100 protein-coding genes and 1 pseudogene (2 of these 101 only partly in view) are annotated in these 110,916 nt (G+C 75.8%); 56 read left to right on the forward strand and 45 right to left on the reverse strand.

Annotated features, from left to right (window positions below):
- Positions 1-234, forward strand: the final stretch of a protein-coding gene (locus ACZ7JZ_RS08515) for an ABC transporter ATP-binding protein (RefSeq protein WP_470934782.1). Its footprint begins 792 nt before the window's first position; only the last 234 of its 1,026 coding nucleotides appear in the window; its start codon lies off the left edge, out of view; its stop codon occupies positions 232-234.
- Entirely contained in the window at positions 218-1,051 is an 834-nt protein-coding gene (locus ACZ7JZ_RS08520) for an ABC transporter ATP-binding protein (protein WP_470934785.1), read from the forward strand. Before ACZ7JZ_RS08515 ends, ACZ7JZ_RS08520 begins: the two co-directional genes overlap by 17 nt.
- A 162-nt stretch (positions 1,052-1,213) precedes the next feature.
- Here the strand turns inward: ACZ7JZ_RS08520 and ACZ7JZ_RS08525 are convergent, their stop codons facing one another.
- Positions 1,214-1,891: a TetR/AcrR family transcriptional regulator gene (locus tag ACZ7JZ_RS08525; protein ID WP_470934788.1), complete on the reverse strand. Its 678-nt coding sequence runs from the start codon at positions 1,889-1,891 to the stop codon at positions 1,214-1,216.
- 228 nt (positions 1,892-2,119) lie between these two features.
- Here ACZ7JZ_RS08525 and ACZ7JZ_RS08530 point away from each other — a divergent pair, with 228 nt between their 5' ends.
- Positions 2,120-3,274: an agmatine deiminase family protein gene (locus ACZ7JZ_RS08530; RefSeq protein ID WP_470934791.1), complete on the forward strand. Its 1,155-nt coding sequence runs from the start codon at positions 2,120-2,122 to the stop codon at positions 3,272-3,274.
- Between the two features lie 72 nt (positions 3,275-3,346).
- Here ACZ7JZ_RS08530 and lysA read toward each other — a convergent pair whose 3' ends face one another.
- The 5 genes from lysA to ACZ7JZ_RS08555 all read right to left on the reverse strand — a co-directional run bounded on the left by lysA (position 3,347) and on the right by ACZ7JZ_RS08555 (position 9,230).
- Complete coding sequence (lysA, locus tag ACZ7JZ_RS08535; protein WP_470934794.1) at positions 3,347-4,684, reverse strand: diaminopimelate decarboxylase; 1,338 nt, start codon at positions 4,682-4,684, stop codon at positions 3,347-3,349.
- Positions 4,681-5,064 (reverse strand): SAV_915 family protein, encoded by a 384-nt coding sequence (locus ACZ7JZ_RS08540; RefSeq protein WP_470934797.1) that lies wholly within the window; start codon positions 5,062-5,064, stop codon positions 4,681-4,683. The genes lysA and ACZ7JZ_RS08540 overlap by 4 nt, the downstream gene beginning before the upstream one ends.
- Before the next feature lie 240 nt (positions 5,065-5,304).
- Positions 5,305-6,657, reverse strand: coding sequence for an LCP family protein (locus tag ACZ7JZ_RS08545; RefSeq protein WP_470934800.1), 1,353 nt, complete (start codon positions 6,655-6,657; stop codon positions 5,305-5,307).
- A gap of 162 nt (positions 6,658-6,819) precedes the next feature.
- The gene (locus ACZ7JZ_RS08550; protein ID WP_470934803.1) at positions 6,820-8,568 is read right to left on the reverse strand and encodes a N,N-dimethylformamidase beta subunit family domain-containing protein; all 1,749 of its coding nucleotides are present in this window, start codon (positions 8,566-8,568) and stop codon (positions 6,820-6,822) included.
- Positions 8,569-8,897: 329 nt separating this feature from the next.
- The gene (locus ACZ7JZ_RS08555; RefSeq protein WP_470934806.1) at positions 8,898-9,230 is read right to left on the reverse strand and encodes a DUF3040 domain-containing protein; all 333 of its coding nucleotides are present in this window, start codon (positions 9,228-9,230) and stop codon (positions 8,898-8,900) included.
- A gap of 365 nt (positions 9,231-9,595) precedes the next feature.
- On the opposite strand from ACZ7JZ_RS08555, the gene ACZ7JZ_RS08560 reads away from it, so the two are divergent.
- Positions 9,596-9,925, forward strand: coding sequence for a plasmid stabilization protein (locus ACZ7JZ_RS08560; RefSeq protein ID WP_470934809.1), 330 nt, complete (start codon positions 9,596-9,598; stop codon positions 9,923-9,925).
- Positions 9,926-9,953: 28 nt separating this feature from the next.
- Here ACZ7JZ_RS08560 and ACZ7JZ_RS08565 read toward each other — a convergent pair whose 3' ends face one another.
- The 7 genes from ACZ7JZ_RS08565 to ACZ7JZ_RS08595 all read right to left on the reverse strand — a co-directional run bounded on the left by ACZ7JZ_RS08565 (position 9,954) and on the right by ACZ7JZ_RS08595 (position 16,123).
- Entirely contained in the window at positions 9,954-10,967 is a 1,014-nt protein-coding gene (locus tag ACZ7JZ_RS08565) for a glutathione S-transferase family protein (RefSeq protein ID WP_470934812.1), read from the reverse strand.
- A 61-nt stretch (positions 10,968-11,028) separates the two neighbouring features.
- Positions 11,029-11,799 (reverse strand): hypothetical protein, encoded by a 771-nt coding sequence (locus ACZ7JZ_RS08570; RefSeq protein WP_470934815.1) that lies wholly within the window; start codon positions 11,797-11,799, stop codon positions 11,029-11,031.
- A gap of 222 nt (positions 11,800-12,021) precedes the next feature.
- A complete protein-coding gene (locus ACZ7JZ_RS08575; RefSeq protein WP_470934819.1) occupies positions 12,022-12,684 on the reverse strand; it encodes a DsbA family protein in 663 nt (220 codons plus the stop codon).
- A 92-nt stretch (positions 12,685-12,776) separates the two neighbouring features.
- On the reverse strand, positions 12,777-13,070 hold the full coding sequence (locus tag ACZ7JZ_RS08580) for a hypothetical protein (protein WP_470934822.1): 294 nt from the start codon (positions 13,068-13,070) through the stop codon (positions 12,777-12,779).
- A 138-nt stretch (positions 13,071-13,208) separates the two neighbouring features.
- Positions 13,209-13,874, reverse strand: a complete 666-nt coding sequence (locus tag ACZ7JZ_RS08585) for a hypothetical protein (RefSeq protein WP_470934824.1) — start codon at positions 13,872-13,874, stop codon at positions 13,209-13,211.
- Between the two features lie 118 nt (positions 13,875-13,992).
- On the reverse strand, positions 13,993-14,481 hold the full coding sequence (locus ACZ7JZ_RS08590) for a hypothetical protein (protein ID WP_470934827.1): 489 nt from the start codon (positions 14,479-14,481) through the stop codon (positions 13,993-13,995).
- Positions 14,482-15,280: 799 nt separating this feature from the next.
- Complete coding sequence (locus tag ACZ7JZ_RS08595) at positions 15,281-16,123, reverse strand: VOC family protein (RefSeq protein ID WP_470934830.1); 843 nt, start codon at positions 16,121-16,123, stop codon at positions 15,281-15,283.
- Between the two features lie 254 nt (positions 16,124-16,377).
- On the opposite strand from ACZ7JZ_RS08595, the gene ACZ7JZ_RS08600 reads away from it, so the two are divergent.
- From ACZ7JZ_RS08600 to ACZ7JZ_RS08615, 4 genes and pseudogenes are all read left to right on the forward strand, one after another.
- Positions 16,378-17,673, forward strand: a complete 1,296-nt coding sequence (locus ACZ7JZ_RS08600; RefSeq protein ID WP_470934833.1) for a serine hydrolase domain-containing protein — start codon at positions 16,378-16,380, stop codon at positions 17,671-17,673.
- 472 nt (positions 17,674-18,145) lie between these two features.
- A pseudogene (locus ACZ7JZ_RS08605) lies at positions 18,146-18,528 on the forward strand (DUF6328 family protein); the annotation flags it as partial.
- 213 nt (positions 18,529-18,741) lie between these two features.
- Entirely contained in the window at positions 18,742-19,281 is a 540-nt protein-coding gene (locus ACZ7JZ_RS08610; RefSeq protein ID WP_470935238.1) for a DUF6325 family protein, read from the forward strand.
- Between the two features lie 47 nt (positions 19,282-19,328).
- Complete coding sequence (locus tag ACZ7JZ_RS08615; protein WP_470935241.1) at positions 19,329-19,646, forward strand: SHOCT domain-containing protein; 318 nt, start codon at positions 19,329-19,331, stop codon at positions 19,644-19,646.
- Between the two features lie 97 nt (positions 19,647-19,743).
- Here the strand turns inward: ACZ7JZ_RS08615 and ACZ7JZ_RS08620 are convergent, their stop codons facing one another.
- Positions 19,744-20,418 (reverse strand): M15 family metallopeptidase, encoded by a 675-nt coding sequence (locus ACZ7JZ_RS08620; RefSeq protein ID WP_470935244.1) that lies wholly within the window; start codon positions 20,416-20,418, stop codon positions 19,744-19,746.
- Between the two features lie 458 nt (positions 20,419-20,876).
- On the opposite strand from ACZ7JZ_RS08620, the gene ACZ7JZ_RS08625 reads away from it, so the two are divergent.
- The 7 genes from ACZ7JZ_RS08625 to ACZ7JZ_RS08655 all read left to right on the forward strand — a co-directional run bounded on the left by ACZ7JZ_RS08625 (position 20,877) and on the right by ACZ7JZ_RS08655 (position 35,897).
- Complete coding sequence (locus ACZ7JZ_RS08625) at positions 20,877-22,832, forward strand: VanW family protein (protein WP_470934836.1); 1,956 nt, start codon at positions 20,877-20,879, stop codon at positions 22,830-22,832.
- Between the two features lie 208 nt (positions 22,833-23,040).
- Entirely contained in the window at positions 23,041-25,767 is a 2,727-nt protein-coding gene (locus ACZ7JZ_RS08630) for a SpoIIE family protein phosphatase (RefSeq protein ID WP_470935247.1), read from the forward strand.
- Positions 25,768-25,931: 164 nt separating this feature from the next.
- On the forward strand, positions 25,932-26,552 hold the full coding sequence (locus ACZ7JZ_RS08635) for a DinB family protein (protein ID WP_470934839.1): 621 nt from the start codon (positions 25,932-25,934) through the stop codon (positions 26,550-26,552).
- 73 nt (positions 26,553-26,625) lie between these two features.
- On the forward strand, positions 26,626-27,600 hold the full coding sequence (locus ACZ7JZ_RS08640) for an alpha/beta hydrolase (RefSeq protein ID WP_470934842.1): 975 nt from the start codon (positions 26,626-26,628) through the stop codon (positions 27,598-27,600).
- The gene (locus ACZ7JZ_RS08645) at positions 27,597-29,738 is read left to right on the forward strand and encodes a vWA-MoxR associated conflict system protein (RefSeq protein WP_470934845.1); all 2,142 of its coding nucleotides are present in this window, start codon (positions 27,597-27,599) and stop codon (positions 29,736-29,738) included. Before ACZ7JZ_RS08640 ends, ACZ7JZ_RS08645 begins: the two co-directional genes overlap by 4 nt.
- Complete coding sequence (locus tag ACZ7JZ_RS08650) at positions 29,735-30,685, forward strand: MoxR family ATPase (protein WP_470934848.1); 951 nt, start codon at positions 29,735-29,737, stop codon at positions 30,683-30,685. Before ACZ7JZ_RS08645 ends, ACZ7JZ_RS08650 begins: the two co-directional genes overlap by 4 nt.
- On the forward strand, positions 30,678-35,897 hold the full coding sequence (locus tag ACZ7JZ_RS08655) for a NaeI family type II restriction endonuclease (protein ID WP_470934851.1): 5,220 nt from the start codon (positions 30,678-30,680) through the stop codon (positions 35,895-35,897). The genes ACZ7JZ_RS08650 and ACZ7JZ_RS08655 overlap by 8 nt, the downstream gene beginning before the upstream one ends.
- A 10-nt stretch (positions 35,898-35,907) precedes the next feature.
- On the opposite strand, the gene ACZ7JZ_RS08660 is transcribed toward ACZ7JZ_RS08655, so the two are convergent.
- Positions 35,908-36,261, reverse strand: coding sequence for an HGxxPAAW family protein (locus ACZ7JZ_RS08660; RefSeq protein WP_470934854.1), 354 nt, complete (start codon positions 36,259-36,261; stop codon positions 35,908-35,910).
- 298 nt (positions 36,262-36,559) lie between these two features.
- Here ACZ7JZ_RS08660 and ACZ7JZ_RS08665 point away from each other — a divergent pair, with 298 nt between their 5' ends.
- Positions 36,560-37,234 (forward strand): HAD family acid phosphatase, encoded by a 675-nt coding sequence (locus ACZ7JZ_RS08665; RefSeq protein ID WP_470934857.1) that lies wholly within the window; start codon positions 36,560-36,562, stop codon positions 37,232-37,234.
- On the opposite strand, the gene ACZ7JZ_RS08670 is transcribed toward ACZ7JZ_RS08665, so the two are convergent.
- Together ACZ7JZ_RS08670 and ACZ7JZ_RS08675 are read right to left on the reverse strand one after the other, a co-directional pair.
- Positions 37,213-38,043, reverse strand: a complete 831-nt coding sequence (locus tag ACZ7JZ_RS08670; protein WP_470934860.1) for a VOC family protein — start codon at positions 38,041-38,043, stop codon at positions 37,213-37,215. The genes ACZ7JZ_RS08665 and ACZ7JZ_RS08670 overlap by 22 nt on opposite strands.
- A gap of 139 nt (positions 38,044-38,182) precedes the next feature.
- Positions 38,183-39,172 carry an ion transporter gene (locus ACZ7JZ_RS08675; RefSeq protein WP_470934863.1) on the reverse strand — a complete coding sequence of 330 codons (990 nt, stop codon included), beginning with the start codon at positions 39,170-39,172 and terminating at the stop codon, positions 38,183-38,185.
- Positions 39,173-39,479: 307 nt separating this feature from the next.
- Between ACZ7JZ_RS08675 and ACZ7JZ_RS08680 the strand changes: the two genes are divergently transcribed.
- Positions 39,480-41,537: a SpoIIE family protein phosphatase gene (locus tag ACZ7JZ_RS08680; RefSeq protein ID WP_470934866.1), complete on the forward strand. Its 2,058-nt coding sequence runs from the start codon at positions 39,480-39,482 to the stop codon at positions 41,535-41,537.
- Positions 41,538-41,613: 76 nt separating this feature from the next.
- On the opposite strand, the gene ACZ7JZ_RS08685 is transcribed toward ACZ7JZ_RS08680, so the two are convergent.
- From ACZ7JZ_RS08685 to ACZ7JZ_RS08700, 4 genes are all read right to left on the reverse strand, one after another.
- Positions 41,614-44,391: a SpoIIE family protein phosphatase gene (locus ACZ7JZ_RS08685; protein ID WP_470934869.1), complete on the reverse strand. Its 2,778-nt coding sequence runs from the start codon at positions 44,389-44,391 to the stop codon at positions 41,614-41,616.
- Positions 44,388-46,556 (reverse strand): SpoIIE family protein phosphatase, encoded by a 2,169-nt coding sequence (locus ACZ7JZ_RS08690; protein WP_470934872.1) that lies wholly within the window; start codon positions 46,554-46,556, stop codon positions 44,388-44,390. The genes ACZ7JZ_RS08685 and ACZ7JZ_RS08690 overlap by 4 nt, the downstream gene beginning before the upstream one ends.
- A gap of 83 nt (positions 46,557-46,639) precedes the next feature.
- Positions 46,640-47,986 (reverse strand): radical SAM protein, encoded by a 1,347-nt coding sequence (locus ACZ7JZ_RS08695; protein ID WP_470934875.1) that lies wholly within the window; start codon positions 47,984-47,986, stop codon positions 46,640-46,642.
- A 141-nt stretch (positions 47,987-48,127) separates the two neighbouring features.
- On the reverse strand, positions 48,128-49,597 hold the full coding sequence (locus tag ACZ7JZ_RS08700) for a Gfo/Idh/MocA family protein (protein WP_470934878.1): 1,470 nt from the start codon (positions 49,595-49,597) through the stop codon (positions 48,128-48,130).
- Positions 49,598-49,790: 193 nt separating this feature from the next.
- Here ACZ7JZ_RS08700 and ACZ7JZ_RS08705 point away from each other — a divergent pair, with 193 nt between their 5' ends.
- From ACZ7JZ_RS08705 to ACZ7JZ_RS08725, 5 genes are all read left to right on the forward strand, one after another.
- On the forward strand, positions 49,791-51,635 hold the full coding sequence (locus ACZ7JZ_RS08705; RefSeq protein WP_470934881.1) for a serine/threonine-protein kinase: 1,845 nt from the start codon (positions 49,791-49,793) through the stop codon (positions 51,633-51,635).
- A 69-nt stretch (positions 51,636-51,704) separates the two neighbouring features.
- Positions 51,705-52,796 (forward strand): S-(hydroxymethyl)mycothiol dehydrogenase, encoded by a 1,092-nt coding sequence (locus ACZ7JZ_RS08710; protein WP_470934884.1) that lies wholly within the window; start codon positions 51,705-51,707, stop codon positions 52,794-52,796.
- A gap of 98 nt (positions 52,797-52,894) precedes the next feature.
- Positions 52,895-54,199 carry an alpha/beta fold hydrolase gene (locus ACZ7JZ_RS08715; RefSeq protein WP_470934887.1) on the forward strand — a complete coding sequence of 435 codons (1,305 nt, stop codon included), beginning with the start codon at positions 52,895-52,897 and terminating at the stop codon, positions 54,197-54,199.
- 42 nt (positions 54,200-54,241) lie between these two features.
- Positions 54,242-54,982 (forward strand): PIG-L deacetylase family protein, encoded by a 741-nt coding sequence (locus tag ACZ7JZ_RS08720; RefSeq protein ID WP_470934890.1) that lies wholly within the window; start codon positions 54,242-54,244, stop codon positions 54,980-54,982.
- A gap of 47 nt (positions 54,983-55,029) precedes the next feature.
- Entirely contained in the window at positions 55,030-55,866 is an 837-nt protein-coding gene (locus ACZ7JZ_RS08725; RefSeq protein ID WP_470934893.1) for an enoyl-CoA hydratase/isomerase family protein, read from the forward strand.
- A 12-nt stretch (positions 55,867-55,878) separates the two neighbouring features.
- Here ACZ7JZ_RS08725 and ACZ7JZ_RS08730 read toward each other — a convergent pair whose 3' ends face one another.
- A complete protein-coding gene (locus ACZ7JZ_RS08730; protein WP_470934896.1) occupies positions 55,879-56,928 on the reverse strand; it encodes an SDR family oxidoreductase in 1,050 nt (349 codons plus the stop codon).
- 69 nt (positions 56,929-56,997) lie between these two features.
- Positions 56,998-58,143, reverse strand: coding sequence for a hypothetical protein (locus tag ACZ7JZ_RS08735; protein ID WP_470934899.1), 1,146 nt, complete (start codon positions 58,141-58,143; stop codon positions 56,998-57,000).
- Between the two features lie 183 nt (positions 58,144-58,326).
- Here ACZ7JZ_RS08735 and ACZ7JZ_RS08740 point away from each other — a divergent pair, with 183 nt between their 5' ends.
- From ACZ7JZ_RS08740 to ACZ7JZ_RS08760, 5 genes are all read left to right on the forward strand, one after another.
- Positions 58,327-59,307: an NADPH:quinone oxidoreductase family protein gene (locus tag ACZ7JZ_RS08740; RefSeq protein WP_470935250.1), complete on the forward strand. Its 981-nt coding sequence runs from the start codon at positions 58,327-58,329 to the stop codon at positions 59,305-59,307.
- A gap of 77 nt (positions 59,308-59,384) precedes the next feature.
- A complete protein-coding gene (locus ACZ7JZ_RS08745) occupies positions 59,385-60,593 on the forward strand; it encodes an acyl-CoA dehydrogenase family protein (RefSeq protein ID WP_470935253.1) in 1,209 nt (402 codons plus the stop codon).
- A complete protein-coding gene (locus tag ACZ7JZ_RS08750) occupies positions 60,590-61,711 on the forward strand; it encodes an acyl-CoA dehydrogenase family protein (protein WP_470934901.1) in 1,122 nt (373 codons plus the stop codon). Before ACZ7JZ_RS08745 ends, ACZ7JZ_RS08750 begins: the two co-directional genes overlap by 4 nt.
- A 121-nt stretch (positions 61,712-61,832) precedes the next feature.
- Positions 61,833-62,261, forward strand: a complete 429-nt coding sequence (locus ACZ7JZ_RS08755; RefSeq protein WP_470934904.1) for a tyrosinase family oxidase copper chaperone — start codon at positions 61,833-61,835, stop codon at positions 62,259-62,261.
- A 27-nt stretch (positions 62,262-62,288) separates the two neighbouring features.
- Positions 62,289-63,155, forward strand: coding sequence for a tyrosinase family protein (locus tag ACZ7JZ_RS08760; RefSeq protein ID WP_470934907.1), 867 nt, complete (start codon positions 62,289-62,291; stop codon positions 63,153-63,155).
- A gap of 109 nt (positions 63,156-63,264) precedes the next feature.
- On the opposite strand, the gene ACZ7JZ_RS08765 is transcribed toward ACZ7JZ_RS08760, so the two are convergent.
- Both ACZ7JZ_RS08765 and ACZ7JZ_RS08770 read right to left on the reverse strand, forming a co-directional pair.
- The gene (locus tag ACZ7JZ_RS08765) at positions 63,265-63,537 is read right to left on the reverse strand and encodes a chaplin (protein ID WP_470934910.1); all 273 of its coding nucleotides are present in this window, start codon (positions 63,535-63,537) and stop codon (positions 63,265-63,267) included.
- Between the two features lie 94 nt (positions 63,538-63,631).
- Complete coding sequence (locus tag ACZ7JZ_RS08770; RefSeq protein WP_470934913.1) at positions 63,632-63,940, reverse strand: hypothetical protein; 309 nt, start codon at positions 63,938-63,940, stop codon at positions 63,632-63,634.
- Between the two features lie 247 nt (positions 63,941-64,187).
- On the opposite strand from ACZ7JZ_RS08770, the gene ACZ7JZ_RS08775 reads away from it, so the two are divergent.
- Positions 64,188-65,693 (forward strand): carboxylesterase/lipase family protein, encoded by a 1,506-nt coding sequence (locus ACZ7JZ_RS08775; protein ID WP_470934917.1) that lies wholly within the window; start codon positions 64,188-64,190, stop codon positions 65,691-65,693.
- A 27-nt stretch (positions 65,694-65,720) separates the two neighbouring features.
- Here the strand turns inward: ACZ7JZ_RS08775 and ACZ7JZ_RS08780 are convergent, their stop codons facing one another.
- Positions 65,721-66,881 carry an alpha/beta hydrolase gene (locus ACZ7JZ_RS08780; protein WP_470934919.1) on the reverse strand — a complete coding sequence of 387 codons (1,161 nt, stop codon included), beginning with the start codon at positions 66,879-66,881 and terminating at the stop codon, positions 65,721-65,723.
- 237 nt (positions 66,882-67,118) lie between these two features.
- On the opposite strand from ACZ7JZ_RS08780, the gene ACZ7JZ_RS08785 reads away from it, so the two are divergent.
- A complete protein-coding gene (locus ACZ7JZ_RS08785) occupies positions 67,119-68,315 on the forward strand; it encodes an SIS domain-containing protein (protein ID WP_470934922.1) in 1,197 nt (398 codons plus the stop codon).
- 139 nt (positions 68,316-68,454) lie between these two features.
- Here the strand turns inward: ACZ7JZ_RS08785 and ACZ7JZ_RS08790 are convergent, their stop codons facing one another.
- The 3 genes from ACZ7JZ_RS08790 to ACZ7JZ_RS08800 all read right to left on the reverse strand — a co-directional run bounded on the left by ACZ7JZ_RS08790 (position 68,455) and on the right by ACZ7JZ_RS08800 (position 70,464).
- Positions 68,455-69,192, reverse strand: a complete 738-nt coding sequence (locus tag ACZ7JZ_RS08790) for an SIR2 family NAD-dependent protein deacylase (RefSeq protein ID WP_470934925.1) — start codon at positions 69,190-69,192, stop codon at positions 68,455-68,457.
- A 135-nt stretch (positions 69,193-69,327) separates the two neighbouring features.
- Entirely contained in the window at positions 69,328-69,729 is a 402-nt protein-coding gene (locus ACZ7JZ_RS08795; RefSeq protein WP_470934928.1) for an STAS domain-containing protein, read from the reverse strand.
- 204 nt (positions 69,730-69,933) lie between these two features.
- The gene (locus tag ACZ7JZ_RS08800) at positions 69,934-70,464 is read right to left on the reverse strand and encodes a GNAT family N-acetyltransferase (RefSeq protein ID WP_470934931.1); all 531 of its coding nucleotides are present in this window, start codon (positions 70,462-70,464) and stop codon (positions 69,934-69,936) included.
- A 491-nt stretch (positions 70,465-70,955) separates the two neighbouring features.
- Between ACZ7JZ_RS08800 and ACZ7JZ_RS08805 the strand changes: the two genes are divergently transcribed.
- Entirely contained in the window at positions 70,956-71,924 is a 969-nt protein-coding gene (locus tag ACZ7JZ_RS08805) for a nitroreductase/quinone reductase family protein (RefSeq protein WP_470934934.1), read from the forward strand.
- A 30-nt stretch (positions 71,925-71,954) separates the two neighbouring features.
- Here the strand turns inward: ACZ7JZ_RS08805 and ACZ7JZ_RS08810 are convergent, their stop codons facing one another.
- Positions 71,955-73,175, reverse strand: a complete 1,221-nt coding sequence (locus ACZ7JZ_RS08810; protein WP_470934937.1) for a saccharopine dehydrogenase family protein — start codon at positions 73,173-73,175, stop codon at positions 71,955-71,957.
- Positions 73,176-73,382: 207 nt separating this feature from the next.
- Between ACZ7JZ_RS08810 and ACZ7JZ_RS08815 the strand changes: the two genes are divergently transcribed.
- From ACZ7JZ_RS08815 to ACZ7JZ_RS08850, 8 genes are all read left to right on the forward strand, one after another.
- Positions 73,383-74,084 carry a TetR/AcrR family transcriptional regulator gene (locus tag ACZ7JZ_RS08815; protein ID WP_470934940.1) on the forward strand — a complete coding sequence of 234 codons (702 nt, stop codon included), beginning with the start codon at positions 73,383-73,385 and terminating at the stop codon, positions 74,082-74,084.
- Positions 74,085-74,137: 53 nt separating this feature from the next.
- Positions 74,138-74,845, forward strand: a complete 708-nt coding sequence (locus ACZ7JZ_RS08820) for a (2Fe-2S)-binding protein (protein WP_470934943.1) — start codon at positions 74,138-74,140, stop codon at positions 74,843-74,845.
- Between the two features lie 26 nt (positions 74,846-74,871).
- The gene (locus ACZ7JZ_RS08825; RefSeq protein ID WP_470934946.1) at positions 74,872-75,438 is read left to right on the forward strand and encodes a TetR/AcrR family transcriptional regulator; all 567 of its coding nucleotides are present in this window, start codon (positions 74,872-74,874) and stop codon (positions 75,436-75,438) included.
- 147 nt (positions 75,439-75,585) lie between these two features.
- A complete protein-coding gene (locus ACZ7JZ_RS08830) occupies positions 75,586-76,503 on the forward strand; it encodes an NADP-dependent oxidoreductase (protein ID WP_470935256.1) in 918 nt (305 codons plus the stop codon).
- Between the two features lie 292 nt (positions 76,504-76,795).
- Complete coding sequence (locus ACZ7JZ_RS08835; RefSeq protein ID WP_470934949.1) at positions 76,796-77,239, forward strand: hypothetical protein; 444 nt, start codon at positions 76,796-76,798, stop codon at positions 77,237-77,239.
- Positions 77,236-78,027 (forward strand): transcriptional regulator, encoded by a 792-nt coding sequence (locus ACZ7JZ_RS08840; RefSeq protein WP_470934952.1) that lies wholly within the window; start codon positions 77,236-77,238, stop codon positions 78,025-78,027. The genes ACZ7JZ_RS08835 and ACZ7JZ_RS08840 overlap by 4 nt, the downstream gene beginning before the upstream one ends.
- A gap of 115 nt (positions 78,028-78,142) precedes the next feature.
- Entirely contained in the window at positions 78,143-78,532 is a 390-nt protein-coding gene (locus ACZ7JZ_RS08845) for a roadblock/LC7 domain-containing protein (RefSeq protein WP_470934955.1), read from the forward strand.
- Positions 78,533-78,658: 126 nt separating this feature from the next.
- Positions 78,659-79,033, forward strand: coding sequence for a hypothetical protein (locus tag ACZ7JZ_RS08850; RefSeq protein ID WP_470934958.1), 375 nt, complete (start codon positions 78,659-78,661; stop codon positions 79,031-79,033).
- Between the two features lie 72 nt (positions 79,034-79,105).
- Here the strand turns inward: ACZ7JZ_RS08850 and ACZ7JZ_RS08855 are convergent, their stop codons facing one another.
- On the reverse strand, positions 79,106-80,806 hold the full coding sequence (locus ACZ7JZ_RS08855; RefSeq protein ID WP_470934961.1) for a sigma-70 family RNA polymerase sigma factor: 1,701 nt from the start codon (positions 80,804-80,806) through the stop codon (positions 79,106-79,108).
- A 240-nt stretch (positions 80,807-81,046) separates the two neighbouring features.
- Here ACZ7JZ_RS08855 and ACZ7JZ_RS08860 point away from each other — a divergent pair, with 240 nt between their 5' ends.
- Positions 81,047-81,283: a DUF6158 family protein gene (locus ACZ7JZ_RS08860; protein ID WP_470934964.1), complete on the forward strand. Its 237-nt coding sequence runs from the start codon at positions 81,047-81,049 to the stop codon at positions 81,281-81,283.
- A 123-nt stretch (positions 81,284-81,406) separates the two neighbouring features.
- Here ACZ7JZ_RS08860 and ACZ7JZ_RS08865 read toward each other — a convergent pair whose 3' ends face one another.
- Positions 81,407-81,775, reverse strand: coding sequence for a hypothetical protein (locus ACZ7JZ_RS08865; RefSeq protein ID WP_470934967.1), 369 nt, complete (start codon positions 81,773-81,775; stop codon positions 81,407-81,409).
- A 139-nt stretch (positions 81,776-81,914) separates the two neighbouring features.
- Here ACZ7JZ_RS08865 and ACZ7JZ_RS08870 point away from each other — a divergent pair, with 139 nt between their 5' ends.
- Positions 81,915-83,414: an MFS transporter gene (locus ACZ7JZ_RS08870; RefSeq protein ID WP_470934970.1), complete on the forward strand. Its 1,500-nt coding sequence runs from the start codon at positions 81,915-81,917 to the stop codon at positions 83,412-83,414.
- 133 nt (positions 83,415-83,547) lie between these two features.
- Here ACZ7JZ_RS08870 and ACZ7JZ_RS08875 read toward each other — a convergent pair whose 3' ends face one another.
- Positions 83,548-85,362, reverse strand: a complete 1,815-nt coding sequence (locus ACZ7JZ_RS08875) for a S8 family peptidase (RefSeq protein WP_470934973.1) — start codon at positions 85,360-85,362, stop codon at positions 83,548-83,550.
- Positions 85,363-85,659: 297 nt separating this feature from the next.
- Between ACZ7JZ_RS08875 and ACZ7JZ_RS08880 the strand changes: the two genes are divergently transcribed.
- Positions 85,660-86,298 (forward strand): hypothetical protein, encoded by a 639-nt coding sequence (locus ACZ7JZ_RS08880; protein WP_470934976.1) that lies wholly within the window; start codon positions 85,660-85,662, stop codon positions 86,296-86,298.
- A gap of 42 nt (positions 86,299-86,340) precedes the next feature.
- On the opposite strand, the gene ACZ7JZ_RS08885 is transcribed toward ACZ7JZ_RS08880, so the two are convergent.
- The 4 genes from ACZ7JZ_RS08885 to ACZ7JZ_RS08900 all read right to left on the reverse strand — a co-directional run bounded on the left by ACZ7JZ_RS08885 (position 86,341) and on the right by ACZ7JZ_RS08900 (position 89,434).
- A complete protein-coding gene (locus ACZ7JZ_RS08885) occupies positions 86,341-86,913 on the reverse strand; it encodes a hypothetical protein (RefSeq protein ID WP_470934979.1) in 573 nt (190 codons plus the stop codon).
- Positions 86,910-88,088: an MAB_1171c family putative transporter gene (locus tag ACZ7JZ_RS08890; protein ID WP_470934982.1), complete on the reverse strand. Its 1,179-nt coding sequence runs from the start codon at positions 88,086-88,088 to the stop codon at positions 86,910-86,912. The genes ACZ7JZ_RS08885 and ACZ7JZ_RS08890 overlap by 4 nt, the downstream gene beginning before the upstream one ends.
- The gene (locus ACZ7JZ_RS08895) at positions 88,085-88,732 is read right to left on the reverse strand and encodes a hypothetical protein (RefSeq protein ID WP_470934985.1); all 648 of its coding nucleotides are present in this window, start codon (positions 88,730-88,732) and stop codon (positions 88,085-88,087) included. The genes ACZ7JZ_RS08890 and ACZ7JZ_RS08895 overlap by 4 nt, the downstream gene beginning before the upstream one ends.
- A gap of 189 nt (positions 88,733-88,921) precedes the next feature.
- Complete coding sequence (locus tag ACZ7JZ_RS08900) at positions 88,922-89,434, reverse strand: helix-turn-helix domain-containing protein (RefSeq protein ID WP_470934988.1); 513 nt, start codon at positions 89,432-89,434, stop codon at positions 88,922-88,924.
- Positions 89,435-89,783: 349 nt separating this feature from the next.
- Here ACZ7JZ_RS08900 and ACZ7JZ_RS08905 point away from each other — a divergent pair, with 349 nt between their 5' ends.
- Together ACZ7JZ_RS08905 and ACZ7JZ_RS08910 are read left to right on the forward strand one after the other, a co-directional pair.
- Positions 89,784-90,761 carry a threo-3-hydroxy-L-aspartate ammonia-lyase gene (locus ACZ7JZ_RS08905; protein ID WP_470934991.1) on the forward strand — a complete coding sequence of 326 codons (978 nt, stop codon included), beginning with the start codon at positions 89,784-89,786 and terminating at the stop codon, positions 90,759-90,761.
- A gap of 70 nt (positions 90,762-90,831) precedes the next feature.
- Positions 90,832-92,187, forward strand: a complete 1,356-nt coding sequence (locus ACZ7JZ_RS08910) for a cytochrome P450 (protein WP_470934994.1) — start codon at positions 90,832-90,834, stop codon at positions 92,185-92,187.
- Positions 92,188-92,671: 484 nt separating this feature from the next.
- On the opposite strand, the gene ACZ7JZ_RS08915 is transcribed toward ACZ7JZ_RS08910, so the two are convergent.
- Positions 92,672-93,232: a hypothetical protein gene (locus ACZ7JZ_RS08915; protein WP_470934997.1), complete on the reverse strand. Its 561-nt coding sequence runs from the start codon at positions 93,230-93,232 to the stop codon at positions 92,672-92,674.
- A 413-nt stretch (positions 93,233-93,645) separates the two neighbouring features.
- On the opposite strand from ACZ7JZ_RS08915, the gene ACZ7JZ_RS08920 reads away from it, so the two are divergent.
- Complete coding sequence (locus tag ACZ7JZ_RS08920) at positions 93,646-94,566, forward strand: ATP-dependent DNA ligase (RefSeq protein ID WP_470935000.1); 921 nt, start codon at positions 93,646-93,648, stop codon at positions 94,564-94,566.
- A gap of 3 nt (positions 94,567-94,569) precedes the next feature.
- Here ACZ7JZ_RS08920 and ACZ7JZ_RS08925 read toward each other — a convergent pair whose 3' ends face one another.
- A complete protein-coding gene (locus ACZ7JZ_RS08925; RefSeq protein ID WP_470935003.1) occupies positions 94,570-96,000 on the reverse strand; it encodes a cation:dicarboxylate symporter family transporter in 1,431 nt (476 codons plus the stop codon).
- A gap of 180 nt (positions 96,001-96,180) precedes the next feature.
- Between ACZ7JZ_RS08925 and ACZ7JZ_RS08930 the strand changes: the two genes are divergently transcribed.
- The 3 genes from ACZ7JZ_RS08930 to ACZ7JZ_RS08940 all read left to right on the forward strand — a co-directional run bounded on the left by ACZ7JZ_RS08930 (position 96,181) and on the right by ACZ7JZ_RS08940 (position 98,878).
- On the forward strand, positions 96,181-97,809 hold the full coding sequence (locus ACZ7JZ_RS08930) for a sensor histidine kinase (protein ID WP_470935259.1): 1,629 nt from the start codon (positions 96,181-96,183) through the stop codon (positions 97,807-97,809).
- A complete protein-coding gene (locus ACZ7JZ_RS08935) occupies positions 97,806-98,510 on the forward strand; it encodes a response regulator (RefSeq protein WP_470935006.1) in 705 nt (234 codons plus the stop codon). Before ACZ7JZ_RS08930 ends, ACZ7JZ_RS08935 begins: the two co-directional genes overlap by 4 nt.
- Positions 98,511-98,614: 104 nt before the next feature.
- Entirely contained in the window at positions 98,615-98,878 is a 264-nt protein-coding gene (locus ACZ7JZ_RS08940; RefSeq protein WP_470935008.1) for a DUF6296 family protein, read from the forward strand.
- 21 nt (positions 98,879-98,899) lie between these two features.
- On the opposite strand, the gene melC2 is transcribed toward ACZ7JZ_RS08940, so the two are convergent.
- Together melC2 and melC1 are read right to left on the reverse strand one after the other, a co-directional pair.
- Complete coding sequence (gene melC2, locus ACZ7JZ_RS08945) at positions 98,900-99,727, reverse strand: tyrosinase MelC2 (RefSeq protein WP_470935011.1); 828 nt, start codon at positions 99,725-99,727, stop codon at positions 98,900-98,902.
- 26 nt (positions 99,728-99,753) lie between these two features.
- Complete coding sequence (gene melC1, locus ACZ7JZ_RS08950) at positions 99,754-100,191, reverse strand: apotyrosinase chaperone MelC1 (RefSeq protein ID WP_470935014.1); 438 nt, start codon at positions 100,189-100,191, stop codon at positions 99,754-99,756.
- A 343-nt stretch (positions 100,192-100,534) separates the two neighbouring features.
- Between melC1 and ACZ7JZ_RS08955 the strand changes: the two genes are divergently transcribed.
- The 6 genes from ACZ7JZ_RS08955 to ACZ7JZ_RS08980 all read left to right on the forward strand — a co-directional run bounded on the left by ACZ7JZ_RS08955 (position 100,535) and on the right by ACZ7JZ_RS08980 (position 105,231).
- Positions 100,535-101,959 carry a glutamate decarboxylase gene (locus ACZ7JZ_RS08955; RefSeq protein WP_470935017.1) on the forward strand — a complete coding sequence of 475 codons (1,425 nt, stop codon included), beginning with the start codon at positions 100,535-100,537 and terminating at the stop codon, positions 101,957-101,959.
- 201 nt (positions 101,960-102,160) lie between these two features.
- Positions 102,161-103,024: a GNAT family N-acetyltransferase gene (locus tag ACZ7JZ_RS08960; RefSeq protein ID WP_470935020.1), complete on the forward strand. Its 864-nt coding sequence runs from the start codon at positions 102,161-102,163 to the stop codon at positions 103,022-103,024.
- A gap of 77 nt (positions 103,025-103,101) precedes the next feature.
- Positions 103,102-103,458, forward strand: a complete 357-nt coding sequence (locus tag ACZ7JZ_RS08965) for a hypothetical protein (protein ID WP_470935023.1) — start codon at positions 103,102-103,104, stop codon at positions 103,456-103,458.
- Positions 103,455-103,724 carry a hypothetical protein gene (locus ACZ7JZ_RS08970; protein WP_470935026.1) on the forward strand — a complete coding sequence of 90 codons (270 nt, stop codon included), beginning with the start codon at positions 103,455-103,457 and terminating at the stop codon, positions 103,722-103,724. Before ACZ7JZ_RS08965 ends, ACZ7JZ_RS08970 begins: the two co-directional genes overlap by 4 nt.
- Before the next feature lie 92 nt (positions 103,725-103,816).
- Positions 103,817-104,251 carry a hypothetical protein gene (locus tag ACZ7JZ_RS08975; protein ID WP_470935029.1) on the forward strand — a complete coding sequence of 145 codons (435 nt, stop codon included), beginning with the start codon at positions 103,817-103,819 and terminating at the stop codon, positions 104,249-104,251.
- A gap of 38 nt (positions 104,252-104,289) precedes the next feature.
- Positions 104,290-105,231: an aldo/keto reductase gene (locus ACZ7JZ_RS08980; RefSeq protein WP_470935032.1), complete on the forward strand. Its 942-nt coding sequence runs from the start codon at positions 104,290-104,292 to the stop codon at positions 105,229-105,231.
- 56 nt (positions 105,232-105,287) lie between these two features.
- On the opposite strand, the gene ACZ7JZ_RS08985 is transcribed toward ACZ7JZ_RS08980, so the two are convergent.
- Both ACZ7JZ_RS08985 and ACZ7JZ_RS08990 read right to left on the reverse strand, forming a co-directional pair.
- On the reverse strand, positions 105,288-106,181 hold the full coding sequence (locus ACZ7JZ_RS08985; protein ID WP_470935262.1) for a glycoside hydrolase family 19 protein: 894 nt from the start codon (positions 106,179-106,181) through the stop codon (positions 105,288-105,290).
- A 284-nt stretch (positions 106,182-106,465) separates the two neighbouring features.
- Positions 106,466-106,897 carry a subtilase-type protease inhibitor gene (locus tag ACZ7JZ_RS08990; protein ID WP_470935035.1) on the reverse strand — a complete coding sequence of 144 codons (432 nt, stop codon included), beginning with the start codon at positions 106,895-106,897 and terminating at the stop codon, positions 106,466-106,468.
- A 277-nt stretch (positions 106,898-107,174) separates the two neighbouring features.
- On the opposite strand from ACZ7JZ_RS08990, the gene ACZ7JZ_RS08995 reads away from it, so the two are divergent.
- The gene (locus ACZ7JZ_RS08995) at positions 107,175-108,608 is read left to right on the forward strand and encodes an amidase (protein WP_470935037.1); all 1,434 of its coding nucleotides are present in this window, start codon (positions 107,175-107,177) and stop codon (positions 108,606-108,608) included.
- 59 nt (positions 108,609-108,667) lie between these two features.
- Here ACZ7JZ_RS08995 and ACZ7JZ_RS09000 read toward each other — a convergent pair whose 3' ends face one another.
- Positions 108,668-109,126, reverse strand: a complete 459-nt coding sequence (locus tag ACZ7JZ_RS09000; RefSeq protein WP_470935039.1) for a Crp/Fnr family transcriptional regulator — start codon at positions 109,124-109,126, stop codon at positions 108,668-108,670.
- A gap of 81 nt (positions 109,127-109,207) precedes the next feature.
- On the reverse strand, positions 109,208-109,843 hold the full coding sequence (locus ACZ7JZ_RS09005) for an alpha-ketoglutarate-dependent dioxygenase AlkB (RefSeq protein WP_470935041.1): 636 nt from the start codon (positions 109,841-109,843) through the stop codon (positions 109,208-109,210).
- A 139-nt stretch (positions 109,844-109,982) separates the two neighbouring features.
- Between ACZ7JZ_RS09005 and ACZ7JZ_RS09010 the strand changes: the two genes are divergently transcribed.
- Positions 109,983-110,801, forward strand: coding sequence for a carbonic anhydrase (locus tag ACZ7JZ_RS09010; protein WP_470935043.1), 819 nt, complete (start codon positions 109,983-109,985; stop codon positions 110,799-110,801).
- Between the two features lie 97 nt (positions 110,802-110,898).
- A protein-coding gene (locus tag ACZ7JZ_RS09015; protein WP_470935045.1) for a helix-turn-helix domain-containing protein crosses the window boundary here: on the forward strand, positions 110,899-110,916 show its 5' portion. The gene runs 627 nt beyond the window's last position; only the first 18 of its 645 coding nucleotides appear in the window; it begins with the start codon at positions 110,899-110,901; the stop codon falls past the right edge of the window.

The following is a 110,916-nucleotide window of genomic DNA, read 5'->3' on the forward strand; positions in this document are numbered from 1 at the left end:
ACCCCCCGCATGGACGGCCCCCGCGGCCGGCTCGCCGCGATCCAGGGGCAGCCGCCGGACCTGCGCGAGCCCCTGGCGGGCTGCGCCTTCGCGGCGCGCTGCCCGCTGGCCACCGAGGTGTGCGACCGGCAGGCCCCGGAGCCCGCCGCGGCCCCCGGCCGGCCCGGCCACCGGGCCGCCTGCCACCACAGCGACCAGCTCGAAGGGAGCGCCGCGGATGCCGCCGGAGCCTGAGAACGCGCCTGCGCGCCACGTCCTTGAGGTACGCGGACTGCACCGGGCCTACGGAGCCGTCCGCGCCGTGGACGACGTGTCCTTCGCCCTTCCCGCGGGCGGCTCGCTGGGCATCGTGGGGGAGTCGGGCTCCGGCAAGACCACCACCGCCCGCATCGTCGTCGGCCTCGACCGCGCCGACGCGGGGGAGGTGCTGGTCAACGGAGTCCCGCGGACCACGGGCGGCACCGGCCGGCCCCGGGGCCGCGCCGCCCGGCTGGCCCGGGCCCGCGAGGTCCAGATGGTCTTCCAGGACCCGTACCTGTCCCTCGATCCGCGCACCAGCGTCGAGGCGGCCCTGCGCAAGACCCTGGCGCTGCACTTCCCCGGCGGGGACCACGCGCGGCGCATCCGCGAACTGCTCGACCAGGTCGGACTGGGCACCCGGGCCGCCGACGCCCTGCCCCGCTCCCTGTCGGGCGGCCAGCGCCAGCGCGTCGCCATCGCGCGGGCCCTGGCCGTGGAGCCCGCCGTGCTCGTCCTCGACGAGGCGGTGGCCGCCCTCGACGTGTCCGTCCAGGCGCAGATCCTCAACCTGCTGGCCGACGTGCGCGAACAGACCGGCATCGGCTACCTGTTCATCACCCACGACCTCGGGGTGGTGCGGTGCGTCACCGACGAGATCGTCGTGATGCGGCACGGCGCCGTGGTCGAACAGGGCCCCACGCAGGAGGTGCTGGCCGGGCCCCGGCACCCGTACACCCGCCTCCTGCTGGGGTCGGTGCCGCGGCCCGGCTGGGACCCGGCGGCCATCGCGGCGGCCCGGCGGGCGATGTAGGGCGGGCGCACGGGGCCCCGCGGGGGCGTACGGGCTCCTGCCCCCCGGGCTCGTACGGGCTTCTCCCGTACGGCCTGCCCCCCCCCGGGCTCGTCCGGGGCTTCCCGAGCGGGTACGGCATCCCGGCGCGTACGCCCCTCCCCGGCCCGCACGGGCTCCGGGTCAGGGCGCCGGGCGGGTCCCGGCGGCGAGGGTGCGGACCAGCATGCGCAGGACCGCCTCGGGATCGGCGGCGGAGCCCAGCGACTCGGCTGCGGCCAGCCCGTCCACGGCGGCGGCGACGGCCTCGCCCAGCAGCTCCGGGTCCACGCCCCCGGCGCCCTCCGCGGCCCGTTCCTCGGCCAGGACGCGGAACAGCGCGGTGAAGCAGCCGCGCCAGCGCCGGTACTCGGTCTCGAGGGCCGCGCGGACCCGCTCGTCGTTCAGGGCGTGCCAGTGCAGGGCCGCGTGCAGGTGCGAGAGCTCCGTGCCCTCGGGCCGGGAGAGCACGCCGACCAGCCGCCCGGTGCGCTCCTCGAAGGAGCCGGGACCGGACACCGCCTCCTCCAGCGGGTGGATCCACTCCGGGCGGATGTCCGCGACCACCGCCAGCACCAGGTCCGTGCGGTCCTGGAAGTGGTAGTGGCACATCCCGTGCGAAACCCCGCACAGGGCGGCCACGTTGCGGGTCGTGAACCGCTCGGCCATCCCGCCCGCGAGGAGGGTCCGCGCGGCGGCGATGAGGCGCGCCCGGGTCTGCTCGCCCTTCGCGGAGGCCCGGCTCCGGCCGGTGCGGGGCGGCGGGGCGGTCGGGCCGGACGTGTCCGGGGATTCCTCGGATTCCTTCACGGAGGCAGCCATGGCGCCACTCTAACCAGCCGCCCCGCCGCCACCTGCGGCTTCCCCCGATCCGCTGCCGGCCGGCGGCCCGGCTGCGGCCCGCCCGCCGCGGATCCGTCCGGAAGAATCCTGCCGCAACTATTGACCGAGCGCTTGGCCAGTTTTAGCTTTCCGGTCAACTCCCCTTCCCCGCAGCGGAGTCGGGTACGGCCTCCAGCCCCCCAGCCCACGTCAACCGAGGAGCCCTTCATGAACGCTCACGCACCGACCCCGCCCGCCGAGGGCCTGGGCAGGCGCCGCTTCCTGGCCGCCGCCGGACTTGCCGCGGCCGGAGCCGCCATCGCGGCCACCCAGGGCCGGGCCGGAGCCGCGGCGGCCCGCCCCGCCGCGGCAGCGGGCGCCTTCCGGGTGCCGATCGAGGACGTCCGCCACACCCGCACCTGGATGGCCTGGCCCGACTCCTCCTCGATCTGGGGGAACAAGCTCAGCGGGGTTCAGAACGACATCGCGCTGATCGCCCGTACGATCGCCAAGTACGAGCCGGTCTACCTCTGCGCCAACTCCGCCAGCGCCTCGCGGGCCCGCTCCCTGTGCGGCCCCGCCGTCACCGTGGTCAGCACGATCCCCGTGGACGACTGCTGGATGCGCGACACCGGCCCGGTCTTCCGCACCGACGGCGCGGGCGGCCTGGACGCGGTCGGCCTGAACTTCAACGGCTGGGGCAACAAGCAGACCCACGCCCGCGACGCCCTCGTCGCCGGCCGCGTCGCCTCCTACCTCGGCCTGCCCTTCACCTCCGCCGCACTGGTCGGCGAGGGCGGCGCCGTGGAGCAGGACGGCGCCGGCACCCTGATGGCCACCCGCAGCAGCCTCGTCAACCGCAACCGCAACCCCAGCCTCTCGCAGAGCCAGATCGAGGCGGCCCTGTGCGCGGCGTACGGGGCCACCAAGGTCATCTGGTTCGACGGGGTCTACGGGCAGGACATCACCGACGACCACGTGGACGCGACCTCGCGCTTCCTCGCCCCGGGCAGGGCCCTGGTCCAGATGCCGCTGTCCACCGACAACGACGTCTACGCCAAGGACGCCCGCCAGCAGTACCAGATCCTCTCCTCCGCCACGACCGCGGGCGGCGCCCGCATGACGGTGGAGAAGCTCCAGGGCCCCGACTACTACAAGATCCGCTCCACCAACCCGGACTTCCTCGCCTCCTACGCCAACTACTACGTCTGCAACGGGGCCGTCATCAGCGGCCAGTTCGGCGACACCCGCGCCGACAGCGCCTCCAGGGCCACCCTGGCGCGGCTCTTCCCGGGCCGCGTCGTCGAACAGCTCAACATCGACCGCCTCGGGGCGGGCGGCGGCGGCATCCACTGCGTCACCCAGCAGCAGCCGGCGGCGTAGCACAGCGGGCGGGCGGCGGTCCGGCGGCGGGGCCGGCCCCGGGCAGGGGGTCCGGCCCCGCCGCCCGCCGCATCAGTCCCCGACGTCGCGCCGCCGCAGGTCCTCCAGCGTCTCGCGGCGCACCAGCAGCCGGGCCGCGCCCCCGTGGACCGACACCACCGGGGGCCGGCCCACCATGTTGTAGCCGGAGGCCATCGACAGCTGGTACGCCCCGGCCACCGGGACGGCCAGCAGGTCGCCGGGGCGTACGTCGCCCGGCAGCTCCACCCCGGCGGCGAGCACGTCCCCGGCCTCGCAGTGCCGGCCGACCACCGTGGCTGTGCGGGGCCCGGCCGCCGGGGCCCGGCCGATCAGCCGGGGCGCGTAGCGGACCCCGTACAGCGCCGGCCGGGGGTTGTCGCTCATCCCGCCGTCCACGGCGGCGAACAGCGTCCCGCCGCTCTCCTTGACGGCCAGCACCCGGTACAGCGCCACCCCGGCCGGGCCGACCACGGCCCGGCCCGGCTCCACCGCCAGCCGCGGTACGGGCAGCCCGGCCGCGGCGCACTCGCGGGCCAGGGCCGCCCGCAGGGCCGCGGCGAGGGCGGGCAGGTCGAGGGCGGGCTCGCCGGGCCGGTACGCGATGCCGTGGCCGCCGCCGAGGTCGAGCTCGGGCAGCGCGGTGCCGTGGGCGTCGCGCACCGCGGCCGTCAGGGCCACCATCCGCCGCAGGGCGGTCAGATAGGGCTCCACCCCGGTGATCTGGGAGCCGATGTGGCAGTGCAGGCCGGTCAGTTCCAGCTGGGGCTGGGCCAGGATGCGGGCCACGGCGCGCAGCGCGGACCCGTCGGCGGCCGACAGCCCGAACTTCTGGCCCTCCGTACCGGTGCGGACCTTCTCGTGGCCGCCCGCGGACACCCCGGGCACCACGCGGACCATCACCTTCTGGTGCCCGCGCGGACCGACCGCGGCGGCGATCCGGGCGATCTCGGACGGGCTGTCGATCACGATGCGCCCGACGCCGAGCCGCAGCGCGCTGTCGAGGTCGCGCGGCGACTTCGCGTTGCCGTGCAGCAGGATCCGCTCCGGCGGGAAGCCCGCCGTGACGGCGAGTTCGAGCTCGCCCGCCGAGCAGACGTCCAGCCCGAGCCCCTCCTCGCGGATCCAGCGGACCACCGCGCGGGAGAGGAAGGCCTTGGCGGCGTAGTAGACCTCGGCCTCGGGGAGGGCGGCCCGGTAGCCGCGGCAGCGGGCGCGCACCTCGCCCTCGTCGAGTACGTAGAGGGGGGTGCCGTAGCGCTCGGCGAGGCCGGTGAGGTCCACTCCGCCGACGGCCAGGCCGCCGTGCGCGAGCGCGACCGTGGAGGCGGGCCAGACGCCGGGTGCGGGGTCCGTGGCGCAGCCGGCCGCGGGGGCGAGCGCCGTGGTCATCGCGCGCCCTCCCGCCGGGCGGCCGGTGCCGGTACCGGGTCAGGTGCGGGGGCCGCTGCGGGGGAGGGGTGCGGCGCGGGTGCGGACGCGGCCACCGCGGGGGCGGTGAACCTCGGGTCCACGGTCAGCAGCTGCGCCCCGAGCGGCGCGGCCAGGGAGCGGAGCGCCGGTTCGGACAGCAGGATCCACGGCTGGCGCTCCCCGAGGGTCGCGGCCAGCAGGGCGGGGCCCGTGAAGCCGACGGCGGTGCGGGCGCCCAGCGGGGTGCGGAACATGCGGACCGCCACCCCCGCCCTGCCCGGCCGGACGGGGACGCAGAGCAGTCCGGCCGGGACGCGTTCCTCGGGTTCGGGGTCGTTCTCGTAGCGGAACAGGCACATCGGGGCCTCCTGGGAGCCGTGGTCGACAGCCGGTTCCCCGGGACGCGGGGAGGCGGTCCGGGGCGGCTCCCGAAAGCTATGCCCGTACGGGTCCCCCCGTGGCCCGCCCCTGACGCGATCCTGACGGCGGGGGCCGCGGAACTGACGGATCCCTGACGCCTGCGGCCGCGGCCGGGCGGGCGGACGGCCCCCGCGGGGCCGACCCGGGCCCGGAGTCGCCGGGCCCGTCTGCCGGTCCGGTCAGCGCCCGCCCGGGGTACGGTGCCCGGCAGCCCGGGCGACCACCGGCGGGGCGCCCGCCGTGGCCGCGTTGCCCGCGCAGCCCAGGCGGTCGCCGCCGATCGGGGCGCCGTCCGCGGTGTTGCGGTCCCAGCCGACCTTCTCCACGCGGGGCGTGCGGCTGCCGACCGCCACGTCGAAGGAGGCGTCCTGCGCCGGTACGACCTGCCGCCGGGCCCCCGGCAGGGCCGCGGCGAGGGTGGCCGCATCGGCCTCGCGCCCCGGGGCGTACCGGATGACCGGCGGCCCGTCCGGGCGGGTCTTCGGCGCCTTCGCCGAGGTGTCCGAGACGGCGAAACCGGCGGCCTTGAGGGCCGCGGCCGTCCGCGCCTCGTCCACCCGCACCTTGACCGCGGCGGGGTTCGTCGGCACCGGAACGGCCGGAACCGGGTGGATACGGCGGTCCCCGGTGACCGGCCGGTCCTCGGCGAGGGCCTTCCACAGCGCCCGGGACCGCTCCTCGTGCCACAGCAGGGTGGAGCCCACCCCCGGCACCCGGTGGTCGAACTCCCTGAGCGGCACCGTCGCGAACTCGGTCTGCCCGGCGCGCAGCCGTCCCAGCGCCGTCCCGATCCGCACCAGGTCGTCGAGGCCCGTGGCCCCGTCCGTCCGCACGGACTTCAGCAGGGTCCGGGCGGTGGCGGCGGCCGCCGCGGGGTCCGCCAGGGCGCCTTCGAGGGTGAGCCGGGACAGCAGGTCGGAGACCGCGCGCTGCTGGCGCCGCATCCGGCCCAGGTCCCCGGAGCGGGGCGGGATGTGGCGGGCCCTTACGTAGCGCAGGGCGCCGTTGCCGTTCACGTGGTGGATGCCCGGGGTGAGGTCCAGCCCCGAGTTCTCGTCCACGACGGCCCGGTCGGTGCACACCATGGCCCCGCCGATCCCGTCGACGGCCCGCTCGAACCCCCGGAAGTCCGTCTCCAGGTAGTGGTCGACGTGCAGTCCGGTCAGCTTCTCCACGGTCTTGACGGCGAGCGGGCCGCCGCCCCGCTTGAAGGCCCCGTTGATCTTGCCGCGGGTCCCGGTGCCGTCGGCGTACTCGGCGTACGTGTCCCGGGGGATGGAGACGACCGTGGCGCGCCGGCCGTTCGCCGACAGGTGGACCAGCATCATCACGTCGGTGCAGTTGCAGCCCTCGCCGCCCACGTGCAGCCGGTTCTTCTCGGCCTTGGAGAGCCCGGCCCGGCTGTCGGAGCCGACGACGAGGATGTTCGTACCGCGCCCGGAGGCGGCGGCGTGCCCGCCGGGCGCGCCGGTCAGGACGGCGCCCGAGACCAGGGCGGTGAGGACGGTGAGGGCGGAGGCAAGACGGCGCAACGGTCCACTTCCCGGAGGGCCGGGCGGACCGGTGGGCCAGGGGCGGGAGGGCCCGCTGGGGCGCGGGGCGCGCCGGTCCGCGGAGGGGAGCCCGAAGCTAGCCGCGCGCCCCTGCGCCCCCGCGCCTCCACGCCGCGCGCTGCGCCGACCGGGGGACGGCCGTCACCGGGACGGCGGCCGGGCGGGGGCTCCCGCCGGGGCGGGCGGGCCGTCTCCGTGGCAGCCGTCGGGGCCGGGGCCGGTGTCTGCGCCAGCGCCGGTGCCGGGGCCGGTGTCGCCGAGGCCCGCGGCCCCGGCTCCGGGAGCCACCCCGTTCCCGCCCCCGGCAGCGGGGGCCGGCGGGGATCCGCCGTAGTGGCGGGCCACGTTGTCCTCGGCGGGCCGCGCGCGCCCCGCCGGGCCCGCGGCGAAGGCCCGCAGCACGTTCTCCGTGACGATCCGCGTGAAAGCCCCCGCCCGCCCGTCGAGCCCGTGGTTGCCCTTCCCGCCGGCCGGGCCCCGGGCCTCCAGCGACTCCACCCACCGCATCGTGCCGGTCGCGAACAGCCCCGCGCCCGAGGGCAGCGAGGCGTACACCGTGTCCGCGGCACTCGCCCGGCCCTTGCACACCACGGGGGAGTGGGCCAGGACCTGCACCGGCCGCGGGGTCGGGTAGCGCAGGTCGATCCGGTCGTACTCGACGCCCACCAGATGCGCGAAGGACTCCCCGGCCACCGCGCCCGTACCCGCCAGCAGCCAGTGCCCCGGCTCGGTGACCACGTACGGCGCGTCCACCGGGTAGCCGTCGTACAGCACCCCCAGCAGCGCGCTCTCCGGCTCCGGCAGCGGCGCGCGGCGGAACTCGTTCGTCGGCGGCAGGCCCCGCCGGAAGCCGGGGTCCTGCGCGTAGTCCCCCCGGTGGCAGACCATCAGCCGGTCCGGGCCGGTGGCGGAGGGCTCGAAGCGGACCCGGCGGTAGCAGCAGTTCGCCCCGAACACGGCCAGGTTCATCCCCCGGTCGCGGGCCGCGGCCACGCTGCGGCGCTGCTCGGGGCTCCAGTACTCGTCGTGCCCGGGGGAGAGCAGCGCCCGCGCCCCGCACAGCAGTTCCGGCGCGGCCGCCAGGTCCGGGCCCGCCGCGTAGGCCAGCGGCAGCCCGATCCGCTCGGCCAGCCGCAGCAGCGGCTCCTCGTACCGGGGGAACTGCCCGGCGCCGTGCGCGCTGCGGTACGGCCGGTCGAAGCTGACGGCGAGCGAGCGGGTGGCGTACCCGCCGTCGGCGCCGCCGTAGAGGTCCGCATCGCCCCAGCGGTTGTACGCGTGCCAGGTGCCGACGGCGTTGACGAACACCGAGCGGCCCGCGGCCAAGGCCGAGCGGACGGTCAGCGGCACGTACCGCTGGGCCGGCTTCGGCGCACCCACCGCGTCGAGGCGCAGCAGGTAGCAGCCCTCCGGCCAGCCGTCGGTGGGGAGTTGCGCGGTCCGCTCCCAGTCGGCGCGCGCGGCCCGGGTGGCCGGGTCGGTCCGCACCGGCGGCTGGAGCAGCCCGGGCAGCTCCCCCGAACGCCACACCAGGCGGGCCCCGGCGCCCCCGTACCAGCCGATGCGGAAGGCCGACACGGTGAAGCGGGGCGCGGTCGTGGACACGCGCAGCCCGACCTGCTCGCCGGGGAGCACCGAGCAGCGCTCGGCGAAGCCTTCGAGGGCGCGGGCCGTGCCGGGGGTGGTGATCCGCCAGTCGGGCGCGCCGGGCAGGCGGTTCTCCGCCCGGACGTCGAGGCACCCCCCGGACCCGCGCCCGCCCGGCGCGGCGGCGGGCGCCCCCGCCGGTCCCCCCGCGACCGGCCCGGCCCCGCCGCCCCGGCCGGCGGCTGCCGCCCGCCCGGGGTGTGCGGCGGCTGCCGCCCCCACGCCCAGCGCAGCCGCCAGCACCTGCCGCCGCCCGGCCCCACCCCGCACCCCGGCCGACGCGCCGGCCGCGGGCGCGCCGGCAGCCCCCGGCTTCGCTCCGGGCCCGGGCCCCGGTGCGGGCACGGGTACCGGGGCCGGTCCTGGGTGCCGTACCGGACCCGGCGGGTCCGTGTTCCCGGATTGCTCCACCGCACGCTCCACGGCACCTCCTCGGCTCGGGCCCGCCACCGTAAGCCGCCCGGAGGCGCTCGCCCGGGACCTCCGCAGCCCGGTGCGCCGCACACGGCCGGTGCGGCCGACGCCGGGGCGCGACCGTGCTGGTCGGTCGCCGTGGGGAAGCCCCGCGGCGGTCAGCGGGGGCCCGGGAGCCGGTGGGCGCGGCACCAGCGGCGCAGCAGGCAGCACAGGCCGGCCAGGGTGGCCGTCCACGCCAGCGCGAACCCGCCGATGAGCAGCGGCTCGGACGTGGCCGCCGCGGGGACGAGCAGGCCTGCCGAGAGGAGGGCCAGGGCGCAGACCGCCGGGCCCACCGGGATCCGGCGCAGCAGGTCCGCCGCGGCCCGCAGCAGCGGGGCGCGGCTCATGGTGGTCAGCCTCCGGTCCAGCCTGCGGTCGGTGCGCAGCGCGTCCTCGATGGCTGCGAGTGCCAGCTGCTCCTGGTGTGAGAGTCGGGGTCCGTTCACGGCCCTGCCCGCCTTCCCGGGGACGCGCCCCGTCACGCCGCCGCCGTGGCCGCGGCCAGTTCGTCCACCACCGCCGCGGGCCTGCCGGTGCGCCGCAGCGCCGCGCGCTGCCCCGGCTGCGCAGCCCGCGGAGGAGTCCGGTCACCAGCGGCAGGCCACCCGCCGCTTCCGGCCCGGGCCGCGCCCGGCGCAGCGGCCGGTCCAGCAGGACCAGTTCGGGCGCTCCTCGGTTCCGGAGCCCCGCGCCTACCCCGCCCCGGCCCGCGCACGCGTCCCCGCCGCCCGCCCCGTGTAGCCGCGCCCGCCCCGGGCAGGCGCGCCCCCGAGGGAACCGAACCGGGGGGATCCGAACCGAGGAGGCGGCCATGCCGCGCAGCTGGAGCAAGAAGCGGGAACGCCAGTACGAGCACATCAAGGAGAGCGCCGAGGACCGCGGCGAGAGCAAGGAGCGGGCCGAGGAGATCGCGGCCCGCACGGTCAACAAGGAGCGGGCCCGGGCCGGGGAGTCGCAGACCGCGAGCCGGCTGTCGCTCGAGGACATGTCCTCCGGGGAGCGCGGCGGGCGCCGGTCGTATAGCGGGGCGCAGGGCAGGACGTACGAGCAGCTCTACGAGGAGGCCAAGCGCCGCAACGTGCACGGGCGTTCGGGCATGAACAAGGAGCAGCTGCGCCGGGCGCTCGACCAGCGGGGCTGAGCCCGGGGCCGCCGCGCCCCGGGGCCGGTCAGCCGCCGCCGCGGGGCCCGTGCGCGGACGGGACGGCCTCGGCCGGGGGCACCGGGCCCGGGGCGGTGCCCCCGCCGAAGGGCCGTCCGCCGAGGGCGCCCCGCCCGTGCGGTGCGAGCCAGTCCGCGAGGGCGGGCCCGGCCGGGACGATGCCGGTGGGGTTGATGTCCCGGTGGACCCGGTAGTAGTGCCGCTTGATGTGGTCGAAGTCCACGGTGTCGCCGAATCCGGGGGTCTGGAAGAGGTCGCGCGCGTACGCCCACAGCACCGGCATCTCGGTGAGCTTCTGCCGGTTGCACTTGAAGTGGCCGTGGTACACGGAGTCGAAGCGCACCAGGGTCGTGAACAGCCGCACGTCCGCCTCCGTGACCACGTCGCCCACGAGGTAGCGGGTGCGGGCCAGCCGCTCGCTGAGCCCGTCGAGCGCGGTGAAGAGACGGGCGTACGCATCGGCGTAGGCGCGCTGGCTGCCGGCGAACCCGGCCTCGTACACGGCGTTGTTGACGTCGCGGTACACGAGGGCGTTCACGGCGTCGATGTCCGGGCGCAGCGGCGCCGGGTACAGGGCGGGCGCCCCGGGGCGGTGGTGGGCTGCCCATTCCAGGGAGAGGTCCAGGGTGATCTGCGCGTAGTCGTTGGTCACCACCGCGCCGGAGGCGGTGTCCACGAGGGCGGGGACGGTGATCCCGCGGTCGTAGCCGGGGTCGCGCGCGAGGTACGCCTCCCGCAGCCGGTCGATGCCGAGGACGGGGTCGCGGCCGCCGGGGTCCAGGTCGAAGCTCCAGCTGCGCTCGTCGTGCACCGGCCCCGCCACGGCCATGGGCAGGGCCTCCTCCAGGCCGAGCAGCCGCCGTACGATCACGGCCCGGCCCGCCCAGGGGCAGGCCCGGCTGACCACCAGCCGGTAGCGGCCCGGTTCGACGGGGTAGCCGAAGCGGCCGTCGGCGGTGATGCGCGTGGTGAGGTACCGGGTGTCCCGCGTGTACCCCTGGTCCGGGCTGACGTAGTTCACACCGCGCTCCTACCCGCATCGGCCGCGGACACGGGTGCCGGTGCGGGTGGGGCGGCGAGGGCTACTGGAGCTCGGAGAGGTCGACCGAATCCGCGGCGGCGGGCGGCGTGGCGGCCACCGGTTCGTCGAAGTCGGAGAAGGTGGCCGTCACCCGCTCTCCGGAGGCCGTGTCGGTGCCCCGGACCCGCAGCAGGTACGGCGCGTCCTCGGTGGACACGTCGTACACGCCGGTCCGGCCGTCCTGCCTGCTCGTCACGGCGATCGCCGGGCGGCCGTCGACCTGCGTCCGGGCGCCCTTGGCGAGCTGCTCGTTCGGCGGCTTCGAGGAGAACTCCCGCTTGAAGTAGTCGAGGTCGCAGAACTCCGCGAAATCGCGCAGCAGGAAGCTGTTCGTCGTGCCGTGCAGGTAGCGGCCGTCGATCAGCGCGATGGCGTCCTCGGCCGCGGCCCCCGGCAGCTGCGAGCGCAGCAGGGCGTCGTCCAGCTTCATCCACACGTCGTCACCCCGCTTGATCACCTCTGCGCCGCCGGAGTCCCCGGGCGGGGAGACGGTGCCGGTGCAGTTGCCCTGCTCGTCGAAGCGCAGGTCGAGGTCGGTGGTGCCTTCGGACTCGGTCACCTCGGCGACCATGCGCATCGCGCTGACCTCCGACATGGCCTGGCGGGAGGCGTCCGCGATGGCCTGCGGGGTCCTGTCGGCGATCCCGTTGTCCTCGGCCCGTGCGGTGCCCGCCCCCAGGCCGGCGCCTGTGCAGGCGAGGGCGAGGACGGCCGCTGTTGCGGCGGCCCGCCGGCGGGCCGGGGATACCCGGGGCCCGGGTGCTGCGGACATCGGCACTCACCTCCTGCCGGCCGCCTCGGACGGCGTCGGGTGCGGCCGCCGTGGTCGCCGGCGCAGCCGGTCACCTGATCAGCGTAGGTCGGCGGGGCGGCGTGCGCAGTGCGTGGCCGCGCCGCCCGCGCCGTGCCGCGCCTGCCGCCTGCCCCCCGCGTCGTACCCGCCGCCCGCGCCGTGCCGCCCCCGCCGTCTCCGGCCCGGGGCCGCCCGGCCGGCTCAGCCCGCCAGCCGCTGCTCGATGAGCGCCTTGAACTCCTCGTAGCTGCGCGGGGCGACGCGGGTGCCGTCGACGAAGAAGGTCGGGGTGCCCTGCACGCCCAGCCCGGCGCCGTCGCGCTGGTCGAGGGTGATCCGCTCGGCGGTGGCCGGGGCGGCCACATCGGCGTCGTAGCGGGCCAGGTCGAGGCCGAGCTCCTGCGCGAAGGAGCGGAAGACCGCCTCCTTGGGCTCCTGCGCCTCGCCCCACTCGGCCTGCGTGGTGAACAGCTTGTCGTGCATCTGTGCGAACTTCCCCTGCCGGGCGGCGGCCTCGGCGGCGCGCGCGGCGGGCAGGGCGTTGCGGTGGCCGGGCAGCGGGAAGTAGCGGGCGACGAAGGTGACCCGGTCTCCGTACTCCTTCTTGAGCCGGTCCACCACCGGGTGGAAGGCCCCGCAGGACTCGCACTCGAAGTCGAGGAACTCGACCACGGTCAGCCTGCTGTCCGCGGGATCCGTCAGGCGGTGGCTGTTCTCGCGCACCACCCGGGCATCGGCCGCGGGCGCCGGGAGGGCGCTCCCGCCCCCGCTCCCGGAGGGGTCGGGGCGCAGCAGGAGGAAGGAGCCGAGGGCGGCGGCGAAGGCGGTCAGCAGGACGAGGAAGGCGAAGAGGTGCTTCTTCATGCGGGGTCTCCAAGGCTGTCGGAGGGTGGAGGAGAAGGTGCAGGGCCTGCGGTGAGAGGCTGGCGACGGGGCCGCGACTCGGCGGCGGCGGGTCAGCCGCCGGAGCGGGCGCGGCGGCGCACGGTGACGGCCATGGCCGCCGCCAGCCCGAGGACGCCCGCGCCGAAGCCGAACCCGACGGCGGTCAGGCTGGTCCGGGCCCGCTCCACGGTGGCCGCGCGGGCGGAGGACGCGGGCGCGGGGGAGGAACCGGACGGGGAGCCGGGCCCGCCGTGGGCCGCGGCCGCCTGCGGCAGGGCGAGTACGGCGAGCAGCAGGGCGGAGGCGGCCAGGCCGAGGGAGCGTGCGGCCGTACGGGCGGCGGCACGCGGGTCGAGGACACGCATGGGGATCTTCCTGAACGAACGGAAACGGAAAGGGAAGCGGAACGGGACGCCGCGGCCGTGTGACGGAGGCCGCCGCGGGCCGTGCCGGGGACAGCTGCCCCCCGCCGTGCCGGTGCCGTGCCTTCGGAGCCCGTGTCCTCAGACCGCGGGCGTGGGTGCTGCCGCGGGTGTGAAGGGGCGTCCCGGAAGACGGTGCAGGCGGGCGACGGGCGGCCCGGGGCGGGGCGGAGCGCGCCCGGAACGCATCCGGAGCGGGTCCGCGGGGCGCAGCGGGGCCGCGTCGGCGGGCAGGGCGGGGCGCGGCGGGTGGCCGGAGCGCACCGCTGCGGCGAGGAGGGGCCACAGCGCCCGCAGCGCGCGCAGCACGCCGTCCGCCAGCGGCCGGGCGCGTACGGCCAGGGCCTCGGCGGTGCCGAGCAGCCGGGCGGTCAGGATCAGGGTGGCCGCGTGCGCGCCGAGCAGCACCGAGGGCGGCGGGGCGCCGGCCGGGAAGTGCCCGTCCAGGGCCGTGGCGCAGGCGCCGGGCACGACGTAGCAGAGGTGGTACGCGGCCTGGGCCGCCGCGAAGGCGGCGAGCACTTGTACGTCGGTGAGACGGCGCCGGCCGAGCAGCACCCACACCGGCAGCGCCGCGGCCGCGAGCAGCAGCAGGAGCAGCCAGCCGGGCGCGTGCGGGGCGAGCAGCGCGTGCCCGCCCAGCGGCAGCAGTACGCCCACCGCCGCCGGTGCGGCGGCCCGCAGTACCGGGGGCAGCCCGGCCCGCGGCCGGGGGCCGGCAGGGGCGGCGGCGCACAGGGCGGGCATCGGATCGCTTTCGGCGGCGGGTGGGGAGGCGCGGGGCCCCGGGCCCGGCGGGCCGCTCGCAGCGTACCCCGTGGCCGGCTCCCGCCTCAGGCCTCCCCTCCCGCCCCTGTCCGATCCCCTACAGGGCGCGGAGGAGGTACTTCGTACCGAAGGCCCCGCTGGTGGAGCAGTCGAGCGTGCTGGTGGTCGCGGTGTACGTGAACCCGGCCGGCACGGTGCAGGCCCACAGGCCGGTCGTCGGCGTGCGCAGCAGGAACTTGGTGCGGAAGCTGCCGCTGGTCGTGCAGTCGAGGGTGTTGGTGGTGGCGGTGTACGTGAACCCGGCCGCGGGGGCGGTCGTACACGACCACAGGCTGTCCTTGGGCGGCTGCACGTAGAAGTGCGTGCGGAAGCCGGTGCCGCCGCAGCTGAGGGTGTTGGACGTGGCGGTGTACACGTAGCCGGCCGGGACGGTGCAGGACCAGAACGGCGCGGCTGCGGCTGCGGCTGCGGGGGCCGGGGCCGGGGCGGCGGACGCGGGGGCCGGGACGAGGGCGGCGGTCAGCAGGGCCGCCGCGGCCGAGCTCGTGGCCCCGAGCAGCAGCGTGCGCATCTTCGAGCGGATCACAGGTGCACTCCTGACGTTTGTTCACCGGGCGGAACCAGGGAAACCGGGAGGTCCGGGGGCTGCTCTCGGCCCGGGCCTCTGCGGGGCGCGCGGGCACATGCTGGCAGCCGCATAATCCCCGGGCAAAGGCCCACCGCCCGGCCGTGGTCCACTTCCGGCCGCCCCCCAAACCCCTGCGACCAGCGGCTTCCCCTCCCCCCGGAGCTCCACCCCCTCAAGATCCCGTCCGATTCCCGGCCCACCCCCACCCCCACCCAGCCAAGTCGACCCCGCCGCGAGCCACCCACCCACACGAACGGTGCCCGTCCCAACCCCCCGGGGCTCCGCCCCGGACCCCGCGCCTCAAACGCCGGCGGGGCTGGGTTGCCGGGGTCTGCCCTTGGCCCGTTGTCCGCGTCGACAGGGCGGGATTGCCTGGGTCCGCCCCCTTGGCCCGTTGTCCGCGTCGGCGGGGCTGGATTGTCTGGGGCCGCCCCCTGGCCCGTGGTTGGGCTGGCCCGGCTGGATTGCCGGGATCCGCCCTGGCCTGCGGGCTGGGCTGGCGGGGCTGGATCACCGGGGTCTGTGCCGAGCCCGCTGTCCGTACGGGACTTCGGGCCCTCCCGCCTGCCTCAGGGAGCGCAACCGGCTCGCCGCGCGCGCATGCCCGCGCAGGGGGCCACATCAAGCCCGCGCGGCGATTGAGCGCACCGGGCGCGGAGCGCGCGGAAGCCGGCCGCCTCCAGCCCCGCCGGCGATTGAGGCGCGGGGTCCGGGGCGGAGCCCCGGAAACACCCGGCCCCGGTCCGAGGGGAACCGCTCAGCGCGGCACCTGCTTGAGCACGACGAACTCGGCCCCCGCAGGATCCAGGCACACGGCAAGCCGTCCCACATCCTCCGCATCCTCCGGCCCCATCTGCACCCGCCCCCCGGCAGCCCGCACCCGCTCCACCGCCTCGTCGCAGTCCTCGACCGCGAACACGGGATGCCAGTACGGCCGCCCGCCCGCCGCCGCCAGGTCCGCCTCGCCCAGCTGCATCAGCCCGCCGTGCATCCGCTCCTCCGGCAGCCCCGCCGGGGTGATCAGCGTGTACGCACCCCCGCCGCCCGGCAGCGCCATCTCGCTGTACTGCCACCCGAGCACGCCCGCGTAGAACTCCTTCGCCGCCGCCGCGTCGGTCGTGTACAGCTCGGTCCAGCACAGCGACCCCGGCTCGTCGACGAGTTCGACGCCCGTGTTGTCCCCCGGCTGCCACACGGCGAACTGCCCGCCCAGCGGATCGCTGTACTGCGCCATCCGACCCCACTGGCCGAGGTCGAGCGGCGGTACGCGGACGGTGCCCCCGGCCCCCTCCACGGCCCGCGTCGAGGCATCCGCGTCGGCGACGCTGTAGTAGACCATCCAGGCCGACCGCGCCCCCTTCTCCGTGAGCTTCCCGAGCCCGGCGACGATCTTCCCGTCCTTCCGGAACATCCCCCCTTCGAACTCCTCCCCGCCGCCGTCCCCGCCGCCCGCGTCCCCGTCGGGGCCGCCCTCCTCGTCCGGCATGGACTCGTACTCCCAGCCCAGTACGGAGCCGTAGAAGGCCGCGGCGGCGGGGACGTCGGGGGAGCCCAGGTCCAGCCAGCAGGGGGAGCCGGGCACGAAGTCCGTGGTGATCATGGGGGTTCCTCTCACGGGTGACGGGTGACGGGTGATGCGTGACGGGTCACGGGTGGCTGACGGGGCCACGCAGCTCGAGGCCCGGACCCGGGTCTCCCCGGTCCCGGCCTCCGGCCAGCCTGGCACCGGCCCCCGCAGCCCGCCCGTCCACACCGCCGTACGGGCCCCCGCCGCATGCCCCGTCCGGGCGCCTCCGCGGCCGCGCCCCGGGGTTTCGCCCGCCGCGGGCCGGATCCCCGCGGGAGGGTGCCCGCATGACGAGAACCCCCCGGGCCGCCCGTACCCCCGGCACCACCGCACGGACCGGCACCCGCACCCTCTGGTCCCGCACCCGCGGCGCCCGCACCCGCACCGCCCTCCTCTGCGCCGCCCTGCTCGCCGCCCTCACCGCCCCGGCGGCGGTCGGCCCCGCCGCCGCGGCCGGGGACGGCGGGGGCCGGGACGACGCGGCCTGCGTACGCACGGAGAACCCCCGCGACGCCCGCGCCCGCCGCATCCTCGGCATCGCCCGCTCCGCGCAGCAGGACCTCCATCTGAAGGCCGTGCTCCTGAAGGTCACGGTCGACGGCCGCGAGGTGGTCACGGACGCCCTCGGCGAGTCGATGACCGGCGTTCCGGCCCGCCCGGACATGCACTTCCGCGCCGGCTCGGTCGCCTTCGCCCACATCGGCACGGCCCTGCTCCAGCTGGTCCAGGAGCGGAAGGTACGGCTCGACGACACCGTCGAGCGCTGGCTCCCCGGCCTGCCCCGGGCCGACCGCATCACCCTGCGGATGCTCGCGACCAACACCAGCGGCCTGCACGACTACGTCACGGACCCGGAGTTCCTGAAGGAGCTGGTCGCCCACCCGTTCCGCGCCTGGACCCCCGAGCAGCTCCTCGCCTACCCCTTCAGCCACGACTTCTGGTACGAGCCGGGCACCAGCTGGAGCTACTCCCACGCCAACTACGTGCTCCTCGCGGCCGCCCTGGAGGAGATCACGGGCGAGCGGATCGACCGGCTCGTGCAGCAGCGCGTCACCGGCCCCCTGGGCCTGCGCAACACCCGCAACTCCTTCACCCCCGAGATCCCCTCCCCGGTGCTCCACGCCTTCTCCTCGGACCGCGGCTTCTACGAGGAGTCGACCTTCTGGAACCCGTCCTGGACCACCGCCCCCGGCGCCGTGATCACCAGCAACATCTGTGACATGGCCCGGTCCGCGCAGGCGATCGGCAGCGGCGAACTCCTCTCCGAGCGCGCGTACCGCACCCTCCTGAACCCGGGCACCGTCGGCCTCGGCGGCGAGTCCCCGACCTGCCCCGCGAGCATCTGCCTCAAGCAGACCGAGGACTGGCACTTCGGCCTCGGCGTCATCGTCACCCGCGGCTGGGTCGTCCAGAACCCCTCCTTCTCCGGGTACGCCGCGATCCAGGCGTACCTGCCCGGGAAGGGCCTGGCCATCGCGGTCTCGGCGACCCAGACGGCGGACACGCCGGACGGGAACGCGGCCCAGGAGGTCGCCCGGCGCATCGCCGCGGCCCTCGCCCCGGGCGCGCCGCTGGTGGTCTGACCCCGCACCGCCCGCCGTACGGCGTCCGCTGCTGGACCGGCAGGCCCCGGCAGCGGGCCCCGGCCGGGCCGCGGGCCCGTACGGCTGGTTCGGGACGGTACGGCCGGGCAGACGCCCCGGAACAGCGGGGGACGGGCGGGGGACCGGCGGGGGCGGACGGGTTCCGGGCGGGGCCCACGACCTCCGGAGGCGGCATGTACGGCAGGTACGGCCCGTACGGGATGCGCGGCATGTACGGACAGGACCCGGCGGAGGAGCGGCAGCGCGGTGGGCAGGCCCGGGTCAGGCGTGCAACTGTCGAGCCCCCGGACACGGGTACACCCGCAGAGCCCCCGGACACGGGTGCACCCGCCGGACCAGCGAGCACGGGTGCACCCGCCGCGCCCGCGGATACGGATGCACCCACCGCGCCCCCTCCCGCCCGGCGGACCCCCTTCCGCCTCCCGTCCCCCGGCCGCTCCGGCTCTCCCGGATGCGCCTGCCGGGGCCCGGCGACCGCCGGGAGACCTGCGACGAGCGGGCCGACCGCCTCTGGGGTGAGCTCCTGCACGAGGTCCGGGTCACCCTGACCGCCGTACAGCTGCTGCTGGCGTTCCTGCTCGCGGCGGCCTTCACCCCGGTCCTCGCCGGGATCGGCCCCCCGGACCGCCAGATGTACGTCACGTGCATCCTGCTCGGCGCCGCCGCCACCGGCGCCCTCACGGCCCCGTGTGCATCCACCGCCTCGTCACGGGCCTCGGGGTCAAACCCGAGACGGTGGCCTGGGCCGCCCGCTTCACCGCCGTCGGACTCCTGCTCCTGCTCGGCATGATCGCGCTCGCGCTGCCGGTCGTGCTGCGGGCCGTGCTGAGCGCCCCCGTGGCGGCGGCGCTGGACGCGGTGCTCGAGCTGTGGTTCGCCCTCTGCTGGTTGGTCCCGGCGCTGCGGCTGCGCCGGTACGCGGGCGCCCGGCAGGCCGACGGGCCGACCGCTCACCCCGCATCCGCGCCCGCCGGTCCTCCGGTGGCGGGTCCGCGCCGGTCCCCCGAGGATGGCAGCGACCCTGCGGAGCGCATGGAGGTGCGGCTGATGGCGGACGGGTTGACGACGGAGGGGCCCGGCGCGGACGGGCCCGGTAGGGACGGGTCCGGCGGGCGCGGGCTGAGGGCCGAGGCCCTCGGGCCGGTGGACGTGGCGGCCATCGCCTTCGACGGGAACGAGTTCGACGGGCGGATCGCCCCCGCCCTGCGCGAACTCCAGGGCAGGGGCGTCGTGCGGGTCCTCGACCTGACCTTCCTCAGCAAGGGCGCGGACGGCTCGGTGGACGCGCTGGAGGTCACGGACCCGCGGCTCGCGGCCGCCTTCGGCGAGGTCGCCGAATCGCCGGTCGACCTGCTCAGCGACGAGGACGTGCGGCTGGTGGCCGAGGGCATGGAACCCGGTACGAGCGTGGCCGTGGTGGCCTGGGAGAACACCTGGGCGGCCCGGCTCGCGCAGGCCCTGGAGGACAACGGGGCGCGCGTGATGATGCTCGAACGCGTGCCGCGCGAACTGGTCGCCGCCGCCGTGGCCGACCTGGAGACCGAGACGGGCACGGGCCGCACGCCCGCTCCCGGCGAGGAGGCGTAGCCGTGCTCGGACCCCGTAGATTCGGCCGTCCCGGCCTGCTGGGCGCGATGGCCCGCACCGCCGTCGTGGCCGGCACCGCCACCGCGGTCTCCGGCCGCGTGCAGCAGTCCCAGGCCCGCCGCCAGGCTGAGCGCGAGCAGGCGGAGTGGGCGCAGCAGCAGGCGTACGCCGACCAGGCGGCCGCCGAGGCCGCCGCCCGGCAGGCCCCGCCGCCCCCGCCGCCGCCCGCGGCAGCACCCGCGGCCCCGGCGGGCTCCGCCGCGGACCGCATCTCCCAGCTCCAGGCCCTGGCCGACCTCCGGGCGAGCGGGGTCCTGACCGACGAGGAGTTCACCGCGGAGAAGGCCCGCATCCTGGGCACCTGACCCCGTCCCCACCCCCGCGCCCGTACCGAACGCCTTCCCGGCAACCGGTACGGGCGCCTCCGCACCCCCCTCCCATCGCCCCCTAACCCCCTAACCCCTAATCCCCGGTCGCCGAGAAGTGCTGGTAGTCCGGGTTGGCCCAGCGCCCGCCCCAGTACCAGCCGACCTCGCGGAAGGCCGTGGTCAGGGCGTCTCCGGCGCGGATGAGGCCGGGGTGGGCGCGGGAGCGGTCGAGGTGGGTTCGGCCGTTCGGGGGATGGACGGTGCCGTTCACGTCGACGTACGGGTTCTCGACCGGGTTCACGTCGACCGCGTCCCCCCAGGCGTGCCGGGACAGCTGCCGGGGGTCGCCGGTGACGCGCCGGCAGTTGAACGCCGAGGTGTTGTCCGCGGCCATGGCACGCGCGTCGTCGCCCCCGTACACGGCGGTGACCTGCATCCGCCGGATCGGGAACCGGGCCTCGAAGGCGCGCCCGAACACGTGGAGGAGCGGCCGCACGGCGTCCTCGTGCACGATCATCTCGCCGGGGTGGACGCGCCCGTCGAACCCCCAGTGGTTCATCCGGACCAGCCGCAGCCGGGCGGGCGGCACGGGACAGCCGGGCCGGTACGTCGTACCGAGCTTGTCCGCGGGCACGGCGCCCACCCGCGCCGACAGGGCGGGCGGCGGACCCGGCGGCGGGCCCTGCGGGGCGCGCGGGCGCTCGACCTGCACGGCGCAGGACAGCGCGGCAGCGCACAAGGCGGCGGCCACGGCCGCGCGCACAGACATCGGGCGCACACCGCCACGCTACGACCCCCGACCGCCCCCGGCCTCCCGACCGGCCTGCGGCTTGCGGCTTGCGGCCTGCATTCCGCTGCTGCCGGCCCTGTCAGAACGTGCGACGCTCAGGCGTCGGAGCCCGCCCAGCCGATTCCGTCACCTCACCGGAGCCGCCACCGCCGCCACCGCCACTGCCGCCGGGGCCAGGGCGGCCTGGGTACCCGCGGCAGGCCGCCCGCCTCGCCCGCCCCCCCCCGCACGTCGACCCTTGCACCCGCCCCACCAGCACCTTTCTCAGGGATCTCGCCCGCAAACCCTCCCGCCCCCCGTCGTGAGAACTCTTACATTCGCCCCAAAAGCGGACGTTTTCGGGAAATCATTGGTCCTTGCAAACGTCATCGAGGGGCCGTCGAGGCCCGCGTCGGTCGCTGTCCGGATCCGGGCCGGCCGGCTCCGTAGGGAGAGACATGGGACGCCGACGGGCCCGCAACAGCTGGACGAGTGACTGGCGGATCGCGCTGCCCCTCGCGGGTGGAGCCCTCGTCCTCGGGTTCGGCGGGCTGTACGCCGTCGGGCTGGCCGTCGGCGGGGACGTCGAGCGCGGGACCACCGTCCGCGGGGTCGACATCGGCGGCATGAGCGTCGCGGACGCCCGCCGCACCCTGGACCGGGAGCTCGGCCCCGCCGCGGCCGCCCCGCTCGCCCTGCGCATCGGCGACCGTACGCACCAGGCCGCCCCCGCCGAGCTCGGGTTGTCCCTGGACACCGCCGCCACCGTGGACCGGGCCGCCCGTACCGGCTACGCGCCCACCGCCGTCGTCGGCCGCCTCTTCGCCTCCGGCGGCGCGGTCGAGCCCGTGGTGCGGATGGACGAGGGCGCTGCCCGCAACGCCGTGGACCGGCTCGCCCGCAGCAGCCGCCAGCAGGTCCGCGACGGCCGGATCGCCTTCGAGGACGGCACCGCGAAGGCCACCGCTCCCCTCACCGGCATCGCCCTGAAGCCCGCCGAGGCCATCGGGACCCTGCGCGCCTCCTACCTCGCTCCCGAGGGGGGAACGGGGGCTGCGGGGATGCCGGGGGCGCCCGCCGCCACCGGCAGCAAGGCCGCCACCGGCGCCAAGGCCGGCGCCGGGAGGGGGACCGGCACCGGCACCCGTACCACCGTGGTGCTCCCCGTCGAGCGGACCGCGCCCCGGATCGGGGCCGCGGAGACCGACCGCGCGCTGCGCGAGTTCGGCCGCCCGGCCATGTCCGCCCCGGTCGCGGTCAACGTCGCCGGGAAGCGGATATCCATATCCCCGGCCGTCCTCGGCGAGCACCTGTCCATGAAGGCCGACGGCAAGGGCCGCCTCGTGCCCGCGCTCGACTCCGCCGGCCTGCTGGCCGAGCCCGCGGTGGCCCGCCCGGTCGCGGCCGCCGCCCAGGTCGAGGGCGCCGCACCCGTGGTCCGCGTCGCCGCCGACGGCAAGGCCGTCTTCGACGACACCGCGGGCGCCGCCCACCGGGTCACCGACGAGGCCCTCGGCAAGGCGGTGATGCCCTTGCTGACCCGTACCGGCGACGGCCGCACCGGCACGGTCGCCACCGTGGCCGCCGAACCGGAGCTCAGCAGCGCCGAGGCCCGCCGCCTGGGCATCGTGGAGAAGCTGTCCTCCTTCACCGTGGACTTCCCCGCCGCCCCGTACCGCAGCACCAACATCGGCCGCGCCGTCGAACTGATCAACGGCTCCGTGGTCCGCCCCGGCGAGGAGTGGAGCTTCAACAAGACCGTCGGCGAGCGCACCGAGGAGAACGGCTTCGTCGACGGGATCATGATCAACGGCGGCCGGTACGTGAAATCGCCCGGCGGCGGGGTCTCGGCCGTGGCCACCGGCGTCTACAACGCCGCCTTCTTCGCCGGGGTCAAGCCCGTAGAGCACGGCGCCCACTCCTTCTACATCGAGCGCTACCCCGAGGGCCGCGAGGCCACCGTCGCCTGGGGCACCCTCGACCTGCGCTGGCAGAACGACTCCGGCAACGCCATCTACATCAAGGCCTCCTCCACCGACACCTCGCTCACCATCACCTTCCTCGGCACGAAGAAGTACGACGAGATCCGCGCGACCAAGGGCCCGCGCACGAACCTCACCGAGCCGGTCAAGAAGACCGTCACCGGCCCCACCTGCGAGGCCCAGACCCCGCTGGAGGGCTTCGACGTCACCGTGGGCCGGGTCTTCGTGAAGGACGGCAGCGAGGTCAAGCGCGAGGAGTACAAGACCCACTACACCCCGCGCGACGAGGTGGTCTGCAAGCCCGCCGAGTCCGCTTCCCCCTCGGCCGCCCCCTCGGGCTCCCCCTCCGGGGCCCCGTCCGCCGCCCAGGCAGCAGCCGCCCCGTCCGCCTCCGCCGGGCCGGGGGCCGCCGCTCCCGCCGCGGCCCGCTGACACCCGCGCCCGCCGGGGGCGTCCGCGGCCCGCTGACACCCCCTGAGCGTGCGCAACCCCGCCCTGGCGCGCGCGTACCCCCGCCACCGGCCCCGGTAGCGCCCGCCCCCGGGCCGCGCCGCACCGGCCGGGGCAGGGCGCTCCGGGACCCCGGAGGTGCTACAACTGGGTGGGTGACCAGTTCAAGCCACCCGTGCCGGGCACGTCGGTGCGGTCACTGCTAAGCAGCCGCTTCAGGAGCGTCGCCGGACAGGTATTCGTCCTCCAGGTGGCGATCGTGGTCCTGCTCTCCGCCGGGGCGCTGCTGGCCCTGCTCCTCCAGTCCCGTCACGACGTGGACCGCGAGGCCCGCAACCGCTCGGTCTCCGTGGCCGAGACCTTCGCACACCAGCTCGGACTGCGGGCAGTCCTGCGGTCGCCCGATCCGGCGGCCGTGCTCCAGCCGCTCGCCGAGACCACCCGCAAGGCCGCGGGGGTGGACTTCATCGTGGTCATGGACACCTCCGGGACCCGCTACACCCACCCCCGCCCCGAACTGATCGGACAGCGGTTCGTCGGCACGATCGGGCCCTCCCTCGCCGGGAGGGTCCACACCGAGAGCGTGCAGGGCCCCCTGGGCAAGGAGATCCAGGCCGTCGTCCCCGTCACCGACCCCGACGGCACCGTGGTCGGCCTGGTCTCCGCGGGCCTCACCGTCGCCAACGTCGCCGGGGCCGTCGACCGCCAGCTCCCCGTCATCCTCCTCGCCATCGCCACCGGCCTGGCCCTCGCCACCGCCGGCACCGCCCTGATCAGCCGCAGGCTGCGCCGCCAGACCCACGGGCTGGGCACCCAGGAGATGACCCGGATGTACGAGCACCACGACGCGGTGCTCCACGCCGTCCGCGAAGGGGTCCTCATCACCGACGCCGACGGCCGCCTGCTCCTCGCCAACGACGAGGCGAAACGGCTCCTGAGCCTGCCCGAGGACGCTGAGGGCCGCCCCGTGGACGAGGTCCCCGGACTGGACCGCCGGATGACGGAGCTCCTGCTGTCCGGCCGGACCGCCACCGACGAGGTGCTGGAGACCGGGGACCGGCTGCTCGTCGTCAACCAGCGGCCCACCCACCCCCGCGGCCGCCCCGAGGGCAGCGCCGTCACCATCCGCGACTCCACCGAGATGCAGGTGCTCACCACCCGCGCCGAGACCGCCCGCCGCCGCCTCAAACTGCTCTACGACGCCGGGGGCGACATCGGCACCTCCCTCGACGTCACCCGCACCGCCGAGGAGCTCGCCGCCGTCGCCGTCCCGCGGTTCGCGGACTTCTGCACCGTCGACCTCGCCGACGCCGTGCTCGACGGGGACGAGCCCCGCCCCGATTCCGACATGCGCCGCACCGCCGTCAGCGGGATCCGGCCCGACCACCCCCTCTACCCGCGCGGCCGCCTGATCGGGTTCCTGCCCTCCACCCCCCAGGCCCGCGGTTACGGCTCCGGCGAGGCCGAACTCGTACCCGCCCTCGCAGCGGCCCCCGGCTGGCACGCCCAGGACCCGCCCCGGGCCGCGGCCATCGTCGCGTACGGCATCCACTCGCTCATCGCGGCCCCGCTGACCGCCCGCGGAACCGTCCTCGGCGTGGTCAACTTCTGGCGCTCCGAGAAGCCCGAGCCCTTCGACGAGGATGACGTCTCCCTCGCCGTGGAACTCGTCGCCCGCGCCGCCGTCAGCATGGACAACGCCCGCCGCTACACCCGCGAGCACGCCCTCGCCGTCACCCTCCAGCGCAGCCTGCTGCCCCGGGCCCTGCCCGCGCAGAGCGCCGTGGACGTGGCGCACTTCTACCTGCCCGCCCAGTCCGGGGTGGGCGGCGACTGGTTCGACGTCATCCCGCTGCCCGGCAGCCGCGTCGCCCTGGTCGTCGGCGACGTCGTCGGCCACGGACTGCACGCCGCCGCCACCATGGGCCGGCTGCGCACCGCCGTGCACAACTTCGCCTCCCTCGACCTGCCCCCCGACGAGATCCTCGCCCGCCTCGACGACCTGGTGCAGCGCATCGACCACGACCGCTACGGGGACGGCCCCGACGCCGCCCACCTCGCCGGCGGGGACGGGGACGGCGGGGTCCTCGGCGCCACCTGCCTGTACGCCGTGTACGACCCGGTCTCCCAGCTGTGCACCATGGCCCGCGCCGGCCACCTGCCGCCCCTGGTCGCCGCCCCCGACGGCACCACCGAGATCGTGGAACTGCCCGCCGGGCCCCCGCTCGGCCTCGGTGGAATGCCCTTCGAGAAGGCCGAACTGCACCTGGCCGAGGGCAGCCGGCTCGTCCTCTACACCGACGGGCTGGTCGAGGAGCGCACCCGCGACATCAGCGAGGGCCTGGAGCTCCTGCGCGAGGCCCTCAGCCACCCCGGCAGCGACCCGCAGGAGAGCCGCCGGGCCGTGCTCGACCGGCTGCTGCCCGCCCGGCCCACCGACGACGTGGCCCTGCTGATCGCCCGCACCCGCACCCTGGGACCCGACCGGGTCGTCCAGTGGGAGGTGCCCTTCCACCCCAGCGAGGTCGCCGGGATCCGCAGCCTCGCCGCCCGGCAGCTCGACGCCTGGGGCCTGTCCGACCTGGCCTTCGCCACCGAACTCGTCCTCAGCGAGCTCATCACCAACGCCATCCGGCACGGCGGCGCCCCCGTCCGCGTCCGCCTCCTCCACGACAGCGCCCTCACCTGCGAGGTCTGGGACGGCAGCAGCACCGCCCCGCACCTGCGGTACGCCGCCGGCACCGACGAGGGCGGCCGCGGGCTCTTCCTCGTGGCCCAGCTCAGCGAGCACTGGGGCACCCGCTACACCCCCGAGGGCAAGGTCATCTGGGCCGAACTGGCCCTGCCCGGGCAGGACTCCGCCGACGGCCCCGCCCTCGGGGACCCGTCCGCCTTCCTGGACGCCGAGCCCCTCTGAAACGGGCCCGTGCCGCCCGGCCACCGGGTGGCCCGGCCACCCGACTCCCTCGCCCCGCCGCCCGCCGCCCGCCGCCCGCCGCCCGCGGAAAACGGCGTGCCCCCACCCGTCCCTCCGTGGCAGGGTGGCGCCGCCCGGCCCCCGCCCCCCCAGGAGTACTCCCGGTGACCACACCGCCCCGACTGACCCCCCTGCTCGACCAGTTCGACTTCGCGTACGGGCGCCTCGCCGACCGGCTCGCGGGGCCCGTCGCGGACAGCGGGAACGGTACGGACGTACCCGTCGGGCCGCTCACCGACGAGGAGTACCTCTGGGAGCCCGTACCCGGCTGCTGGTCCGTGCGCCCCCGCACCCGCGGCCCCGGCCCGCGCGCCACCGTCCTGACCGGCGCCGGCCCCTGGGGCCGCGACGCCACGCCGCCGCCGCACCCCGTGCCCCCGCCCTTCACCACCCTCGCGTGGCGGCTGTCCCACCTGACCGAACTCCTCGAACTGCGCGCCGACCACACCGCCGGCAGCCGCAGCCTCACCCGCGACGACCACGTCTGCGCCCCCGACGCCGCCACCGCCGTCCGGCACCTGGAGACCGCGGCGGGCGCCTGGCGCAGGGCCCTGCTCGGCGCCGACGACGCGGCCCTGGACACCGTCGGATACAGCTCGTACCCGCACGGCAGCGACCCCGAGGACCCGTTCGTCGAGACGGTGTGGTGGGTGAACCAGGAACTCCTGCACCACGGGGCCGAGATCGCCCTCCTGCGCGACCTCTTCCGGGACCGCGCCAGCTGAACGGGTCCGCCGCCCGCGGAACTTCGCCTACGCTGGGGGCCGGGCAGGGCAGCAGGGGACCGCAGGGGGACGGATGAAGCCGCGTCTGGTGTTCGTGCACGGGATCGGTGCGCCGAGGGACGCCGAGGCCGTACGGGACGCGTGGGTGCAGGCCCTCGCCGACGGCGCCCGCACCGCGGGACACTCCCGCCGGGCGGCCGGACTCCTCGAAGGAGGCGGCGCCGATGCCCGGTTCGCCTCCTACGGCGACCTGTTCGCCACCCCCGGCGCCCAGGGCGGGGGAGCCGCCGGAGCCCGGGACCCGGAAGAGGAGATCGTCGTCGCGCTCCTGCGGGAGGCCGTGGCCGAGCGGCTCGCCGACGCGGACGAACGGGGCCTCGAACCGGACGAGTTGCGCGCCCTCTGGCAGGCCCAGGCCGCCCTGGAACCGCCCCGCGACGGGGCCCAGGGCCCCGGCGGCGCCGGCCGGCACGCCGTCAACGGCCTCACCTCCCTCCTGGCCCTGCCCGGCCTGCGCCGGTTCGGCGGCTGGGCCAGCGCCCGGGTCACCCGCACCCAGCTCGGCCAGGTCGCCCGCTACCTCAACCGCGCGGAATCCGACGCGGCGGGGGTCCCCCTCGACGCCCGGATCCGCCGCCGCATCGCCGACTGCCTCGACCCCGACGGGCCCACCGTCGTCGTCGCCCACTCCCTCGGCACGGTCGTCGCCGCCGAGGCCCTGCACGAACACCCCGGCCCCGTCCCGCTGTTCGTCACCCTCGGCTCCCCGCTCGGCACCCGTACGGCCGTCCTGCCGCGGCTGCGGCCCCAGCCCCCGGCGGCGCCCCCCGGGGTCGCCCGGTGGCTCAACTTCTGGGACCGCGACGACGTGGTCGCCGCGCGCCCCGTCCTGGAGGGGGCCGTCGGACCCAATGCGGCGGGCGTGCGCCCCGAGACCCGGCGCGTGGACTCCGACGGCGCCTGGGTGCACCCCGCCGAGAAGTACCTCGCCCAGCCCGCCGTGGCGGGGCCCGTCATCGAAGCACTGGACGCCGCCGCGCACGCATGAACGCACCACGCCACCTCCTCGTGGTCGCCCCGCAGTGCCCCGACCTCGGCCTGCTCGACGGCCTGGAGGACACCGCCGAGAAGCTGCACCAGGTCCTCGCCCGGCCCCGGGCGGGCGGCTGCACGGGCGGCGGCCCCCTGGCGGCCACCCTGCTGCGGGGCAGCGGACTCGACCAGGCCGCCGTCGAGAACGCCGTACGCGAGGCCGCCCGCCGGGCCGCCGAGGCCCGCGCCGTCCTCGTCCTCGCCCTCATCGGACACGGCATCGCCTCCGGCACCACGCTCTACTTCATGACCGGCACCTCGCGCGCCGACGAGCCCACCACCTGCGTCGACGTCGGCTCCCTCCTCAACCAGGCCCTGGACACCACCGACCTCGGCGGGGTCATCGCCCTCGTCGACACCTGCCACGCCGCCGGAGCCCTCCCGCCGCTGAGCTCCCTGACCGCAGGCATCCGCGAGGGCCGCATCCGGCTCGACCTCATGATGGCCTGCGGCACCCTCGACGCGGCGTACGGCCTCGGCTACACCCGCAGCATCACCAGGGTCCTGGAGTACGGCATCCCGGGCGCGGGGGAGCACCTCCTGCCCGCCGCCGTCCAGGAGGAGGCCGGCCGGGACCCGGACCTCCGCCACCAGCAGCCCGCCCACCTCGCCTTCAACGGCGGGGGGCCGCTGTGGCTCGCCCGCAACCCCCGGCACTGCGGACCCGGCGCCGCCGGCAGCCCCTTCGGAACCGTCGGCGCGACCGAACTCGACTCCCTGCGCACCCTGTTCGGCACCCCACGCACCGGGACCCCCTCCGCCGAAGCCGAACTGGACGCCCTCCAGGACCGCTTGCCGCAGCTCGACCCCCCAGCCGCCGACTGGGCCCGCCGGGTGCTCCACGGACTGCGCGGCGCCCTGCGCACCGCGGAACTCCTGCGCTCCTGGCCCGGCGGCCCCCTCGGCACCGCCCAGCTGCGCTCCGCCCTGGCCGCCGCCGCACCCGCCACCGCCGCCCCCGGAGAAGACTGCATCAAGAGCGACGGAGACGAACTCCTCAATGACGCAGTGGAGTTCCTGCTCCTGCGCGCCGCCGGAACCGCCCTCAAACCGGCCGGCCCCGTCGCGGAGTTCGTCGCCTCACTCGCCCGCAGCACCGGCGTACCGCCCGGCGCACCCGAACTCGCCTCCTGGGCCGCCGGCCTCGACGCCGGCATCGCCCTCACCGACGCCTTCCGCCGCCTCGACCGGCAGAGCGCCGACCGGCGGCTGCGCCTGGTCGTCAGCCTGCACGCAGCCGTCGGCGAGGACTGGCCCGAGACCCTCGACGCCTGGCTCCTCGACGGCGCCGAAGTCCTCGACCACTGGCTGCTGGAGTGCCGGCCCGACCGCGCCGGGGTGGAGCGGCAGCTCGCCGGAGCCCTCAAGAAGGCCGCCCGCCGGGCCCGGGGCCTCGGCGTGCGGCTCCGCCGGATCGAGATCGCCGCCCCCGTCCACCTGCTGCTCGACTGGCGCCCCGAGGAGACCGTCGTCGGCGCCCGGCTCGGCGTCGACCACGACGTGGTCCTGCGCTGGAGCGAGCTCATACAACCCCCCGACACCCACTGGTGGATGGGCGACCAGGCCCGCAGATGCCTGGAGAAGATGGCCGAGGCAAACGGCAGCGCCCCCGTGGACTGGCTCACCGAACCCGACCTCCAACAGCTCCACGAGCTGGAAGAGCGCCTGGTCAAAGGCCAGTTCGCCCGCGCCGTGGCCCTGGACCACCGGCCCGCCCGGCTCCGCGACCTCCTCGTGAGCCTGCTGCGCTACCTCCCCGCCGTCCTGTGGCCGGCGCAGGACGGCCGGCTCGCCGCCGAGGTCCGCACCTGCCTGGAGACCCACTGGCACCGGCTGCCCGCCGGCTTCAGCGAGGCCTACCGCGAGGACTGGCAGGGCGCGCCGCCCACCCCGGAGGGCACCGGACACCTCGCGGGACTGCGCGCCATCTGGCACGACCCCGAGTGGCTGGACTTCTGCGACCTGTACGAGGAGTACGAGCCCCCCGTACCGCAGGACGTGCACGGCGTACGCGACGTACGCGGCACACCGGACGGACACGCACCGCACGCACCGGACCGGCAGTACCCGACCGAAAGGGAACCAACCGCATGAGCTGGCAGGCTGTCTACGTCGGGGACGGCACCCCGCGCGATGTGAAGCTGGGCCCGCCGCCGCCGTGGCGGGACTTCCCCCGGCCCGACCTCACGGACAAGTTCCGGCCCCCGCAGGGCCTCGTGGCCGCCGTCAACGCGGCCCTCGCCCTGCGCCGGCCGCTGCTGATCACCGGACCCGCGGGCTCCGGCAAGTCCTCCGTGATCGGCCAGGTCGCCGCCGAACTGAAACTCGGCGACCCCCTGCACTGGCACATCACCTCCCGCAGCACCCTCAAGGACGCCCTCTACCGCTACGACGCCCTCGGCCGCATCCACGCCCAGCGGCTGTCCGGCCACTCCGCGACCCCCGACGACGTACGCGACGACATCGCCCCCTTCCTCCAGCTCGGCCCCCTCGGCACCGCCCTCCTCGGCGGCTCGGGGAAGCTGCCCCGCGCCCTCCTCATCGACGAGATCGACAAGAGCGACCTCGACCTGCCCAGCGACCTCCTCGACGTGCTGGAGCGCGGCGAGTTCGAGATCCCCGAGCTCGCCCGCTACGCCACCGACACCGTCGACGTCCGCGAATGGGGCGGCGACGCCCGGCACCCGGTCCGCCGCGGCCGGGTCCGGTGCGGCCAGTTCCCCTTCATCATCCTCACCAGCAACGGCGAACGGGACTTCCCCGCCGCCTTCCTGCGCCGCTGCGTCCGCTTCACCATGCCCGTACCCGACCCCGCCACCCTCAAGGAGATCGTCACCGCCCACCTCGGCGCCGACCGGGCCGGGACCGCCGAAGCCGGGGCCCTGATCGGCGAGTTCTTCCAGCGCCTCACCGCCGGCCAGGCCCTCGCCATCGACCAGCTCCTCACCGCCGTCCACCTCCTCACCGGCGACGGCGCCCCCCGCGGCGAGGACGCCGCCGACCTCAAGGACCTCGTCCTGCGCGAGCTGTCCCGTGCCTGAGGACGCCCTCGCCGGCGTCCTCGCCGCCCTCCGGGAGGCCCGGCCCGAGCTGGACGGCACCGCCCTGGCCGAAGCGCTGTGGCTGGCCGCCTCCCTCGCGGCCGCGGCCGGGCCCCAGCCCGACCCCGCAGACCCCGGCGCGGAACCGGAGCCCCCGGTCCCGGCCGCCGACCCGCCCGGCCCGCCGCCCGGCCCCGGCGGGCAGCCGCCCGTACCCGGGCCCGAACCGCCCGCCGCACCCGGACCCGCCACCCCGCCCGAACCCGCCCGGCCCGCGGGCACCACGCTGCACGAACGCCTCGCCGGCACCGACCTCGTCCGCGGCCACGCCCTGACCACCCCCGGAGCGCCCGGCCTGCCCCGCGCCCTGGAGCTCACCCGCGCCCTGCGTCCGTGGAAGCGCCGCTGGCCCCTGGGCCGCCGGCAGGAACTCGACGTGGACCGCACCGTCGAGGCCTACGCCCACACCGGCGAGCTCACCCCGCTGTTCGCCGCCGCCCCCGAACGGTGGTTCGACCTCGTCCTCATCGTGGACCGCACCCCCACCATGGCGGTCTGGCACACCACCCTCGCCGAGTTCGCCCACCTCCTCAAAGGCCTCGGCGCCTTCCGCACCTTCCAGCTCCGCGAACTCGCCTTCACCGCCGACGGCGCCCCCGACTGCCCCGGCCGGCTGCCGTCCGCCGACGGCCGCACCCTCGTCCTCGTCGTCTCCGACTGCACCGACGCGGCCTGGCGGCAGCCCGCCGTCTGGAAGCTCCTGCGCCGCTGGGCCGCCGCCGCCCCCACCGCCCTCCTCAACCCCCTGCCCGCCAAACTCTGGCGCCGCACCGGACTCGACCTGCCCGCCGTCCGCTACACCGCCCCCGCCCCCGGCGCCCGCAGCACCCCCGTACCCCTCCCGGGCCCCGCCCCGCTCGGCGGCGCCCGCCGCCCCGAAGGACTGCCCGTACCCGTCCTCACCCTCTCCCCGCACTCCCTGGGCCGCTGGTCGCGCGCCGTGATGCGCAGCGACCCGGCCGGCTGCCCCGCCGTCCTCGTACCGCCGCACGGCCGGTACGCCGACCAGGCCCGCCCGCGCCCCGCCCTGCTCCCCGGGGACGTCCGGGCCCGCCGCTTCCTGCGCACCGCCGCCCCGCGCGCCGCCCGCCTCGCCGTCCTGGCCTCCGCCCTCGCCCCCCGGCTCAGCCTGAGGATGCTGCACGTCATCCGGCAGGAACTCCTCCCGCAGGCCACGGCGGCGGACCTCGCGGAGGTCCTGACCAGCGGCCTCTTCGAGGTCACCACCACCGGCCCCGGCACGGCCGCCCCCGGCGACGACGGCGCCGTCGAACTCGCCCTCCCCGAGGACGCCGCCGGCGTCCTCAACGCGGAACTCGCCGCCCACGAGGTCTGGCACATCAGCCGCGCGCTGTCCCGCCCCACGGAGTCGGGCCGCACCGCGTCCACCACTCCCGGCGTCGCGGCGGTAGCCGCCGACCCGACCGCCCCCACGGAGTTCCCGGCCGTCCCCCGCGCCTTCGCAGAGGCCTCGCGCAGGGCGCTGGCGCTGCTGGGGGTGCCGGGGGAGGGGGGCGGGGAACCACAGCGGGATGCGGAGCCGCAGGCCGCCCCGCCGGCCGGCCCCGCGCAGCGCTCCGTGGCCTCGCCGCAGGAGCCGGCGCCCACGCCTGCCGACGGATCCGGGCCCGGATCCGCACCCGGAGTCGACGGGATCCCGTTCCGCAGCGCCGAGGCCCGGATCCTGTTCGGCTGGCTCACCGAAGGGCTCGCGGACACCGTGTACATCCACGGCTCCCCCGGCTCGGGGCGCGGCACCCTTGCCCGCTACGTGGCGGACAGCCTCCGGGGCCGCTTCCCGGGCGGGGTGTTCCACATCCGGCTGCGGGACCTGGTCGTCGGGCTGCCGCGCCGGGTGCCGGAGCGGCTGTTCGCGTCCGTACTCCCGGGCTTCTGGGACCCCGACGCCCCACCGGCGTACGAGGCGCGGACGCTCGCGGAGCTCGCCGTCTTCCGCGGGCTCTTCGAAGGGCGGAGCACCCTGCTGGTGGTGGAGGACGTGGCGGACGGGGAGGAGCTGGCCGCCGTACGGCGGCACGTCCCCGGTGCCGTCCTCCTCGTCACCGGGAGGGGCCAGCCACCACCGGGCCGGCCGGGTCTGCGCGTCCTGTCGCTGCGCCGCCTGGCCCCGGACGACGGGCTGCGGCTCCTCGCCGACTGCGGGGGGCGGGAGGCGGTCGCCTCCGACCCGGAGCAGGCGCGGGAGCTCGTCGCGGCCTGCGGAGCCGGACCGGTGGAGCTGCGGCTGCTGGGCACGTGGCTGGGGGCGGACGACGCCCCCGCGCCGGCCGAGATCGTCCGGCAGCTGGAGGCGCTGTCGGCGCAGGACTCCGGTTGGTCTGAGTTCCACGGATTCCTCCGGACCCGGTTCGCAGCACTGGGTTCGACGCTGCGGCGGCATCTGCACCACCTGGCGCTGTCCCCCTCGGAATCGCTGTCGCCCGCAGTGGCCTCCGCACTGGGCGCGACGGGCCTGGGCACGGCCGTGCAGATCCTCGACCTGCTGACCGCCCAGGGGTGGCTGGAGGGTGCGACCCGCGAGCACCTGCGGATCCACCCCCGCCTGCGCATGTTCCTGCGCGGGCACGCGCCGGACCGCCTGCCGAAGCCGGAGGTCGACGCCGCGCTCGACCGCCTCCTCGACCTGTTCGCGGCCAACGCCGTCGAGAGGCACCTGCCGCTGCATCCCGGCACGCAACTGCCCGCACAGCTGGGCTTCGGATCCCAGGTCCTGCGGCGCAGCGCCGCGGAGCCGGACCGCCTGCCCCCCGGCGAGCAACTCCAGGACGTCCTGGCCCTGGTGGGGACCTCGACCCCCGACCCGCTCATCTTGCGGCGGGCCGCCCTGCTGCTGCTGACCGCGGAGAGCGTCGGGGCCCGCGGGCGCGCGGGCCTGGTCCTGGCGGCCGTCCGAGCCGTGCTCACGGATGCGGCCCGGATCGGGGACCTGACGAGCCGTACGCTGGCCCTGCTCGCCCGCGCCCGTGCGCACCTCGACGAAGGGCTGCCCAGGGAGGCGGAGAAGGCACTGGGCGAGGCCGATCCGAAGCTGGCGCCGATGGGCTACTGGGCGCACCTGAGGGGCCGGGCGGCGCACGCGACGGGGCAGTACGGGCGGGCTTCGGCGTACCTCGCACGGGCGGTCGGCGAGTACGGGGACACCGACCGGTACGGCCTCGCCTCGGCCCGGCTGGCCCTGGCCCGCACCCGGCTCGCCCTGCTGGAGGCCGGCGAGGCGCTGGCCGTCGCCCGGGAGGCGGAGGCGGACTTCCTCGAACTGGGCGCAACCTCCGACGTGTTCGACGCCCTCAGGGCCCAGGAGGACGCGCACGTCGTGCTCGGCAGGAACGATGCCGCCCTGGAGGTCCAGATGAGGACCGCCGAACTGCAGGCGAGCCTCGGCCTGTTCGAGCTGGAGGCCGACGCGTACGTCAGGAGCGCCCACACCCTGCTCTCCCTGGGCCGCCTCGCACAGGCGCGGGGCGCCGCGGAGTCGGCGGCAGGCCTGCTGCGGCACCGGGGGGAGCGCCGGGCCGGGGCCCGGGCGGCGCTGCTCCTGGGCCAGATCCTGCGGCTGGAGGGCGAACACGGCGGGGCCCGGGCCGCCTGGCGGGAGGGCCTCGCCCTGCTGGGACCCTCGCAGGCCGGGGTGGCGGGCAGGCTGCGCAGCCTGCTGGAGCCCGCGCCGGACCGGTACAAGGCCGCGCAGTACACCGTCGTCCTGCTGGTGGTGGAGGGGTTCACCGCGTGGCACCCGGCCCTCCAGTCCTCGGTCCGGGCCGCGCTGGCCGAGATCTGCTGGAAGGTCCTCGCGTCCAGCGGTATCCAGCCCGAGCGCGCCGAGACGCACCGTACCGCCCGGGGCCAGGCCGTCGTGATCGAGGAGGCGGGGCTGGAGGCCTCCCTGGTCGCCGCTCTGCTCGACCTGTTGCCCGAGGAACTGGACGCGTTCAACCTGCAGTCGGGCCACCGGCCCCTGGAGGTCCGCACAGTGCTGCTGAAGGTCAGGGCCGATGCGTCGCCCGCAGAGGCCCTGGAATCGGCTGCGGTACAGGATGCTTACCACGTGGCCGACTCGGCCGCACTGCGACGCCTGTCGGAGCTCAGGGGGCGGAGCAGCACGACGGCCCTGACTTGGGGGGCCTACGACCTGCTCGCCGAGCCCCGCGAGGCCGAAGCCGTGACCGGGCGCTTCCGGCAGCACCACTGGGTCTCCGCCGGCGGCAGGGAGATCGGGGCCTGGATGCAGGGACCGGAGTCCGGGAGCGGGCAGGAGCCGCCGGGCGTCCTGTCGGCCGGTCCGCCCCCGGTCCCTCGACGCGCCCCGCGTATCACCGCGGCTCCGGCCATGCCGGCCGTACCGCTGGACGGGGACCTGGAACGGCTGCGCTCCCTGCTGCTGTCGAAGGACCCCGACGGAGCGTGCGCGGGCCACCTGCTCCGGCAGTGCCTCGACGGGGTCCTCTCCCCGCTGGCCGGCCGCTGGGACCCCGAGGGTCTGCACGATGTGGAGCACGCCGGCATCGCCCAGCGGTTCGAGCGGGCGTACGGCAGGGAGTTCGAGCTGCTGCCGGGGCTGGTGCTGGACTTCAGGCTGGACGGCATCGAGTTCGAACTCCGCTTCACCATGAGGCACTTCGGGTGGACGTTCCCGCCGGCGACGATGGGGAGGATCTGCCTCCTGGTCCATGCGGACGACCGTGTCGGCACCTGGTCGGCGGGTCTGCTGCGGGTCCGTCCCGACCTGCTCCTCAACCCCGACAGCCACCGGGACGGCAAGCGCACCCTGGCACCGGTGGCCGGCGAACACCTGCAGTGGCTGTACCGCAACGCCCCCCTGCCCCCGAACCTGCTCCTGCAGCTCTCCCCGGGTGTCCGCTCGACGATCCTCGACCGCGCCACGGCGGAGGACCGCGTGTACGAGCTCTTCCGCAACGTGACGGGCCAGTGGATCCCGGAGTCCGTGGTGCGGGCGGTCGGGGGCGACGAGCGCGACCGGACCAAGGAGGTGCAGGGGCGCCTGATGCGATCGGGCCTGTACACCACCAGCCGCACGGTCCCCGTGCCCCGTGCGGCCGGCCGCCCGCGGGTGATGGTGACGGAGTACAGGAGCGCGTACCTCGGCAGGAGCACGTTCCTCGGGGAGCCGTGACCCCCCGCCCTCAGGTGGTGTCGGGGGCCGCCGCCGGGTTGCGGGTCCGGGTCGGGGTGGAGCGGCCGCGGCCCGCCGTCCGGCAGCCCAGGCAGTCCGGGTGGCCGCCGCGGGCCGCGGTGTCGCGCAGGCGCCAGTCCCAGTCGCGGGCCGGGCGGACCCCGCTCGGTTTGCCCCAGCCGGCCAGGTGCAGGACCCAGGTCGCCGCGGCGGCCAGGGCGGTGACGGCCAGGCCCAGCCAGACCCCGGGCCACCAGCCCGCGCACAGGGCGGCCCCGGCCCCTGCGGACCCGGTCACGCCGACGACCGTGCCGGTCCAGCCGGCCACGGTGTGGCCGACGTCTACGTCCCCGTGTGCACTCACGATGCTCCTCGCGGCTGATCGGATACGAACTCCGGCCGCTGTAGCGTCAGTTGGCGGTGCGGCAGCGGCCTGGTCCTCGATGGTAGGGACCGGGCGGCGGGCGCGGCACCCGTCGGCGGCGGATTTTCCGTGCCGGCGGCGTCCGGGCCGGAATCCGGTGATCCGTCAGGCGGCTTTCCGCAAAAGGATGTTGATTCACCGCCCGGCCACGAGAAGTTCGCTACCGACCGGTAGACATTTGAGCGCGCCGCTCCGAATCTTGGGGTGTACATGTCACACCGTGACCGAGGAGCCCCCCATGCGCCCCACCCGCACCCTGCGTTCCCGTACCGCCGCAGCCCTGGCGGCCACCACCGCCGTCCTCACCCTGGCCCCCGCCGTGACCGCCGAGGCCGCGGCCCCCGCCGCCCCGGCAGCCGCCCGCACCGCCGTGGCCGCCGCCTCCGCCCCCGGCGGGAACGCCGCCATCCTGGGCATCGACTACGAGGCCTGGAAGCGCGACGTGGCCGCCGTCGTCGACGAGGCCCGGCCCTACGTCCAGCGCCGCCTGGACGCCGCGCCCGCGGGGGAGCGGCCCGCGATCGTCCTCGACATCGACAACTCCTCGCTGGAGACGGACTTCCACTACTTCTGGACCTTCCCGACCCCGGCCATCGCCAAGGTCCGCGACCTGGTCCGGTACGCCGATGAGCGCGGGGCCGCGATCTTCTTCGTCACCGCCCGCCCCGGCATCATCCAGTCCCTGACGCAGCACAACCTCAAGGCGGTCGGCTACCCCGTCGACGGGCTCTACGTCCGGGACCTGCCCGACCTCTTCGAGGAGGTCAGCGCCTACAAGACCGCCAAGCGCGCCGAGATCGAGGCCCGCGGCTACACGATCATCGCCAACATCGGCAACCGCCCCAGCGACCTCGTCGGCGGCCACGCCGAGCGCACCTTCAAGCTCCCCGACTACGACGGCAAGCTGTCCTGAACCCGTCCGGGCCGGGCCGCCGCAGTCGGGCGGTCCGGCTCGGCCAGCGTGAAGAACGCGCCCTGCGGATCGCGGACCGTCTGCCAGGTGTGCACGCCGTCGCCCTCCCGCTGCGATACGGCCAGGCCGCCCAGCCCGGCCGCCCGGCCCACGGCCCCCTCCAGATCGGGCACCCGGAAGAACACGTGCCACCGCGGCCTGATCCGCGGATCGGGGGGCTCCGGGGCGTCCGCGGTGGCCCCGTGCAGCCGCGCCACCGGGCGCCCCGCCCGGCGCAGCACCACGTGCCCGTCCTCGTACGAGGCCTCGCAGCAGCCCGTGCGCCGGCAGGACCAGTCGAGGACCTCGCCGTAGAACATCGCCGCGTCGAAGGCGTTGCGGGTGTGCAGTTCGAGCCAGGCGGGGGAGGTCGTGCGGTCCCCGTGCCAGTCCGGGATCACGTACCCCTGCCAGATCCCGAAGACCGCCCCGTCCGGATCCGAGGCCACCGCCGCCCGGCCGGTCCCGAAGGACAGCGGCCCGACGGCCAGCGTGCCGGTGCGCTCCGTGATCCGAGCCGCCGTCACGTCCGCGTCGTCCACGGCGAAGTACGGGGTCCAGGCCACCGGCACCGCGAACTCCGCCGGAGTGCCGATCCCGGCCACCGGGACGCCCCCGGAGAGCGCCACGTGGAAGCTGTCGCCGTCGGAGGCCGGCCGGAACTCCCAGTCCAGGACCTCCCCGTAGAACCGCTCGGCGGCGGGCAGGTCGCGGGCCATGAGACTGACCCAGCAGGGGGCTCCGAACACCTCGTGGCTCGACGTGGTCATGGCGGCCAACCTCATCCGGTCGAAGGGTGCGGCGTCCGCCCCACCCTCACACACCAGCGTAGCCCCCGCACCCGCGCCGACCACCCTCCGTGACCGGCCGGTGCCGCTGCGCGCCCGCGGGTCCGCGCCCCGGCCGGGCTCAGCGGCGGCCCGAGGCCTCCAGGGACCGGCCGTCCGCCTGCCCCGGCGGCCCCGGGGCCCCTGCCCGGGCGGCGCGGGCGGCCGGGTCCCGCTCCAGCTCCCGCAGCCCCTCCTCCAGCTCGTCCAGGGCCCGCCGCGCCGTCTCCAGCCGCTCGCGCAGCCGCTCCGGGTCCGCCGGGCCCCGCGCACCCGGGCCGCCCGGCTCCCCGTCCCGCTGCTCCCGGGCCGCCTCGGCCTCCAGCTCGCGCGCCTCGTCGAGGGAGTTGAGCACCACCCCGATCAGCACGTTCATCAGCACGAACGAGGCGAAGAGCACGTACGAGGCGTAGTACAGGATGCTCAGCCGGGAAATCTCCAGCCCCGCCCGCACGCTGTCGCCGAACCCGTCCAGGAACGTCAGCAGGAACAGCGTCAGCATCGCCCGGCCCGCCGAGCCGAACCGCTGCGGATCCGTCTGCGCGAAGCACACCCAGCCCACGATCGCGTACAGGTAGAGCACCAGCGCGCCCACGAACAGGAAGCTCGCCGTACCCGGCAGGCTGCGCCCCACGGCCACCAGCAGGATCCGCAGCTGCGGCAGGAAGCGTGCCGCGCGCAGCACCCGGGCCAGCCGCAGCAGCCGCAGCACGGTGGCGTTCTCGCGGACGAAGGGCACGAAGGCCGAGACGACGACGGCCAGGTCGAAGAGGTTCCACGGGTCGCGGAAGAATGCTTTCGGCCGGTCCGCGTGGGCGCCGACGCGCAGCAGCATCTCCAGTGAGAACACCGCCAGGCAGCAGGCCTCCGCCGCGCCTAACGCCTCCCGGTGGGCGGCGGCGAGGCCGCTGTACGTCTCCACGCCCAGCAGCGCGGCGTTGAGGAGGATCACGGCCAGGACGAACACCGCGAACGCCGGGTCGTCGGTGATCCTGCGGCAGCGGGCCGCCAGGCGCGTACGGCCGCGGGCGGCCTTGATCGGGTCCGTCATCCTCTTCCCGGCCTTCTTCATCCCGGTCTTCCTCGGGTGGGCTCCCTGCGGGCTCCTGCGGCCCCCTCGGGGCTCCTGCGGGCCCCGGCGGGGGCCCGGGGCCGCCCCGGAGGTGGATCATCCCAGGGCCGGGGCGGCCCGCCCGCCCGATTCCGGGCCGCCCCGGGGATCACAACCCGATCGAGTGCCCCGCCCGCACGGCTGACCTACGCGGGTGCGGGCGCTGCACCGCACGGCCCTGCCGGATCGGATTCCGCAGGGCCCCGCGCCGATGCCTCGGATAGGGTGTTTCGGTAGGAAACGCGCCCACCGGCGTTAGGTCGATGCCTTGGACACTTACCAGTCGGCGAGTGAGGTGCCGGACCAGCCGCTGGCGGCTGTCGGCTACGCGGGCGTCCTCCGCGAACTGCTCCCGATCGCCCTGTGGCGGGAGGACGCCGAGGGGCGCATCGTGGAGTGGTCCCTGGCCGCCCAGGACCTCCTCGGGTACCGCCCCGAGGACCTCCTCGGCCGCCCCGCCACGCCCCTCCTCGTCCCGGACGGCAACCGCGGGCTCGCCGACCAGCTGACCCGCAGGGTCCAGGCGGGCGAGACCGTCGTCGGCACCCTGCCCGTCCGCCACAGCGACGGGCACGACGTGGTCATGGAGATGTGGATCGTCCCCGCGGTGGACCCCGACGGGCGGCCCGGGGCCATGCTCATCGCCGTCGAGACCTCCGCGGTCCTGCAGATGCGCGATTCGCTGGCCGCCCTCCAGAGCCTGTTCACCCAGTCGCCCATCGGCCTCGCCACCCTCGGCCCCGACCTGCGCTTCCTGCGCGTCAACGACGCCCTGGCCCGGATGAACGGCGTCTCCGCCGCCGCCCACCTCGGCAGACGGCTCACCGAGGTCGTCCCCGGGGTCAACGCCACCGCGCTGGAGGCCACCATGCAGCAGGTGCTCGACCGCGGCACCGCCGTGGTCGACGTCCGCCGCACCGGCCGCACCCCCGCCGACCCGGAGCACGACCGCACCTGGTCCTGCTCCTACGCCCCCCTCATCGACGGCTCCGGCCGCCGCCTCGGACTGATCGCCTCCCTCATCGACATCACCGAGGGCCAGCGCGCCCTGGTCGAGGCCGGCCGGGCCCGCCGCCGCCTCGCCCTGCTCGCCGAGGCCGGCACCCGCATCGGCACCACCCTCGACCTGCGCCAGACCGCCGAGGAGGTGGTGCAGGTCCTGGTCCCCACCCTCGCCGACTCAGCCGACGTACAGCTGCTGGAAAGCGTCCTCGAACCCGACGAGGCCGGGGCCTCCACGCACAACCTGCTGCGCCGCCTCGCCGCCGCCTTCCCCGACCCCGCCGCCCCCACCGCCCGGCTCGCCCCCGGCCAGACCTTCCAGATCCCCCTGGGCTCGGTCTACGAGCAGGTCATCAAGGACGGGCGGCCCATGAACCTCTTCCAGTCCGACGTGCCCGCCCTCATCAAGGACCCGCGCTCCGAAGCCCTGCGCACCTACCTCGCCACCCGCATCGGCTCCGCCCGGATGATCCCGCTCACCGCCCGCGGCAAGGTACTCGGCGCCGTCGCCGTCACCCGGCTGCGCGGCCGCGAGCCCTTCGACGAGCAGGACTGCCTGCTCGTCGACGAGCTGGTCGCCCGCGCCGCCCTCAACATCGACAACGCCCGCATGTACACCGGCCAGCGCGACGCCGCCCTGACCCTCCAGCGCAGCCTCACCAACAGCGCCCTGCCCGGGGTCGCGGGGCTCGAACTGACCGGCCGCTACCTGCCCGCCAGCGACCACGACGTCGGCGGGGACTGGTTCGACGCCATCGCCCTGCCCGGCGGCCGCACCGGGCTCGTCATCGGGGACGTCATGGGCCACGGCATCCACGCGGCCGCGGTCATGGGCCAGCTCCGCACCGCCGTGCGCACCCTGGCCCGCCTCGACGTCTCCCCGGCCCGCCTGCTGCGCTCCCTCGACGCGGTCGTCGGCGACCTCGGCGAGGACGAGATGGCCACCTGCGTGTACGCCGTCCACGACCCGGCGACCGGCCGGTGCGTGATCGCCCGGGCCGGCCACCCGCCGCCGGCCGTGGTCGGGGCCGGCGGCGCCGTCGCCTTCCTCGACGGTCCGGCCGGCACCCCCCTGGGGACGGGCGGGCACGACTTCCGCACCGAGGAGGTCCTCCTCGCCCCCGGCAGCCTGCTCGCGCTCTACACCGACGGGCTCATCGAGTCCCGCGACCGGGACCTCGACCAGGGCATGCAGCGGCTCGCCGGGGTCCTGGCGGGCGTCGGGCGGACGCTGGAGGAGGTCTGCGACGCGGTGCTGGGGCTGCTGCCGGACGCGCCCCAGGACGACGTGGCCGTCCTGCTGGCCCGCAGGCCGCTGCACTGACGGGGGCCGGGCGGCCGGGCCCCGGCGGGACGCCCGGCCCCGGTGCCGGGAGGTCCGGGCACGACGGGGCCGCCCGTCACCAGGCGGTGTCCTCGAAGGAGTCCAGGTCCGGCAGCGCGGCCGCCGGCTCCGCCCGGCCCCGGACCCTGCCGTTCAGCGGCAGCTCCGCCCAGATCACCTTGCCGCGGTCCGTGTAGCGCGTCCCCCACCGGTCCGCGAACTGCGCGACCAGGAACAGCCCGCGCCCGCCCTCGTCCGTGGTCGCCGCGTACCGCAGGTGCGGCGAGGTGCTGCTGCTGTCGGACACCTCGCACACCAGGGCCCGGTCGCACAGCAGCCGCACCCCGATGGGCTCGCCCCCGTACCGGATCGCGTTCGTCACCAGCTCGCTCAACACCAGCTCCGCCGTGAACGCGACCTCCTCCAGCTCCCAGGCCGCCAGCTGCGCGGAGGCGGCGTTGCGGATCCGGGAGACGGCCGCCGCGTCCGCGGGCACCTCCCAGCGGGCGATCCGCTCGGCCGCCGTCCGCCGGGCGGCGGCCACCAGCAGGGCGATATCGTCGCTCGGCGCCCGCACCAGCAGCGCCGCCAGCACGTCCGCGCAGGTCTGCTCCGGGCTGCGGTCCGCCCGGGCCAGGGCCGAGCGCAGCAGCTCCAGCCCGGTGTCGAAGTCCCGGCTGCGGTCCACGAGCAGGCCGTCGGTGAACAGCACCAGCCGGGCGTCCGCAGGCAGCTCCAGCTCCGTGGACTCGAAGGGCATCCCGCCCAGCCCCACGCCCAGCGGCAGCCCCGCCGGCACCTCCGGGAACTCCACCCGCCCGTCCGGGTACACCAGCGCCGGCCCGGGGTGCCCCGCGCTGGCGAGGGTGCAGCGCCCCGAGGTCGGGTCGTACACGGCGTACAGGCAGGTGGCGCCGGTGATTCCGGGCTGCTCCCCACCCGCAGCGCCCGCCGCGCCGGACTCCCCGGCGCCTGCCCCGGCCCCGGTGCCCGCCCCCGCACCGCTCCCGTCCCAGGGGACCTGCTGGTCGATGCGGTCCGTCAGCTCGTCGAGGTGGCCCAGCAGCTCCTCCGGCGGCAGGTCGAGGGTGGAGAAGTTGTGCACGGCCGTCCGCAGCCGGCCCATCGTCGCTGCGGCGTGCAGCCCGTGGCCCACCACGTCGCCCACCACCAGCGCCACCCGCGACCCCGGCAGCGGGATCACGTCGAACCAGTCCCCGCCCACCCCCGGCTTCGCCGGCAGGTAGCGGAAGGCCACGTCCACCGCGCTCAGGTCCGGCAGCACCCGCGGCAGCAGGCTGCGCTGGAGGGTCACCGCCATGGTGTGCTCCCGCGTGAACCGGCGGGCGTTGTCGATCGAGACCGCGGCCCGCGCCGCCAGCTCCTCCGCGAAGGACAGGTCCTCCCCGGTGAAGGGCTCCGGCGTGTCCGCCCGCCAGAAGTTCGCCATCCCGAGGACCACCCCGCGGGCCTGCAGCGGTACGGCCAGCAGCGAGTGCAGCCCGTACTCCAGGGCCTCGCGGGTGCCCTCCGGGTCCTGGGCCCGCCAGCCCGCCGCCACCGACAGGTCCGGCTCCAGCACCGCCCGCCCCGTGTCCAGGGCCGCCGCCATCGGCGTGGTCGGCACCACGAAGCGGATCAGGTCCCCTACCGGCTGGAGCGGGCTGTGCCCGCGGATCCCGGACAGCGCCGCCCGCCGCATCTCGGTGAGCGCCCCGCCGCCGGGCTCCTCGCCCCGCAGCACCGGCTCCGGCATCTCCACGGTCACGAAGTCCGCGAACCGCGGCACCGCGACCTCCGCCAGCTCCTCCGCGGTCCGCACCACGTCCAGCGTGGTCCCGATCCGCACCCCCGCCTCGTACAGCAGCTGGAGCCGGCTGCGGGCGATCTCCGCCCGCCCGGAGAGGGCCGAGAGCTCGGTGGAGTCCCGCAGGGTGGTCACCGTGCCCGAGGACTGGCCGCCGTACAGCTGCGCGGGGCGCACGTTCACGGCCAGCAGCCGGTCCCCGGCCAGGTGCACCTCGTCGGTCGCCGACCGCCCCGACAGCAGCAGCGAGGCCATCCGCGGGTCCAGGCCCAGTTCGCCGACGTGCCTCTTCTCGGCGTCTTCGGGCAGGTCCAGCAGCCGCCTGGCCTCGTCGTTGGCCAGCAGCAGCCGGTGGTCCGCCCCGATGATCAGCACGCCCTCCCGCACGGCGTGCAGCACGGCCTCGTGGTGGGCGTTCATCCGCGCCATCTCGGCGGCGCCCAGGCCCATGGTCTGGCGCCGCAGCCGCCGGCTGACCAGGGCCGCCCCGCCCACGGCCAGCACCACCGCCCCGCCCGCGGCCCCCAGCAGGAGGGGGAGCTGCTCCTCCACGGCCTCGCCGACGTTGCGGACCTCCACGCCCGTGCCGACCAGGCCGATCACGGACCCGTCGGCCCCCCGTACGGGCACCACGGCCCGCACGGCGTCGCTGGGCTCCCCGTGGAACACCTCCGTGAAGGAGCGCCCGGCGACCGCCCGCGACAGGTCACCCGTGGCCCGTACGCCGATCAGCTCGGGCCGGGAGTCGGTGTAGCGCACCCCGTCCGTGCCCATCACGGCCACGAAGTCCACGCCCGAGCCCCGGCGGGCCGCCTCGGCGCGGGCCTGGAGCGCCGCCGTCGGGTCCGGTGAGCGCAGGGCCGCCTCCAGCCCCGGGGCCTGCGCGAAGGCCTCGGCGGCGGCCAGGGAGCGGTTGCGGGCGTCGCCCTGGCTGTCGCTGCGGGCCTGGAGCACCAGGGCCAGCACCGCGACGGCCACCACGATCAGCACGATCACCGCCTGGAGGGCGAAGACCTGCCCGGCCACGCTGTCCCGGCGGCGGGTCACGGCGGGCTCCCGGTGCCGCCCGATCCGTCGGCCGCCCCGGCCCCGCCCGCCGCCCCGGCCCCGTCCGCGGCGCCCGGGGGGCGGCTGCGGGCGATCAGCAGGGCCACGTCATCGGGGTCCTGCGGATGCCGCAGTGCCCGCAGCAGCAGGTCGCAGGTGTCCTCCAGCGCCCGCGCCGGATCGTCCAGCAGCCCGCACAGCACCGCCAGCCGCTCGTCGATCGGGTCGTGGCGGGTCTCCACCAGCCCGTCCGTGTACAGCACCAGCTGGTCCCCGGGCCCGAAGGGCACCCCGACCGTCTCGAAGGGCACCCCGCCCACCCCCAGCGGCGCCCCCGTCGGCAGCTCGACGAGCTCCGCGGCCCCCGAGGCCCGCAGCAGCACGGGCGGCAGGTGCCCGGCGTTCGCGATGCGGCACTCGCCCCGCTGCGGGTCGTACACGACGTACGTGCACGTGGCGATGTAGTGCTCCAGCCCCGAGGTGATCTTGTCCAGGTGCCGGAGCACCTGTTCGGGCGGCAGGTCCAGGTCCGCGAAGGCGCAGGTGGCCGTGCGCAGCCGGCCCATCGTCGCCGCCGCGTCGATCCCGCTGCCCATCACGTCGCCCACCACCAGCGCCGTCTTGTCCCCGGCCAGCGGGATCACGTCGTACCAGTCCCCGCCGACCTCGCTCGCGCCCTGCGCCGGCTGGTAGCGGGAGGCCACCTCCAGCCCCTCCGGGTGCGGCGGGTGCCCCGGCAGAAGGCTCCGCTGGAGCGTGACCGCGGAATTGCGCACGCTCTGGTACCAGCGGGCGTTGTCGATCGCCACCGCCGCGCGGGCCGCCAGCTCGCACGCCAGCACCGTGTCGGCCTCGTCGAACGGCAGCGGGTTCGAGGACCGCTTCAGGTCCAGGGCGCCCAGCACCTCCCCGCGCGCGATCAGCGGCACCGCCAGGTACGAGTGCACCCCCGCCCGCCCCAGCATCCGGGCGGCCTCGGCGCTGCGGGCGATCCGCGGCAGGTCCTCCTCGCGCACCCGGGTGATCCGCTCGGGCCGTCCGGTGTGCACGCACCGGGTGACCAGCCGGTCCGCCCCGTACATCGCGGGCTCGCCCACCGGGTCGGCCGCCGCCAGCGCCTCCGTGGGGGAGGAGGCCTTCACCGCCAGCGCCCGGAACAGCTCCGGACCGTAGTCCGGCGCCCCGGGGCGCCGGCAGGACAGCACCGAGTCGAGCACGTCCACCGCCGCCACGTCCGCCAGCTCCGGCACCGCCACGTCCGCCAGCTCCCGCGCCGTCTGGTCCACCTCCAGGGTCGTGCCCACCCGCGCCGAGGCGTCCGCGATCAGCGCCAGCTGCCGCCGCCCCCGCTCCGCGTCGATCGCCGCCTGGTGCCGCTCGGTGACGTCGACCACCGAGGCCGCCACGCCCAGCACCCGGCCCTGCGCACCCTCCAGCCGGAAGTACGACACCGACCAGGCGTGGTCCTCGTCCGGATCGGCGGGGGTGCGGCCCACGGTGTACCAGTCCAGCAGCGGCACCCCCGTCTCCAGCACCCGGCGCAGCGCCGCCTCCGCGGCGGCCGCGTCGACCGACGGCAGCGCGTCCCGGATCCGGCGCCCGATGTGCTCCGCCGCCGGCATCCCGTTGATCCGCTCCAGCGCCGGATTGACCAGCACGTACTTCAGCTCCGCGTCGAAGACCGCCAGCCCGATGGGGGACTGCGACACCAGCCGCTCCGACAGCGCGAGGTCGGTCTCCACCCGCTGCACGGTCGCGTGGTCCGCGGCGATACCGAGCGCGTACACGTCCCCGTAGGCGTCGGTCAGCCGCATGTTGCGGAACTCGACCAGCCGCGTACGGCCGTCCGCGTGGCGGATGGGGAAGGCGCCCGCCCAGCTGTCCCCGCTGGTCAGCACGGTGCGGAACAGCTCGACCACCTGCACCAGCCGGTCCTCGTGCACCAGCAGCCGCCCCGCGTGCCGCCCCAGCGCCTGCGCCGCCGTGTACCCGAACAGCTCGGCGGCCTGCGGGCTCCAGAAAACGATCCGGCCCTCGGCGTCCAGGACCACCGCCGCGACGCCGAGCACGTCGAGCAGGCCCCGCGGCTCCGGCGGCGGAGGACCGGACCGCCGGCCCGCTCCGCCCCCGCCCGCCTCCCCGGCCCGGAAGGATTCGGCTGTCACCCGTGACTCCCTGCCTCTGTTCCTTCCATGCTGCGCCCGGTCGGGTGCCCGGCGCAGCCCGGGAGGCGGGGGCGGGCCGCCCGTCAGCCGGCGGAAGGGGCCGCCGCTTCCCCGTCCTGCGCCGGCAGGCTGTCCATGAAGGAGCTGACCGAGAACACCGCCCGGCCCGGTCCCGGCGGCCCGTACCCGGGCGGGGAGCTCAGCCCGAACTCCGCCATCGTGGACCGGTAGGCCTGGAGCAGCCGGATGTGGTACTCCAGCGGCGCCCCCTCGGGGTTCGCCTTCCCCAGCGGGGTGGTCGGCTCCGGGCACCAGGTCGTGAACCGCGGGGTGATGCCGTGGCCCATGAAGTACCGCAGCCCTTCCACGGTCGAGTCGATGGCCTCGCCGACGTCCGTGAACCCGAACGGCCCGGCCATCTCGACCCCCGCCACGAAGTTCGGGATCACGTTGCGCGCGCCGAAGACCTCCGCCGAGTCCAGGATCCGCCGGTGCCACTCGTCGCGGCCCACGTACCGCTCCTTGCCCGGGCAGTACAGCTCGAAGAGCCGCCGGTCCCACACCTCGTAGTTCGGGTGGTAGATCCGGATCCCGTAGTCGTGGAAGCGCTGCACGTCCGCCTTGGGCAGCGCCTGGGCGACGACCTTGCCGATCCACCGGCCCGGGAAGCGCTCCTCGATGGCCTGCGCGTACTGCCCGTAGAAGTCCGCCTCGTCCTTCCCGCCGACCTTCGAGGTCACGGCCCCGCCCGTCAGCGTGTACGCCGTCGACGTGCGCGCCGTGTCGTACCTGTCGATGATCTCCAGGGCCTCCAGCACCTCCTCGACCGGTTTGACCCCCGTGTACGGGCGGCCCGCCGCCTTGTGCTGGCGCCAGTTGTGGTTGATGTCGCAGTACTGGCACTCCTCCTTGGCGCCGAAGTACTGGCACACCCGGAACACCGTCAGGTAGACGAGGTAGCCCCACTGGATGGTCGGGGCCACCTCCATCACCGACTTGCCGCCCGCCAGCGTGTGCCGGTAGTACTCCGGCATCGGGGGCAGCCCGACGTCCGCGATCCGCAGCCCGTCCAGGTACAGGCCGAGCACCCCGTCCGCGTCCGGCTTCACGCGGTACGGGGAGTCCGGGTTGACCCGCACCGACACCACCGTGCGGCGCAGCCCGTACGGGCCGCCGGTCAGCACGACCTCCTCGGGCGGGCGGCGCAGCGCCGCCGCGCCCAGTTCCGGAAGCGTGCGGTGGTCGAAGGAGAAGATGAAGTACGACTTCGGCTTCACCTCGCCCGCGGCCCCGTCCGCGCTGTCGGTCAGCGCGGACTCGTCGAACGCGATCCCCCCGCGCAGCAGGTCCTCCTTGATCACCGCCTCCGGCGGGACCTCGGGGAACCTCCCCATCAGTTCTTCGACCAGATCGGTACGGCGGGTGGTCATCTGAGCCCTTTCGTGGATGCGGGTGCTCCTGACCGCCACGCTAGCCCGACCCGCCGCCGTCCTGATCGACCCCCGGGAGGAGACCGGGCTCCGCCCAGCGCAGTAGGACCCCGCCCGCCCCCGGGGCCGGCGCCCCGCCCGCTACGCCGGTTTCGCCGAGTCCAGGCCGGGGCGGGAGCGCCGCCACTCGCCGCGGGTGAAGTCCGGCACCTCCTGGGGCGCACCCCCCGCGCGCAGCGAGGCGTGGCTCAGCGGGACCGGCGCGGACCAGGCGGCCGCGTCGTACACGTCGAAGTCCGGGACCAGCCCCAGCTTCATGCACTGCACCAGCCGGAACAGCATGAGGTAGTCGATGCCCCCGTGGCCCCCCGGCGGGTTCGCGTGCTCCTTCCACAGCCAGTGGTCGTACTCCGCGGCGTACGCCGAGAAGTCCGCCCACACGTCGTCCTTGTGGTCGGGCTCCAGATAGATCCGCGGCGGGTAGTCCTCGAACACCCCGCGGGTCCCGCCCAGGCTGTTGATCCTGCTGTACGGGTGCGGGGTCGACACGTCGTGCTCCAGCCGGATCAGCCGCCCCTTGGCCGTCTGCACCATCGTGACCGTGCGGTCGCAGCCCACGTACGTCTCCGACCGGCTGGGGTCCCCGGCCGGGGTGTGCGCCTCCCGGTACTCGGCCAGCCCGCGGGCCGCCGTCCCGAAACTGCTCAGCGAGACCAGGCGGTCCCCGCGGTTCACGTCCAGGTAGCCCGCCACCGGCCCGAGGCCGTGCGTCGGGTACAGGTCCCCGCGCAGCCGCGTGTGCCACTGGCGGCGCCACGGGCCCTCGTAGTAGGTCGGCGAGAACATCTGCGCCCGCAGGTCGTGGTTGTACGCCCCCGCCGCGTGCAGCAGCTCCCCGAACTTCCCGGCGTGCGCCATCCGCAGCACCCGCAGCTCGTTCCTGCCGTAGCAGCAGTTCTCCAGCTGCATGCAGTGCCGCCGGGTCTGCTCGGACAGGTCCACCAGCTGCCACAGCTCGTCGAGCTCCATCGCCACCGGGCACTCCACCCCGACGTGCTTGCCCGCCAGCATCGCCGCCCGCGCCATCGCGAAGTGCGACTCCCACGGGGTGGCCACGTACACGAGGTCCACGTCCCCGCGCGCGCACAGCTTCTCGTAGTCGTCCTCGCCGCTGGTGTACAGCGCCGGCGCCGGCCGGCCCGCCGCCTGCGCCTGGCGCACCGCCCGCTCGGCCTTCGACCGCACCGGATCGCACACCGCCGTCAGCCGCACGTCGGGCAGGGAGAGGAACAGGTCCGCCATCACCCGGCCCCGGTTGCCCAGCCCGATGATCCCGACCCGCACGGTACTCCGCCCCTCGAAGGGGACCCCGGCCATCGTGGCCCGCACGGACCGTGCCCCGGGCACCGCCCCCGCGGGGTCCGCGGACCCGCCGGGCGCCGGCCCGGCCGCGGCCGCCGCCGCAGCCCCCGGCCCGGCGATCCCCAGCCCCGCGGCCCCCGCCACGCCCGCCGTGGTGCGCAGCACCGAACGGCGGCTCGGCCCCGCTTGCGCACCCGTCCCCGCGTCACGCCCGGCACCCGCCCCGGACCCTTCGGCTGCACTGTCCACATGACCTCCCGCTGCTGGTGCCCGCCCGGCCGGCCCCTTATCCCGGATCACCGTCCCGGTACGGACCATGGCCGCTGTCCTTCCGCTCATACAAGGGCGCCTCCCGGCCGCCCGGCGGGTTCCGGCACGCGCGTCCCGCCCGCCGGACCACCCGGCTGGAGCAGCGCTGCGCCGCCTCGTACGATGACGGCCCATGAACACCAGTGAGGCCGGCAGACGGCTGGTCGACGGCCGCTTCGAACTGATTTCCCCCCTGGGCAGCGGAGGCATGGGCACGGTGTGGCGCGCCCGCGACATCGCCCTGCACCGCGAAGTGGCCCTGAAGGAAGTGCGGCCGCTCGACCCGGCTCTCGAACAGGCGCGCCCCGACCTCTCCGCCCAGCTGCGCGAGCGGGCCCTGCGCGAGGCCCGGGCCCTGGCCCGGCTCGCCCACCCGAACGTGGTGACGATCCACCACATCGTCGAGCCCGCCGACGGCTCCGCCCCCTGGCTCGTGATGGAGCTGGTCACGGGCGGCTCCCTCTACGACCGGCTCGCGCAGGGCCCGATGCCCGTCCCCGAGGTGCTCCGGCTCGGCCGCGACGTGCTGTCCGCCCTGCGCGCCGCCCACGCGGAGGGCGTGCAGCACCGCGACGTCAAGCCCGCGAACGTCCTGCTGCGGCCCGACGGCAGCGCCGTCCTCACCGACTTCGGCATCGCCGTGCTCCGCGAGTCCACCAGCCTAACCGCCACCGGCGACCTGGTGGGCTCGCCCGAGTACATCGCCCCGGAGCGGATCCGCGGCGAGGAGGGCAACCCGGCCTCCGACCTGTGGTCCCTCGGCCTGATGATGTACGCGGCCGCGGAGGGGACCCACCCCTTCCGGCGGGCCACCGGCCTGGCCACGGTCGTGGCCGTCCTCGACGAGCCCATCCCGGACCCCGTCCGCTCCGGCCCCCTGACCGGGATCCTCACCGAACTCCTCGTCCGCGACCCCGCGTCCCGCCCCGACGGCACCCGCCTGGCCCGCCTCCTGGACGAGGCCGCCGCCGCGGCCGGACTCCCGGCCGCCCAGCCCTTCGCGAAGGGTCCCGCCGCGCCGTACGCCGCCGGGTCCGCGGGCCCGGGCACCCCGGTTCCCGGCGCCCTGCCCACCGCGTACGGGCCCTCCTCCGGCTTCCCGTCGGCGGCGGTCCCGCCCGCCGCGGCCCACCAGGCGCCCGGCGGCCCCGGCCACTTCGGCCCGCCCACCCCGGCCGCCCCCCTCGGCAACCCGTACGCGCCCGGCGCCCCCGGCAACCCGTACGGCAGCACCGCCGCCGTACCGCACCCGGCCCCCGGCAGGCCCCGGCGCCGCCCGGCCCGTACCGCGCTGCTCGCCGCCGCCCTGGTCGCCGCGGCCGGCTTCGCGGCCTTCCAGTGGCTGCCCACGGGCGGCGACGGGGACGGCGGCACCGGCGGCAGCAAGGCCAAGAGCCCCTCGACGGCCTCGTCCCCTGCCGGCGGCGGCCCGGCCCGCGCCGCCACCGCGGGCACCACCACCGGGACCGCGGCCGGCACCACCGCCGGACCGGACGGCGGGGACACGGAGACGGACGCCCCCGACGCCGGGGGCAGCCTCATCACCCCGGCGAGCGTCCGCGCCGCCGTCGAGGCCTTCCGCAAGGAGAGCGGCACCACCTCGTTCGTCGAGATGACCGTCTACGACGAGTACATCCTCGCCTCCATCCCCACCAAGCCCGGATCCGGGCTCTACGACCGCTACCGCTTCGACGGAGAGGACGCCGCCAGCCGCTTCGGCCCCGGCGGCACCGTCGACCGGGAGAAGCCGCTCATCGACATGGCCAAGATCGACTGGGACATCCTCCCCGCCCTCATGGCCCGCTCCCAGAAGGAACTGGGCGTGGACAAGCCCACGTCGCGCTACGTCATCGTCGCGCCGTGGCTCTTCGACAGCGCCAGCATCTCCGTGCGCCCGTACCTCACCGGCGAGCACGGCGAGGGCGGGTACGTCCACGCCGACGAGAAGGGCCGGGTCAAGAAGGTCTATCGCAGCTGACCCGGCGCGCCACGGCCCCGGGCCTGCTACGTTCGAACGTTCCGGTCGGATCCGACGAAGGTGGTAGACGTGACGCATTCCGTACGCGGTGTCATCGCACGGGCCAAGGGCGCCCCCGTGGAGACGGTGACGGTCCTCGTGCCGGACCCGGGTCCGGGCGAGGCCCTGGTCCGGGTCCAGGCCTGCGGGGTGTGCCACACCGACCTGCACTACCGCGAGGGCGGCATCAACGACGAGTTCCCCTTCCTCCTCGGCCACGAGGCCGCCGGCGTGGTCGAGGCGGTGGGCCCCGACGTCACCTCCGTGGCCCCCGGGGACTTCGTCGTCCTCAACTGGCGCGCGGTGTGCGGGAGCTGCCGGGCCTGCCGGCGCGGCCGCCCCTGGTACTGCTTCGCCACCCACAACGCCGTCCAGCGCATGACCCTGGAGGACGGCACCCCGCTCGCCCCCGCCCTCGGCATCGGGGCCTTCGCCGAGAAGACCCTCGTCGCGGCCGGGCAGTGCACGAAGGTGGACCCGGCGGCCGCCCCCGCCGCCGCCGGACTCCTCGGCTGCGGGGTGATGGCCGGCCTCGGCGCCGCCCTCAACACCGGCGGCGTGGGCCGCGGGGACTCGGTGGCCGTGATCGGCTGCGGGGGAGTGGGCAGCGCGGCCGTCGCGGGCGCCGCCCTCGCCGGGGCGGGCACGATCGTCGCCGTCGACCTGGACGAGCGCAAACTCGCCCTGGCCCGCGGCCTGGGCGCCACGCACACCGTCAACGGCCGCACCGAGGACGTGGTCAAGGCCGTGCAGGAGCTCACCGGCGGCTTCGGCGCCGACGTGGTCATCGACGCCGTCGGCCGCCCCGAGACGTACCGGCAGGCCTTCTACGCCCGGGACCTGGCCGGCACCGTGGTCCTCGTCGGGGTGCCCACCCCCGAGATGCAGCTCGAACTGCCCCTGCTCGACGTGTTCGGGCGCGGCGGCTCCCTCAAGTCCTCCTGGTACGGGGACTGCCTGCCCGAGCGGGACTTCCCCGTGCTCGTCGACCTGTACCTCCAGGGCCGGCTCGACCTCGACGCCTTCGTCTCCGAGACCATCCCCCTCGACGGGGTCGAGGAGGCCTTCGCCCGGATGGAGCGCGGCGAGGTGCTCCGCTCGGTGGTGGAGTTCCCGGCCTGACCCCCGCGCACCGGGCCGCTCCCCGCATCCCGCGCGGAGCGGCCCGGTGCATAGACTCCCCGGTACCGACGAGTGCCCGCGTGACCAGGGAGACCCCCGTGACCAGCAGCTACCGACAGCCCGGAACCGTCCTCACCGACCACCGGTTCACCGTCCCGCTGGACCACGCGGCCCCCGACGGGGAGCAGATCGAGCTCTACGCCCGCGAGGTCACCGCGAGCGGCCGGGACCCGCAGGACCTGCCCTGGCTGCTGTACCTGGAGGGCGGCCCCGGCTTCGGCGCCCGCCGCTTCACCGGCCGCCAGGCCTGGATCGGCCGCGCCGTGCAGGACTACCGCGTGCTCCTCCTCGACCAGCGCGGCACCGGCCGCTCCACCCCCGCGGGCCGCCAGACCCTCCCGCTGCGCGGCACCCCCGCCGAACAGGCCGCCTACCTCGCCCACTTCCGCGCCGACTCCATCGTCAGGGACTGCGAGGCCATCCGCCCCGCCCTCACCGGCGGCGCCCCCTGGACCGTGCTCGGCCAGAGCTTCGGCGGGTTCTGCACCACCCACTACCTCTCCGCCGCCCCCGAAGGCCTCGCCGCGGCCCTCGTCACCGGCGGCCTGCCCTCCCTCGACGCCGACGCCGACGCGGTCTACCGCGCGGCCTTCCCCCGCATCGAGCGCAAGAACCGCGCGCACTACGCCCGCTACCCCATGGACGCCGAGCGGGCCCGCCGGATCGCCGCCCACCTCGCCGAACGCCCCGCGGAGCTGCCCGGCGGGCACCTCCTGACCGTCGAGGGCTTCCAGTCCCTCGGCATGCTCCTCGGCACCGGCGACGGCAGCCACCAGCTCCACTACCTGCTGGAGAACGCCTTCGTGCGCACGGCCTCCGGCCCCGAACTCGCCGACGGCTTCCTGGAGTCCGTACGCGCCCAGCTCTCCTTCGCGGGACACCCCCTGTACGCCCTGCTGCACGAGGCCATCTACGCCCAGGACCCGCAGCGCCCCACCGGCTGGGCCGCCGAGCGCGTCCGGGCCGGATTCCCGCAGTTCGACGCCGGGAAGACCCTGGCCGGGGACGAGCCGCTGCTCTTCACCGGCGAGACCATCCACCCCTGGCACTTCGGGACCGACCCCGCCCTCGCCCCGCTCCGCGAGACCGCCCACGCCCTGGCCGCGCGGACCGGCTGGCAGCCCCTCTACGACCGGCAGCGCCTCGCCGCCAACGAGGTCCCGGCCGCCGCCGCGGTCTACCACGACGACATGTACGTCGACACCGCGCACTCTCTGGACACCGCGGCGGCCGTGCGGGGCCTGCGGACCTGGGTCACCGACGAGTTCGAGCACGACGGGGTCCGGGCGGGCGGCCCGCGCGTCCTGGACCGGCTGCTGGCGCTCGTCCGCGACGAGGTCTGACCGGCCCCCCGGAGCCGGGAGGGACGGCCTAGGCTGGCGATCATGACCGAGCAGCTGGAACCCATGCCCACCGACTGGCGGCGCGCGCTGGCCGTCGTCGCCCACCCCGACGACCTGGAGTACGGCTGCGCCGCCGCCGTCGCGGACTGGACCGACGGGGGCCGCGAGGTGGTCTACCTCCTCGCCACCCGGGGGGAGGCCGGTATCGACGGCCTGGACCCGGAGGCCTGCGCCCCGCTCCGCGAGGCCGAACAGCGGGCGAGCGCCGCCGTGGTGGGGGTCTCGACCGTCGAGTTCCTCGACCACCGCGACGGGGTGGTCGAGTACGGGCCCGGGCTGCGCCGGGACATCGCTGCGGCGATCCGGCGCCACCGCCCCGAGCTGCTGGTCACCCTCAACCACCGGGACACCTGGGGCCCGGGCCCCGGCGCCTTCTGGAACACCCCCGACCACCGGGCGGTCGGCCGGGCCGCCCTCGACGCCGCCGCCGACGCCGGGAACCGCTGGATCTTCCCGGAGCTCACCGCCCAGGGGCTGGAGCCCTGGAACGGGGTCCGCTGGGTCGCTGTGGCCGGCTCCTCCTCGCCCACCCACGCCGCCGACGCGACCCCGGGCCTGGAGCGCTCGGTGCAGTCCCTCCTGGAGCACCGGGCCTACATCGAGGGGCTGACCGACGAGGAGCCCGAGGAGTACTGCCGCACCTTCCTGTCCGACAGCGCCCGGCGGGCCGCGGACCGCTTCGGCGGCCGTCCGGCGGTGCCCTTCGAACTCTTCCCGCGCTGAGCCCCGCCCCCTATTCTGACGATCCGTCAGAGTAGGGGGCCCGTACGGTGATCGACACGATCGGCACGGACATCGCGGAGGGCGAGGAGCGCATCCGCCTCGAGGTCGGGGACGACGGGGTCGCGGCCCTCACCCTCTGCCGCCCCGAGCGGCTCAACGGCTGGAGCTGGGAGTCCACGCGCCAACTGGGCCTGCTCGCCGACCGGATCCGCTTCGACCCCGCCGTCCGGGCGGTCCTGCTCCAGGCCGAGGGCCGGGCCTTCTGCGCCGGGATCGACGTGACCGCCCCCGGCGGCGCCATCACCGGGGAGTCCGGGGCCCAGCGCACCCGCAACTACTACGAGGGCATCCGCTGGGTCCACGAGCGCTTCGCCGTCCTCGCCCGCCTCCCGCAGCCCGTGGTCGCCGCCGTGCAGGGCTACTGCCTCGGCTTCGGCTTCGAACTGGCCCTCATGGCGGACGTGCGGGTGGCCGCCGAGGACGCCGTCTTCGCCCTCCCCGAGGCCCGCCTCGGCGTGGCCGTCGACGCCGGCGGCGACCTGCGGATCGCCCGCGAGGCGGGGGCCGGCTGGGCCAAGTACCTGGCCCTGACCGGCCGCAGGATCGACGCCCGCACCGCCGAGCGCCTCCACCTCGTCCAACTCGTCGTCCCCGCGGAGGAGGTGCGGGAGGCGGGCCGGGCCCTGGCCGCGGAGATCGCCGCGAACGCCCCGCTGGCCGTGCAGGGCATCAAGCGGTCCGTGGACTCCTTCGCGGACGCCCAGCTCCCGGCCGCCCTGGAGCGCACGGCGATGACCGCCGCCCTCACCCTCGCCTCGGAGGACTGCCGCGAGGGCTACGCGGCGGGTGCGGCCCGCCGCACCCCGGAGTTCCGCGGCACCTGACCGGGTCCGCGCTCACCCCTCGAAGGGCCCCCGGTCCAGCTGCTCGCGGACGGGCACCACCTCCGGGTTCACGAGCGACCGCCGCTGCCAGTTGGCCCCGTCCACGACCAGGGTGTGCCCGGTGATGAACCGCGCGTACGGGGAGGCGAGGAAGGTGGCGGCCCAGCCCAGTTCGCGGGGCAGCCCGACCCGCAGGGCGGGCTGCCGGCCGTCGAGCGCGGCGGGCCCGGAGCGGTCCAGCCCCCCGAGGATGTCCGCGGTCATGTCCCCGTGCGGCACCAGCCCCGGCACCAGACCGTTGACCTGGATGCCGTACGGGCCCCACTCCACGGCCAGGGTCTCGACCAGGCTCTTGACCCCCGCCTTGGCCGCCGCGCTGTGCACGAAGCCGGGCCCGCCCGTCCACGCGTACGAGGCCCCGATGCTGACCACGGACGCCGGGGTCCCGGCCGCGAGGTGGCGGCGCCCGAACTCGCGGGTGGCGAACCAGGTCCCGGTCAGCGTGGTGTCCACGACGGCCCGCCAGCCGTTGGGGGAGAGGTCCTCGGCCGGTACGGGGAAGTTCGCGGCCGCGTTGTTCACCAGCACGCCGGGCAGCCCGAAGGCGGCCTCCGCCGTGTCGAGGGCCCGGGCGACCTGCCCGGGGTCGCGGATATCGCAGACGGCCGCCGCCGTCCTGCCCCCCTCGCCGAGCTGCTCCAGCTCCGCGCACGCGGCCGCCAGCGGGTCCGCGCGGCGGCCCGCGAGGACCAGGTGGGCGCCGAGCCGCGCGAACTCCGCCGCGATGGCTCGGCCCAGCCCCGTCCCGCCCCCGGTGACCAGCACCGCCACCCCCTCGAACGTACGGGAGGGCAGGGCGCTGGCCCCGAGCGCGGGCGGGGCGGGCAGACCGGCCGCCGGGCCCCGGCGGCCGGCGGTCCCGGCGCGGCTGCCGCGCTCTTCTCGGTCTTCTCGGTCCTTGTTGTCGGTGTGGTCGGTGCGGTCTTCGCGGTCCACGCGCTCGCCGCGGTCTTGGCGGTGTTCGCGTGCTTCGCGTTCTTCGCGGTCTCCGGACGGGCTCATGGGGCATCGATAGCGTGCCGGGCCGCAGACCGCCAGGCCCGCGGCCCGCCCGCCTGCGCCGCCCGGGTGCTACTGCGGCAGGTAGGCCTGCCGGCTCGCGCAGGTCCACACCACGGCCTTGCGCTTGCCCTGCCCGTCGACCGCGTAACCGCCCACGCGGTCACCGTCGTTGACGGCCTCCGCGGCCGATGCCCCGTCCGGCGCCAGCCGCGGCAGCGCCAGCACCGGGCCGGAGCCGGGCCAGTACTGGGCCTGGTCCGGGACCGTGCTCTCCTCCGGGTGGTGCTTCGCCGCCCCCACGCTCACCCCGGTCGTCGGGCTGACCGCCTCGAAGGTCCCGTACGGGAAGCCCGCCAGCCGGCCCGGGTCGGCCGCGGCGGCGCCGTACGGCGCGTCCTGGTAGGAGGGGCTGTACTCGTGCCAGGGGCCCAGCCAGGTGTAGCCGACGATCCGGCCGCGGTCGTCGATGTCCTGGACCTCGGCGGTGTAGAACCCGGAGGTGTACGAGGGCAGGGCCCGCGCGGGCCCGCCGCCGGCCGGCCACAGCACGGGGTACGTGCGCTCGATGTGCTGGCCCGACTCGGGCACCTCGTAGTCCTGTTCGGCCACGCCGACGATGTCGCCGCGGGTGTTGACCGCGGCGACCCGCTGGAGCCGGGTGCCCGGGCCGCTGTCCGCGGGCAGCTCCAGCAGCCGCTCCTGCCCGCCGGAGAGGGCCGCGCCGGTGCCGTCGGCCTTCGTCATGACGATCGTGCCGGAGTCGCTGACGTCCATGTGCCGGCGCCAGTGGGCCTCGGGCAGCAGGGTGACGGCGGCGTCGCCGGGCCGGTAGCTGAAGGCCCGGACCGTCTGGCTGCCCTCCGCGCGGAACTGGCCGACCATCAGGCCGCCCGCGTTGACCGCCAGGACGGCGCCCCCGTCCCCGGCGCCCGGCAGGGGTATCCGGTGCACGGTGGTCCCGGTCCAGTAGACGGGCTTGTCCGCCGACCGGCCGACGGCGAGGTTCCCGCGGCCCAGGGCCAGGACCGCGTCCGCGTCGTGGGCGCCCTGCTCGGCGGAGGCGAGCGGCTTCAGCACCTTGATCCGCGGGGTGCAGGCGGCCGTAGACGCGGTACCGGTACCGGCGTCGGCTGCGGCGGCGGGAGCCGCGACGGACACCAGGCCGGCGAGTACGGCTGCGGCAGCGCACACGGACATGCTCTTCTTCATGCTCATGCGGTGGTCCCCCGTAGTGATCGGTCCTTGCGCCGATCATGTTGCCCGCTGAGGGGGCAGACCGGGGCGGAATGGCGTCAACTGCTTTCGGACGATGCGGATGCCGCGGTTCCCCGATGGCCAAGCAACCGCTTAGTATGCCCGCGAGCACGGTCCCCCGAAGGCCGCTGGAGGCCCCGCATGATGCAGGCATGGCGCGTACACACCCACGGCGAACCCCGCGAGGCCATGCGCCTCGACACGGTGCCCCTGCCGGAACCGGGACCCGGCCAGGTCCGCCTGCGGGTCCTCGCCGCCAACGTCAACTTCCCCGACGCCCTGCTGTGCCGGGGCCACTACCAGGTCCGCCCCCCGCTGCCCTTCACCCCCGGCGTCGAGGTCTGCGCCGAGACCGGGGACGGCCGCCGCGTCATCGCCACCCCCCGCCTGCCGCACGGCGGCTTCGCCTCCCACGTGCTCGCGGACGAGTCCGCCCTGCTCCCGGCCCCCGCGGCCCTCGACGACGCCGAGGCCGCGGCCCTGCACATCGGCTACCAGACCGGCTGGTTCGGCCTGCACCGCCGGGCCCGGATCCGGCCCGGCGAGACCCTCCTCGTCCACGCCGCCGCCGGCGGGGTCGGCAGCGCCGCCGTCCAGCTCGGCAGGGCCGCCGGAGCCCGCGTCGTCGGGGTCGTCGGCGGCCGGGACAAGGTGCGCACCGCCGAGGAGCTCGGCTGCGAGCTGGTCATCGACCGGACCGGGGCCGCCCCGGCCGATATCGCCGCCCGCGTCAAGGAGTTCACCGGCGGCCGGGGCGCCGACGTGGTCTACGACCCCGTCGGCGGGGACGCGTACGCCGCCTCCGCGAAGTGCGTCGCCTTCGAGGGCCGCATCCTCGTCGTCGGCTTCGCGAGCGGCACCGTCCCGGCCCCCGCCCTCAACCACGCCCTGATCAAGAACTACTCCGTCCTCGGCCTGCACTGGGGCCTGTACGCCGCCCAGGACCCCGCCGCGGTCCGCGCCTGCCACGAGGAGCTGACCCGGCTCTGCGGGGAGGGCGCCCTCCGCCCCCTGGTCAGCGAACGCGTCCCGCTCGCGGCCGCGGCCGACGCCGTCCAGCGGCTCGCCGACGGCGCCACCACCGGCCGCATCGCCGTCCTCCCCGGCGAGGGGGCGCACCGGTGAGCCCCGAGCCGCCCGCCGGGCCGCAGGACGCGCCCGCGCCCGACGCCCACGCGACAGAGCCGCCCGCCCCGCACCCGCTGGCCGCCCACCCGCACGGCACCGACCCCGGGGCCGCCGAAGTCCGGCTGCGCACCGAGAGGTTCCTCGCGGCGCACCCGCCCTCCCGCACCGACCCCGCCGCCTTCCTCCGGGCCCGCTTCGACGCCGGGCTCGCCTGGGTCCACTACCCCGGGGGCCTCGGCGGACTCGGCGCCCCCCGCAGCCTCCAGCCCGTGGTCGACTCCCTCCTCGCCGCCGCAGGCGCCCCCGACAACGACCCCCGGCGGATCGGCATCGGTCTCGGCATGGCCGCGCCCACCCTCCTCGCGTACGGCACCGCGGAGCAGAAGCGCCGCTTCCTGCGGCCCCTGTGGACCGGCGAGGAGGTCTGGTGCCAGCTCTTCAGCGAACCGGGCGCCGGCTCCGACCTCGCCGCCCTGGCCACCCGCGCCGTCCCGGACGGGGACGGCGGCTGGATCGTCGACGGGCAGAAGGTGTGGACCTCCAGCGCCCACACCGCCCGCTGGGCCATCCTCCTGGCCCGCACCGACCCCGCCCTGCCCAAGCACCGGGGCCTGACGTACTTCCTGTGCGATATGACCGACCCCGGCGTGGAGGTCCGCCCGCTGCGGCAGATCACCGGCGAGGCCGAGTTCAACGAGGTCTTCCTGACCGGGGTCCGCATCCCCGACGCCCACCGCCTCGGCGCCGTCGGCCAGGGCTGGGAGGTGGCCCGCACCACCCTCATGAACGAGCGCGTCTCCATCGGCGGGATGCGGCTGCCCCGCGAGGGCGGCATGATCGGGCCCGTCTGCGCCCTCTGGCGCGAGCGCCCCGACCTGCGCACCCACGAGCTCCACCAGCGACTCCTGGGCCTGTGGGTCGAGGCCGAGGTGGCCCGGCTCACCGCCGAGCGGCTGCGCCAGCAGCTCGCCGCCGGGGAGCCCGGCCCCGAGGGCTCCGGGCTGAAGCTCTCCTTCGCCCGACTCAACCAGGAGATCAGCGGCCTGGAGGTCGAACTCCTCGGCGGCGAGGGCCTCCTGTACGGGGACTGGACCATGAGCCGCCCCGAGACCGTCGACTTCACCGGCCGTGACGCCGGCTACCGCTACCTGCGCGCCAAGGGCAACTCCATCGAGGGCGGCACCAGCGAGGTGCTCCTCAACATCGTCGCCGAACGCGTCCTCGGACTGCCGCCCGAACCCCGCGACGACAAGGACCTGCCCTGGAAGGAGCTCGACCGGTGACGCACACCCCCGACCTGCTGTACTCGGAGGCCGAGACCGCACTGCGCGCCTCCGTGCGCGGCCTCCTCGCCGACAAGGCGGGCGACCGCGCCGAGGCCCTGCGCCGGGCCGAGGCGGGCGATCCCCACGACCCCGGGCTCTGGGCGCTGCTCGCCCGGGGGGTCGGGGCCGCGGGCCTCCTCGTCCCCGAGGAGCTCGGCGGCCAGGGCGCAGGCCCCCGCGAGGCCGCCGTCGTCCTGGAGGAGCTCGGCCGCGCCGCCGCCCGCCTGCCCTACCTGACCAGCTCCGTCCTGGCCACCGCGGCCCTGCTCGGCTGCCGCGGGGAGAGCGCCGCCGCCGGCCCCCTGCTGCGCTCCCTCGCGGCGGGCGCCACCACCGCCGCGCTCGCCCTGCCCCTGACCGCGGATCCGTGGAGCCCGCTGCCCGTCCCCTTCCGCGACACCGGCGGCGGGCGCCTCCACGGCAGCGCCGCCCCGGTCGCCGAGGCCGCCGGTGCCGGGGTCCTCCTGGTCCCCGCCGACACCGGCCTGTACGCCGTACCGCGCGCGGAGGCCGCCGTCAGCCCCCTCGTCCCGCTCGACCTGACCCGGCCGCTCGCCCGGGTCGTGCTCGACGGCGCGCGCGGCGAACTCCTCGCCGGACCCGGCGCGGCGGCCGGGGCCGTCCGGCGGTCCCTGTGCACCGGGGCCGGGCTGCTCGCCTCCGAACAGCTCGGGACCGCCGAGTGGTGCCTCGACGAGACGGTCCGGTACGTCCGCACCCGCCGGCAGTTCAACCGGCCCGTCGGCTCCTTCCAGGCCGTCAAGCACCGGCTGGCGGCCCTCTGGCTGGAGACCGCCTCCGCCCGGGCCGCGGCCCGCGGTGCGGCGGGTGCCCTCGCCGGGGGCGGTCCCGGCACCGACCTCGCCGTGGCCCTGGCCCAGGCCTTCTGCTCCGGGGCGGCCGTCCGCGCCGCCGAGGAGTGCGTACAGCTGCACGGCGGCCTCGGCATGACCTGGGAGCACCCCGCCCACCTCTACCTCAAGCGCGCCAAGAGCGACGCCCTGGCCCTGGGCACCGCAGGCGCCCACCGGTCCCGGATCGCCGCCCTCGCCGGGCTCCCGGCGCCCGTGCGGTGAGCCGGGAGGGGACCGCGCGGGAGCCGGGGCGGCCGCGGGGGCCGGCCGCGCGGTGACTTCGGCCGCACCGGGGCGTTAGTCCGCCTGAGGCGGTTGACGCGAACCCGGCGAAGGAGAGCAGATGAGCCCGCAGTCCCCCCGGTGGTACGCCCCCACCCGGCGCACCGTGCTCCGTTCGGCGTTCAGCGCCGCCGTGGTCGCCGCGACCGCGGCGGCGCTCGCGCCCGTCGTCCGCTCCCGGCAGTCCGTGGAGAGCGCCGTCGCCCCCGGGCCCACGCCCGGCGGGGCCCCCGTACCGCTCTTCGAGGAGACCTACCGGGGCCGGCACATCGCGGCGTACCGCTCCGCGCCCGTCCCCGCGGGCGGCCGCGAGGCGGTCCACGTCCACATCGACGGCCGGCCGCTGCACGTCATGCGCCGGGCCGACGGGAGCTACCTCAGCGGGGTCAACCACTTCGAGTCCTTCGACACCCCGCTCGACCTGGCCCGCGCCGCCGTGGACGAGATCGGCACGGCCCAGCTCGCGGCGGCCTCCGGCCACCGCGCCTGACGCAACGAGAAGGGGAGATCCTCGCGCGTGTACACCCGCCGCAACCAGAAGGACCTGACCGCCGCGCAGCGCAAGCGCTTCGTCGCCGCCGTACTGGAGCTCAAGCGCAACGGCACCTACGACGAGTTCGTCCGCACCCACGACCGGTACTTCGTCCCGGACGACGAGGACGGGCTGCGCGTCGGCCACATGTCCCCCTCGTTCTTCCCCTGGCACCGGCAGTACCTGCTGGACTTCGAGCGGGCCCTGCGCGCCCTCGACCCGCAGGTCTCCGTGCCGTACTGGGACTGGACCGCGGACCGCAGCCCGGCCTCCGCCCTGTGGGGAGAGGACTTCATGGGCGGCACCGGCCGGGCCTCCGACCGCAAGGTCATGACCGGCCCCTTCGCCCACGACACCGGCAACTGGAACATCACCGTCGGCGTGACCGACGGCGCCTACCTCACCCGCAACCTCGGCCGCCCGCACCAGCCGATCACCCTGCCCACCGCCTCCGAACTCCAGTGGGCCCTCGACGACCCGCAGTACGACACCTCCCCCTGGGACTCCACCGCCGGGGCCGGCGGCTTCCGCAACAAGCTGGAGGGCTGGGCGGCCCCGCGCAGCGAGCGCTGGCGCAACCACAACAAGGTCCACCAGTGGATCGGCGGGCACATGACCGGAGGCACGGCGCCCAACGACCCCGTGTTCTGGCTGCACCACGCCTTCGTCGACCTGGTCTGGGACCGCTGGCAGGCCCGCCACCCCGGCTCCGGCTACCTCCCCGCGGGCCCCCTCGACCGCTGGGACCGCCAGTACGGCCGGGTCCTCACCGCCGGGGACCGGATGCCCCCCTGGGACCTCACCCCGGCCGACCTCCTCAGCCACCAGGGCGTCTACCGCTACGAGGTCTAGCACCGCCCGTGTCGGGCCGCCCCGCGGCCCCGGACGCGCTGCGGGCGCACGGGACGGCCCCCCACCGCACTGCGGTGGGGGGCCGGGAGCTTCACCCGGGAGGGGGAGCTCAGTGGCCGTAGCCGTTGGTCGGCTTGTCGCCGCCGTCGTTGATGCAGGTGTTGCCGAACGCCGGGTTCAGGAGCGCGATGACGTTGATGGTGTTGCCGCACACGTTGACCGGCACGTTGACCGGGACCTGCACGACGTTGCCCGACGCGACGCCGGGGGAGCCGACCGCAGCGCCGTGCGCTCCGGCGTCGGCCACGGCCAGCCCGGCACCGGCGGCCAGAACACCGCCGGCGGCGGCGGTGACGGCAACGGCCTTCGCGATACGCGACATCGAGATCTCCTTGAGAAGTGAAGAGCCGCAGGAGTCCTGCGGCGTTGACATGGCATACAACGCCTCCGCCGCCGCATGGTCACGGCCGCTGCGCCTACCTGGTGACGGGGAAGCCCACGGAGGAGAAGTACGGGCGCACCGGCGCGCTGCCGCCCGCCGGGACGGTGGCCACCGCGGGCCCGGAGCAGTCCGCGGTCGGGTAGAGCAGGGCGGCGCGGCCCGAGTGGTTCACCACCCCGTGCCCCCCGCCGCCCTGGGCGGCGAAGCAGCCCTCGGCCCGCTGGATGGCGTGGACCTTGTCGTCGCTGCCCAGGTACTGGAAGTCGGGGCCGGCCGCGTGGGCCGTGCCCCCGGTGGCCGCGGCGGCCGCGGCGGCCAGGAGGAGGGTGCCGTAGTAGCGCATGGGAGCCTCACGGTGTGTGTCGGTGGGCGGGAGCCGGGCGGCGGGCCCGGCTGAGGGCTCAACCACCCGTACGGCCGCAGGTCACGCCGAATCACCCGTAGGGGCGGGCGGCGCCGGTGCACGGCCCCGCAGGGGCGCGCGGGGGCCCGTACCGCCCCCGGGTGCGGGTGGTGGCGGGCCGCCGGGGATGCTGGGATGGCAGAACGCGTGTACGGGACAGGCGTGCACAGGGAGGACGGGGCCGGGTATGGACCGTACGGACATAGGCGCCGCGCAGGCCGTGGGCGGCGGCGGGGACGGCCCCGCCCCGCGGGCCGCGGGCCGCTTCACCGAGGCCGCCACCCGCCACGGCCGGGTCCGCGGCCGCATCGAGGACGGCATCGCCGTCTTCCGGGGCATCCCGTACGCCGCCCCGCCCTTCGGCCCGCACCGCTTCGCCGCCCCCGCGCCCCCGCGCCCCTGGGACGGGGTCCGCGACGCCCTGGCCTTCGGGCCCACCGCCCCCAAGGTCCCCTACCCGGAGCCCTTCGCCTCCCTGCTGCCGGACCCCGAGGTCCCCGGCGACGACTGCCTCAACCTGAACGTGTGGACCCCCGAGCCCGGCCCCGGGGCGCGGCTGCCCGTCATGGTCTGGATCCACGGCGGGGCCCTGACCCGGGGCTCCTCCGCCGTGTCCGTCTACGACGGCCGGGCCTTCGCCCGCGACGGGATCGTACTGGTGTCCGTGAACTACCGGCTGGGCGTCGAGGGCTTCGGGGTCTTCCCCGACGCCCCGCACAACCGCGGGCTCCTCGACCAGATCGCCGCCCTGGAGTGGGTCCGGGACAACATCGCGCAGTTCGGCGGCGACCCCGGCCGGGTCACCGTGTTCGGCGAGTCCGCCGGGGCCATCAGCACCGGGGTCCTGCTCGCCTCCCCGCGGGCCGCCGGGCTGTTCCGGCAGGCCGCCCTCCAGAGCGGGGCCCCCGAGGCGCTGCCCCGGGACAAGGTGCGTGCCATGGTGCGGCGGATGGCCTCCGGGCTGAAGCTCCCCGCCACGGCCGCCGCCTTCGCCGCCGCCGACCGCCGCACCCTGCTGGCCGCCCAGGCCGCGGTGCTGCGCCGCTCCAGCCCGCTGATCGGCGGCGCCGCCTTCGGGATCGTCACGGACGGGGACGCCGTGCCCGAGGACCCGCTCGCCGCCCTGGTCGCGGGCCGGGCCGGGGCCGGCGTACCCCTGCTCATGGGCTGGACCGCCGAGGAGTACCGGCTGTGGCTGGCCCCCACCGGGCTGCTGCCGCGGCTGGACCGGATGGGCCCGCTCACCCTGGCCGGCGCCATGCTGCGCAGCGGGCGCGGGCTCGCCGAGATCCGGGCCCGGCGCGCCGCCGACCCGCGGGCCGGGGCCGGGGAGGTCCTCGGCGTCCTCCTCACCGACCACCTGCTGCGCGAACCGCTGCGGGCCCTGGCCGGCTCCCGGGGGGCCGCGCCCTGCCACGTGTACGAGTTCGCCTGGAGCTCCGGGGTGCCGGGCCTCGGCTCCTGCCACGCGCTGGAGCTCGGCTTCGTCTTCGACACGCTCGACGCCCCCGAGGCCTCCTGGCTGGCCGGGCCGAACCCGCCGCAGGAGCTGGCCGACGAGATGCACGCGGCGTGGGTGCGTTTCGCGGTGTCCGGGGACCCCGGCTGGGACCCTTGGGACGCCTCGGAGCGGCCCTACACCTTCGGCGGGCCGCGGGCCGGGGCCCCCGGCGCGGCCGGGGAGCGGATCTGACGCCGGCCGGGCGGGGGCGTACGGGCCTCAGGCGGCCGGGACCGGGCCGGCGAGCTGCCTGCTGATCCACTGGATCGGCCCGTCGCCCATGGCGGGCACGTAGGTCTTGGCGTTGTGGCGGCCGCCGGGGATCACGTTGAGCTCGGTGTGGACCGGACCCCGGCCGCCGAACTCGGCGATGAACTTCTTCACGTTCGGCAGGGTGTTCCTGTTGCTCTCGTCGGTGCCGACCTGGAAGGAGAGGTACACGTCCGGTCCCTTGTGCGCGATCAGCTCCTTCGCGAGCAGCGCGGGGTCGTTCTCCGCCTTCTCCTTGTCGTGGCCCTTCCACAGCGGGGAGTCCGGTGCGGTGTCGGGGCCGGAGGCGATCACGGCCTTGAACTTGTCGGGGTGCTTGAGCACGGCCTTCAGGCCCGCGAACCCGCCGGTGGAGGAGCCCATGAAGGCCCAGCCGTCCCGGGAGCCGACGGTGCGGAAGTTCTCCTTCATCAGCTCGGGCACGTCCTCGGTGAGCCAGGTGCCCATCCGGGGCTGGCCGGGGATGTCGGAGCCGTCCCAGTAGAGGCCCTTGTCGTCGGGGGCGGGGTTCAGCACGGGCATGGCCAGCAGGAAGGGCTTGCTCTTGCCCTGTCGGTACCACTCGGAGATGCTCTTCTGCAGCCCGAGGTCCGTACCCATCCAGTAGTTGTTCGGGTACCCGGCCCCGCCGGGCAGGGCGATCATCACGGGGAAGCCGCTGCGGGCGTACTCCGCCTCGCCGTACTCCTTCGGCGCCCAGACCCAGACCTTGCCGGTGAAGCCCGACTTCGGGCCGTGGAAGGTGGTCACCGCCACATGGGTGCCGTCGTCCAGCGTCATCGAGTTCTTGAAGTCTGCGGCCGGGCCGGTGGGCATCAGGCCGACGGGGGCCCCGCCCGGCTGCTTCCCGCCGGCGCCGGCCGTGCCCGCCGTGCCGCCGCCCGTACCGCTCCCGTCCCCGCCGGCTCCGGCGCCGCGCTCCGCGGGGGCCCCGAAGGAGACCGGGTCGCCCTTGTCGGTGAACGGCGGGATGTCGTAGTACGACATGACGGCCCCGGCGGCGAGGCCGAGGACGGCTGCCGATGCTCCCGCGACCGCCCACCGGCGGGCGCGCCGGGGGCGGCGGCGGTGTCCGGGACGGGGCCCGGGCTCGTGGGGTGCGTACGACATCGTGCGGTTCTCCGGAGGGTGCGGCGGCATGGGCTGCGGTCCCGTTCCGTACGGAAGAGGGCAGCGGGCGCGTCCGGGTTGCCCTTTTTTGACTCTCTTGGGGTTTTGAAGGGACACGCCTTGCCAAGCCGGCGGGTCCCCCGGTAGGGGGGATCGGGGGGATCGGCCTGCCGGGAGGCATCCGGACGGCGAACCTGGTGGGGCACGCGACACGTCCTGACCGAAAGGAACCGCCGTATGTCCGGATCCGGATCCCGTATCACCTTCAGCCAGGGCCAGGACCAGCAGGGCGCCGCCCTCGAACGCATCGCCCGGCGCGTGGGGCGCGCCCTCGCCGGGACGGGTACGGAGCCGCTGCGCGCCGCGAGCCGCCCGCTGTTCACCGGCATCGGCGCCTCGTACGCGGCCCTCGCCCTGCCGGTCCACCTGCTGCGCGCCCACGGCGTGGCCGCCCAGCGGGTGCTGGCCAGCGAGATCGCGGACGGCGGGGTCCGGGGGTTCGACACCGACGCCCTGATTGCGGTCTCCCAGGGCGGCCGCAGCTCGGACACCCTCGCGGCGCTCCGCGGAGCGCCGGAGGTGCTCAGGGCGGCCGTGCTGAACGTGTGCCCCTCCCCGCTCGGAGGCCTGGCCGACCTGGTCGTGGACCTGGGCGGGGAACCCGACTCGCAGGCCTCGACCACCGGGTTCACGGGCACCCTGGTCGCCCTGGACCTCACCGCCGAGGCCCTGGCGGGCCGGGCGGCGGGCCCCGGCGGCCCGGCCGGGGGAGCGTGGAGCGGGGGCGGGCGCCGCTGGGAGGGCATCGCCGGGCGGGCCGCGGCCGTGCGCCGGCTGGCGGCCGAGGCCGTCGGCGCGCTGCGCGTCCGGGCCGCCCGCTGCTCCGCGGCCGACCTGGTGGCCTCGGGGGCCTCCCGGGCGGCCGCGGAGGAGGGGGCGCTGCTGCTGCGCGAGGTGGCCCGGCTGACCGGTGCGGCCTGCGCCACCCGCAACTACCTGCACGGGGGCATGGAGTCGGCTGGCAACACCCTCCACGTGGTCCTGGGCGCGGGGCGCGAACTGGCCCTGGCCCGCGCCCTCTCCGAGGCCGGGCACCTCACCCTGCTGGTGACCACGGCGGCCGCGGCGGCGGGGCCGGGCGGGGACCCGGAGCACCTCTTCACCGTCCGGCTGCCCGATCCCGGCGGGGCCGCGCCCCGGGTGGTGCTGGAGACCGTGGTCCTCCAGGAGCTCGCGGGGCAGCTCGGGGCCGAGCGCGGGATCCCGGCGGACACCTCCGCCTTCGTCCAGACCGATACGAAGGAGCCGTATGCGGTGGGGGCGGCGGGCGCGGGCACCGCGGGAGCCGGGGCCGCTTCGGGAGCCGGCGGGGACGGCGCCGCCGGGGAGGCGGGCCGCTCCGCGTACGCGATCGCCTCGCCCGCGGCGCTCTGACCCCGCCGCCGGGGCCCCGTGCCCCGGGGCGCCCGGGAGCGCGGGTGTCCGGCGCCCGCCGGCCAGGTGTACCGGGTCGACCTGGTCGGGCAGGGTGGGCAGGCGGGTCGGGTGGGGCAGCCGGACCGGGCCCGGCGGGTCAGGCGCCCGTCGGGAGGGCGGCGAGGAGGGCCGGGAGCGCGGTGCCGATCGGCTCGCGGATCACCTCGTCGGCCCGCTCGTCGTACGGGGTCGGCTCGGCGTTGACGATGACGAGCCGGGCCCCGTGGTCCGCGGCCACCCCGGCCAGGGCGGCGGCCGGGTGCACCTGGAGGGTGGTGCCCACCGCGACGAACAGGTCGCACGCCTTCGCCACGGCCGCCGCCTGCCCCAGCACCTCGGGGTCGAGGTGCTCGCCGAACATGACCGTCGCGGGCTTCAGCACCCCGCCGCAGCCCCGGCAGTCCGGGTCCGCCTCGCCCGCGGCCACCCGCTCCAGGGCCTCCGCCATGGCAGAGCGCACGTGGCAGCGGGTGCAGGTCACCGCGCGGGCCGTGCCGTGCAGCTCCAGCACCTTGCGCTCGGGCATCCCGCCGAGCTGGTGCAGCCCGTCCACGTTCTGCGTCAGCACCCGGACGGGGACCCCGGCGCGGTCGAGCGCGGCCACCGCGCGGTGCGCCGCGTTCGGCTCCGCGCCGAGGGCGCCGACCTCGATCCGCATCCGCCACGAGGCGCGGCGCACCGCGGGGTCCGCCATGTACGCGTCGTACGTGACCAGCTTCTCGGCCCCCGGGTCCCGCCGCCAGAGGCCCTGGGGCCCCCGGTAGTCCGGGATTCCGGAGTCGGTGGAGATGCCGGCACCGCTGAGGACCGCCACGAGGGGCTTGCGCTGGGACATGGCCGGAGCGTAGGCAGCGGCCGCGCGCCGCCGCCAGCGGGTTGAGATCGTCGCTTCCGGATCTGGGTGGATCAGGCCGCGGCGTCCGGTGCTGCGCCAGGCGTCGCGGACCCGCCAGGATCCGGAAGGGACGGCCTACGCGGCGCCCCGGTCCGCGGCGGCGGGCCAGTCGTCCGTACGCCACTCCCGGGCGGCGCCGGAGGGGCCGCCGTGCCGCGCCAGGGCCGAGGCCAGGTCCCGGTGGACCGGTACCGCCGGTACCGCGGGGGCGGCCGGGGTGCCGTCGCCGGGGACGGCCGCCAGTTCCAGCGGGCGGCCCCCGTCGGCCAGGACGCGGGCCGCCTCCGCCACCGCGGTGCGGCCGCAGGCGGACCAGCCGCGCAGCCCGGTCAGGTCGAGGACGACCGGCCCGGTGCCCCGGGCCAGGGCCCAGCCCACCGCGCCGGTGAAGCGGGCGGTGGCATCGGGGCCGAGATATCCGGCCAGCGAGAGGACTCCCAGGCCCTGCTGGGTGGTGTAACGCCACTCGATGGTCATGGTCGCTGTTCCTCGTTCCTGCGGGTGTGCGCGTAGGGCCCGTGGGGCCTTCGGGATGAGGGGATGGCGGAGGCTGCGGTACCGCGGCGCTGCGGTACGGCGGGGTGGTGCGAACTGCGGGGGTGGTGCGTACTGCGGGGGTCCCGGGAGGGGGGACGGCGCGGGAGGCGCGGGCGGGGCGGCGGCCCGTACGGGGGCCGGCGGCTACGCCGCGTACTCCGTGAGGTCGATGCCGAAGATCCGCAGCGGGTGGCCGTACCGGGGGTCGTCGAGCTCGCGCTCCAGCTCCATGCCGAGCTTGCGCGCGACGTTCTCGGAGGCGGAGTTGCCGGCCCGGCAGATGCTGATCACGCGCTCCAGCCCGCGGTCCTGGAGTGCGAACTCGAGGGCGGCGTGCGCCGCCTCCGAGGCGTACCCCTGGCCCCAGAACGGGCGCCCGAGCCGCCAGCCGATCTCCACCTCGTGCTCCGCCCCGGGCAGGCGCGGCACCGACAGGCCCGTGAACCCGGCCAGCTCGCCCGAGCCGAGGAGCTCGACGGCGAAGAGGCCGAAGCCCTCGTCGTCCCACTCCTCCTCCCACCGCTCCAGGGCGTCGGCGGACTGCTCCAGGTCCAGGACGGACCCGTCGCGGATCCACTGCATGACCGCCTCGTCGGCATTGATCTCGGCCATGGGCACCAGGTCCTCCTCGCGCCAGCGGCGCAGAAGGAGGCGGGGGGTGAGGATCTCGGTCATGGGCCCATCCTCGCGGACGGACGCCGTGGCCGGAAATCGTGCTCCTCTGCGGTGGCCGCCGTCCGGTATCCGGGCGGATCCGGGGCTTGCGGAACGCCGGTTGACAGGGCACGAACCGGTGCTATTTGATGTTCGCGGTGTTGCGTGGCGCCGGCCGAGAGCAGTGGGCAGGCCCCCCGCCGGGCAGCACCCTTCATCAAAGGGGCGACGTCATGAGTTCTCACTCCGCTTCCCGCGTCTGATCCGAGCGCCGTCGTGCGCTGCCCCTGATCCGTCCTCCCCGGCTCCTCGCGCGGTTCCGTGCGGTCGCGGACCCGTCCGCCCCGCCTGCCGCGGGTCCCCCGCGGACCCGCCCGACCGGCTCCGCCCGTACCGCTCCGGACAGGGCCCGTGCGCACCGGCGCTCCCCGCACCGTGCACACCCGCTTCCGTACAGCCCCGGCCGACCGTGCCGCACGGGCTGAACGCACCCGTCTGGAGAATCCTTGCCCATGCCCGTTTCCGGTCGCGACACGTCCGGCACCGCCACCACCGACCCCGCCGCCCTGGAGGCGTTCCACGCCTTCAACCGGGGGGTCGTCGAAGAGTTCCGCGCCAACGGCGGGAAGGTCGGAGGCCCCTTCGAGGGCGGCGACCTCCTGCTGCTCACCACCACCGGGGCCCGCAGCGGCGAGCAGCGCACCGTCCCGCTCGGCTACGTCCGATCCGGCGGGCTGCTCATGGTCGTCGGCTCCGCCGGCGGCGCCCCCCGGCACCCGGCCTGGTACCACAACCTGCTCGCGCACCCCCTGGTCACCGTGGAGCTCGGCACGGAGACCTTCGAGGCGGTGGCCGTGCCCGCCGAGGGCGGGCGCCGCGACCGCCTGTTCGCGGAGGTGGCCGCGGCCGAGCCCGGATACGCGGACTACCAGCGGCAGACCGACCGCGTCCTGCCCGTGGTCGTCCTGGAACCCGCCGGCGCGGCCGCGCCGGACGCGGACGCCCCGGCCCCCGTCACGATGGCCGGGAAGCTCGTGGAGGTCCACGACTGGCTCCGGGGCCAGCTGGCACACGTACGAGAGGAGGCCGCCGCGCACTTCGCGGCGCGCGCCGGGCAGCCGGGTGCCGCGCCCGGGCTCGGGCTGCAACTGCGCCAGCACTGCCTGGCGTTCTGCGAGTCGCTGGAGTTCCACCACACCGGCGAGGACCGGCACGCGTTCCCCGCCCTGGAGGCCGCGCACCCCCGTCTGGCCGGTCCGCTGCGGAGGTTGCGGGACGAGCACGTGACGGTCTCCCGCATCAAGGGCGAACTGCTCGCCCTGCTGGGGGACATCGGCACCGCCGAGCCCGGTCCCTTCCTCACGGAGCTGGAGCGGATGGACCGGGAGCTGCGGGCCCACCTCGACTACGAGGAGGAGTCGCTGATCCCGGCCCTGGCGGAGATCCCCTTCCCCCCGGCGGGGCCGCCCGCCGGGGACTGACCCCGCAGCGCGGACCAGGCCGCGCGGGCCTCACTGCTCGCGCAGCCCCCACGGGGAGCCGTACTCCGTGAGCAGGTCCAGGAAGGGGCGCGGCGGCAGGGCCTCGGGGCCGAGCACCCCGGAGCCCTGCCAGGCGCCGCCGGCGAGCAGTTCCAGGGCCACGACCGGGTTGACGGCCGTCTGCCAGACCACGGCCTGCGAACCGTACTCCGTCATGGACCACTCGTTGTCCACCACGTGGTAGAGGTACACCTCGCGCGGCCGGCCGTCCTTCGTGCCCTTCACCCAGGTGCCCGCGCAGGTCTTGCCCGTCATCCGGTCCCCGAGCGTGGCGGGGTCCGGGAGGGCGGCCGCGACCAGGTCGCGGGGGGAGACCCGGGCGGTGCCCCCGTCCGTGCGGACGGCCACCGGCTCCGTGCGGTCGAGGCCCAGCGCGTGCAGGGTCTTGAGCTTCTCGATGAAGTCCGAGCCCAGCCCGTACTTGAACGTCACCCGCTTCGCCCGCACCCAGCGCGGTACGAGCAGCACCTCCTCGTGCTCGACGTTCACGCACTCGACCGGGCCGATGCCCTCGGGGAAGTCGAAGACCTCCGGCTCGCTGAAGGGGGCCGTCGTGAACCAGCCGCGGTCCTCCTCGTAGACCACCGGCGGGTTCAGGCACTCCTCGATGGTGGTCCAGATGTTGAACGACGGCGCGAACGCGTAGCCCGCGACGGCGAGGTTCGCGCCGTCGCGGATGCCGATCTCCTCGATCTCGTCGAAGAGCTCGTCCGCGGCGTACCGCGCGAACACGTCCGACAGGCCGGGCTCCACGCCCATGCCGACCAGCGCCAGCCGGCCCGCCTCCTCCCACTGCGCGGCCAGTTCGAACTGCGCGTCGCCGAGCTTGACCCCGCACTCCTCGTACGGGCGCTCCGGGTGCGGGTACGACAGGGACATCGCCATGTCGAGGTAGTGGGTGCCCGCCTTCAGCGCCGCCCGGAACAGCGGGAGCACGAAGCGCGGGTCGGTGGCGTTCAGCAGGGCGTCGTACCCGCCCCCGGCCAGCAGCGCCGCGACCGCCTCCTCGTCCGAGGCGTCCAGCCGGCAGGCGTCGAACCGGGACTCCCCGGGCCCGAGCGCGGCGACCGCCGCCTGCGCACGGGCCGGGTCGTAGTCGGCGACGGTCATGTGGGTGAGGAACGGGCGGCGGGCGGCGATCCGGGTGACCGCGGTGCCGACGCCGCCGGCGCCTACGAGCAGGACGCGCATGGCGGGCTCTCTTCCGTGAGGAGGGGACGAGGGTACGGGAATGTGAGACCTGTGCGGATATGCACGGGTATGGGGGATGCGGGGGGTGGAGGTGATACAACCCGGGCGGCTGCGTTAACGTCAATCGCGTTGGCATAAGAACCCGCGGGCACCCCGCCCGCCCGGACCCGCCCGGCCCGCGGCCCCCGGCGGAAGGAGACCGGTCCGATGCCCAAGCAGGTGGTCCCCGAGGAGGCGCGCCGCAGGCGGCGGCCCACCCGGACCGGCACCGTCCTCTCGGAGCGCCTCATCGTGGAGACCGCCCTGCGGATGCTGCGCGAGCACGGCAGCGCGGGGCTGACGGCCCGCCGCCTCGGCGCGGCCCTCGGCGCCGACCCCAGCACCCTGTACCGGTACTTCGCGGGCATGGACGAGCTGACCCGGGCCATCGGCGAGGAGCTCACCGGCCGGGCCCTGGAGGGCTGGGCCCCCGGCGGCGACTGGCGCGCCGACCTGCGCACCCTCGGCCTGCGCATCCACCGGGCCTACCTGGCCCACCCGCAGGCCGCGGTGCTCACCGCCAGCCGGGTCACCGGCCGCCCCCGCGAGATCGCCGCGGACGAGGCGGTCCTCGGGGTGCTGCGCGGCGCGGGCTTCCCGGACGCCGCCGCGGTGCGGATCTACCACGCGTTCATCGACCAGAGCCTCGCCTTCGCGGCCCTGGACGCGGGTGCGCTCGCCCTGGCGGAGGAGGCCCGCGAGGCCGACGAGGAGATGTGGGAGAACACGTACGCCCGGCTGCCCGCCGAGCGCTACCCGCACATCGCGGCCACCGCGGGACTGCTCGCGGCCCGGATGAAGGACAGCGCGTACCCGGTGGCCCTGGAGATGCTGCTCGACAGCGCCGAGGCCGAGTCGAAGCGCGGCTGAGGCGCGGCGGGGGGCGGCTCGGGGGGCTGCCCGGCCGCAGGGATACTGGGGCCGTGGAAGAGATCATGGAGCGGCTGGCCGTCGTCGGACCGTTCTTCACCGCGGGCGGCGGCGGTCCGGACGGCCCGGACGGGACCGGTTTCCGCCCGCTGACCGAGCTGTACGGGCGGGAGCTCCGCGCGTACGTCGAGGAGGTCGGGCGGCGCCTGGGCACCGGCCCCGGCCGGGTCGCCGCCTCCACCGCCCACCTCGGCATCGCCTCGCGGATCTGGTCCCTCGCCCTCGGGGCCGCCGCGCTCGGCGGCCGGGTGCCGGACCTGGCCCCGGAGCTGCTGCGCTGGCGGGTGCCCGCCGGCGGCTCCCTGGAACTGGCCCTGCCGGCCCCGCGGGCCCTGCCCGGGACCGTGGAGGAGGGCCTGGCCGCGGTCCGCGACGGGAACCTGCGGCTGCTGGAGGAGGCGGTCCGGGCGGCGTACGGCGTCTCGCCGAAGGTGCTCCGGGGCAATGCCGCCGCGGGGCTGGTCGGGGCGCTGCGCGTGCTCACCGGCGCGGCGCCGCAGGCCCCCCGCCCGCCGGTGCCGCTGGTGGCGGGGCTGCTGCGGACCGGGGTGCTGGCGGACGCGGGGACCTTCCTCCACGAGGAGGGGCTCGGCTTCGCCTTCGTGCGCAACAACTGCTGCCTGTACTACCGGGCGCCGGGCGGGGGCCTGTGCGGGGAGTGCGTGCTGAGGACCCGGCCGCCGAGGCGAAACGAGACGTAACGTTACGTCGGGGGTAGTATCGCGGCATGTCCGCCCGTCGCAGTGAGAAGGCCCGCCAGGCCATCGTCTCGGCCGCCGTCGAGCTGTGCATCGAGCGCGGCATGGGCGCGGTGACCATCGAGGCGATCGCCGCCAGGGCCGGAGTCGGCAAGACGACGATCTACCGCTGGTGGCCCTCCAAGGCCGCGATCGTCATCGAGGGGATCGAGCAGGCCCGCGACGCGAACGCGGGCTTCCCCGACACCGGGGACGTCCGAGCCGACCTGATCGCCCAGACCGCCAACGTGATGGCCCTGTTCCAGAGCGAGTTCGGGCTGATCTGGCGCGGCCTGATCGCGGCCGCCCAGGAGGACGAGGCCGTCGCGGAGGGGGTCCGGCGCATCCTGCGGGTCTCCATCGACGCCTGCACCGAGCGGCTCGCCAAGGCCCGGGACGCCGGACAGCTGCGCCCCGGACTCGACCTGGAGCTCGCCGTGGAGCTCATCTACGGGCCCGTCTACCACACGTGGCTGCTGCGCACCCGCCCGCTGCCGGACTCCTTCATGGAGACCGTGCTCGACACCCTCATGCCCGCCCTGCTCCCCGAGAACTGACGGGACACGTGCGGCCGGGAGCGGCTGCGCGGGGGCCGGTGTGGTGGGATGGCGGCGCCGCCCCGGGGGATTGAACCGGTTTGCGGCGTATCGCACCAGTTGCTGGTGTGCCGAGCGGGCTTCCGGAGGGATGTCGTGCAGGAGAGTATGCGGGCCGTGGCGTACGAGGCGTACGGGGGCGACGAGGCGCTGAGGGAGGTGCGGCTGCCGCTGCCGAAGGTCGCGCCCGGCGAGGTGCTCGTCCGGGTCCGGCGGGCGGCGGTGAACCCCGTGGACTGGAAGATCATGGGCGGTCACCTCGACGGGATGATGGACGTCCTCTTCCCCGTGGTCCCCGGCTGGGACGTGGCCGGCACGGTGGAGCGGCTCGGCCCCGACGTCCCGGAGTTCGCCGTGGGCGAGGAGGTGATGGCCTACGCGCGCAAGGACCACGTGCACGGCGGCACCTTCGCCGAGTTCGTGTCCGTACCCGCCCGGATGCTCGCGCACAAGCCCGCCGCCCTCGGCTGGGACGAGGCCGCCGGGCTGCCGCTGGCCGGGCTCACCGCGTACCAGCTGCTCACCCGGCTCGGCACCGGCGAGGGCGACACCGTGCTGGTGCACGGCGCCGCCGGGGGAGTCGGCTCCCTGGGCGTGCAGATCGCGCGCGTGCTCGGCGCCCGGGTCATCGGAACGGCCTCGCCGCGCAACCACGACCGGGTGCGGGAGCTGGGGGCGGAGCCGGTGCAGTACGGGGAGGGGCTCGTGGACCGGGTCCGCGCCCTCGCGCCCGCGGGGGTGGACGTCGTCGCGGACTTCGTCGGCGGGGTGCTGGACGTGACCTCGGCCGTGCTCGCGCAGGGCGGGCGGCACGCCTCGATCGCCGACCCCTCGGTGCTGGGGGCGGGCGGCCAGTGGATGTGGGTGCGGCCGGTCGGCACCGATCTGGCGCGGCTCGGACGGCTCGCGGAGAGCGGCCGGCTGAAGGTCCCGGTGGCCCGCTCCTTCCCGCTGGAGAAGACGGCGGAGGCCTTCGCGCTGAGCCGGACGGGCCATACGGCCGGGAAGATCGTCATCGAGATCTGAGCGGTCCGCCCCCGGGCGGCTCCCGGCTTTGCCACTCTGGAGGGGTGCGGGTGTGGAAACCGGCCCCGATGACCGCTGAGGTCCGTACCTGACACGAAATGATCAGTGATCGGTCATGTATGGCCATTGCCCGCGTCCGGAAGATCTTCTTCCGGCCGCGGGCGGCAGTTTTTCGGCATGTTCCGATGGAATGTGCCAGAACTCGCTTACGCATCCGGGTTGTTGAGTAGCGTTCTGTGGTGCCGCCGGAAGCGAACGCGTACTCGCACGGCCGGCGGGGAGGGGAGCCGGAGTGCCCGGGATCGATGAATGCCTGTCGGAGGCCATGGCCGTGCCCGGCGCCCGGGGCGCCGCCCTCGTGGACTGGAGCAGCGGGCTCGCCCTCGGTACGGCGGGGGAGTCGCCCGTCGGGGACCACGAGACCACGGCCGCCGAGACCGCCGAACTGGCCCGCGCCGCCGCCGAGTACGAGTCCTTCAGCGCCGCGATACCCGGGCCGGGCGGACCCCCCGGGGCGGCCGCCCCGGAACCGGGCGCGGGCGGCGCACCGGGAGAGGGCCTGCCCCTGGAGGACGTGATCGTCACCACCCGCACCGGCTACCACGTCCTCCGCTTCGTCGAGACCACCTTCGACAGCAGCGTCTTCCTCCACCTCTGGCTGGACCGCACCGAGGGGAACCTCGCCCTCGCCCGGATCAGACTGCGCGACCTCGCCGCCGGACTGGTGCTCGGATGACCGCCCAGGCCGCCCCCGCCGCACCAGGGGCCACGGCAGTCTCGCCCATGCTGCTGAGACTCGCCGACGAGCGCGCCACCGGCGCCCTGCTGCGCGACCACGGCACCCTCTTCCTCGAGGACGGCCGCGTCGTCCACGCCGAGAGCCCCGCCACCCCCGGACTCGACGTCCTGCTCACCGCGGGCGGCCGGCTGCCCCTGTCGGGCTGGCAGGACGCCGTGGACCGGGCCGGATCCCGCCGGCAGGTCGGCCGCTACCTCGTCGAATCCGGCCGGGTCGGCGGGGGCGAGCTGGAGATCTGCCACCTCGGCGCGGTCTACGACGCCGCCTTCTTCGTCCTGGCCCCCGGGAGCGGCCCCACACGCTTCCGCCGCGGCGCCACCCACTGGATCGGCACCGTCCGCTCCGTCTCCGCCGCCGCCGTCGAACGCGAGACGGTCCGGCGCCGCGAACTGCTCGACTCGGTCTGGCCCTACCCGGCCCTGGACGCCGCGCCCGTGGTGCCCCGGCCCGCCGCGCCCGGGCAGACGGTCACCCCCCGCCAGCGCGCCCTGCTCCGCAAGGCGGACGGGGTCCGCACCCCCGCCGGCCTCGCCTGGGAGCTGGGCCGGCCCGCCTTCCACACCCTGCTGGAGGTACGGCGGCTCGCCGCGACCGGCCTGGTCGAAACGCCGCGCGACCCCAGGCCCGTAGCACCATCCGCCCTGCCCGGCTGGGTAACGCAGGTCGCCTCCCCGGACATCGCCCTGCTCCGTCGGCTCCGTGACGCCTTGGAGGCATCCCTGTGACCGAGTTCTTCCCCCGTACCGCCGGCCGGGTCCCGCGTACCTCGTCATGAGGCTCCCGATGCGTCCGCGCACCACGAGGCCGGTGAGCCGGAGCCACCAGGAAAGGAGACAGCTGATGACGGCAGAGCCCGAAGTGCTCGGTGAGCTCAGAAGGTTAAGAGCCCGGCTGCCCCAGCTGACCGGCGCCCTCGCCGCCAGTGTCGACGGACTGGTCCTCGCCCGCGAGGCCGGCGCCGACGAGGCCGAGAGCGTCGCCGCCCTCACCGCCTCCGCCCTCGGCGTGGCCCAGCGGCTGACCGACCTCACCGGGCAGGGGGGCTTCCGCGAACTCCTCCTGCGCGGGGAGCACGGCTACGTCGCCACGTACGCGGCCGGCAGCTCGGCGGTGCTCACGCTGCTGGCAGAGCCGCGCATCAACGTGGGCCGCCTGCACCTCGAAGCCCGCCGCTCCAGCACCCGCATCGGCGAACTCGTCGACGGGGCGCTGTTCCGGCGCGAGCCCTGAGCCGCCCCGGCGGCCCCGGAAGACCGTCCGTTCCCCCACGCTGCACCGCTCACCTGAGCACCCCGTCAGCAGATCAGAAGATCAGCAGATCCCCCGATCGGTAAGAGAAAAGGAAGTGCCCTGAACATGGCGAACACCGAGACCGCCCTCAAGGAAGCGATGTCCACGATCGACGGCACCATCGGTGCCGCCCTGGTCGACTACAGCAGCGGCATGGCCCTCGGCATGGTCGGCGGCGGCAAGGAGCTCGACCTCAACCTCGCCGCCGCGGGCAACACCGACGTGGTCCGCGCCAAGGTCCGCACCATGGAGATGCTCAAGCTCAACGAGGAGATCGAGGACATCCTCATCACACTGGGCAGTCAGTACCATCTGATCCGCCTGCTCAAGAGCCGGGGGAACAACGGCCTGTTCCTCTACCTCGCCCTCGACAAGACCCGCGCCAACCTGGCCATGGCCCGCCACCAGCTGCGCGCCATCGAGGCCACGCTGGAGGTCTGAGTCCCCGGCGGCCCCGGACCCCGGCCCCGTACCCCCGTCGGGGTCCGGGGCCGGGGTCCGGGGCTATCCCGGTCAGCGGGCGCCGAACACCTGCGTCCACCAGGGCCCGCCCGAACCGGTCTCGATGCCGATCCCGATCTCCTTGAAGGAGCAGTTGAGGATGTTGGCGCGGTGCCCGGAGCTGTTCATCCACGAGTCCATCACCTGCGCCGCGGACCGCTGGCCCGCCGCGATGTTCTCGCCGTACGTCGACCAGCGGTAGCCCGCCTGCGTGATCCGCTCGCCGGGGCCCTCCCCGTCCGGGTTCGTGTGGTCGAAGTAGTCCCGTGACGCCATGTCCTGCGAATGCCCCTGCGCCGCCGCGGCCAGCTGCGCGTTCGAGGTCAGCGGGGCGCAGCCGGCCTTCGCCCGCTCCCCGTTCACCAGCGAGACCACCTGCCCCGCGGTCCCGGAGGCGCCGCCGCTGCTGCCGCCACCCGGACGCGGGGCGGGGGTCGTCGGACGCGCCGTCGTCGGCTTCGGCCGGGGCTTCGGCGGGGCGGTCGTCGGCTTCCCCGTCGTCGCCGAGGGACTCGGGGTCGGCGAAGCGGAGGGGCTCGCCGCAGCGGACGGCGAGGCGGACGCCGAAGCGGAAGCGGAGGGCGAGGGCGCCCCGGTCGACGGGGACAGCACCGCCACCGGCTCCGCGGGGGCCGCCAGCGGTCGCACCGCCGGCGGCTCCTCCGGCCCGCCGAAGAGGTAGTACGCCCCGCCGGAGACCGCCACCACGGCCACCGCACCCGCGGCGGCCACCCGACGCCGGCCGCTCCTGCGCGCCAGCTTCCGGCGGGCCCCGCGGCCCCCGCCCGCCGCGGACTCCACGAGCCCTGCGCCACCGCTGCCGGACCCGTACGCGGAACCCTGCCCGTAAGCCGGTACGGAACCCCCGCCCAGCGGCGCGGCGGAGCCTGCCGGGGCCATGGACCCCGCCACCGCCCCGCGGGTCGCCGCCAGCAGTCCGGCCGCGGGCGCCAGCAGCGCCAGACCGGCCAGCAGCCCCTCCGCCGGGTAGAGCCCGCTCCACAGGCCCGAGCAGTGGACGCACTCGCGGGCGTGCCGGGCTATCCGCTTGCGCCACAGCGCGCTCGGCCGCCCGTCCCAGGCGCCCAGCCCGCCGCGCAGCTGCTCGCACGGCGGGTTCGCCTGCAGGGCGCGCACGACGACCCGCGCGGACTCCAGCTGCGCCTTCATCCGCTGCACCCGCACCGCGGCGTGCTGCGGGGACAGCTCCAGGGCGGCGGCCACCTCGCCCCGGGTCAGCTCCCCGGCGCACTCCAGCCACCACAGCGACAGCAGGGCCCGGTCGTCGGGCTCCAGCCAGCGGGTGGCCTCGGCCGTTTCCAGGCGCTGGCCGGACAGGTTCAGGCGGACGACGGTCAGGTCGACGAAGTCGGCGCCCGGGTCGGCGAGCTCGCTCGCGTAGTCGAGGCCGCCCAGGCCCAGCCCGGCCGAGGCCTGGCGGGCCTGGCGGTCCTCCCAGTGGGCCCGGACCCGGTTCATGGCGATGGCCACGAGCCAGGAGCGGAAGCTTTCGGGGGAGCGCAGCCCGGCCAGCCCGTCGAGGGCCCGCAGCATCGTGTCCTGCACGACGTCGTCCGTGTCGCAGTGCCCGTTGAGCGCCCGGCCGACCACGTTGTAGACCAGCGGGAGGTAGGCGGAAACCAGCTCGTCCTGCGCCCGCTGGTCGCCGGCCTGCGCGGCCAGCACGAGCGCCGTGCCCTGCTCTGTACCCATGTTCCGATCAACCCTGCCTGTCCCGGACGACGATGTTGCCCAACACCTGGGAGACCCGGGTGCACCCGCCGGATAACAGGAAACGCCGAAAGTACCCCGGATTTTTTCGGTGGATCCGGTGCTTCCCGTTCCGCGCATCGCACACGCTAGCGGCACACGGGTGTTCGCCGGATGGCCCCGGCGGATCCGGGCAGCGAGACTTGTCACAGGCCGGACCGGATATTCCGGGAGGAGTCACTCATGCCTGCCCATCACGAAGGCGTTCCGCCGGGAGAACTCGCGGAGGACCGGCTCCTCAAGGAGCTCGAGGCCATCCACCGCACGCGCCACGAAACCCTGCTCCACGGCTCCGACGATGCCCTCGCCACGCACGGCCGCCGGATGGCCGCCCTGGAGGAGGAGTACCTGCGCAGGCACCCCGCCCGGGCCCCCGCCTCCGGGCGCACCCGCGACGGGGCCCGCTCCCGGGCTGTCTGACCGGGGCTGGCTGACCGGGGCGTCCGCCTCAGGCGCCGTCTGACCGGGGCGTCGGATCCTGGGCGTCCGGTCCGGGGGTACGGCCTGCCCGCCGTGCCCCCCGAGCCCGCCGTACGCGTCGCCTCAGTCGGCCGGCGGGGCCTCCGGGAGGGCCGCCAGCACCTCCGCCACGTCCAGCGGCATCACCGCGATCTCCAGCGGACCCGCCTCCGACCGGCACACCACGATCCGCGAGCCCGGGTTGATGGCGAGGCCCTCACGGGTGGTCGGCACCCTGACCTGCGTACGGACCAGCCCGGGCGGCAGCTCCAGCGGGCCCCCGCGGGCGCTCGCCGGGGCGAAGGAGGGCGCGGGCCCCGAGACCAGCAGCTCGCCGGCCCGCCAGCGGCGGTCCGTACCGGGCCTCCTCACCATGCACGGCACCCCCGGCGGCCGCGCCGCCGCCAGCCGCTCCTGCCGGGCCAGCATCTTGCGGCGCAGGTATTCCATCACCGGGCCATTCAAGCAGCCCGCCGCCCCGGGCCCGCTCCGTGCCCCCTGCACCTGCTCTCGAACCCCGCTCCACCACCCCCTGGGACTCTGCCGGGGTCCATTGACGACCCGTGCAGACGAGCCGAAAGGGGAGGCCGGGATGTCCGCGCACCTCGTTGAAGCAGCAACCGCCGGGACACAGGCCCCGGCGCCGCCTCCGGCCCCGGAAGCCGCCGCCCCGCCCGCCCGTACCGGCGCCGCCCGGCGCCCGGCCCGCCCGGGGCTCGCCCTGGCCGTGATCGCCGGCACGAACGCCATGATCCAGCTCGACGACGCCGTCGTGAACATCGCGCTGCCGGGGATGCGCGAGTCCCTCGGCCTCTCCGCGGTCGGCGCCTCCTGGGTCCTCAACGCCTACCTGCTCGCCTTCGGAGGCCTGCTCCTGCTCGGCGGCCGCGCCGGGGACATCCTCGGCCGCCGCCGGGTCTTCCTGGCCGGAGTCGGCCTCTTCACCCTCGCGGCGGCCCTGCGCGGCCTGGCCACCGGTACGGAGTTCCTGGTCGCGGTCCGCGTGCTCCAGGGCATCGGCGCCGCCCTGGCCGCTCCCAGCGGCCTCGCCCTGCTGCTGAGCACCTTCGGGGAGGGCGCGGCGCGGGCGCGCGCCATCGCCGTGTGCACGGCCGCCGGCGCCGCCAGCACCGCGGGCGGACTGCTCCTCGCGGGCGCCCTCACCTCGCTCAGCTCCTGGCGTTGGGAGCTGTACCTGAACGTGCCGATCGGCCTGGCGGTCCTGGTCCTGGCCCCCCGGGCGATCTCCGAGACCCGCCGCAACCCCGGCCGCTTCGACCTGGCCGGCGCCCTGCTGTCCGCGCTCGGCGCCACCGCCCTCGTGTACGGGCTGGCGCGCGGGGCCGAGCACGGGATCACCGACGCGGCGGCGCTGTCCTGCGCCGGTGCGGGCGTCCTGCTCTTCGTCCTGTTCGCGGCCGTGGAGCGGCGGGCCGAGCAGCCCATCGTGCTGCCCCGGCTGTTCCGGGACCGCGACCGCGTCCTCGCCTACGCCGGCACCCTGGCCGTACCCGGCTCGATCATGGGCGCGTACTTCTTCCTCAACCAGTACTTCCAGCAGCTCGCCGGGTACGGGCCGCTGAGCGCCGCCGTCGCGCTCACCCCGCTGCCCGCCACCATGGCCGCGATGGCCGGGGCCGCCGGCCGCGTCGAGCGGCTGGTCGGGCCGCGGCTGCTGATGGCCTCCGGCGCCGGGCTGCTCGTCCTCGGCAACCTGTGGCTGTCCCTGCTGACGGCCTCCGCCGGGTACGCCGCCGGGGTGCTGCCCGCACTGGTGCTGCTGGGCGCGGGCATGGCCTTCTGCGTGATCCCGCCGACCGTCCTGGCCACCTCCGGGCTGCGCAGCGGGGAGGCGGGCGCGGCCGCCAGCGTGCTGAACGCCGTCCAGACCCTCGGCGGCTCGCTCGGCCTGGCCGCGCTGGTGACCGTGGCCGTCCGGGCCGGGGCCGGCGGGGGCTCCGGCCCGGACGGTGCGGGCTCCGGGGCGGAGGCCTTCCTGTCCACCAGCTCCGCCGGGTTCCTGGCCGCCGCGGTCAGCGCGGGCCTGGCCCTGACGGCGGCGCTGCTCATCCGGCGGCGGACCGCGGTCTGACACGGACGCGCCCCCCCCCGGCGGCGGCCCGGGGGCGTGAAAGGGCGCCGCCCCGGTGTCCGTCCTCGCGGACGGGCACCGGGGCGGCGCTGTGGGGGGTGGGGATGGAGGCCTCAGGCGGCGCCGGGAACCGTCAGAAGGTCAGGTTCCAGGCGTCGATCTTGCCGGTGTCCTGGTTGGCGATGTCCTGGACGCGGAGCTTCCAGGTGCCGTTCGCCAGCTCGGAGGAGGCGTTGACCGTGTACGTCTTGATGACGTTGTCGGCGCTGTCGCTGTTGTTGAAGTCCTCCAGCAGGTACACCGTGCCGTCGGGGGCGACCAGGGAGACCACCAGGTCGCCGCGGTAGGTGTGCTTGATGTCCACGCCGACCTTGAGGGTGGCGGGGGCGTTGCCGGTGACACCGGAGACGGTCAGCGGGCTGTCCACGGTGGCGCGGTCCACGATGGCCGTGTCAGCGGTGGTCTCGAAGAACTTGCCGGGGGGCGGGGTCGAGCCGCCGACGGCCTTCAGGGCGTCGGTCTGGCCCTCGCCGAAGAAGCCGTTCTTCGCCGTGGTGCCGGTGCAGCGGCTGTCGGACGGGCAGGAGGTGTCGTTCGCCTGCACGCCGAGCCGGTCGCGGATCTCGGCCGGGGTGAGCGCCGGGTTCACGCTGGCGATCAGCGCGGCCACGCCCGCGACGTGCGGGGAGGCCATCGAGGTGCCGTTCATGTTGCCGTACTTGCCGCCCGGCAGGGTGGAGTAGACGCCCGAGGCGCCGTCGCCGCCGGGGGCCGCGATGTCGATGACCCCGTTGCCGAAGTTCGAGTACGAGGCCTTGACGTTGCCGTTGCCCATGGCGGCCACCGTCACCACGCCCGGGAGCTCGGTGGGGATGTCGATGCAGGCGTTGGTGATGTTGCGGGTGACCGGGGTGGAGTCGTTGGGGGACTCGCTGTCCGTGGTCTTGTTCGCCAGGTCGTAGTTGCTGTTGCCGGCGGCGGCGACCTGGAGGGAGCCCTTGTTCTCGGCGTACTTCTGGGCCCGGCCCACGCCCTCGATGATGGCGGCCTGGTCCACGTTGTCCGGGCAGTTGAACTGCCACGGGTCCGTGTAGTAGCTGTTGTTGGTGACCTTGAAGCCGTGGTCGCCGGCCCACATGAACCCGCAGATGGTGTTCTCCGCGAAGAACAGGCTGCTGCCCGGCTCGGCGATGCGGACCGAGGAGATCTTCACGCCGGGGGCGACACCGATGACGCCCTTGCCGTTCTTGGCGGCGGCGACGGTGCCCGCGACGTGGGTGCCGTGGGTGCCGACGTCGCGCCACGCGCCGGTGCGGGTGTCCGCCTTGCCGTAGGCGCAGGAGGCCGAGTCGGCGGCGTTGAAGTTCGGGGCGATGTCCTGGTGCTGGTCGTCCACGCCCGTGTCCAGGATGCCGACCTTGACCGAGGCGGAGCCGGTGGTCACGGCCCAGGCCTGGTCGGCCTTGATCTGGGTCATGTCCCAGCGGTTGGACTCGTTGAGCGTGGTGGTGCTCTGCGCGGGGTTCGCGGGCAGCGCCGGGTTGTAGGCGTCGGCCGGGACGTCGGAGGTGCGGGTGGCCCCGACCTGCTGCACCCCGGAGACCCCGCGCATCGTGGCGGCGAAGCCGGCGGAGGACGAGTGGGCGACGATCACGCCGATCGCGTCGTAGGACGCGTAGACGGAACCGCCGTTGTTCGCGACGGCGGTGCGCACCGCGGTGGTGTCACCGGGGGCGGTGATGACCAGGTACGCGCGGGTCCCGGCGGCCCAGGCGCCGGCCGCGGCCGGAGCGGCGGCGCGGGCGGTCTGCGCGGCCGGGGCCGCCTGCGGGCCGACCGGGTCGGTGCCCGCGAAGGCGGCGGGGGCCGACGACAGGGCGAGGGCGGCACCCAGGGCGGTGGCGGCCGCGGCAGTGGTTCGAAGCCGACTGAATATGTGGGGTATCAATGCGTCCTCCGAAAGTCCGGCGGCGCCGCGGGGCGCTGCCGGACCGTGTGAATAAAGGGGTGAACGCAAGATGTCAGAAGGGTGCCGGGGCAGGGAAGCAGGGAAAACCCTTGCAGTGCAGGTCACTTGGGCGGAAGAAATCCTTCCGTAACACCCGGGCGGACCGGGCCCCCGCGGGGCGGTGTCCGGGCCGGGCAACAGCGTGATCGCGGCTCGGTGACAAACGGGATCCGGCCGTTCTCCGCAGGGATCCCGCCACGCTACGGTGGCGCGGACTTCCCACGGAGGAGACGGAAAATGGCTCACAGACGGTCGCTGGCCGCCCTGGTCCTGTGCGGCGCCCTCGCGCTGACCGCGTGCAACGGCGACGGGGACGGCGCCCCCGCCGCGGACGCCGCCGGACCCGCGGGCTCCGCCTCCGCCGCGGCCCCGGCCGAGCCCGGCGGCGGGGGATCCGCGGCCCCCTCGGACGCGCCTGCGGGCAGCACCGCGCCCGCCCCCGGGCCCAGCGCCGCCCCCTCGGCGAAGACCACGGTGAAGCCCGTACCCAAGCCGCCCGCCAAGGGCACCCCCGCGCCCGACCCCACCTGCGACCACAAGATGCCCATCTCCCCGGACGAGATCGCCGTCCACCGCTCCACCGAGGCCGGCGGGGTGCTCGGACTCGTCGTCCAGCACGGCAACTGGGGCTGCGGCACGCCCGACTCGGACGGCGCCCCCTTCGAACCCGTGGGCGTGAAGACGGTCATCCCCCTCAACCAGGCCGCGCACATCACCGTCACCACCCCGATCGTCGAGAGCACCGAGAACCAGGAGATCGGCGTACAGGAGTTCCTGGACTGGCTGGCGGCCCACCCGGACCAGGGGCTGGTCTTCCGCTACGGACTGGGTGCGGACGGTGCCATCGACAGCCTCCACGAGGTGTTCACCCCCTGAGGCGGGCCGCAGCCCCGGAGCCGGACCGCCCCGTGAGGCCGGTCAGCGCAGCCCGCTGAACACGAATCCGGCGATCCCCGCGCCGAGCACCGCCCCCGCGCACACCTGCGCCACCGTGTGGTCCCGGAGCACCACCCGGGACCAGCCCGTCAGGACGAGCAGGGGGACGCACACCAGGGCCCACGGGCCGCAGGACAGGGCGGCCACCATGACCGCCCCGGCCGGGACCGCCGTATGGAAGGAGATCTTCCATACGGTGGTGATCCCGAGGAACACCACCAGGGCCACCAGCATCGCCGCGATCAGCGCGACCAGTTCGAGGGGGCCGCCGAGCAGGAGCAGCAGCGAGATCCCCGCCGCCACGCACAGCAGGATCCCCGGCAGCACCAGCAGCCGGTCCTCGCGGCGGCCCACGTGCCGCCCGCCCCACCAGCCGCGCCGCCGCCCCCAGCCGATCCACAGCACGGGCAGCACCGCGCAGAAGAAGCCCGCGGCCAGCCCCCAGCCCACCCCGGCCAGCCGGCCGGACTCCCAGCCGACGAGCAGCACCACGGCGAGCAGCCAGTTCTTGGGCTCCAGCCAGTCGGTGATGCGCCGGGCCGCCGCGGGGGTCACGGGGTCCCCGCCCCGGCCGCGCAGCGGTCCGCGAACTCCCGCGCGGCCGCCGAGCGGTACACCGCGGCCAGCCGCCGCAGCCGGGCCACCTCGGCCCCGAAGTCCAGGGCGTCGGAGCCCCCGGCCGTCGGCGCCTCGCCCGGGGCCGGCGCCTCCCCGCGCGCCCGCGCCGCCACGGCGGCCCGCAGCCACAGGGCCTCGGCCGCGGCCTCCCAGGCGGCGGGGTCCGCGGCCGGGTCCGCGGCGGCGGCCGCCGCCGCCGCGCCCTCGCGCACCGCGGGACCGGCGTACGGCGCCAGCACCAGGGCCGCGTCCCGGATCTCGATGACCGCCCGGTGCAGCCGGATCCGCGGACCGCGCAGGCCGCGCGCACCCAGCACGATGTCCGGCACCGCCGCGGTCAGCGCGGCCCACAGCGGCCGGATGGCGCGCAGCGAGCGCCAGTCGCGCACCGACTGCACGAGCGCGCCCAGCGGGGCCAGGGAGTTGCCGACGATGATCAGGAAGATGGAGGCGTACTCGATCGCGTCGGCGGTGGCCTGCACGGTCGGCTCGGCCAGCGGGAAGGGCGCCTCCAGCAGCCGCGCCGACAGGTGCGCGGCCCGGAAGAGGCTGTAGACCGTCCCGATGGCCAGGCCCGCGCCCAGCACCTGGAGCCCCGTGCGCAGGAAGCTGCGCGCCGACTTGCGCCCGTAGCCCAGGCAGAGCCAGGAGCCGACGGCGGTGGCGAGGGCGAGGTAGAGGACGAAGGTCAGGCCGTAACCGGTGGCGGCCGCCGAATCGGCGTGGTCCTCGTAGAAGTTGTCCACCCGCACGGGCCGCGGCACCTGGAAGAACAGCACGCACAGCAGCGCCGAGGCGGCGGCCGCGCCGGCGGCGTTGAGCCGGCGGGAGCGGCGCAGCAGGTCGGGGCGGGCCATGGCGGTGACCAGGTCGAGGACCGCGGCGCAGGCCCCGACGCCGACCACGTTCTTGAGGAGCACGCAGAAGTCGTTGATCCCGGCCGCGGTGTCGATGGCCAGGGCGATCGGCGGGATGGCGATGGTCGTGGCCACGGCCAGCCCGGTGAACGCCAGCCAGGTCGCGCGCTGCCGGGGGCGGCGGACCGCGGCCGGCAGCCGCCACACGGCGACGATCCAGAGCAGGACGGCGGTGAATATCTTGAAGGAGTTCATTCGTTCCGAACCGGGTGCCCGAAGGTGTCGTTGAGGCGGTGGAGCACGTCGGCGGCGTCGTCGGACGTGGCCTCGATCTCGCGGGGCCTGCTGGCCCGTTCCAGGATGAGCGTGGCGACCGTCTCGGCCTCCTGCTCCTCCCGGCTGGAGTACTTGGTGCGGCCGAGCAGGTGCACGATCCGGTCGGCGGACAGGCCCAGGGCCGCGTCCGCGGGCCGGGCCGCGGAGGCGGCCGCGCGGATCCGCGCGGACTCGGCGCGGACGATCGCCGCAACGGGCAGGCCGGGCCGGTCGGCGGTGTCGAGGGCGCCGTCGGCGCGGGACAGGAGCCGGCCGAAGTGCGCTGCTGCCGCGTCGAGTTCCTCCTGGGAGGCGTCCTCGGCGAGGTCGAGCTCCGGGGCCACGTGGTCGAGCAGCATGTGGGCGATCTCGTGCAGGACGATGTGCACGCGCAGGATGTCGGGGGCCGTCGCGTCGTAGAAGACGAGGTCGGCGGTGTCGAGCCCGAGCCAGATCCCGCAGGGCAGGTCCTCGCTGCCCGGCCCGTCGAGGGGCAGCAGGACCAGGGGGCGGCCGCGCCGTTCGGCGATCAGGCCGCAGAAGGACCCGAGGTCGAACGGCTGAGGTATCTCCAGGCCGTTCACGAGGGCGGTGCACGCCCTGCGCCGGCGTCCCCACCGCCACATACCCGCTGTGCCCCGTCCGTCCGGCGAGCGGCGGGGATGTCCTCCGCCGCGCAGGCCAGGGTTGCCCGGCGCCGCGAGCACACCCTAGTGCCCCGCGGCCGCGGGGTGGCGGCGAGGGGGTGCGCAGGGGAGCGTCCGGGGTCCGGCTCAGGCGGGGCCGCCGCCCCGCCGGCGGCCGCGGGGGCCGATCTCCGGGAGCCCCTCGGCCTGCCGGAAGCCCTCGACGATGCCCTTGATGCCGCGCAGCGAGCGGGCCGACAGGCCGCTGAGCCGGAAGGCCACCGCCCGGACCTCGCGGTCCTCCAGGGCCCGGGCGAGCTCGTCCCCGGCCGCCGCGCGGTCCACACCCTCCTTGATCTCCCGGATGCGCTGGTCCACGGCCGCGGTGACGGTGTCGTCGAGGAAGTAGCCGACGGGCACGCCGAAGAAGCCGGCCAGGGCCCGCAGGGAGTCGACGCTCGGGTTGGTGACCTTGCCGGTCCGGATGGACTGGATCGTCCCGTGCGAGACGGTCGGATCGCCCTCGCCCGCCCGCTGCCGGATCAGGTCCGCGATCTCCTGGTACGTGTACGGGCCCCGGTCCTCCGGGTGCAGCGTGTCGATCAGGTGGCCCAGCTTGCGGGCGATGTCGGGCCGGTCGCCGGGAGGTCGCTCGGTCATCGCGGGGTGCCCTCCTCCGTACGCCGGTCGTGCCCGGCGGAACGCCGTGCGCGAGCAATCTACTCGACTAGACGGAAACGGCCACAGCCGGGGGTGGAGCAAGGGCGGTCACGGGGGAAACGGGCTTGACAACGCTTCAGGGTGCTGGCGTAAGTTTCAGGAGTCCATCTAGTTGACTAGATGGATCTTGCGGCTGCCGGCCCCGCCGGCGGCCCGGCGCGTGATGTGTCTCGGCGCCCACGGGGGTGGCGCCCAGACACATCACCACCGGCTCTGCCGGGCACCCCGCGCGGGTCCCTGCTGGTACGTTCCCCCCATCCGGGACCACCCGCAGAGAGGGCCGCGCACCGTGACCGACGCCCCGCCGCACCTGCCCTCCTACGACGACGTGCTCGCCGCCGCCGGCCGCCTCGCGGGCGCCGCCCACCGCACGCCCGTCCTGCGCTCCCGCCTGATCGACGAACAGCTCGGCCTCCAGGTGCTGTTCAAATGCGAAAACCTCCAGCGCGCGGGCGCCTTCAAGTTCCGCGGCGCCTACAACGCCCTCAGCCGGCTCACCCCCGCACAGCGCGCGGCCGGCGTCGTCGCGTACTCCTCCGGGAACCACGCCCAGGCGGTGGCCCTGTCCGCCCGGCTGCTCGGCATCCCCGCCACCATTGTGATGCCGCACGACGCGCCCGCCGCCAAGGTCCGGGCCACCCGCGGCTACGGCGGACAGGTGGTCGTCTACGACCGCTTCACCGAGGACCGCGAGGCCGTCGGGCGCAGGCTCGCCGAGGAGCGCGGCCTCGCGCTGATCCCCCCGTACGACCACCCCGACGTCATCGCCGGACAGGGCACGGCCGCCCTGGAGCTCTTCCAGGACGAGGGCCCCCTCGACGCCCTCTTCGTCCCCCTCGGCGGCGGCGGGCTCCTCTCCGGCACCGCCCTGGCCGCGGGGGCGCTGGCGCCCGGCTGCCGGCTGTACGGGGTCGAACCCGAAGCCGGCAACGACGCCCAGCGCTCCCTGCGCGAAGGCCGCATCGTCCACATCGACACCCCGCACACCCTCGCCGACGGGGCCCAGACCCAGCACCTCGGGAAGCTGACCTTCGCGGTCCTGCACCGCGAGCGGCCCGAGGTGGTCACCGCATCGGACCCCGAACTCGTCGAGGCCATGCGGACGTTCGCGACCTACCTCAAACTCGTGGTCGAGCCCACCGGCTGTCTGGGGCTGGCCGCCCTGCGCGCCCACGCCCCGGACCTGCGCGGCCGCCGCGTCGGCGTCCTCGTCAGCGGGGGTAACATCGACCTCGACCGCTACGCCCAACTCCTCGCCCCCACCTGACAACTGACGGTCCGTTTTCCGCCGCGGCGGCGCCCTGGCGGATGCCCGGCGCCGATGGGACGATGCCGCCGTGACCTCGACCTTGGACGCCGCGACCGCCGCCGGACCGGGCGGCTGGCCCCTGCTCGGCAACCTCCCCGCCTTCGCCCGCGACCCCCTCTCCTTCTTCGAGCTGCTCCGCGACCGGCACGGCGACCGGGCCCCCTGGGCCCTCGGCCCGCGCCGCGCCCTGCTGCTCTCCCGCCCCGAAGACGTCGCCGAACTCCTCGCCGGGGTCGAGCACACCTTCGGGCACATGGAACTCGGCTGGGCCTTTCACCAGTTGCTCGGCGACGGTGTGGCGGTCAGCACCGGCGCCGACTGGCGGCGCAAGCGCACCCTCGTCCAGCCCGCCGTCCGCCCCCGCCAGGTCAAGGCCTACGCCGCCACCATGGTCGAATGCGCCGACGCGCTGGCCTCCCGCTGGCTGGACGGCGCCCGGATCGACGTCCAGAAGGAGATGGCCGCACTCACCCAGCGGATAGCCGTGCGCACCCTCTTCGGCGCCGAGGCCGCGGGCCGCGAGGAGGTCATCGGCAGGGCCATGGCCGTGGCCCAGCGCGAACTCGGCGCCGAGATGCGCGGGGTCACCCTCTTCCTGCCGTCCTGGCTGCCCACCCCCGGACGGCGCCGCATGCGCGCGGCGGTGTCCTGCATCGACGAGGAGATCGCCCGCGTCATCGCCGGACACCGGGCCGCCGCCGCGGCCGGCGAGGAGCGCGACGACCTCCTCTCGCGGCTGCTCGCCGCCCGCGACGAGCACGGCGCGCCGCTCACCGAACGCGAACTGCGCGACGAGTCCGTCACCTTGTACGTCGGCGGGCACGAGACCACCTCCACCGCCCTGCTGTGGACCTGGCAGCTCCTGTCCCTCAACCCCGCGGCGCGCGACCGGCTGGAGGAGGAGCTCGACACGGTCCTCGGCGGGCGGCTCCCCGCGTACGAGGACTACGCGCGCCTGCCGTGGACCCGGCAGGTGGTCAAGGAGGCCCTGCGCCTGTACCCGCCGATCTGGCTGATCAGCGCCGTGGCCGGGGCGGGGGCGAGCCTGGGCGGGCGGCCGGTGCCGGAGGGCACCGCGGTGTGGTGCAGCCAGTGGTCCATGCACCGGGACCCGCGGTGGTTCGAGGAGCCGCTGGAGTTCCGGCCCGAGCGGTGGTCCGAGGACGCGCCCCTCAAGGCGACCGAGGAGGCCTGGATCCCCTTCGGCGGCGGGCCGCGCGCCTGCCTCGGAGCCCGGTTCGCCCTCGTGGAGTCGGCCCTGCTGCTCGCCGTGCTGGCTCAGCGGCACCGGGTGGACACGGGCCCGGAGATCGCCCGCCCGTACACGGGCCTCACCCTCCAGCCCTCCACCCCGGTCCTGGCCACCCTCCACACCCGCCCCTAGCCGCCCGCCCGTACCCGGGTGCCGCCCAGAAGCAGGGGCTCCGCCCCCACACCCCTGCGCCTCAAACTCCCCCAGACTTCGTCCGGGGGGACCCCCTGGCGGGGCTGGGGATTCGCCCCACGGGCCGGCGAGGCCGGGTGCGGCCGGGGGGCCCGGCCCCGGGTGGCCGGGTGGCTCCGGGGCTCCGCCCCGGACCCCGATTCCGTGCGCTGCGCGCACGGTGCGCTCAAACTCCCCCAGACTCCGTCCGGGGGGACCCCCTGCGCGGGCTGGATTTGGCCGCGCCTGGGCCGGATAAGTGCAGCCGCACTGTCCAACCGGGCACCAGCCAAATCCAGCCCCGCCGGCGTTTGAGGCGACCTTCCAGCCCCGCCGGCCTTTGAGGCGCGGGGGCTGGGGCGGAGCCCCGGTTCGGGAAGGGGCGGGGTGGGGAAGGAGCCCCGCGCAGCGGGCCCGGGGCGGCAGGGCGGGCGCCCTGCCGGAGTCAGTGGCGGGCGCTGCGCCGACGCAGGGCGACGTACGTGAGGGCGCCCATCACGGCGACCGCCCCCACCGCACCCCCGGTCAACGCCAACGCCCCCGCATCCCCGGCCCCGACGGCCGCCCGCCCCCGCGCACACCGCCCCGGCACCCCCGCCCGGTCGGCCCGCACCGTCACCCGCCCCTCCACCGGCTTCCCGCCGCGCTCGACCGGGTCCCGGAACGACACCGGATAGCTGCCGGGCTTCGCATCGCACCGCACCCGCGCCTTCGCCTGCCAGACGGGCCCGCCCGCCTTTCCGGGCCCACCGCCCGCCGCGGCCCCCTCCGCCGGCCGCAACCGCACCTCCCGTTCGAACGCCGGCGAGGTGACGGCTACCCGCCCGGCCGCCCCGGCCTGCGGGAGGAGGCCCGCCCCGACGGCGTGCAGGGTGACCCGCTCACCGCGCTGCACCGCGCCGGGGGAGACCTCCAGCCCTCCACCGCCGGCGTCCGCCGGAGCCGCCGCGCACAGGATCAGGACCGGGGCGGCCAGGCCCGCGCAGCAGCGGCGTATCCGTGACATGGCGTGGGGCCCTCCGCTTCGTACGGACAGCGCCGACCACGCTCCCCCGAGTCCGTGATCTTAACCGGGCCCGGTACGACCGCCCCCGCGCCCGGCGTCCGGCGTCCGGGGGTCCGCGCATCAGAGCGTCCGGACATCCAGGCGTCCGGCCCGGAGACCCCCGCAGTCCGCCTCCCGCGCCCGGCGCCCTCGGCCCGGCGCCCCGCGCCCTCCGCTCGGCGCCCCGCGCCCGGACATCCGGCCGGTGACCCCCGCGCCCCGCGCCCTCGGCCCCGCGCCCCGCGCCCTCGGCCCCGCGCCCGGCGCCCTCCGCCCGGCGCCCCGCGCCCCGCGCACGACCGCCCCCCGCCCCCCCTCCGCCCGGTGGAGCAGTCGGCGTGCGCCCCGGTGGTGGGGGAGCGCAGGGTGGGGGTGTGGAATTTCCTGTGGCCGCCGCCACCGCCGAGGACACGGACGCCCTGCCCGAGGGCCCGCAGTGGTGGTTCGAGCCGGTCTTCGACGGGCAGCGGGCCCTGCTCCACCGCGTCCCGACCGGCACCCGGATCCACCGCCGCGGGGGCGCCGAGACCACCGCCGCCTGGAGCGACCTCGCCCACGCCGGCCGCCGCCTGCGCCCCGGTACCGTGCTCGACGGCGCCGCCGTCGTCTGGCGCGACGGCTGCCTCGACCCGGCCGCCGCCCTGGCCCGCGCCGCCGCCCCGCCCGCGGCCGCCGCCGCCCTGGCCCGCGAACGGCCCGCCTCCTACGCCGCCTTCGACCTCCTGGCCCACCCCGTGCACGGGGACGTCCGCGCCCTGCCGTACACCGAGCGCCGCGGGCTCCTGCTGGAGGTGCTGGAGCTGATCGGCCCGCCCCTCCAGCCCGTCCCCGCCACCGACGATCCCGAGACGGCCCTGATCTGGTACGCGTCCCTGCGCGACCAGGGCGTCGAGGCCGTCGCCGCCAAGCACGGCGGAGCCCCGTACGGGAGGCCCGGCGGCTGGCTGGCCATGCGCCACGCGGACCGCGCCGACCTGCCCGTGGTCGGCTACACGGGCGCCGCCGTCCGCCCCAAGCGGCTGGTCGTACGCCTGCCCGACGGCCGCCGCCGGGCCTGCCTGCCGCTGAGCGCCGAACTGGCCGCGCAGGCAGCCGCGTTCCTGACGGCGGCCGGACCGGGCCGGCGCGCGCGCACCGAGGACGGCGAGCCGTACGCCACCTGCGCCGCCGGGCTCACCGCTCGGGCCGTGACCGGCCCGGCACGGCATGCCGTCATCACCGTCACAGCCGTCACAGCCGTCACCGCTGGCGGTACCGGGACCGGTACCGCCAGCGGCGGTGACAGCAGCGGCTGAGGGTCAGGCGGGCACGTTGTCCGGCACACCGCCCTTGGCCGCCGCGGGCCGCGCGTCCGGCAGCCCGGCCCCGGCCCCGGATCCGGCGTCGGACGCGGCCCCGCCGCCGTCCCCGTGCCCGTCCTCGTCCTCGTCCAGCAGCGTGGTCTCGTCGAACGGCAGCCGGCCCGCCAGCACCTCGGCCGCCCGCTCCCGGTCGAACTCCTTGGTCCACGTCCCGACCAGCACCGTGGCCACCGCGTTCCCGGCGAAGTTCGTCAGGGCCCGCGCCTCGCTCATGAACCGGTCGATGCCCACGATCAGGCCCACGCCGTCCACCAGCTCCGGCCGGTGGGACTGGAGCCCGCCCGCCAGGGTGGCCAGGCCGGCGCCGGTGACCCCCGCCGCCCCCTTCGAGGCGATGACCATGAACAGCAGGAGCGAGACCTGTTCCCCGACCGACAGCGGGTCGCCCATCGCCTCGGCCACGAACAGCGAGGCCATCGTCAGGTAGATCGCCGTACCGTCCAGGTTGAAGGAGTACCCCGTCGGCACCGTGATGCCCGTGACCGGCTTCGAGACCCCCAGGTGCTCCATCTTCGCGATCAGCCGCGGCAGCGCCGACTCGGAGGAGGAGGTGGACAGGATCAGCAGGAACTCCCGGCCCAGGTACTTCAGCAGCGCGAAGACGCTGATGCCCGTGCACAGCCGCAGCAGGGCGCCCAGCACCACGAACACGAAGAGCGCGCAGGCCGTGTAGAAGCCGATCATGATCACGGCCAGCGACTTCAGCGCGTCGATGCCCGTGGCCCCGACCACCGCGGCGATGGCCCCGAAGGCGCCCACCGGAGCCGCCCACATGATCATGCCCAGCACCCGGAAGACCAGCTTCTGCACATGCCCGATGCCCCGCAGCACCGGCTCGCCCGACGCGCCCATGGCCTGCAGCGCGAACCCGCACAGCAGGGCCACCAGCAGGGTCTGGAGCACCTCGCCCGCGGTGAACGCCGACACCAGCGTGGTCGGCACGATGCCCAGCAGGAAGTCGGCCGTGGACTCCGCACCGCCCTTCGACGCCTGCTCCGCGCCCGCGCTGCGCACCGCCTCGGTCAGCTGCAGCCCGCTGCCCGGCTCCAGCAGGTTGCCGACCAGCAGGCCGATGGCGAGCGCGACCGTGGACATCACCAGGAAGTAGCCGAGGGCCAGCCCGCCCACCGCGCCGACCTTCGCCGCCTTGCGGACCGAGCCCACGCCCAGCACGATCGTGCAGAAGATCACCGGGGAGATCATCATCTTGATGAGGTTCACGAAGCCGGTGCCGAGGGGCTTCAGTTCGACCGCGACACCGGGGGCGGCGAAGCCGACGAGGATGCCGAGCACCACCGCGGCGATCACCGCGATGTAGAGGTAGTGGGTTCTGTCCCGGCCGGTCTTGCGTGCGGGCTGTGCGGACACGAGGGCTCCCTGAAGTGCGCGGAGGGGTTTCGGAAGACGGCTCCCGGAGGGGTCCCGAAGACTGTCCACCAGCCTGTGACCCCGGTCACCCTTGCGTTCATTGAGTTCACCGGCCGGTGCACACTGAACGCCATGTTCCGCATCCCCCGGCCGCGCAGCCTGGCCGGCCAGCTCTTCGCCATGCAGGCCGTGCTCGTCGCGGTCGTCGTCGCCGGGTGCGCGGTCTTCGCCTACGCCGCCGCCCGCGACCAGGCCGAAGAGGCCGCCCAGCGGCAGGCCGGGGCGGTCGCCCGCGCCGTCGCCGACTCGCCCTCGGTCCGCCAGGCCGTCCGCTCCGCAGGCGCCGGTACGGACCCCACGGCCGTGCTCCAGCCCTACGCGGAGCGGGTGCGGGCCGACGCCGGGGTGGACTTCGTGACGATCATGGATCCGGCCGGGGTGCGCTGGACCCATCCCGACCCGCGCCGCATCGGCGAGCGCTTCCTCGGCAACACCGCCCCCGCCCTGCGCGGCCGCACCTTCAGCGAGACGTACACCGGCACCCTCGGACCGTCCATCCGCGTGGTCACCCCCGTCACCGACGGCGGCCGGATCACCGCCCTGGTCAGCGCCGGGATCACCGTCGAAGCCGTCAGCGACCGGCTCGGCAGCCGGATAGCGGCGCTGGTCTGGGTCGCCGCCGCGGCCCTCGGACTCGGCGGACTGGGCACGTACGTGGTCAACGCCCGGCTGCGCCGGCACACCCACGGCATGAACGCCGCCGAACTGAGCCGGATGCACGACTACCACCAGGCCGCCCTGCACGCGGTCCGCGAGGGCCTGCTGATGCTCGACGGCCGCCGCCGGATCTCCCTGGTGAACGACGCGGGCCGCGAACTCCTCGGTATCGGCGGGGAGGTGCTCGGCCGCAGCCCCGCCGAGCTGGGCCTGCCCGCGCCACTGGCCGGGGCCCTCCTCGCCGACGGACCGCGCGTGGACGAGGTCCACCTCACCGCCGACCGGGTCCTGGTGGTGAACACCTCCCCGGTCGCGGGCGGCGGCCGCCGCGGCACCGTGGTCACCCTCCGCGACCACACCGAACTCCAGTCCCTGACCGGGGAGCTGGACCAGGAGCGCGGATTCACCCAGGCCCTGCGCTCCCAGGCGCACGAGGCGGCCAACCGCCTGCACACCGTGGTCTCCCTCGTCGAACTCGGCCGCACCGGCGAGGCCGTGGAGTTCGCGACGGCCGAACTGGAGCTGGCACAGGCCCTGACCGACCAGGTCGTCACCGCCGTGGACGAGCCGGTCCTCGCCGCCCTGCTCCTCGGCAAGGCCGCCCAGGCCCACGAGCGCGGGGTGGAGCTGGTCGTCACCCCGCAGAGCTCCCTGCCGGCCCTGCTGCCCGCCCGGGACCTGGTCACCGTGCTCGGCAACCTCATCGACAACGCTGTCGACGCCGTCACCGGCACCCCCGGCGCCACCGTCTCCGTCACCGCCCGCAGCACCGGCGCGGAACTCGTCCTCACCGTCGCGGACAACGGCCCCGGGCTCCCCGCCGGGGCGGACGTCTTCGCCCGCGGCTGGTCCGGCAAGGGGCCCGGCCGCGGGCTGGGCCTCGCCCTGGTCCGCCAGACCGCCCGGCGCCACGGCGGCAGCGTGGCCGCCTCCCAACCCCCGTGCGGCGGAACGCAGTTCACGGTCACCCTGCCCGTACCCCGGCCGGCCCCGGCGGACCGGCGTACGGATACGCCCCCGCACCCGGATACGCCCCCGCACCCGGACGGGCCCCCCGCCCCGCACCCCGCCGCACCGGAGCCGCGCCCGTGAGCCCCGGCCCGGCCCCCGGCCCCGTGCGCGTCCTCGTCGTCGAGGACGACCCCGTCGCCGCCGACGCCCACGCCCTCTACGTGGAGCGCGTACCGGGCTTCACCGCCGTCGGCACCGCCCACACCGTCGCGGACGCCCGCCGCATCCTGGAGCGGACCGGGGTCGATCTCCTGCTGCTCGACCTCTACCTGCCCGACGGGCACGGCCTGGGCCTGGCCCGCGCGCTGCGCGCGGCCGGCCGCCGGGTGGACGTGATCGCCGTGACCTCGGCCCGCGACCTGGCCGTCGTACGCGAGAGCGTCGCCCTGGGCGTGGTGCAGTACGTGCTCAAGCCCTTCGCCTTCCCCACCCTGCGCGACCGGCTGCTGCGCTACGCGGAGTTCCGGACGGCGGCGGGGGAGGCCGGCGGTCAGGACGATGTGGACCGGGCCCTCGCCGCCCTGCGCTCCCCGGGCCCCGCCGCCCTCCCCAAGGGGCTCAGCGCCCCCACCCTCGACCGGGTCGCGGGCATCCTGCGCGCGGCCCCCGAGGGGGTCACGGCCGCAGCCGCCGCCGAGGCGGCCGGGATCTCCCGGATCACCGCCCGCCGCTACCTGGAGCACCTCGTGGAGGCCGACCGGGCGGTGCGCACCCCCCGCTACGGCCAGGTGGGCCGCCCCGAGCTGCACTACCGCTGGGTGCCGGACGCGTCCTTCGGGTGATCTGCGCGGGTCCGCGGCACGGGCTGCGGCCCCCGGGCCCGTACGGCCCCACCATGGGTGGACGCGCCGGACGGCGCGCATCAGGGCCCGCACCTGGAGGACGGATGGCGATGCCGGAGCGGTTCGAGCTGGTCTTCCCCGACGGACCGGCCGCGCCGGGGGGCGGCGCGGACACGGTGGTGGTCGGCCGCACCGCGGCGAAGGGCCCGGGCGGCCACCCGGTGTACGCGGACCCCACCGGGATCGTCCGGGCCGAGATCAGCGACCGCGGGGAGGTGCGGATCCTGGCCTCGGGAGGCCACCAGGACCCCGCCAGGCGGGTCCTGGCCCGCCCCCTCCCGGACCCGGACCCGGGGGAGCCGGCCTGAACCCGCCCGGCCGGGCGCCTGCTAGGCGTCGGTGTCGAACGTGTAGAACTTCGTGTGGTCGAGCATGTCGGCCGGGGTCACGTTGTTCCACGGCCGCATCGTGTCGTTGAGGTCGACCACGTTGGGCGTGCCCGCCGCCGGCAGGTACGGCGACTGCGGGTGCAGCTTCTGCCACCGGGCCCACAGCTTGTCCACGTACGCGTGGTGCAGCCAGAACACGGGGTCGTTGGGCGAGACCCCGGTGGCCATCTGGCCGCCCACCCACACGTGCACCCGGTTGTGCAGGTTCGCCCCGCGCCAGCCCTCCAGGTGGTTGCGGAAGCCGGCCGAGGAGCTGTTCCAGGGCGCGGCGTCGTACTCGGGCATGGCGAGGACGGCGTCCACCTCGGCCTTCGTCGGCAGCTGCGCCACCCCGGTGCCCAGGGCGCGGCGCAGGAACGAGCGGCCGTCCACGCGGACGTTGACGGCCCAGTTGCCCTGCGCGGAGGCGAAGGGCCCGTCGAGCACCTGGCCGTCGCGGGCCCGCCCGGTGCCGCCGAGGAAGTCGGCCGCCCACAGCGAGGAGCGGGCGGTGCGGTCGGCGGTCCAGTCCCAGTAGGGCAGGTTCACCGTCGGGTCCACGGCCTGGAGCGCCTCCTCGAAGTCGAGGAGGAAGCGCCGGTGCCAGGGCAGGAAGGAGGGGGAGCGGTGGCCGACCCGGTCGCCCGAGTCGGTGTCGCCCATGATGAAGGCGTTGTGCGTGGTGACGAAGGTGTCGTAGCGGCCGTTGCGCTTGAGCTCCAGGACGGCCTTGACGAAGCGGCTCTTCTCGTCCGGGGTCAGGGTGGCCTGGTTCTTGCGGATGGTCATCGGTGGGTTCCCTGTTTCGGACGTGCTCAGGCGGTCTGGATCGGAACGAGTACGGCACCCTGGAGCTCGGTGACCGCGGCGCGGGCGAGGGCCCGCGGGGTGGCGAAGGTCTCGTAGTGGTTGACCACGCTGATCCAGGTGCCGTCGGCGTTGCGCATCACGTGCAGCTCCCTGCCGTCGACGCGCACGGTGTAGCCGGCGGAGTGGTGGCCGGCCCCGTGCCCGCCCCCGTGTCCGGCGTGCGGGTCGGGCGCGCCCTGGATCCGGCGGCCCTGGAAGACCTCGTCGAAGGCCGCGGGGGCCTGGGCGGCCGAGGCTATGCCGTCCGGGCGGGCGGGGTGCGGGGTCTGCGCCGCGTGGTCCGTACGGGAGGTCGCGGTGGCCCGGGTGGTGAGGGCCAGGCTGAGCGTCGAGACGGCGCCCGCACCGGCCAACAGGGCGCTGCGGCGCGTGAGTCGAGACATGGTGTTCCTTGATCGGGGGTCGCTGGAATGTGCGAGCCGATGACTATCAGTGAGGTCAGGGCCACGGGAAGTTCCGGACGGGGGCTGGGATGCGATCCGGACATGCGGGGATAAGTTGCGTGCAAAACGAGTTTGTTGATCTTCCTGGTCCACCCCGGCACCCTCGTGGCCGATGGTGAAAAATTTCCTGCGAAGCCCTCATTCAAAGGGAAAATATTGCGTCTACGCGCGTTGCCGTGGTCACCCTCACAGGGGAAAGCTGGCGCGAACCGGCAGATGTGCGGAGCCATGCCCGAGAGCCCAAATATCCGCGTATGTCCGCTGCTGAGTGTTCAATCGGCTGATGGCCCTCCACGACGCGCGCCCCGAGCGCTCCGACGACCCCGCCGCCGACGTGTTCGCCTCCGTCCTGAGCGGACACGTCCTGCCCAAGTACCGGATGCCGGAGGACCACTCGCCGCCCGGGACCGTGTACTCGATGATCCGCAACGAGCTGCTGCTCGACGGCAACGCGGCCCAGAACCTGGCGACCTTCTGCACCACCTGGTCCGAGGACGAGGTGCACCGGCTCATGAACGAGTGCATCGACAAGAACATGATCGACAAGGACGAGTACCCGCAGACGGCCGAGATCGAGGCCCGCTGCGTGGCCATGCTCGCCGACCTCTGGAACGCCCCCGGCGCAGGCGGGCCCGAGGCCTCCGCCGCTCCGGCGGCGCCCGCCACCGGCTGTTCCACCACCGGCTCCAGCGAGGCCGCGATGCTCGGCGGACTGGCCCTCAAATGGCGCTGGCGGGCCCGCCGCCGGGCCGAGGGCAAGCCCGCCGACCGGCCGAACCTGGTCTGCGGACCCGTCCAGGTCTGCTGGGAGAAGTTCGCCCGCTACTTCGACGTGGAGCTGCGCCAGGTGCCGCTGGAGCCCGGCGCCACCGGCCTGCGCGCCCACCAGCTCGACGCGTACGTGGACGAGAACACCATCGGGGTCGTCGCCATCCTCGGCGTCACCTACACCTGCGACTACGAGCCCGTGGCCGAGATCGCCGCCGCGCTCGACTGGATCCAGGAGACCCGCGGCTGGGACGTGCCCGTGCACGTGGACGCGGCCAGCGGCGGGTTCGTCGCGCCCTTCCTGCACCCCGAGGTGGTCTGGGACTTCCGGCTGGAGCGGGTGGCCTCCGTCAACGCCTCGGGGCACAAGTACGGGCTCGCCCCGCTCGGGGTCGGGTGGGTGGTCTGGCGCAGCGCCGAACTCCTCCCGGAGGAGCTGGTGTTCCGGGTCGGCTACCTCGGCGGCGACATGCCGACCTTCGCCCTGAACTTCTCCCGCCCCGGCGGGGAGATCATCGCCCAGTACTACATCTTCCTCAGGCTGGGCCGCGGCGGGTACCGGCGGGTGCAGCAGGCCTGCGCCGACACCGCCCGCCACCTCGCCGGCCTGATCGCCGGCATGGGCCCCTTCACCCTGCTGTACGACGGCCAGGGCGGCCTGCCCGCCGTGTCGTACATGCTGACCGACCCCGCGGGCGCGGGGTTCAGCCTCTACGACCTGTCCGACCGGCTGCGGATGCGCGGCTGGCAGGTGCCCTCGTACCCGCTGCCCGCCGACCGGCAGGACACCGTCATCCAGCGGATCCTCATCCGTCACGGCGTCACGCGCGACCAGATCGAGCTGCTCGCCGCCGATCTGCGCCGGGCCGTCGCGGACCTGTCCGGCCCCGCCCCGGCCGGCGGCGCCGCCGGCGCGACCCGCAGCGGATTCCACCACTGAGCGGACGCGGCGCGGCCCGCCCCGGACCGGATCCGGGGCGGGCCGCACGCACGAGGGGCCGCAACCCCTCACCCTCGGACGCCTCAGCCGCAGACGCTGAGTAGTGCGAGTTCCGCACTCCGGCGGACGCGATCCGTCCGGATTCGGCCACCCGCCGCGAAGGCCCGCGGCGCCGCCCGGAATCTGCTACAAACTCCGGGCATGGACCGGATCGAGGGTTTCGACATCGCGGCCGCGAGCCGCGCCGACATGGCACTGCTGCGCACCTGGGCGGAGGCCGAGGGCTGGAACCCGGGGGACGGCGACGCCGCCGCCTTCGCCGTCGCCGACCCCCGCGGCTTCCTCGTCGGACGGCTCGACGGGGAGCCGGTGTCCTCCCTCTCCGCCGTGCGCTACGGCACGGGCTTCGGTTTCATCGGCTTCTACATCGCCCGGCCCGGGTTCCGCGGCCGCGGCTACGGCATCCGGGTCTGGGAGGCCGGCATGGAGCGCCTCGCCGGCCGGCTCGTCGGACTCGACGGGGTCGTCGAGCAGCAGGACAACTACCGCCGCTCCGGCTTCCGCCCCGCCTGGAACAACATCCGCTACGAGGGCTCCGTACCGCAGGCCGCGCCCCCGCTCCCCGCCGGGCTCGCCCTCACCGGCACCGACACCCTGCCCTTCGCCGAACTGGCCGACTACGACCGCCGGTTCTTCCCCGAGGAGCGGGACGGCTTCCTCGCCGCCTGGACCGGCCAGCCCGGCCGCACCGCCCTGGCCGCCGTCCGCGCGGACGGCCGGATCGAGGGGCTCGGGGTCGTCCGCCCCTGCGCCGGCCCCTGGCGCATCGGCCCGCTGTACGCCCGTACGCCCGACACGGCCGCCGCGCTGCTGCACCGGCTCGCCGACGCCGCACCCGGCCGGACCGTCGCCGTCGACGTCCCCGACGCCAACCCGGCCGCCACCGCCCTCGCGGCGGGCCTCGGCCTCGTACCGGCCTTCGAGACCGCCCGGATGTACACGGGACCCGTCCCCGACCTGGACCTCGCGGGCCTGTACGGGATCACCAGCCTCGAACTGGGCTGATCCGCCGAACCGCTGCGCCCCGGGGGCTCGACCCGGCCGGATATCGGCGTACCTTGGAGGAAGAGACGGAGGTCACCATGAGCGCGACGCCCACCGGCACACCCGCCAGCCCGTACGCCGACCCCTACCGGATCCGGGCCGGTGAAGGCCCCCAGACCATCGCGGAGTTGCGCGCCGCGCTGGCCGTGGCCGCCCCCCTGGACCTCGCCGCCTTCAACGCCCGGCTGGACGGCGCCGCCCTGGCCGCCGTCCCGGCCGTGCTGACGGAGTACCGGCAGGTACTGGCCCTGCGGACCCGGCCCGAGGTGGCCGCCGCCGTGGCCGACGCCCTCGACGGCAGCGAGAAGACCATGGGCATGGACGACTTCTTCGCCTCCCTCGACGCGGCGGCGGGCCTCCCCGACGGCCCGGCGCACGGTGAGGGGGGCCGTTGAGCGACTGGAACGTACTCCTGCCCGAGCGGCTCAACCGCGAGGTCGCCGAACTCACCCCGGGCGAACGCAAATCCCTCTACCTCGCCCTCAAGCGGCTCGCCGTGGACCCCCGGGCGGACACCTCCGCCGAACCGGTCACGGGAGCCGAGCTGCGCCGGGTCCTGACCGCCCCCGCCGCCGACACCGGGGGAGTGGTCACCGTCCTGTACCGCGTCATCCCCGACACCCGCACGGTCGCCGTCATCTGGATCATCGCGGGCCCCTGAGGCCGGCCGCGCGCCCCGGTGCGTACGGGGACGGTCCCGCGGGCCGCGGGCCGCAGGCCGTTCCCCCGGGGCGCCCGGTTCGTTGACCCGGCATGGACCTGTTGCCCGATACGGCGGCGCCGGGAGTCGGGGAGCGCGCCGCCGAAGCCGCCGAGGCCGCGTGCCACCTGCACGACGCCGTGGGGCCCGGCCGCTGGAGCCGGGAAGCCGCCGAGGACGCCCTCGACGTGATCGAGACCACCGCCCAGGCGCTGGCCAGCGCGCACCCCGAGGCCCCCGCCTCCCTCGCCCCCGTGCACGCCGCCCTGGCCGCCCTGCGCCGCAGCCTGGGACTGCCGCCCGCCGAACCGGGCCTGCCCGGGGACGCCCTCCCGCTGCTCCCCCGGATGCTCGGCAACCCCCGCCGCTCCCGGCTGTCCGGCCCGCCGCCCGGACCCCGGCCGCAGGCCGCGGCCGGACCCGGTGCCGGCCGCCCGGCCTGCCCCGATCCTCGAACCTCCCGCGAGGGCCGCCCCGTACCCTGGTGACCTCAGGAATCCGGTCACGAAGGGGAGTTGCACCACTCATGCGCTACGTACCTCTCGGCACGTCGGGACTGCGGGTCTCGGCCGTGGGCCTCGGCTGCAACAACTTCGGCGCGCGGCTCGACGCGGAGGCCACCCGCGAGGTCCTCGACGCCGCCCTCGACGCGGGCATCACGCTCCTCGACACCGCCGACATCTACGGCAGCCCCCGCGGCAGCTCCGAGGAGTTCCTCGGCCGCGCCCTGCGGGGCCGCCGCGACGAGGTCGTCCTCGCCACCAAGTTCGGCTACGACTCCGCCGACATGGGCTACGGTCCCGCCGCGGGCGCCCTCGGCGGGCGCGCGTACATACGGCGGGCCGTCGAGGCCTCGCTGCGCCGCCTCGGCACCGACCGCATCGACCTGCTCCAGCTGCACAGCTGGGACCCGTCCACCCCCCTGGCCGAGACCCTCGCGGCCCTCACCGAACTGGTCGCCGAGGGCAAGGTCCGCTACCTCGGGCACTCGAACTTCACCGGCTGGCAGCTCGCCCAGGCCGCCCACACCGCCCGCGAGACCGGCGCCGTCCCCTTCGTCTCCGCGCAGAACGAGTGGTCGCTGCTGGAGCGCGGCGCCGAGGCCGAACTCCTGCCCGCCGCCCGGCACTACGGGGTCGGCGTGCTGCCGTACTACCCGCTTGCCAACGGCCTGCTGACCGGCAAGCTCCGCCGCGGGGCCGCGGCCCCCGCCGGATCGCGGCTGGTCGACCACGACTACGTCACCGAGGAGCGGCTCGACCGGGTCGAGGACCTGGCCGCCCTCGCCGGGAAGAGCGGGCGCAGCCTGCTCGAACTGGCCGTGGGCTGGCTCACCGCACAGCCCGGCTGCGCCTCCGTGATCGCCGGGGCCACCTCGGCCGAGCAGGTCCGCGCCAACGCCGCGGCTGCCGAACTCCCCCTGGAGGCCGACCTGCTGGCCGCGGTCGACGCCGCCTGCCCGCGCTGACGCAATCCCCGCCCCGGTCCGGACCGCGGGTGCGGTCCGGACCGGGGCGGCCCGGGTCAGCAGCTCAGGTTCGAGCCCGTCGGGACGTTCAGGAGCTGGGTGAAGCGGCGGTAGTTGTCGATACGGCTCTGGACCTGGGCGGGGTTGCCGCCGTTGCACTCCAGGGCTCCGTTGATGGAGCGGATCGACTCGCCGAAGCCGGCGCCGCTCACCATGGCGTGGTGCCCGGTCATGGTGCCGGGGCCGTTCTGGGTGTTCCAGTACCAGAGGGCGGTCTTCCAGGCCACGGCCGCGTCCCGCTCCACGAGGTAGGGGTCGGCGAGCAGGTTGATGCCCAGGGCGTCGCCCGCGGCCTTGTAGTTGAAGTTCCAGCTGAGCTGGATGGGCCCGCGCCCGTAGTAGGCCGCCCGGCCGGCGGGACAGCCGTACGGCTGGTTCGCATCGCAGTAGTGCGGGTAGTTGGCCTGGTTCTGCTCGACGATGTGGACCAGCCCGCCCGTCTCGTGCGAGATGTTCGCGAGGAACGCCGCCGCCTCCTGCCGGCTGACGGTCGCCCCGCCGGTGGTGGCGAAGGCCGGGTACGCGGAGAGCGCCGCCTTCAGGCCCGCGTACGTGTAGAAGCTGTTGCGGTTCGGGAACATCTGGTTGAACTGGGTCTCGCTCACCACGAATCCGGAGGGGTCGGGGTCCGGGTCGGTGGTGCCGCCGCAGGCGCCCTGGTCGGCCCAGACGCCCCACTGGCCGGTGGTGCCGGGGGTCTCGCCCTGGGTCCACCACTTGGCCTGCCAGTTGCGGCCGCCGTGGGAGACGGAGGCGCCGCCGGTGTAGACGGAGGAACCGGACCAGGGGCTGGCGCAGGGGGCGGCCGCGGTGGCCGGGGCGGTGAGCGTGAGGGAGAGCGAGGCGGCGGCAGCGGCGGCGGCCAGCAGGGACAGGGCGCGGCGGCGCAGTGCACGGGTCACGAACTGCTCCTTCGGTGGGGGGAGTTGCCGTCGGAGCCGACGGGCTTCCCGCCACTGAACCGAAACTGGTCTGGACCTGTCAAGGTCTAGACCAAGCTTCATTCCGCTTTTGCCGGCCCCGGCCGGACCCCGGATGCGCCGCGCCTCCCCCCGGATCGGCGGCGGGGGGAGGCGCGGCAGGGGAGGCGGGGCGGAGCCCCGGGGGTCCGGCCGGAGCCGGGGTCGGAAGGGGAGCCGGAGGGCTCCGGAGGACCAGAGAAGGATCGGAAGGCTCAGAAAGAGAAGACCGCCCCACTGCCGCCGTCCATCACGCAGGGGTTGCCGAAGGTGTACGAGTAGCTCAGCCGCGCGCCCTGCCACACGCCGTCCGCCGTCACCGTCACCGGGTCCCAGTGCCGCGGACACGCGGTCTGCGAGCCCTCCGCGGTGATCGCGTCGAACTCGGCTCCGTTCGCGAGCAGTTCGGCACACGCGGCGGCGGGATCGGGATGCGTGCCGCCCGGAACGGGCGCGCACGTCAGCGTCACCGCGCGCAGGAAGGTGCCGGTGCCCCCGTCCTCCCCGGCGGCCACGCCGAGGACGAGGGCCGAGGGGGCGTACGGGCTCGCCGGACCGGCGGGCGCGGCCCCGGCTGCGCCGGTGGGCGCCATGAGCGCGAGCGTGGTGGCTGCTGCGAGTCCGAGGCTCCGCGCGATGAACCGCATGTCGAACACTCCTGTCGGTCGGTGCCGGATATCGGACGGGAGTCTTGCCTACGGAGCCGGGCCCCGCATGGTCTTACCATCAATTCGCGTCACCCAAGGTGACCGCTCAGGTGCAGATCGTGGCCGCCCCGCCTGCTCTGACCTGTACGCCCGCCCGCCCCCGAAACGGCCGAAGAGCGACCGGACACCGATCCGAACGCCCCTCCCCGCACTGGCAGTTACCCCTCGGTACTGACAGGATCGGCCCACGCACCGGACGATCGGAGGACTGGGACGGATGGCCGAACTGCATGATCTGACCGCGCTGGAGCAGGGCGGGGCGGTCCGGACGGGCGAGCTCTCGCCCCTGGAGCTGGCCGAGCACTACCTCGCCCGCATCGAACGCCACGACGCCACCCTCGGCGCCTACCTGACGGTCACCCCCGAACTCGCCCGGGAACAGGCCGGGCGGGCCGGGCGGGAGGCGGCCGCCGCCCGGCGCGAGGGCTGGGACCTGGGTCCGCTGCACGGCGTACCCGTCCCCGTGAAGGACCTCAGCTTCGTCGCCGGAGTGCGCTGCACCCTCGGCTCGCAGGCGTACGCGGACCACGTGCCGGACACCGACGACCACGTGGTCACCCGGCTGCGCGCCGCGGGCACCGTGATGCTCGGCAAGACCAACACCCCCGAGTTCGGACTGCCGGGCTACACCGAGAACGCCCTCGGCCCCGCCGCCCGCACCCCCTGGGACCTCGGCCGCTCGGCCGGCGGCTCCTCCGGCGGCGCCGCCGCCGCGGTCGCCGGCGGGCTGGCGCCGCTGGCCCACGGCAGCGACGGCGGCGGCTCCATCCGGATACCCGCCTCCGCGTGCGGGCTCTTCGGCATCAAACCCAGCCGCGGCCGGGTGCCTTCCGGACCGGTCCTGCACGATGTCACCGGGCTCTCCGTGCACGGGCCGCTCGCCCGCACGGTCGCCGATGCGGCCGCCCTCCTCGACGTGCTCGCGGGCCAGGAGCCCGCAGGCCCCTACGGGGCGCCCTCCCTGCCCCCGGGCGAGACCTTCCTCGCCGCCGCCCGCCGCGAACCCGGCCGGCTGCGCGTGGTCGTCCTGCCCCAACCCCCGGTGCCCGGGGTCGCCCTGCACCCCGACTGCGCCGCCGCCCTCGCCGACGCGGCCGCGCTCCTCGGCGAACTCGGCCACGAGGTCGACGAGTTGGCCCTGCCCGCCGACGAGGCCCTGCTGACCGCCTTCTCCCGGGTCTGGCAGGTCGCCTCGACGGTCCTGCCGGTCGCCCCCGGGGACGAGAAGCTGCTGATGCCGCTCAGCCGGCACCTGCGCGAAGCCGGACGGCAGGTGTCCGCCACCGAGTTCGCGGAGTCCCTGTACGCCTTCCGGGCCCTCGGCGAGCTGGTCTCCCAGGCCCTGCTGGGGTCCTACGACGTCATCCTGACACCCACCCTCGCGCAGCCCCCGGCCCTGGTCGGCAGCCAGCGCGACGACGACGATCCGGCCGCCGAGTTCGCGGGGCTGGCGGCCTTCACGCCGTACACCCCGCTGTACAACGCCACCGGCCAGCCGGCCGTCAGCGTGCCCCTGCACTGGACGGACGAGGGCCTGCCCATCGGGGTCATGCTCGGCGGCCGCTACGGGGAGGAGGCCGGGCTGATCTCGCTCTCGGCCCAGCTGGAGGCCGCCCGGCCGTGGGCGGCCAGGCGGCCCTCGCTCTGGTGACGGCGGCCCCGGGCGGGGCGGCGCCGCCGCCCGGGGCCGGGGCGGCCGGTCCGGTCCGCTCATCCCGCGCTGAGGTGCGGGGCGTAGAGGTCGAGCAGGCGGGTCCGGGTCTGGTGCAGCCGCTGGGCCAGGATCCGCCCCACCCAGTGCCCGAGCGAGGACCCGAAGGCCGGATCGGCGTCCATCAGCATCCGCACCCGCACGGCGTCGAACTCGTACGCCCGCACCGGGGTCATCGCCTGCGCGCTGAGCTGCCAGACGTACGGCGGGAAGAGCCAGGACCACCCCACCAGCTCGCCCGGACCCAGGTTCTCGATCTCGGCCGGGCGGCGGCCGGGCACCGGGATCTCCAGGGTGACCGTGCCCGAGCGCACGATCCAGAAGGCCTCGGAGCGGGTGCCCTCGCTGAAGATCCGCTCGCCCTGGCGGAAATTGACCTCGCGGGCCAGTGCCATCAGCCGCCCGCGGTGGTCGGCGGACAGCACGGCGGCTATTCGGGTGGGGGAAGGTGTGCTCACGGCGGCCTCCGGTCTCGTACCCGTACCCCCCCTGCCCTCACAGTGTGGCCGAACCCGGCCCGGTGCGGCCACGTCCGGAGCTCAGAACACCCCGCGGGTGCGGAACTGCACGCTGATCCGGGGCCCCACGGCCCGCGCGGACTTCGGTACGGCGTGCTCCCAGGTGCGCTGGCAGGAGCCGCCCATCACGACCAGGTCCCCGTGCCCCAGCGGCAGCCGCTGCACCGGGCCGCCGCCGCGCGGCCGCAGGGCCAGGTCGCGGGGGTCGCCCACGGACAGGATCGCGATCATCGTGTCCTCCTGCGAGGAGCGGCCGCCGCGGTCGCCGTGCCAGGCCACGCTGTCGCGGCCGTCGCGGTACAGGCACAGCCCGGCCGTGACGAAGGGCTCGCGCAGTTCGGCGGCGTAGTGCCGGGACAGCTCGGCGCGGGCCCGGTCCAGCACGGCGTGCGGCAGGGGGTCGCCCTCGCCGTAGTGGGCCAGCAGCCTGGGCACGGCGACCTCGCGCTCGTACATCCGGCGCCGCTCGGCGCGCCAGGGCACCCGGGCCGCGAGCTCCCGGAAGAGCGCGTCGGCGCCGTCGAGCCAGCCGGGCAGCAGGTCGTACCAGGCCCCGGAGCCCAGCTCGGTCCGGCGCAGGCCGGTCAGCGGGCCGAGGGTCGCCTCGTCGGCTTCGTCGGCCTGGTCGAACAGGGAGCCCTGGAGCGGTGCGTGCATGGAACCATCGTACGCCGTCATTCGAACGTGCGCTCGAATGACGAAAGGAATGGGCATTATGGACGAATTCGGTACAGGAACGCGCAAAATCCCCGGTCGGTCGGGGACCCGGCCGGGGTGCGGCCGCTACGTTCCGCCCGTGACGTCGAACAGGGTTGCGCCCACGTCCCCCGGAGAAGCCACCCGCCGCAGCCTCCTGCGCGCAGCCCTCGCGGGCTCCGCCGCGGCCGGCGCGGTCCTGGCCCTCGCTGCGGCCCCGCCCGCGGATGCGGCAGTGCCGCGCGGCGGCGGCCCCGAGGGTGCAGGCCCCCGCGCGGCGGGTGCCCCCGCCGAGGGCCTCCCGCCCGGCCCCCGGGCCGGGGAGCCCGCCCGCCCCGGGACCCCGGCCGAGGCCCTGCGCGAACTGGCGGCCGGCAACCGCCGCTGGCGCGCCCGCCGCCAGCGCCACCCCCACGAGTCGCGCGAAGTGCGCCGCAGGCTCACCCTGGGACAGCACCCCTTCGCCGTGGTGCTGGGCTGCGTGGACTCCCGGGTCACCCCGGAGCTGGTCTTCGACCAGGGCCTCGGCGACCTGCTCACCGTCCGCTCCGCGGGCGAGGTGCTGGACGACGCGGTGTTCGCCAGCGTCGCCTTCGGGGTCGTCGAGCTGGGCATCCCGCTCGTCGTGGTGCTGGGCCACCAGTCCTGCGGGGCCGTGTCGGCCGCGGTGCGCGCCGACGAGACCGGCGAGGAGCCGCCCGCCCGCCTGCGCTACCTGGTCGACGCGATCCGCCCGGCCATCGACCGCGGCCGGCAGGGCCCGGCGCGCGTGGACGCCACCGTCACCGCACACGTGCGCCGCGTCCGTGACCGGCTGGCGGGGGACGCGGAGCTCGCGGCGCGCATCGCGGAAGGCCGGCTGGCCGTGGTCGGGGCGCGCTACGAACTGGCGGACCAGGCGGTGCGCACCCTCGCCTGAGGTCCTCGGGGGAGGGGCCGGGGGTGGGGGCAGGGGAATTTGCCTCAGAGGCAAGGTGATTTGCCTCAGGGGCAAAAGCTCTGGCTCAATCGGAGTCATGAACCCCGCTCCTGCC

Source organism: Streptomyces sp. NPDC038213 (genome assembly GCF_055600495.1).

Bases quoted from the DNA above. Each gene is read 5' to 3' on its own strand.
- ACZ7JZ_RS08520 (WP_470934785.1), top strand. From the start codon at position 218: ATGCCGCCGGAGCCTGAGAACGCGCCTGCGCGCCACGTCCTTGAGGTA.
- ACZ7JZ_RS08525 (WP_470934788.1), bottom strand. From the start codon at position 1,891: ATGGCTGCCTCCGTGAAGGAATCCGAGGAATCCCCGGACACGTCCGGC.
- ACZ7JZ_RS08530 (WP_470934791.1), top strand. From the start codon at position 2,120: ATGAACGCTCACGCACCGACCCCGCCCGCCGAGGGCCTGGGCAGGCGC.
- lysA (WP_470934794.1), bottom strand. From the start codon at position 4,684: ATGACCACGGCGCTCGCCCCCGCGGCCGGCTGCGCCACGGACCCCGCA.
- ACZ7JZ_RS08540 (WP_470934797.1), bottom strand. From the start codon at position 5,064: ATGTGCCTGTTCCGCTACGAGAACGACCCCGAACCCGAGGAACGCGTC.
- ACZ7JZ_RS08560 (WP_470934809.1), top strand. From the start codon at position 9,596: ATGCCGCGCAGCTGGAGCAAGAAGCGGGAACGCCAGTACGAGCACATC.
- ACZ7JZ_RS08570 (WP_470934815.1), bottom strand. From the start codon at position 11,799: ATGTCCGCAGCACCCGGGCCCCGGGTATCCCCGGCCCGCCGGCGGGCC.
- ACZ7JZ_RS08575 (WP_470934819.1), bottom strand. From the start codon at position 12,684: ATGAAGAAGCACCTCTTCGCCTTCCTCGTCCTGCTGACCGCCTTCGCC.
- ACZ7JZ_RS08580 (WP_470934822.1), bottom strand. From the start codon at position 13,070: ATGCGTGTCCTCGACCCGCGTGCCGCCGCCCGTACGGCCGCACGCTCC.
- ACZ7JZ_RS08585 (WP_470934824.1), bottom strand. From the start codon at position 13,874: ATGCCCGCCCTGTGCGCCGCCGCCCCTGCCGGCCCCCGGCCGCGGGCC.
- ACZ7JZ_RS08595 (WP_470934830.1), bottom strand. From the start codon at position 16,123: ATGATCACCACGGACTTCGTGCCCGGCTCCCCCTGCTGGCTGGACCTG.
- ACZ7JZ_RS08600 (WP_470934833.1), top strand. From the start codon at position 16,378: ATGACGAGAACCCCCCGGGCCGCCCGTACCCCCGGCACCACCGCACGG.
- ACZ7JZ_RS08610 (WP_470935238.1), top strand. From the start codon at position 18,742: ATGGCGGACGGGTTGACGACGGAGGGGCCCGGCGCGGACGGGCCCGGT.
- ACZ7JZ_RS08615 (WP_470935241.1), top strand. From the start codon at position 19,329: ATGGCCCGCACCGCCGTCGTGGCCGGCACCGCCACCGCGGTCTCCGGC.
- ACZ7JZ_RS08620 (WP_470935244.1), bottom strand. From the start codon at position 20,418: ATGTCTGTGCGCGCGGCCGTGGCCGCCGCCTTGTGCGCTGCCGCGCTG.
- ACZ7JZ_RS08625 (WP_470934836.1), top strand. From the start codon at position 20,877: ATGGGACGCCGACGGGCCCGCAACAGCTGGACGAGTGACTGGCGGATC.
- ACZ7JZ_RS08640 (WP_470934842.1), top strand. From the start codon at position 26,626: ATGAAGCCGCGTCTGGTGTTCGTGCACGGGATCGGTGCGCCGAGGGAC.
- ACZ7JZ_RS08645 (WP_470934845.1), top strand. From the start codon at position 27,597: ATGAACGCACCACGCCACCTCCTCGTGGTCGCCCCGCAGTGCCCCGAC.
- ACZ7JZ_RS08650 (WP_470934848.1), top strand. From the start codon at position 29,735: ATGAGCTGGCAGGCTGTCTACGTCGGGGACGGCACCCCGCGCGATGTG.
- ACZ7JZ_RS08665 (WP_470934857.1), top strand. From the start codon at position 36,560: ATGCGCCCCACCCGCACCCTGCGTTCCCGTACCGCCGCAGCCCTGGCG.
- ACZ7JZ_RS08670 (WP_470934860.1), bottom strand. From the start codon at position 38,043: ATGACCACGTCGAGCCACGAGGTGTTCGGAGCCCCCTGCTGGGTCAGT.
- ACZ7JZ_RS08675 (WP_470934863.1), bottom strand. From the start codon at position 39,172: ATGAAGAAGGCCGGGAAGAGGATGACGGACCCGATCAAGGCCGCCCGC.
- ACZ7JZ_RS08695 (WP_470934875.1), bottom strand. From the start codon at position 47,986: ATGACCACCCGCCGTACCGATCTGGTCGAAGAACTGATGGGGAGGTTC.
- ACZ7JZ_RS08705 (WP_470934881.1), top strand. From the start codon at position 49,791: ATGAACACCAGTGAGGCCGGCAGACGGCTGGTCGACGGCCGCTTCGAA.
- ACZ7JZ_RS08720 (WP_470934890.1), top strand. From the start codon at position 54,242: ATGACCGAGCAGCTGGAACCCATGCCCACCGACTGGCGGCGCGCGCTG.
- ACZ7JZ_RS08730 (WP_470934896.1), bottom strand. From the start codon at position 56,928: ATGAGCCCGTCCGGAGACCGCGAAGAACGCGAAGCACGCGAACACCGC.
- ACZ7JZ_RS08735 (WP_470934899.1), bottom strand. From the start codon at position 58,143: ATGAGCATGAAGAAGAGCATGTCCGTGTGCGCTGCCGCAGCCGTACTC.
- ACZ7JZ_RS08740 (WP_470935250.1), top strand. From the start codon at position 58,327: ATGCAGGCATGGCGCGTACACACCCACGGCGAACCCCGCGAGGCCATG.
- ACZ7JZ_RS08755 (WP_470934904.1), top strand. From the start codon at position 61,833: ATGAGCCCGCAGTCCCCCCGGTGGTACGCCCCCACCCGGCGCACCGTG.
- ACZ7JZ_RS08765 (WP_470934910.1), bottom strand. From the start codon at position 63,537: ATGTCGCGTATCGCGAAGGCCGTTGCCGTCACCGCCGCCGCCGGCGGT.
- ACZ7JZ_RS08770 (WP_470934913.1), bottom strand. From the start codon at position 63,940: ATGCGCTACTACGGCACCCTCCTCCTGGCCGCCGCGGCCGCCGCGGCC.
- ACZ7JZ_RS08775 (WP_470934917.1), top strand. From the start codon at position 64,188: ATGGACCGTACGGACATAGGCGCCGCGCAGGCCGTGGGCGGCGGCGGG.
- ACZ7JZ_RS08780 (WP_470934919.1), bottom strand. From the start codon at position 66,881: ATGTCGTACGCACCCCACGAGCCCGGGCCCCGTCCCGGACACCGCCGC.
- ACZ7JZ_RS08785 (WP_470934922.1), top strand. From the start codon at position 67,119: ATGTCCGGATCCGGATCCCGTATCACCTTCAGCCAGGGCCAGGACCAG.
- ACZ7JZ_RS08790 (WP_470934925.1), bottom strand. From the start codon at position 69,192: ATGTCCCAGCGCAAGCCCCTCGTGGCGGTCCTCAGCGGTGCCGGCATC.
- ACZ7JZ_RS08795 (WP_470934928.1), bottom strand. From the start codon at position 69,729: ATGACCATCGAGTGGCGTTACACCACCCAGCAGGGCCTGGGAGTCCTC.
- ACZ7JZ_RS08800 (WP_470934931.1), bottom strand. From the start codon at position 70,464: ATGACCGAGATCCTCACCCCCCGCCTCCTTCTGCGCCGCTGGCGCGAG.
- ACZ7JZ_RS08805 (WP_470934934.1), top strand. From the start codon at position 70,956: ATGCCCGTTTCCGGTCGCGACACGTCCGGCACCGCCACCACCGACCCC.
- ACZ7JZ_RS08810 (WP_470934937.1), bottom strand. From the start codon at position 73,175: ATGCGCGTCCTGCTCGTAGGCGCCGGCGGCGTCGGCACCGCGGTCACC.
- ACZ7JZ_RS08815 (WP_470934940.1), top strand. From the start codon at position 73,383: ATGCCCAAGCAGGTGGTCCCCGAGGAGGCGCGCCGCAGGCGGCGGCCC.
- ACZ7JZ_RS08825 (WP_470934946.1), top strand. From the start codon at position 74,872: ATGTCCGCCCGTCGCAGTGAGAAGGCCCGCCAGGCCATCGTCTCGGCC.
- ACZ7JZ_RS08830 (WP_470935256.1), top strand. From the start codon at position 75,586: ATGCGGGCCGTGGCGTACGAGGCGTACGGGGGCGACGAGGCGCTGAGG.
- ACZ7JZ_RS08840 (WP_470934952.1), top strand. From the start codon at position 77,236: ATGACCGCCCAGGCCGCCCCCGCCGCACCAGGGGCCACGGCAGTCTCG.
- ACZ7JZ_RS08845 (WP_470934955.1), top strand. From the start codon at position 78,143: ATGACGGCAGAGCCCGAAGTGCTCGGTGAGCTCAGAAGGTTAAGAGCC.
- ACZ7JZ_RS08850 (WP_470934958.1), top strand. From the start codon at position 78,659: ATGGCGAACACCGAGACCGCCCTCAAGGAAGCGATGTCCACGATCGAC.
- ACZ7JZ_RS08855 (WP_470934961.1), bottom strand. From the start codon at position 80,806: ATGGGTACAGAGCAGGGCACGGCGCTCGTGCTGGCCGCGCAGGCCGGC.
- ACZ7JZ_RS08860 (WP_470934964.1), top strand. From the start codon at position 81,047: ATGCCTGCCCATCACGAAGGCGTTCCGCCGGGAGAACTCGCGGAGGAC.
- ACZ7JZ_RS08870 (WP_470934970.1), top strand. From the start codon at position 81,915: ATGTCCGCGCACCTCGTTGAAGCAGCAACCGCCGGGACACAGGCCCCG.
- ACZ7JZ_RS08880 (WP_470934976.1), top strand. From the start codon at position 85,660: ATGGCTCACAGACGGTCGCTGGCCGCCCTGGTCCTGTGCGGCGCCCTC.
- ACZ7JZ_RS08890 (WP_470934982.1), bottom strand. From the start codon at position 88,088: ATGAACTCCTTCAAGATATTCACCGCCGTCCTGCTCTGGATCGTCGCC.
- ACZ7JZ_RS08900 (WP_470934988.1), bottom strand. From the start codon at position 89,434: ATGACCGAGCGACCTCCCGGCGACCGGCCCGACATCGCCCGCAAGCTG.
- ACZ7JZ_RS08915 (WP_470934997.1), bottom strand. From the start codon at position 93,232: ATGTCACGGATACGCCGCTGCTGCGCGGGCCTGGCCGCCCCGGTCCTG.
- ACZ7JZ_RS08930 (WP_470935259.1), top strand. From the start codon at position 96,181: ATGCAGGCCGTGCTCGTCGCGGTCGTCGTCGCCGGGTGCGCGGTCTTC.
- ACZ7JZ_RS08940 (WP_470935008.1), top strand. From the start codon at position 98,615: ATGGCGATGCCGGAGCGGTTCGAGCTGGTCTTCCCCGACGGACCGGCC.
- melC2 (WP_470935011.1), bottom strand. From the start codon at position 99,727: ATGACCATCCGCAAGAACCAGGCCACCCTGACCCCGGACGAGAAGAGC.
- melC1 (WP_470935014.1), bottom strand. From the start codon at position 100,191: ATGTCTCGACTCACGCGCCGCAGCGCCCTGTTGGCCGGTGCGGGCGCC.
- ACZ7JZ_RS08955 (WP_470935017.1), top strand. From the start codon at position 100,535: ATGGCCCTCCACGACGCGCGCCCCGAGCGCTCCGACGACCCCGCCGCC.
- ACZ7JZ_RS08960 (WP_470935020.1), top strand. From the start codon at position 102,161: ATGGACCGGATCGAGGGTTTCGACATCGCGGCCGCGAGCCGCGCCGAC.
- ACZ7JZ_RS08965 (WP_470935023.1), top strand. From the start codon at position 103,102: ATGAGCGCGACGCCCACCGGCACACCCGCCAGCCCGTACGCCGACCCC.
- ACZ7JZ_RS08975 (WP_470935029.1), top strand. From the start codon at position 103,817: ATGGACCTGTTGCCCGATACGGCGGCGCCGGGAGTCGGGGAGCGCGCC.
- ACZ7JZ_RS08980 (WP_470935032.1), top strand. From the start codon at position 104,290: ATGCGCTACGTACCTCTCGGCACGTCGGGACTGCGGGTCTCGGCCGTG.
- ACZ7JZ_RS08990 (WP_470935035.1), bottom strand. From the start codon at position 106,897: ATGCGGTTCATCGCGCGGAGCCTCGGACTCGCAGCAGCCACCACGCTC.
- ACZ7JZ_RS08995 (WP_470935037.1), top strand. From the start codon at position 107,175: ATGGCCGAACTGCATGATCTGACCGCGCTGGAGCAGGGCGGGGCGGTC.
- ACZ7JZ_RS09005 (WP_470935041.1), bottom strand. From the start codon at position 109,843: ATGCACGCACCGCTCCAGGGCTCCCTGTTCGACCAGGCCGACGAAGCC.